Source organism: Pseudomonas sp. PA-1-3F, from assembly GCF_021609665.1.
Lineage (GTDB): Bacteria > Pseudomonadota > Gammaproteobacteria > Pseudomonadales > Pseudomonadaceae > Aquipseudomonas > Aquipseudomonas paracarnis.
The window spans coordinates 112083-226081 of record NZ_WJZD01000001.1 but is presented as its reverse complement, the minus strand read 5'-3'; the positions used below and the strand labels follow the sequence as shown (position 1 = coordinate 226081).

The 113999-nt window shown below is 60.4% G+C and carries 97 protein-coding genes, 5 tRNA genes and 3 pseudogenes (2 of these 105 cut by a window edge); 53 read left to right on the top strand and 52 right to left on the bottom strand.

All coding sequences use genetic code 11. The features are described from left to right. The 10 genes from GIV26_RS01075 to GIV26_RS01030 form a co-directional block, all read right to left on the bottom strand. Nucleotides 1-932, bottom strand: partial view of an SAM-dependent methyltransferase gene (locus GIV26_RS01075; RefSeq protein ID WP_236279330.1) — the 5' portion only. 340 nt of this gene lie to the left of the window's left edge; only the first 932 of its 1272 coding nucleotides appear in the window; the start codon lies at nucleotides 930-932; its stop codon lies off the left edge, out of view. Beyond that, nucleotides 919-1728, bottom strand: coding sequence for a DUF1365 domain-containing protein (locus tag GIV26_RS01070; RefSeq protein WP_072446988.1), 810 nt, complete (start codon nucleotides 1726-1728; stop codon nucleotides 919-921). Before GIV26_RS01070 ends, GIV26_RS01075 begins: the two co-directional genes overlap by 14 nt. Continuing rightward, a complete protein-coding gene (locus GIV26_RS01065) occupies nucleotides 1725-2972 on the bottom strand; it encodes an NAD(P)/FAD-dependent oxidoreductase (protein WP_054922542.1) in 1248 nt (415 codons plus the stop codon). The genes GIV26_RS01070 and GIV26_RS01065 overlap by 4 nt, the downstream gene beginning before the upstream one ends. Continuing rightward, nucleotides 2969-3751: an SDR family NAD(P)-dependent oxidoreductase gene (locus GIV26_RS01060; protein WP_236279329.1), complete on the bottom strand. Its 783-nt coding sequence runs from the start codon at nucleotides 3749-3751 to the stop codon at nucleotides 2969-2971. Before GIV26_RS01060 ends, GIV26_RS01065 begins: the two co-directional genes overlap by 4 nt. Next, nucleotides 3748-4170: a nuclear transport factor 2 family protein gene (locus GIV26_RS01055; RefSeq protein ID WP_054896870.1), complete on the bottom strand. Its 423-nt coding sequence runs from the start codon at nucleotides 4168-4170 to the stop codon at nucleotides 3748-3750. The genes GIV26_RS01060 and GIV26_RS01055 overlap by 4 nt, the downstream gene beginning before the upstream one ends. Then, on the bottom strand, nucleotides 4163-5605 hold the full coding sequence (phrB, locus tag GIV26_RS01050) for a deoxyribodipyrimidine photo-lyase (RefSeq protein ID WP_057977386.1): 1443 nt from the start codon (nucleotides 5603-5605) through the stop codon (nucleotides 4163-4165). The genes GIV26_RS01055 and phrB overlap by 8 nt, the downstream gene beginning before the upstream one ends. Then, nucleotides 5606-6535, bottom strand: coding sequence for a MerR family transcriptional regulator (locus tag GIV26_RS01045; RefSeq protein WP_034128070.1), 930 nt, complete (start codon nucleotides 6533-6535; stop codon nucleotides 5606-5608). It lies immediately after the preceding gene. Nucleotides 6536-6538: 3 nt separating this feature from the next. Further along, on the bottom strand, nucleotides 6539-7498 hold the full coding sequence (locus GIV26_RS01040) for a YbgA family protein (RefSeq protein ID WP_198862406.1): 960 nt from the start codon (nucleotides 7496-7498) through the stop codon (nucleotides 6539-6541). Nucleotides 7499-7610: 112 nt separating this feature from the next. Further along, complete coding sequence (locus GIV26_RS01035) at nucleotides 7611-7826, bottom strand: TIGR02450 family Trp-rich protein (protein ID WP_054896873.1); 216 nt, start codon at nucleotides 7824-7826, stop codon at nucleotides 7611-7613. Continuing rightward, entirely contained in the window at nucleotides 7823-8809 is a 987-nt protein-coding gene (locus GIV26_RS01030) for an NAD(P)/FAD-dependent oxidoreductase (RefSeq protein ID WP_014716849.1), read from the bottom strand. Before GIV26_RS01030 ends, GIV26_RS01035 begins: the two co-directional genes overlap by 4 nt. Nucleotides 8810-9021: 212 nt before the next feature. Between GIV26_RS01030 and GIV26_RS01025 the strand changes: the two genes are divergently transcribed. Together GIV26_RS01025 and hemH are read left to right on the top strand one after the other, a co-directional pair. Further along, entirely contained in the window at nucleotides 9022-9921 is a 900-nt protein-coding gene (locus GIV26_RS01025; protein ID WP_054896874.1) for a TIGR01777 family oxidoreductase, read from the top strand. Between the two features lie 14 nt (nucleotides 9922-9935). Beyond that, entirely contained in the window at nucleotides 9936-10961 is a 1026-nt protein-coding gene (gene hemH, locus GIV26_RS01020) for a ferrochelatase (protein WP_236279328.1), read from the top strand. A gap of 523 nt (nucleotides 10962-11484) precedes the next feature. Here hemH and GIV26_RS01015 read toward each other — a convergent pair. Both GIV26_RS01015 and algW read right to left on the bottom strand, forming a co-directional pair. Continuing rightward, on the bottom strand, nucleotides 11485-13578 hold the full coding sequence (locus tag GIV26_RS01015) for a TonB-dependent siderophore receptor (RefSeq protein WP_236279327.1): 2094 nt from the start codon (nucleotides 13576-13578) through the stop codon (nucleotides 11485-11487). 112 nt (nucleotides 13579-13690) lie between these two features. After that, nucleotides 13691-14851, bottom strand: a complete 1161-nt coding sequence (gene algW / locus GIV26_RS01010; RefSeq protein ID WP_003188388.1) for a Do family serine endopeptidase AlgW — start codon at nucleotides 14849-14851, stop codon at nucleotides 13691-13693. A 101-nt stretch (nucleotides 14852-14952) separates the two neighbouring features. Between algW and GIV26_RS01005 the strand changes: the two genes are divergently transcribed. The 3 genes from GIV26_RS01005 to cysN all read left to right on the top strand — a co-directional run bounded on the left by GIV26_RS01005 (nucleotide 14953) and on the right by cysN (nucleotide 18789). Continuing rightward, complete coding sequence (locus GIV26_RS01005; protein ID WP_020302961.1) at nucleotides 14953-15711, top strand: Nif3-like dinuclear metal center hexameric protein; 759 nt, start codon at nucleotides 14953-14955, stop codon at nucleotides 15709-15711. Nucleotides 15712-15963: 252 nt separating this feature from the next. Further along, nucleotides 15964-16881, top strand: coding sequence for a sulfate adenylyltransferase subunit CysD (cysD, locus tag GIV26_RS01000; protein WP_003171640.1), 918 nt, complete (start codon nucleotides 15964-15966; stop codon nucleotides 16879-16881). A 9-nt stretch (nucleotides 16882-16890) separates the two neighbouring features. Continuing rightward, complete coding sequence (cysN, locus tag GIV26_RS00995) at nucleotides 16891-18789, top strand: sulfate adenylyltransferase subunit CysN (RefSeq protein ID WP_003188392.1); 1899 nt, start codon at nucleotides 16891-16893, stop codon at nucleotides 18787-18789. 111 nt (nucleotides 18790-18900) lie between these two features. On the opposite strand, the gene GIV26_RS00990 is transcribed toward cysN, so the two are convergent. The 3 genes from GIV26_RS00990 to GIV26_RS00980 all read right to left on the bottom strand — a co-directional run bounded on the left by GIV26_RS00990 (nucleotide 18901) and on the right by GIV26_RS00980 (nucleotide 22267). Continuing rightward, a complete protein-coding gene (locus tag GIV26_RS00990; RefSeq protein WP_089041398.1) occupies nucleotides 18901-19800 on the bottom strand; it encodes an acyltransferase in 900 nt (299 codons plus the stop codon). Continuing rightward, complete coding sequence (gene pta, locus GIV26_RS00985) at nucleotides 19801-21900, bottom strand: phosphate acetyltransferase (RefSeq protein ID WP_003188396.1); 2100 nt, start codon at nucleotides 21898-21900, stop codon at nucleotides 19801-19803. Between the two features lie 79 nt (nucleotides 21901-21979). Continuing rightward, the gene (locus GIV26_RS00980) at nucleotides 21980-22267 is read right to left on the bottom strand and encodes a DUF3565 domain-containing protein (RefSeq protein ID WP_102666761.1); all 288 of its coding nucleotides are present in this window, start codon (nucleotides 22265-22267) and stop codon (nucleotides 21980-21982) included. Between GIV26_RS00980 and GIV26_RS00975 the strand changes: the two genes are divergently transcribed. Next, nucleotides 22266-22751, top strand: a complete 486-nt coding sequence (locus GIV26_RS00975) for an FKBP-type peptidyl-prolyl cis-trans isomerase (RefSeq protein ID WP_003188398.1) — start codon at nucleotides 22266-22268, stop codon at nucleotides 22749-22751. The genes GIV26_RS00980 and GIV26_RS00975 overlap by 2 nt on opposite strands. Nucleotides 22752-23030: 279 nt before the next feature. Here the strand turns inward: GIV26_RS00975 and rpsT are convergent, their stop codons facing one another. Further along, entirely contained in the window at nucleotides 23031-23309 is a 279-nt protein-coding gene (rpsT, locus tag GIV26_RS00965) for a 30S ribosomal protein S20 (protein ID WP_003188401.1), read from the bottom strand. A 253-nt stretch (nucleotides 23310-23562) separates the two neighbouring features. On the opposite strand from rpsT, the gene murJ reads away from it, so the two are divergent. The 6 genes from murJ to ispH all read left to right on the top strand — a co-directional run bounded on the left by murJ (nucleotide 23563) and on the right by ispH (nucleotide 31084). After that, nucleotides 23563-25101, top strand: coding sequence for a murein biosynthesis integral membrane protein MurJ (gene murJ / locus GIV26_RS00960; RefSeq protein WP_054919406.1), 1539 nt, complete (start codon nucleotides 23563-23565; stop codon nucleotides 25099-25101). A 119-nt stretch (nucleotides 25102-25220) separates the two neighbouring features. Further along, nucleotides 25221-26159 (top strand): bifunctional riboflavin kinase/FAD synthetase, encoded by a 939-nt coding sequence (ribF, locus tag GIV26_RS00955; RefSeq protein WP_003188404.1) that lies wholly within the window; start codon nucleotides 25221-25223, stop codon nucleotides 26157-26159. Between the two features lie 14 nt (nucleotides 26160-26173). Further along, the gene (gene ileS / locus GIV26_RS00950; protein ID WP_054896881.1) at nucleotides 26174-29005 is read left to right on the top strand and encodes an isoleucine--tRNA ligase; all 2832 of its coding nucleotides are present in this window, start codon (nucleotides 26174-26176) and stop codon (nucleotides 29003-29005) included. Then, nucleotides 28998-29510 carry a signal peptidase II gene (lspA, locus tag GIV26_RS00945; RefSeq protein WP_034128058.1) on the top strand — a complete coding sequence of 171 codons (513 nt, stop codon included), beginning with the start codon at nucleotides 28998-29000 and terminating at the stop codon, nucleotides 29508-29510. The genes ileS and lspA overlap by 8 nt, the downstream gene beginning before the upstream one ends. 7 nt (nucleotides 29511-29517) lie before the next feature. Continuing rightward, nucleotides 29518-29955, top strand: a complete 438-nt coding sequence (locus tag GIV26_RS00940; protein ID WP_169855857.1) for an FKBP-type peptidyl-prolyl cis-trans isomerase — start codon at nucleotides 29518-29520, stop codon at nucleotides 29953-29955. 181 nt (nucleotides 29956-30136) lie between these two features. Further along, nucleotides 30137-31084 (top strand): 4-hydroxy-3-methylbut-2-enyl diphosphate reductase, encoded by a 948-nt coding sequence (gene ispH / locus GIV26_RS00935; protein ID WP_032893637.1) that lies wholly within the window; start codon nucleotides 30137-30139, stop codon nucleotides 31082-31084. On the opposite strand, the gene GIV26_RS00930 is transcribed toward ispH, so the two are convergent. Next, nucleotides 31038-31619 (bottom strand): GspH/FimT family pseudopilin, encoded by a 582-nt coding sequence (locus GIV26_RS00930; protein ID WP_034128057.1) that lies wholly within the window; start codon nucleotides 31617-31619, stop codon nucleotides 31038-31040. The genes ispH and GIV26_RS00930 overlap by 47 nt on opposite strands. Before the next feature lie 197 nt (nucleotides 31620-31816). Between GIV26_RS00930 and pilV the strand changes: the two genes are divergently transcribed. Genes pilV through thiO form a run of 5 tightly spaced genes read left to right on the top strand, consistent with a single transcriptional unit; the run spans nucleotide 31817 to nucleotide 35124 of the window. Further along, nucleotides 31817-32299, top strand: a complete 483-nt coding sequence (gene pilV / locus GIV26_RS00925) for a type IV pilus modification protein PilV (RefSeq protein WP_034128056.1) — start codon at nucleotides 31817-31819, stop codon at nucleotides 32297-32299. Then, a complete protein-coding gene (locus tag GIV26_RS00920; protein WP_236279326.1) occupies nucleotides 32296-33003 on the top strand; it encodes a PilW family protein in 708 nt (235 codons plus the stop codon). The genes pilV and GIV26_RS00920 overlap by 4 nt, the downstream gene beginning before the upstream one ends. Before the next feature lie 5 nt (nucleotides 33004-33008). Continuing rightward, a complete protein-coding gene (locus tag GIV26_RS00915; RefSeq protein ID WP_057977372.1) occupies nucleotides 33009-33539 on the top strand; it encodes a pilus assembly PilX family protein in 531 nt (176 codons plus the stop codon). Between the two features lie 11 nt (nucleotides 33540-33550). Further along, a complete protein-coding gene (locus GIV26_RS00910) occupies nucleotides 33551-33955 on the top strand; it encodes a type IV pilin protein (protein ID WP_054896885.1) in 405 nt (134 codons plus the stop codon). A 59-nt stretch (nucleotides 33956-34014) separates the two neighbouring features. Then, entirely contained in the window at nucleotides 34015-35124 is a 1110-nt protein-coding gene (gene thiO / locus GIV26_RS00905) for a glycine oxidase ThiO (RefSeq protein WP_198862414.1), read from the top strand. On the opposite strand, the gene GIV26_RS00900 is transcribed toward thiO, so the two are convergent. Further along, nucleotides 35111-35344, bottom strand: a complete 234-nt coding sequence (locus GIV26_RS00900) for a PP0621 family protein (RefSeq protein ID WP_034128051.1) — start codon at nucleotides 35342-35344, stop codon at nucleotides 35111-35113. The two genes, thiO and GIV26_RS00900, sit on opposite strands and share 14 nt — an antisense overlap. Nucleotides 35345-35471: 127 nt before the next feature. Beyond that, on the bottom strand, nucleotides 35472-36497 hold the full coding sequence (locus GIV26_RS00895; protein ID WP_034128050.1) for an outer membrane protein assembly factor BamD: 1026 nt from the start codon (nucleotides 36495-36497) through the stop codon (nucleotides 35472-35474). A 149-nt stretch (nucleotides 36498-36646) separates the two neighbouring features. On the opposite strand from GIV26_RS00895, the gene rluD reads away from it, so the two are divergent. From rluD to GIV26_RS00860, 7 genes are all read left to right on the top strand, one after another. Next, nucleotides 36647-37609 (top strand): 23S rRNA pseudouridine(1911/1915/1917) synthase RluD, encoded by a 963-nt coding sequence (rluD, locus tag GIV26_RS00890; RefSeq protein ID WP_003188422.1) that lies wholly within the window; start codon nucleotides 36647-36649, stop codon nucleotides 37607-37609. Then, on the top strand, nucleotides 37606-38331 hold the full coding sequence (gene pgeF, locus GIV26_RS00885; protein WP_236279325.1) for a peptidoglycan editing factor PgeF: 726 nt from the start codon (nucleotides 37606-37608) through the stop codon (nucleotides 38329-38331). The genes rluD and pgeF overlap by 4 nt, the downstream gene beginning before the upstream one ends. Before the next feature lie 135 nt (nucleotides 38332-38466). Continuing rightward, nucleotides 38467-41031 carry an ATP-dependent chaperone ClpB gene (clpB, locus tag GIV26_RS00880; protein WP_003188426.1) on the top strand — a complete coding sequence of 855 codons (2565 nt, stop codon included), beginning with the start codon at nucleotides 38467-38469 and terminating at the stop codon, nucleotides 41029-41031. A 295-nt stretch (nucleotides 41032-41326) separates the two neighbouring features. Then, a tRNA-Asn gene (locus GIV26_RS00875) sits at nucleotides 41327-41402 on the top strand. A 9-nt stretch (nucleotides 41403-41411) separates the two neighbouring features. After that, nucleotides 41412-41488 (top strand) — tRNA-Pro (locus GIV26_RS00870). A gap of 5 nt (nucleotides 41489-41493) precedes the next feature. Continuing rightward, nucleotides 41494-41569, top strand: a tRNA-Lys gene (locus GIV26_RS00865). Between the two features lie 94 nt (nucleotides 41570-41663). Then, nucleotides 41664-41740: transfer RNA gene (locus GIV26_RS00860), tRNA-Pro, on the top strand. Nucleotides 41741-41868: 128 nt separating this feature from the next. Here GIV26_RS00860 and GIV26_RS00855 read toward each other — a convergent pair. The 3 genes from GIV26_RS00855 to GIV26_RS00845 are packed head-to-tail and all read right to left on the bottom strand — an operon-like array spanning nucleotide 41869 to nucleotide 44085. Beyond that, complete coding sequence (locus GIV26_RS00855) at nucleotides 41869-43167, bottom strand: NAD(P)/FAD-dependent oxidoreductase (protein ID WP_032903990.1); 1299 nt, start codon at nucleotides 43165-43167, stop codon at nucleotides 41869-41871. Nucleotides 43168-43227: 60 nt separating this feature from the next. Next, nucleotides 43228-43401 (bottom strand): DUF3094 family protein, encoded by a 174-nt coding sequence (locus GIV26_RS00850; protein WP_034126248.1) that lies wholly within the window; start codon nucleotides 43399-43401, stop codon nucleotides 43228-43230. Nucleotides 43402-43455: 54 nt separating this feature from the next. After that, nucleotides 43456-44085, bottom strand: coding sequence for a DUF1780 domain-containing protein (locus GIV26_RS00845; protein WP_003188431.1), 630 nt, complete (start codon nucleotides 44083-44085; stop codon nucleotides 43456-43458). Nucleotides 44086-44213: 128 nt separating this feature from the next. Between GIV26_RS00845 and GIV26_RS00840 the strand changes: the two genes are divergently transcribed. Both GIV26_RS00840 and GIV26_RS00835 read left to right on the top strand, forming a co-directional pair. Continuing rightward, entirely contained in the window at nucleotides 44214-44903 is a 690-nt protein-coding gene (locus GIV26_RS00840) for an energy-coupling factor ABC transporter permease (RefSeq protein WP_054919398.1), read from the top strand. Between the two features lie 64 nt (nucleotides 44904-44967). Further along, nucleotides 44968-45183, top strand: coding sequence for a hypothetical protein (locus tag GIV26_RS00835; RefSeq protein ID WP_034126250.1), 216 nt, complete (start codon nucleotides 44968-44970; stop codon nucleotides 45181-45183). Here GIV26_RS00835 and yacG read toward each other — a convergent pair. From yacG to GIV26_RS00815, 4 genes are read right to left on the bottom strand one after another with little or no spacing between them, the layout of a single operon-like run. Continuing rightward, nucleotides 45180-45380 (bottom strand): DNA gyrase inhibitor YacG, encoded by a 201-nt coding sequence (gene yacG / locus GIV26_RS00830; protein WP_003188437.1) that lies wholly within the window; start codon nucleotides 45378-45380, stop codon nucleotides 45180-45182. The two genes, GIV26_RS00835 and yacG, sit on opposite strands and share 4 nt — an antisense overlap. Beyond that, a complete protein-coding gene (coaE, locus tag GIV26_RS00825; protein ID WP_236279324.1) occupies nucleotides 45377-46000 on the bottom strand; it encodes a dephospho-CoA kinase in 624 nt (207 codons plus the stop codon). Before coaE ends, yacG begins: the two co-directional genes overlap by 4 nt. Continuing rightward, nucleotides 45997-46863: a prepilin peptidase gene (locus tag GIV26_RS00820; RefSeq protein ID WP_096143131.1), complete on the bottom strand. Its 867-nt coding sequence runs from the start codon at nucleotides 46861-46863 to the stop codon at nucleotides 45997-45999. Before GIV26_RS00820 ends, coaE begins: the two co-directional genes overlap by 4 nt. Further along, nucleotides 46860-48068 (bottom strand): type II secretion system F family protein, encoded by a 1209-nt coding sequence (locus GIV26_RS00815; protein ID WP_236279323.1) that lies wholly within the window; start codon nucleotides 48066-48068, stop codon nucleotides 46860-46862. Before GIV26_RS00815 ends, GIV26_RS00820 begins: the two co-directional genes overlap by 4 nt. Nucleotides 48069-48269: 201 nt before the next feature. Between GIV26_RS00815 and GIV26_RS00810 the strand changes: the two genes are divergently transcribed. The 3 genes from GIV26_RS00810 (at nucleotide 48270) to GIV26_RS00800 (ending at nucleotide 49278) form a co-directional block, all read left to right on the top strand. Then, a complete protein-coding gene (locus GIV26_RS00810; protein WP_072447015.1) occupies nucleotides 48270-48683 on the top strand; it encodes a pilin in 414 nt (137 codons plus the stop codon). Nucleotides 48684-48747: 64 nt separating this feature from the next. Next, a tRNA-Thr gene (locus GIV26_RS00805) sits at nucleotides 48748-48823 on the top strand. Between the two features lie 149 nt (nucleotides 48824-48972). Continuing rightward, complete coding sequence (locus GIV26_RS00800; RefSeq protein ID WP_198862421.1) at nucleotides 48973-49278, top strand: DUF6388 family protein; 306 nt, start codon at nucleotides 48973-48975, stop codon at nucleotides 49276-49278. Nucleotides 49279-49352: 74 nt separating this feature from the next. Here the strand turns inward: GIV26_RS00800 and nadC are convergent, their stop codons facing one another. After that, nucleotides 49353-50201 (bottom strand): carboxylating nicotinate-nucleotide diphosphorylase, encoded by an 849-nt coding sequence (gene nadC, locus GIV26_RS00795; RefSeq protein ID WP_089041392.1) that lies wholly within the window; start codon nucleotides 50199-50201, stop codon nucleotides 49353-49355. Between the two features lie 245 nt (nucleotides 50202-50446). Between nadC and GIV26_RS00790 the strand changes: the two genes are divergently transcribed. The 6 genes and pseudogenes from GIV26_RS00790 (at nucleotide 50447) to GIV26_RS00770 (ending at nucleotide 56901) form a co-directional block, all read left to right on the top strand. Next, on the top strand, nucleotides 50447-52594 hold the full coding sequence (locus tag GIV26_RS00790) for a DUF1631 domain-containing protein (RefSeq protein WP_236279322.1): 2148 nt from the start codon (nucleotides 50447-50449) through the stop codon (nucleotides 52592-52594). A 61-nt stretch (nucleotides 52595-52655) separates the two neighbouring features. Further along, the gene (gene ampD / locus GIV26_RS00785) at nucleotides 52656-53219 is read left to right on the top strand and encodes a 1,6-anhydro-N-acetylmuramyl-L-alanine amidase AmpD (protein WP_236279321.1); all 564 of its coding nucleotides are present in this window, start codon (nucleotides 52656-52658) and stop codon (nucleotides 53217-53219) included. Continuing rightward, on the top strand, nucleotides 53216-54052 hold the full coding sequence (ampE, locus tag GIV26_RS00780; RefSeq protein ID WP_236279320.1) for a regulatory signaling modulator protein AmpE: 837 nt from the start codon (nucleotides 53216-53218) through the stop codon (nucleotides 54050-54052). The genes ampD and ampE overlap by 4 nt, the downstream gene beginning before the upstream one ends. 297 nt (nucleotides 54053-54349) lie before the next feature. Then, nucleotides 54350-55441, top strand: a pseudogene (locus GIV26_RS27280) (methyl-accepting chemotaxis protein); the annotation flags it as partial. After that, nucleotides 55418-56347, top strand: coding sequence for a methyl-accepting chemotaxis protein (locus tag GIV26_RS27275; protein WP_371262625.1), 930 nt, complete (start codon nucleotides 55418-55420; stop codon nucleotides 56345-56347). The pseudogene GIV26_RS27280 and the gene GIV26_RS27275, both read left to right, overlap by 24 nt. A 125-nt stretch (nucleotides 56348-56472) precedes the next feature. Continuing rightward, nucleotides 56473-56901: a hypothetical protein gene (locus GIV26_RS00770; protein ID WP_072447021.1), complete on the top strand. Its 429-nt coding sequence runs from the start codon at nucleotides 56473-56475 to the stop codon at nucleotides 56899-56901. On the opposite strand, the gene GIV26_RS00765 is transcribed toward GIV26_RS00770, so the two are convergent. Both GIV26_RS00765 and cra read right to left on the bottom strand, forming a co-directional pair. After that, on the bottom strand, nucleotides 56848-57624 hold the full coding sequence (locus tag GIV26_RS00765; protein WP_236279319.1) for a TatD family hydrolase: 777 nt from the start codon (nucleotides 57622-57624) through the stop codon (nucleotides 56848-56850). The two genes, GIV26_RS00770 and GIV26_RS00765, sit on opposite strands and share 54 nt — an antisense overlap. 2 nt (nucleotides 57625-57626) lie before the next feature. Continuing rightward, a complete protein-coding gene (gene cra / locus GIV26_RS00760; protein WP_054919378.1) occupies nucleotides 57627-58622 on the bottom strand; it encodes a catabolite repressor/activator in 996 nt (331 codons plus the stop codon). A 284-nt stretch (nucleotides 58623-58906) separates the two neighbouring features. On the opposite strand from cra, the gene ptsP reads away from it, so the two are divergent. The 6 genes and pseudogenes from ptsP to GIV26_RS27270 form a co-directional block, all read left to right on the top strand. Continuing rightward, complete coding sequence (gene ptsP, locus GIV26_RS00755; RefSeq protein ID WP_054896897.1) at nucleotides 58907-61765, top strand: phosphoenolpyruvate--protein phosphotransferase; 2859 nt, start codon at nucleotides 58907-58909, stop codon at nucleotides 61763-61765. Next, entirely contained in the window at nucleotides 61766-62686 is a 921-nt protein-coding gene (gene pfkB, locus GIV26_RS00750; RefSeq protein ID WP_054896898.1) for a 1-phosphofructokinase, read from the top strand. An 11-nt stretch (nucleotides 62687-62697) separates the two neighbouring features. Further along, on the top strand, nucleotides 62698-64407 hold the full coding sequence (locus GIV26_RS00745) for a PTS fructose-like transporter subunit IIB (protein ID WP_072447028.1): 1710 nt from the start codon (nucleotides 62698-62700) through the stop codon (nucleotides 64405-64407). 205 nt (nucleotides 64408-64612) lie between these two features. Further along, nucleotides 64613-66154 carry an alkaline phosphatase D family protein gene (locus tag GIV26_RS00735; RefSeq protein WP_236279318.1) on the top strand — a complete coding sequence of 514 codons (1542 nt, stop codon included), beginning with the start codon at nucleotides 64613-64615 and terminating at the stop codon, nucleotides 66152-66154. Between the two features lie 107 nt (nucleotides 66155-66261). Beyond that, nucleotides 66262-66617: pseudogene (locus GIV26_RS00730) on the top strand (helix-turn-helix domain-containing protein); the annotation flags it as partial. Then, a pseudogene (locus tag GIV26_RS27270) lies at nucleotides 66618-66719 on the top strand (hypothetical protein); the annotation flags it as partial. Nucleotides 66720-66835: 116 nt separating this feature from the next. Here GIV26_RS27270 and GIV26_RS00725 read toward each other — a convergent pair. Together GIV26_RS00725 and GIV26_RS00720 are read right to left on the bottom strand one after the other, a co-directional pair. Further along, nucleotides 66836-69361 (bottom strand): PepSY domain-containing protein, encoded by a 2526-nt coding sequence (locus GIV26_RS00725; RefSeq protein WP_236279317.1) that lies wholly within the window; start codon nucleotides 69359-69361, stop codon nucleotides 66836-66838. Between the two features lie 123 nt (nucleotides 69362-69484). Further along, nucleotides 69485-71770 (bottom strand): TonB-dependent receptor, encoded by a 2286-nt coding sequence (locus GIV26_RS00720; RefSeq protein ID WP_236279316.1) that lies wholly within the window; start codon nucleotides 71768-71770, stop codon nucleotides 69485-69487. A 205-nt stretch (nucleotides 71771-71975) separates the two neighbouring features. Here GIV26_RS00720 and GIV26_RS00715 point away from each other — a divergent pair, with 205 nt between their 5' ends. Together GIV26_RS00715 and GIV26_RS00710 are read left to right on the top strand one after the other, a co-directional pair. After that, on the top strand, nucleotides 71976-72656 hold the full coding sequence (locus GIV26_RS00715) for a Fe2+-dependent dioxygenase (protein ID WP_034126270.1): 681 nt from the start codon (nucleotides 71976-71978) through the stop codon (nucleotides 72654-72656). 2 nt (nucleotides 72657-72658) lie between these two features. Continuing rightward, nucleotides 72659-73402, top strand: a complete 744-nt coding sequence (locus GIV26_RS00710) for a tetratricopeptide repeat protein (protein ID WP_198862427.1) — start codon at nucleotides 72659-72661, stop codon at nucleotides 73400-73402. A 121-nt stretch (nucleotides 73403-73523) separates the two neighbouring features. Here GIV26_RS00710 and GIV26_RS00705 read toward each other — a convergent pair whose 3' ends face one another. The 5 genes from GIV26_RS00705 to GIV26_RS00685 form a co-directional block, all read right to left on the bottom strand. Then, complete coding sequence (locus GIV26_RS00705) at nucleotides 73524-74687, bottom strand: type III PLP-dependent enzyme (protein ID WP_014716890.1); 1164 nt, start codon at nucleotides 74685-74687, stop codon at nucleotides 73524-73526. A 447-nt stretch (nucleotides 74688-75134) separates the two neighbouring features. Next, nucleotides 75135-76292, bottom strand: coding sequence for an osmoprotectant ABC transporter ATP-binding protein OsmV (locus tag GIV26_RS00700; protein WP_034126272.1), 1158 nt, complete (start codon nucleotides 76290-76292; stop codon nucleotides 75135-75137). Continuing rightward, entirely contained in the window at nucleotides 76289-76942 is a 654-nt protein-coding gene (locus GIV26_RS00695; RefSeq protein WP_003188473.1) for an ABC transporter permease, read from the bottom strand. Before GIV26_RS00695 ends, GIV26_RS00700 begins: the two co-directional genes overlap by 4 nt. A gap of 12 nt (nucleotides 76943-76954) precedes the next feature. After that, a complete protein-coding gene (locus GIV26_RS00690) occupies nucleotides 76955-77848 on the bottom strand; it encodes a glycine betaine ABC transporter substrate-binding protein (protein WP_166406354.1) in 894 nt (297 codons plus the stop codon). A gap of 20 nt (nucleotides 77849-77868) precedes the next feature. After that, a complete protein-coding gene (locus GIV26_RS00685) occupies nucleotides 77869-78585 on the bottom strand; it encodes an ABC transporter permease (protein ID WP_003188475.1) in 717 nt (238 codons plus the stop codon). A gap of 331 nt (nucleotides 78586-78916) precedes the next feature. Here GIV26_RS00685 and GIV26_RS00680 point away from each other — a divergent pair, with 331 nt between their 5' ends. The 3 genes from GIV26_RS00680 (at nucleotide 78917) to GIV26_RS00670 (ending at nucleotide 81249) form a co-directional block, all read left to right on the top strand. Next, nucleotides 78917-80500 carry a peptide chain release factor 3 gene (locus GIV26_RS00680; RefSeq protein WP_034126275.1) on the top strand — a complete coding sequence of 528 codons (1584 nt, stop codon included), beginning with the start codon at nucleotides 78917-78919 and terminating at the stop codon, nucleotides 80498-80500. Nucleotides 80501-80653: 153 nt separating this feature from the next. After that, nucleotides 80654-80899 (top strand): hypothetical protein, encoded by a 246-nt coding sequence (locus GIV26_RS00675; RefSeq protein ID WP_072447037.1) that lies wholly within the window; start codon nucleotides 80654-80656, stop codon nucleotides 80897-80899. Between the two features lie 95 nt (nucleotides 80900-80994). After that, entirely contained in the window at nucleotides 80995-81249 is a 255-nt protein-coding gene (locus tag GIV26_RS00670) for a hypothetical protein (protein ID WP_072447040.1), read from the top strand. Nucleotides 81250-81328: 79 nt separating this feature from the next. On the opposite strand, the gene GIV26_RS00665 is transcribed toward GIV26_RS00670, so the two are convergent. From GIV26_RS00665 to GIV26_RS00605, 13 genes are all read right to left on the bottom strand, one after another. Next, nucleotides 81329-83587 carry a TonB-dependent siderophore receptor gene (locus GIV26_RS00665; RefSeq protein ID WP_200582709.1) on the bottom strand — a complete coding sequence of 753 codons (2259 nt, stop codon included), beginning with the start codon at nucleotides 83585-83587 and terminating at the stop codon, nucleotides 81329-81331. Between the two features lie 411 nt (nucleotides 83588-83998). Further along, a complete protein-coding gene (locus GIV26_RS00660) occupies nucleotides 83999-84970 on the bottom strand; it encodes a peptide ABC transporter ATP-binding protein (protein ID WP_003188483.1) in 972 nt (323 codons plus the stop codon). Continuing rightward, a complete protein-coding gene (locus tag GIV26_RS00655) occupies nucleotides 84970-85938 on the bottom strand; it encodes an ABC transporter ATP-binding protein (protein ID WP_034126279.1) in 969 nt (322 codons plus the stop codon). Before GIV26_RS00655 ends, GIV26_RS00660 begins: the two co-directional genes overlap by 1 nt. A 10-nt stretch (nucleotides 85939-85948) precedes the next feature. Further along, entirely contained in the window at nucleotides 85949-86860 is a 912-nt protein-coding gene (locus tag GIV26_RS00650; RefSeq protein WP_003188486.1) for an ABC transporter permease subunit, read from the bottom strand. 10 nt (nucleotides 86861-86870) lie between these two features. Further along, nucleotides 86871-87881: an ABC transporter permease subunit gene (locus tag GIV26_RS00645; RefSeq protein WP_003171721.1), complete on the bottom strand. Its 1011-nt coding sequence runs from the start codon at nucleotides 87879-87881 to the stop codon at nucleotides 86871-86873. Nucleotides 87882-87956: 75 nt separating this feature from the next. Further along, complete coding sequence (locus tag GIV26_RS00640; RefSeq protein ID WP_034126280.1) at nucleotides 87957-89555, bottom strand: ABC transporter substrate-binding protein; 1599 nt, start codon at nucleotides 89553-89555, stop codon at nucleotides 87957-87959. Between the two features lie 80 nt (nucleotides 89556-89635). Beyond that, nucleotides 89636-91030, bottom strand: a complete 1395-nt coding sequence (locus tag GIV26_RS00635) for an OprD family outer membrane porin (protein WP_003188488.1) — start codon at nucleotides 91028-91030, stop codon at nucleotides 89636-89638. Between the two features lie 171 nt (nucleotides 91031-91201). Beyond that, nucleotides 91202-92755, bottom strand: a complete 1554-nt coding sequence (locus GIV26_RS00630; protein ID WP_371920470.1) for an ABC transporter substrate-binding protein — start codon at nucleotides 92753-92755, stop codon at nucleotides 91202-91204. 356 nt (nucleotides 92756-93111) lie between these two features. Beyond that, nucleotides 93112-94740, bottom strand: coding sequence for an ABC transporter substrate-binding protein (locus tag GIV26_RS00625; RefSeq protein ID WP_034126282.1), 1629 nt, complete (start codon nucleotides 94738-94740; stop codon nucleotides 93112-93114). Between the two features lie 258 nt (nucleotides 94741-94998). Then, nucleotides 94999-96600, bottom strand: coding sequence for an ABC transporter substrate-binding protein (locus tag GIV26_RS00620; protein ID WP_054896908.1), 1602 nt, complete (start codon nucleotides 96598-96600; stop codon nucleotides 94999-95001). A 97-nt stretch (nucleotides 96601-96697) separates the two neighbouring features. Then, nucleotides 96698-100042: a dermonecrotic toxin domain-containing protein gene (locus GIV26_RS00615; RefSeq protein ID WP_236279315.1), complete on the bottom strand. Its 3345-nt coding sequence runs from the start codon at nucleotides 100040-100042 to the stop codon at nucleotides 96698-96700. A 184-nt stretch (nucleotides 100043-100226) separates the two neighbouring features. Next, nucleotides 100227-100940, bottom strand: a complete 714-nt coding sequence (locus GIV26_RS00610) for an SIMPL domain-containing protein (protein WP_034126285.1) — start codon at nucleotides 100938-100940, stop codon at nucleotides 100227-100229. 125 nt (nucleotides 100941-101065) lie between these two features. Beyond that, entirely contained in the window at nucleotides 101066-103393 is a 2328-nt protein-coding gene (locus tag GIV26_RS00605; RefSeq protein ID WP_057976843.1) for a dermonecrotic toxin domain-containing protein, read from the bottom strand. Between the two features lie 334 nt (nucleotides 103394-103727). On the opposite strand from GIV26_RS00605, the gene GIV26_RS00600 reads away from it, so the two are divergent. The 3 genes from GIV26_RS00600 to GIV26_RS00590 all read left to right on the top strand — a co-directional run bounded on the left by GIV26_RS00600 (nucleotide 103728) and on the right by GIV26_RS00590 (nucleotide 107367). Further along, a complete protein-coding gene (locus tag GIV26_RS00600) occupies nucleotides 103728-104990 on the top strand; it encodes an ATP-binding protein (protein WP_003188495.1) in 1263 nt (420 codons plus the stop codon). Further along, the gene (locus tag GIV26_RS00595) at nucleotides 104983-105543 is read left to right on the top strand and encodes a response regulator transcription factor (RefSeq protein ID WP_003171731.1); all 561 of its coding nucleotides are present in this window, start codon (nucleotides 104983-104985) and stop codon (nucleotides 105541-105543) included. Before GIV26_RS00600 ends, GIV26_RS00595 begins: the two co-directional genes overlap by 8 nt. 99 nt (nucleotides 105544-105642) lie before the next feature. Beyond that, complete coding sequence (locus tag GIV26_RS00590; protein WP_127880799.1) at nucleotides 105643-107367, top strand: ABC transporter ATP-binding protein/permease; 1725 nt, start codon at nucleotides 105643-105645, stop codon at nucleotides 107365-107367. 195 nt (nucleotides 107368-107562) lie between these two features. On the opposite strand, the gene GIV26_RS00585 is transcribed toward GIV26_RS00590, so the two are convergent. Further along, a complete protein-coding gene (locus GIV26_RS00585; protein ID WP_003171734.1) occupies nucleotides 107563-108000 on the bottom strand; it encodes a YhcB family protein in 438 nt (145 codons plus the stop codon). A 146-nt stretch (nucleotides 108001-108146) separates the two neighbouring features. On the opposite strand from GIV26_RS00585, the gene GIV26_RS00580 reads away from it, so the two are divergent. From GIV26_RS00580 to zapE, 3 genes are all read left to right on the top strand, one after another. Then, nucleotides 108147-108776, top strand: coding sequence for an alpha/beta hydrolase (locus GIV26_RS00580; RefSeq protein ID WP_236279314.1), 630 nt, complete (start codon nucleotides 108147-108149; stop codon nucleotides 108774-108776). Between the two features lie 16 nt (nucleotides 108777-108792). Continuing rightward, on the top strand, nucleotides 108793-110148 hold the full coding sequence (locus tag GIV26_RS00575; protein WP_236279313.1) for a tryptophan--tRNA ligase: 1356 nt from the start codon (nucleotides 108793-108795) through the stop codon (nucleotides 110146-110148). Between the two features lie 79 nt (nucleotides 110149-110227). Next, a complete protein-coding gene (zapE, locus tag GIV26_RS00570; protein ID WP_003188500.1) occupies nucleotides 110228-111322 on the top strand; it encodes a cell division protein ZapE in 1095 nt (364 codons plus the stop codon). Nucleotides 111323-111460: 138 nt separating this feature from the next. On the opposite strand, the gene GIV26_RS00565 is transcribed toward zapE, so the two are convergent. Next, the gene (locus GIV26_RS00565; protein ID WP_169918830.1) at nucleotides 111461-112381 is read right to left on the bottom strand and encodes a GlxA family transcriptional regulator; all 921 of its coding nucleotides are present in this window, start codon (nucleotides 112379-112381) and stop codon (nucleotides 111461-111463) included. Nucleotides 112382-112601: 220 nt separating this feature from the next. On the opposite strand from GIV26_RS00565, the gene GIV26_RS00560 reads away from it, so the two are divergent. Next, nucleotides 112602-113738, top strand: a complete 1137-nt coding sequence (locus tag GIV26_RS00560; protein ID WP_057976851.1) for an acyl-CoA dehydrogenase family protein — start codon at nucleotides 112602-112604, stop codon at nucleotides 113736-113738. A gap of 144 nt (nucleotides 113739-113882) precedes the next feature. Here GIV26_RS00560 and GIV26_RS00555 read toward each other — a convergent pair whose 3' ends face one another. Continuing rightward, a protein-coding gene (locus tag GIV26_RS00555) for an NADP(H)-dependent aldo-keto reductase (protein WP_072447065.1) crosses the window boundary here: on the bottom strand, nucleotides 113883-113999 show its 3' end. It continues 924 nt past the right edge of the window; 117 of the gene's 1041 nt are visible here — the last part of the coding sequence; the start codon falls outside the window, past its right edge; it ends in the stop codon at nucleotides 113883-113885.

Sequence of the window (113999 nt, the reverse complement as noted above, 5' to 3'; positions counted from 1 at the left end):
CTGCGTTTGGCCTGCTCAAAGCGTTGTTCACGAATAGTGATGGCTTGCAGCAGCATCAGGCCGTCGGGCTTGAGCAACTGGGCACATTGTTTGAAATAGGTGGGCAGGAAACGATGGCCCACCGCTTCAATCATTTCGATCGACACCAGCTTGTCGTACTCACCGGTGAGGTCGCGGTAATCGCTCAGCAGTACGGTCACACGATCTTGCAGGCCCGCGGCCTGGATACGCTGCGCGGTGTAGGCGAACTGTTCCTTGGACAGGGTCGTGGTGGTGACCCGACAACCGTAATGCTGCGCCGCATACAACGCCATGCTGCCCCAGCCGGTACCGATTTCCAGCAGATGGTCGCTGGGCTTGAGCGCCAGTTTCTGGCAGATGCGCGCTAATTTGTTCAGTTGTGCCTGTTCCAGGGTGTCATCGGGGGTCAGGAATTGCGCGGCCGAGTACATCATGGTGGGGTCGAGAAATTCTTCGAACAGGTCGTTGCCCAAGTCGTAATGGGCGGCGATGTTTTTTTGCGAGCCTTTGCGCGTGTTGCGGTTGAGCCAGTGCAGGCCCTGAGTGAACGGCCGCGCCAGGCGTGCCAGGCCACCTTCCATGGCGTCGAGCACCTCCAGGTTGCTGACCATCACCCGCACGACGGCGGTGAGGTCGGGGCTGGTCCAGTAACCATGGATAAACGCTTCGCCGGCGCCGATCGAGCCATTGGCCGCCACCAGCCCCCATACCGCCGCGTCGAGAATCTGGATCTCGCCCAGCAGGTGCGCTTCCCGTGCGCCGAAGACTTGCCGCTCGCCATCCTCGATGATGACCAACTGGCCATGGCGCAATTGGCTGAGCTGGCGCAACACGCCTTTGCGCAATAGCGCAGCGGTCATGCCGTTGACGTTCAGGCGTTTAGCCTTGACCGATAAGCTAGGGGATTTCATGGTGGCGATCCTTGGTATACCCGACTGCGGTGCGAGAGGCGCCATCGGCGGCCTGGTGGGAAAAAATCGGAGTTCGTTTGAGCAGCAGGCGCAAGGCTTGCCAGTAGATTGCAAGGCCGGTCTTGGCGGTCATCCAGGGAAAGCGCCACAAATAGCGATGCAGGCTGGCGCGGTTCAGTGCCTGTTTTTCCAGGCTCAAGGTGGCGTCGAAGACTTTTTGCGTGCCCTGCCAATCGGCCATATGCACGCCGAGCCTGGCGGCGGGCTGGCTGAAACTCATGCGGTATTCCAGCTCGCGAGGCAAAAACGGCGACACATGGAAGGCCTTGGCCACGGCGAAATGCTGGTGCTCATCGGCGCCCAGTGCCTGGGCGGGCAGCACGTAGTGATAGCGCTCGCGCCATGGGGTGTTGGTCACTTCACACAGGATCGCGGCCAGTTGCCCGTCAGCCTCGAAGCAGTAGAAGAAACTCACCGGGTTAAAAGCCAGGCCCCAACTGCGGGCCTGGGTCAGCAGGCAGATAGCGCCCTGGGGTGTTTGCCCCAGGGCCTTGCCGACTTCCTGGCGCACGGCATCGCTCAGGCTCATGCCGTGGCGCGTGAATTCACGCAGGTAATCCTGCTGGCGGAAACCGAAAGGCGCCAGGCGCCCCGTGCCGGCCAGCGGCGAGAGCCCCAGTACTTCGTCCTCTTCGCTGAGGTCCAGGTACAGCAGGCCGATGCGGTAGCGAAAGGCGTGGGCCTTGGGCGTAAACCGGCGATGGGCGATCCAGCCGCTGTACAAGGCGCTGTTCACAGGGTTTCCCCAAACGCCTGGGCCACGCGCAGAGCGCTGACCACGCCGTCTTCGTGAAAGCCGTTGGCCCAGTAGGCCCCGCAGTAAAAGGTATTGCGCACGCCGTTCAATTCTTCCCAGCGTGCCTGTGCGGCGACTGCGGCCAGGCTGTATTGCGGATGGGCATAGGTGTAGCGCGCCAGGATCTTCAGCGGGTTGATCATCGGCGTCTGATTGAGGCTGACGCAAAAGGTAGTGGCGCTGTCGATGCCTTGCAGGATGTTCATGTCATAGGTGACGGCGGCCTGTTGTTGCACGTTGCCCGTCAGCCGATAGTTCCAGCTGGCCCAGGCCAGTTTGCGGTCGGGCAGCAGGCGTGTGTCGGTGTGCAGCACCACGTCGTTTTCGGCGTAGGGCAGGGCGCCGAGGATCTGCTGTTCGGCCTGGCTGGGGTCATCGAGCAAGGCCAGGGCCTGATCGCTGTGGCAGGCGAATACCACGCGGTCGAAGGTTTCGCTGCCGGCCGGGCTGTGGATAACTACACCTTCGTCGCTGCGTTGCACCTTATGCACAGGGCAGTTGAGCCGTATCTGTTCGCGAAAGCTGCGGGTCAGCGGCTCGATATAACAGCTGGAACCGCCTTCGATCACGCACCATTGCGGGCGGTTGCTCACCGAGAGCAAGCCGTGGTTCTTGAAGAAGCGCACAAAAAACTGCAGCGGAAACTTGAGCATATCGGCCAGGGACATCGACCAGATGGCAGCGCCCATCGGCACGATGTAATGCCGGATAAACCTGGGGCCATAGCCGCCAGCGGTGAGGTAATCGCCCAGGGTCATGTCGGCGCTGATGCGCTGCTCTTGCAAGTCCAGGGGCGCCTGGCGATTGAAGCGCAGGATATCGCGCAACATGCCCCAGAACCCCGGCGACAGAATATTGCGGCGCTGGGCAAACAGGCTGTTGAGGTTGTTGCCGTTGTACTCGAAGCCTGTGCTTTGGTCGCACACCGAAAAACTCATCTCGGTGGGTTTGAACCTGACCCCGATCTGCTCCAGCAGACGGATGAAGTTCGGGTAGGTCCAGTCGTTGAACACAATGAAGCCCGTGTCCACCGCATAGTTTTTGCCGTCGACCGTCACGTTGGCCGTGTGTGTATGCCCGCCAATGCAGTCATTGGCCTCGAACAGCGTAATGTCGTGGCGACGGCTGAGCAGGTAGGCGCTGGTCAGCCCGGCGATGCCGCTGCCGATAATGGCGATCTTCACAGGTCGTCCTTCTTCGGTGGCGGGCTGCGCAGCATGCGTTTGCCGATGATCAGTTGCGCGCGGTTGGGCAGCTTCGACAGCGGCCACAAGGTGGCAATGAACAGGGCCGGAAAGGCGATTTCCAGCGGGCGTTTTTCCAGCTTGGCGAAAATGTGTTTCGCGGCTTTGTCGGCCGGCCAGCTCAGGGGCATCGAGAAATCATTGCGCTCGGTCAGCGGCGTGTCGACGAAGCCTGGGCTGATCACAGTGACATCGATGTTTTCCGGCGATAGGCCGATACGCAGGGATTCGAACAAGTAACGCAGGCCGGCCTTGGACGCGCCGTAGGCTTCGGCGCGGGGCATGGGCAGGTAGGTCACGGCACTGGCCACGCCCACCAGGTGCGGGGTGCGCCCTGCGCGCAACAGTGGCAGCGCGGCCTCGATGCAATAACTGCTGGCCAGCAGATTGGTACGCACCACGTGCTCGATGATCGAGGCGTCAAATTGCCGGGCGTCGACGTATTCACAAGTGCCGGCGTTGAGGATCACCGTGTCCAGCGAACCCCAGACCTCGCTGATACGCTCGCCGATCTCGCGCACGGTCTGACTGTTGGTCAGGTCGCCGGCCACCACCAGAACCTGGCCTGGATATCGAAGGGCGAGGGCATCCAGCGGGCCTTGGGTGCGGGAACTCAGGGCCACTTGGGCGCCGCTGGCGAGCAACTCCACGGCCAGCGCCGCACCGATACCACTGCTGGCGCCGGTCAGCCAATAACGACGGGGCGGTGTAAGGCTCATCCCATTCTCCTTTTCAGCCAACGAATAACGCGACCCAGTAGGGGGACATGTTCATAGAGCAGGGCGCCGGCATCGAAATAGTCGCGATGGCGGTAAACCTTGTCGTGCCACATCAAATGAGAACAGCCTGGCACCTCGATCACCTGGCCGCTGGCCAAGCGTGGGTGACGAAAACGCATAGTCCAGCGCAGGTAGCCCTCGCCTTCGGCCACGGTATCGAAGCCGTGGAAGTCAAAATGCAGCTCGCTGACGTTGCTGTACAAGTCGGCAAAGTAACGCCGCAACGCTGGCAGGCCCTGGACTTCATGCAGGGGGTCGGCAAAGGCGGTGTCCTCGCTGTACAGGCGGCCGAGCAGGTGCAGGTTGTGCTTGTCCAGCGTGGCGAAGGTGTGGGCAAACTGGTGCAGGAAGTCACTCATGTTCGGCCATCTCCTGACGCGAAGGCAGCCGGCGAAATGCGGCCAAGGCGCGCTCGCGAGACTGTTTCAAATCGACGATGGCACGCGGGTAATCCGCCACGCCGAACAGGCCCCCAGCCGCTTCGGGGTTGTGCACTTGTTTTTTATTCAGCGCGGCCAGTTCCGGGAGCCAGCGTTTGATGAACACGCCGTCACCGTCGAATTTTTCCGATTGGCTCAGCGGGCTGAATATCCGGAAATACGGCGCCGAGTCGGTGCCCGTGGACGAACTCCATTGCCAGCCGCCGTTGTTGGCCGCCAGATCACCGTCGATCAGGTGGCGCATAAAGAAGCGCTCGCCCTCGCGCCAGTCGATCAGCAGGTTCTTCGTCAGGAACATCGCCACCACCATGCGCAGGCGGTTGTGCATCCAGCCGGTTTCCAGCAGTTGGCGCATGGCCGCGTCGATGATCGGCAAGCCGGTGCGCGCCTGTTGCCAGGCGGCCAGGTCTTCGGGCGCCTTGCGCCAGGCCAGCGCTTCGGTTTCCGGGCGAAACGCGCGGTGGCGGGAAACCCGTGGGTAGCCGACCAGGATGTGCTTGTAGAACTCGCGCCACAGCAGCTCGTTGATCCAGGTGATGGCGCCGATGTCGCCGCTTTCGAACTCGCCCTGGTTGGTTTGCAGCGCGGCGTGCAAGCACTGGCGCGGCGAAACCACTCCGGCGGCCAGGTAGGCAGAAAGCTGACTGGTGCCGGGCTTGGCCGGGAAGTCGCGTTCGTCCTTGTAATAGCTGATCTGCTGATCGGCGAAGGCATCAAGGCGACGGCGCGCTTCGTCTTCGCCAGCGGGCCAGAGGGCACGCAAGGTTTCGCTGGGTGTCGGGAACCCTTCGACTGCCGTTGGCACAGGGTCGCTTTTCACGCCAGGCTCGGCCTGGGCCTTTGGCGTCGGCACCACGCGGGGCAGGGCGCTGTGCAGGCGGCTGTAGCAGACCTTGCGGAACTGGCTGAACACCTGGAAGTAGGTGCCGGTCTTGGTCAGCACACTACCCGGCTGGAAAAACAGTTGGTCCAGGTAGCTGTGGAAGGTCACGCCGTCAGCTTCCAGGGCCTGGGCCACGGCGCGGTCGCGGCGGCTCTCGTGAACGCCATATTCCTCGTTGACGTGTACCGACTCCACCGACAGCTCGCGGCACAGTTGGCTCAGTACCGTCGGCGCCTGGTCCCAGGTCGCGGCGTGGCGGATTAACAGCGGAATGTTGAGGTTGCCCAGTGCCTGGCTCAGGTGCTGCAAGTTGCGCAGCCAGAAATCGACTTTGCACGGCGCGTCATCATGCGCCTGCCATTGCTCGGGCGTGATCAGGTAAACAGCCGCGACGGGGCCGCGCTGGCACGCGGCCGCCAGGGCAGTGTTGTCGTGCAGGCGCAAGTCGGTGCGCAGCCAGATCAGATGCATTTAGACAATTCCACGCTGGATCAATAATTGATGGGCCGCCAACAGGTCCTCGGCCACGAACAACTCAGGGATGTCCTGGGTTAATACGCCCAACTCGGCGTGGTGGATGCACACCGTTGGTCCGGCAATCACCGTTGGGCAATGGATGCCGCCCAGCAGTTTGCTGAGTGCCGACACTTGCAACGCCTTGCTCGAATACAGCAGCACCGCACGTGGTTGCAGGTGCTCCACCGCCAGGGCCAGTTCGCCGACAGGCAGTGGCCAATCGAATACTTCCACCGGGCAATCGGCACTGCTGGCCAGCCAGGCGCTGAGCCACAGGTGCGGTTCCAGGGGCAGGTCGGAATGATTGACCAGCAACAGGGGCGCGCCGTGGAGTTGACGATTGTTGTGATAGATCCGTGCGCCAAACTTGCTGCGCAGCCATGAGAGGAAGAACACCCGCTCCATCTGCGCGCCGAACTGGCCCTGCCAGCGTTGTTCCAGCTCGTTGAGCAGCGGTAGCATCAATTGCTCGCACAAGGTGCGTGGCGGGTAAAGCGCCATGGCCTGGTTGAAGGCGTCATCGACCCGGCGCTCGGCCAGTTCACTGATGGCACTCACCAAATGCTGGCGCAGGCTCTGCCATTCGTTTTCCATCGGCTCCGGGCTACCTTGGGCGGAGTCGATCAGCCCTTTGACCTGGCTGACCGGCACGCCGCGATTGAGCCAGGTGAGGATGGCCTGGATGCGTTGCACATGTTCGGCGCTGAACAACCGATGCCCTTTGGGCGTGCGCTGGGGCACGATGAGGCCGTAGCGGCGCTCCCACGCGCGCAGCGTCACCGCATTCACGCCGGTCTGGCGCGCCACCTCGCGTATCGGCAGCCAGCCGTTTTCCAGGGCCAGGGCGAGGTCTTCGCCGGGTTCGTCGAGCAGGGCAGGTTTCATGGGTTAGATCGCATTACGCAGGCTGAGGTTTTCCGGGTGCGGTTGCAGGTAGGCCTGCTGCGCGATGTAGCGGTCCGGATGTTGGCGAAAGTGGTGTTTGAGCAGGGTCAGCGGCACCACCAGTGGCACGATGCCGTGGCGGTATTGGCCGATGACGGTCTGCATTTCCTGTTTGTCATCGGCACTGATGGCTTGCTTGAGATAGCCACTGATGTGTTGCAGCACATTGGTATGGGTACCGCGAGTCGCGCATTTTTTCAGGCCCGCCATCAGTTCGCTGAAATAGCCGTCGGCCAAAGCTTGCAGGTCAATGCCCTTGCCCATGCTGCCGAGCAAGTGGCCCAGGCTTTTGTAATGCGCCGGGCTGTGGGCCATCAGCAGGTACTTGTAGCGCGAGTGAAACGTCAGCAAGCGGTGACGGGTAAGGCCGTCGGCCAACAGTTGCTGCCAACTGGCGTACACGAATACGCGGGTGAGGAAGTTTTCCCGCAGCACCGGGTCGTTCAGGCGACCGTCTTCCTCCACCGGCAGGTTGGGGTGGCGGGCACAAAACGCCTGGGCGTAAATGCCGCGCCCGCCACCGTCGACGGGCGTGCCGTTGTCGCGGTACACCTTGACCCGCTCCAGGCCGCAGGACGGTGACTTTTGCATGAAGATGTAGCCGCACAGGTCGGTATGTTCCCGGGCCATTTGCTGGCCGTAATCGTCCAGTGGCTGAGTGACATTGAGCGCAGGGTTTACGCTGCCCACGGCCTGCGGTTGGTTGGGGTCCCCGACCAGGCGGATCGCTTGCCGAGGAATGCCCAGGCCGATGGCAACTTCAGGGCACAACGGGACGAAATCGAAATAGGCACTGAGGGTCTGGCTGCATAGCAGGGACTGTTTATGACCGCCATTGAAGCGCACGTTCTCACCCAGAAGGCAGGCGCTGATGGCGATCTTCGGTTTCACACGGCTGGACATAAGCAAACCTCTGCAAGAATCCTGTACAAGCTACAAATCTTGTACAACTAAATCTCATCATAGGCTCGATGTTGTACAAGTCAAATATTTTGTACAGGTTTGTGCCGCCGCTTTATTTCCAGCCGATTGTCCAGTCCTCAGCGTTTTTCAGGGTCTGCCAGGGCAGGCGTTCGGCGCGCCGAGTAAGGATGGCCTGCAGTTCGATGTCCAGCACCGTGCCCTCGTCGTCACGGAACAATTCGGTGACCAGGAAGTGTTTTTCCTTGTGGCGGGGATGAGCTGCCGTCCATTTTGACAGCAGCAGTTTGGCGGGGTTGATGCGGTTCATTGCAAGTGCTCGATCAAGCGTCGCGCCGCTTCCTGGCCACTCAACCAGGCACCTTCCACCCGGCCGGAGAGGCACCAGTCACCACAGACGAACAGGCCCAGGTCGGCGTCGGCCAGCACGCCGAATTCATGGCTGCTCGATGGGCGCGCATAGAGCCAACGGTGCGCCAGGCTGAACGACGGCGCGGGCATGGCGCTGTGCAGCAATTCAGCAAAGGCGCCGTGCAGGTGTTCGATCACCGCTTCCTTGGGCAGGTCCAGGTGGGCCTTGCTCCAGGCGCTGGTGGCGTGCAGCACCCAGGTGTCGAGGGTGGTATCGCGCCCGGGCTTGCTGCGGTTACGCGCCAGCCAGTCGAGGGGGCTGTCTTGCACGAAGCAGCCCTCCATCGGCGTATCCAGGGGCTTGTCGAACGCCAGGGCGATGGCCCAGGTCGGGTCCATTTTCACTCCGGCGGCGGCGCTCGCCAGCTTGGGCGCGGCGGCCAGCAGGGCGGTGGCTTGGGGCGCCGGCGTGGCAATGATCACGTGACTGAAAGGGCCGTGATTGCCGCCGTCCGCGTCGAGCAGGTTCCAGTGCTGCGTGCCCTGGAAGACTTCGGTGATGCGGCAACCGAACTCCACCGGTAAGTCGTCGAGCAGGGCGCGAGTGATGGCGCTCATGCGCGGCGTGCCCACCCAGCGGATCTGCTCATCGGGGGAGGGCGTCAATTGCCCGGACTTGAAGTTATACAGCTGGGGCTTCCACTGCTCGGCCCAGCCGTTGCTTTGCCAGCGCTGCACTTCGTTGACGAAGCGCCGGTCGCGAGCGGTGAAGTATTGCGCGCCCATATCCAGCGCGCCGGCGTCGCTGCGCTTGCTGGACATGCGGCCACCGCTGCCGCGGCTTTTATCGAAGAGTTGCACTGCATGCCCTGCGTCTTGTAACGCTCGGGCGGCGGAGAGACCGGCGATGCCGGTACCAATGATCGCGATGGGAACAGTCATGGGAGGCCTCGTTTTACCGTTGGGTACAGACTACGCCGACACCAATAGCTGTACAATATTGTTTTTTGGTATAAGTTTTGGCGTGCCTGATTGTGTGGCGTGACCTATGGTTAAGCTAAGGCTTGAACCCCCGTCACGCTCAATTATCAAATTGATCCCTGCTTATAAAATAGACCAGTGAGCGGCGGCGAACGTTACATGAGGAGAGTCCCATGCATATTTTGCTGACCGGCGGTACCGGCTTGATCGGCCGTCAACTCTGCAAGCACTGGCTCGCGCAAGGCCACCGCCTGACGGTGTGGAGCCGGCAACCGGAAACGGTCGCCCGGGTGTGCGGTGCGCAGGTGCTCGGAGTGGCTCGCCTACAAGAGGTGATTGGCACGGTGGACGCGGTGGTCAACCTGGCAGGCGCGCCTATCGCGGACCGGCCTTGGACCCACAAGCGCAAGGCATTGCTGTGGAACAGTCGCATTCACCTCACCGAAACCTTGCTGGCCTGGATGGAAAGCCTGGAACAAAAACCGGCGGTGCTGATCTCCGGCTCTGCGGTGGGTTGGTACGGCGACGGCGGCGAGCGCGAACTGACCGAAGCCAGCGGCCCGGTGCTGGATGACTTCCCCAGCCAGTTGTGTATCGCCTGGGAGGAAACCGCCCAGCGTGCCGAAGCCTTGGGCATTCGTGTGGTGCTGGTGCGTACGGGGTTGGTGCTGTCTGCCGAGGGCGGCTTTTTGTCGCGCCTGCTGCTGCCGTTCAAACTGGCGCTGGGCGGGCCGATTGGCAATGGACGGCAGTGGATGCCCTGGGTGCATATCAAGGATCAAATCGCCCTGATTGATTTTCTTCTGCACAAGCAAGACGCCAACGGTCCTTATAATGCCTGCGCGCCGCACCCGGTGCGCAACCGCGAATTTGCCAAGACCCTGGGCCAGGTGCTGCACCGCCCGGCGTTCATGCCGATGCCGGCATTTGCGTTGAAGGTTGGCCTGGGTGAGTTGTCCGGCTTGTTGCTGGGCGGGCAAAAGGCTTTGCCTGAACGGCTGCAGGCCGCAGGTTTCACTTTCCAGTTCACTGAGTTGCGTGCGGCTCTGGACGACTTGTCCAGCCGCCTCTAAAGATAGGATGTTGCATGACCGATCACGCGTTGTTACTGGTCAACCTGGGTTCGCCAAAGTCCACTTCAGTGGCCGATGTGCGCAGCTACCTCAATCAGTTCCTGATGGACCCTTATGTGATCGACTTGCCGTGGCCGGTGCGGCGCTTGCTGGTATCGCTGATCCTGATCAAGCGCCCCGAGCAATCGGCCCATGCCTATGCGTCGATCTGGTGGGATGAGGGTTCGCCGTTGGTGGTGCTGAGCCGCCGCCTGCAGCAGCAGATGACCGCGCAGTGGACCCAGGGCCCGGTGGAACTGGCGATGCGTTATGGCGAGCCGTCCCTGGAAACGGTCCTGACACGCCTGGCCGCCCAGGGTATTCAAAAAATCACACTGGCGCCGTTGTACCCGCAGTTTGCCGACAGCACCGTCACCACGGTGATAGAGGAAGCCAAGCGAGTGGTGCGCGACAAGCAACTGAATGTGCAGTTTTCGATCCTGCAACCGTTCTACGATCAGCCTGAGTACCTCGATGCGCTGGCGGCGAGTGTGCGCTCTTATGTGGAGCAGGATTACGATCACTTGCTGCTCAGTTTCCATGGCTTGCCTGAGCGTCATCTGACTAAGCTCGACCCCACGGGCCAGCACTGCTTCAAGGATGCCGACTGCTGCAAGAACGCATCCCCTGAAGTGCTTGCCACCTGTTACCGCGCGCAGTGCTTCAGCGTGGCGCGGGATGTGGCCGAGCGGCTGGGTTTACCGGAGGGCAAATGGTCGGTGGCGTTCCAGTCCCGCCTGGGCCGGGCCAAGTGGATCGAACCCTACACCGAGGCACGCCTTGAGGCATTGGCCCAGCAAGGCGTGAAGAAGCTGCTGGTGATGTGCCCGGCGTTCGTCGCCGACTGTATTGAAACGTTGGAGGAAATTGGCGATCGCGGTCGCGAGCAATTTCTTGAAGCGGGGGGCGAGGAGCTGGTGTTGGTGCCTTGCCTGAATGACGAGCCGCAGTGGGCGGCAGCGCTTAATACCCTGTGCGAACGAGCGCCGGTTGCCTTGTAATCGAGCCCTGCGGTGATCCAATTGTGGGAGCTGGCTTGCCTGCGATGGCGGCCTAACCGCGACGCTTCCCTACTTGCCCCCCCGCGGACCAATTGTGGGAGCGGGCTTGCTCGCGAAGGCGGCATGGCAGTCAACACAGTTGGATTGTGTACATATCCACTCCTGCGGTAACGGCTGCTTAGGGTTCCGCTTTTACAGCGGGTCACTTTGGAAAAGAGCCGGAATGCCGGCCCAGCCCAAAGTAACCAAAGGGCTCTTGCCCCACCACTCGGCACCTCGCTTGGGCTCGGTGTGCCCGAACACAGGCTTGAATCCGTGGGCCGCCGCCACGCGCCATCCATGGCGCGGGGCGGCTAACCCGGCGTCCTGCCGGGTTACCCACGAATTCAAGCCTGCGTTCGGCCAGCGTGGTTTAACGGGGCGCCTGAGATCAAGATCACAAGCAGATCAAGATCAAGAGCGGCTCGCTTCGCATCGTGATTACCTATGGTCATCGCAGGCAAGCCACACATTTTGACTGTATCTACAGATTAAGGGTCAGGCTAACCGTGAAGTTGCGCGGCTCACCCGGGTTGACCCAATAGTTGCTGTAGGACCGCTCGTAGTACTTTTCATTGAACAGGTTGTTAAGGTTCAGCCCCACCGTCACATTCTGCGTAGCCTTGTAATGTGCCAGCAAATCCACGGTGTGGTAGGCGGGCAGTTCGAAACCCGTGCCGGCTTCGCCTGAGCGGTCACCTACATAGGTGAACGCTGCGCCCAGGTCTGAGCCACGCAACGCGCCTTCCTGGAACTCATACACGCCCAACACACTGCCACTGCGCTTGGCCACGCCCAGAATGCGGCTGCCCGTAGGAATGGTTTTGTCGCCCTTGGTCACTTCAGCGTCGATGTAGGCCAAGGCGCCGATCACGCGGACTGCGTCGGTCACTTGCCCGGTTACTTGCAGGTCGAACCCCTGGCTGTGGGCCTTGCCCATGGCGCGGTTGAGGTTGGTCGCCGGGTCCAGGGTCAGCACGTTTTCCTTTTCGATATGAAAGGCCGCCAGGGTAGCGCTGAGGCGGTCGTCAAACAGCTCGCTCTTGACCCCCACCTCATAACCCACGCCTTCTTCGGGCTTGAAGGACTTGCCAGCGGCATCCAGGCCGCTATTGGGCTTGAACGACGTGGAGGCGTTGGCAAACACGCCGATTTCTGGCGTGAGCTGGTAGAGCAGGCCGGCGCGCTGAGTGAAGGCGTCGTGGGTTTGGCGGCCATTGGCGTGGTTGCGGGTGAAGTCGTCGGTGCTTTGTTCGAAGTGTTCGAAGCGCGCACCGATCATGCCGCGCAGGCGGTCGGTGAAGATGATCTGGTCTTGCAGGTTGAGTGCGTGGCTTTTAGTCTGTTCGAAGAAGTCGGTACCGGAGCGTTTGCCGTTGGGTTTGGGCTGGCCGTACACCGGCTTGTAGATGTCGATGGGATAGTCGCCTGCGATCGCCGTCACGCGCTCTTTCTTGCGGTAATCCTCGTACTCGGTACCGATCAACAGTTCATGTTGCCAACTGCCGATATCGAACACCCCGCGCAGTTCCAGCTGGGTGATGCTGTCATGCCAACCGGTGGAGCGTTCACGGTAGCGGCGATTGACGCTGTGGCCGTCTGCGTTCAACGCTCGGCTTTCCGAAGCATCGCCCCACAGGCTGCCTTGCTTGTAATGGCTGGCCAGGCGCAGTTTCCAGGCGTCGTTGAGGTGGTGTTCCAACGCCGCCTGAATGCGGTTGTTGTGGTTGCGGATATTGCCGTCGTTGGGCTCGCCGAGGAAGGTGGAATGGGACATGCCGGTATTGGCGACGATGCCTCGGTCGAAGGTGGAGCTGTGGCGCACGAACTCACTTTCCACCAGCAGGGTGGTATCCGGGTCCAGTTGCCAACTGAAGGAGGGCGCGACAAACACACGCTTGGCGTCCACGTGATCGCGAAAGCTGTGGTTGTCTTCAACGGCCAGGTTCACTCGCGTCAGCATGCGCCCCTCGCTGTCCAGCGGCGTATTCACATCCAGCGCCGTGCGGTAGCGGTCCCAACTGCCTGCACTGGTCTGCAGCGTGGTGAAGGCCTCGGGCTGTGGTTTCTTGGTGACGATATTTACCGTGCCGCCGGGATCGCCACGCCCATACAGGCTGGCGGCGGGGCCCTTGAGCACTTCAATGCGCTCGATATTCGCCGCGTCCGGGGTACTGGGGTAACCACGGTTGGCGCTGAAACCATCCTGGTAGAACTCGGACGTGGTGAAGCCGCGCACGCTGTATTCGTAGAGGGTCAGGCCGCCGAAGTTGTTTTGCTTGGATACGCCGCCAGCGAATTCCAGGGCGCGCTCCACGCTGGTACTGCCCAGGTCTTTGAGTACCGTGGCGGGAATCACGCTGATCGATTGCGGGATGTCGCGCAAGGCCGTGTCGGTCTTGGTCGCACTGGCAGAGCGGGTGGCACGGTAGCCGTCGACCGGGCCGGTGGCGGATTCATAGGCGTCGGAAGTGACGCTGATGGTGTCCAGTTCCAGGGTGTTTTCTTCGGCGTAGGCAGGGTCGAGCAGCAAACCCAGGGCCAGGCCGGCCAAGGGCACAAACTTTCGAGACGGCATGATAGAGCGTTCCAATAGCGATATTGAAACAATATAACATGCCTAATGAGAATGAATCGCTAAGAAATGTAGCCTTACCAGCGCCCGCGAACGGGCGCTAGGGGCGCGACGGTTATTGCTCTTCTTTCACTGGCGCGGTCGCCGGTGGTGGGCGCAATCCGATTTCCGCCGACAGTTTGATCTCCTTGCCGTTGCGCATCACCAGGATCGCCACCTTGTCGGTCGGCTTGATCCGCGCCACCTGGTTCATCGACTTGCGGCCATCACCCGCCGGGGCGCCGTCGATGCTGAGGATCACATCGCCCAGTTGCAGGCCGGCTTTCTGCGCCGGGCCGTCGCGGAAGATCCCCGCTACCACGATGCCTGGACGCCCGGTCAGGCCAAATGACTCGGCCAGTTCCTTGGTCAAGGGCTGTACCTCAATGCCCAGCCAGCCGCGAATCACCTGGCCGTGCTCGATGATCGACTTCATCACTTCCATCGCTAGCTTCACCGGGATCGCAAACCCAATGCCCTGTGAGCCGCCAGACTTGGAAAAAATCGCGGTGTTGATGCCCGTCAGGTTGCCATTGGCGTCCACCAGCGCACCGCCCGAGTTGCCGGGGTTGATCGCGGCGTCGGTCTGGATGAAATCTTCGTAGCTGTTAAGGCCCAACTGGTTACGCCCGGTGGCGCTGATGATGCCCATGGTCACCGTTTGCCCCACCCCGAACGGGTTGCCGATGGCCAGCGCTACATCGCCCACGCGCAAACCGTCGGAGCGGCCGAGGGTGATGGCCGGCAGGTTCTTCAGATCAATTTTGAGTACCGCAAGATCAGTTTCCGGGTCGCTGCCCACCACGCGGGCCAGGGTTTCGCGGCCGTCACGCAGGGCCACCACGATCTGGTCGGCGCCCGTGGTCACATGGTTGTTGGTGAGGATGTAGCCCTCGGGGCTCATGATCACGCCGGAGCCGAGGCTGGATTCCATGCGGCGCTGCTTGGGGCCGTTGTCACCGAAGTAGCGGCGAAATTGCGGATCTTCAAACAACGGATGCGCGGGCTTGTTGATGACCTTGGTTGTGTACAGGTTGACCACCGCCGGAGCGGCGATGACCACGGCATCGGCATAGGTCACCGGCCCTTGCACCACTGTGTTGGTCTGCGGCGCCTGTTGCAGGTTCACATCCAGTGTGGGCAGGCCCACCCACTGGGGATAACGCTGGATAATCAGCATCGCGATCAGCACGCCAGCCAACAATGGCCATCCAAAAAAACGCAGTGCCTTGAGCATCAAGTAAGTCCTGACAGGTTGCAGGGGGCGGGAGAGCGCCCATAATGTCGCGCATTATACGAGGCTGTGACGCCTGCGAACGGGATATTTAGGAGTCTTTTATGGCCGTGCCCCTTACTACCCTCGTCGAGGAAGCCGACCGCTACCTCGGCAGCGCCAAAATTGCCGATTACTGCCCCAATGGCCTGCAGGTCGAGGGCCGGCCCCAAGTGATGCGCATCGTCAGCGGCGTGACCGCCAGCCAAGCCCTGCTGGACGCCGCCGTCGAAGCCAAGGCCGACCTGGTGCTGGTGCACCACGGTTACTTCTGGAAGGGCGAAAACCCGTGCATCACCGGCATGAAGCAGCGCCGTCTCAAAACCCTGCTCAAGCATGACATCAGCCTGCTGGCCTACCACTTGCCCTTGGACCTGCACGCCGATGTCGGCAACAACGTGCAACTGGCTCGCCACCTGGACATCACCGTCGAAGGCCCGCTGGACCCGGGCAACCCAAAAATCGTCGGCCTGGTCGGCTCCCTGGCCGAGCCCTTGTCACCTCGTGACTTCGCCCGTCGCGTGCAGGACGTGATGGGCCGCGAACCGCTGCTGATCGAAGGCAGCGAAATGATTCGCCGCGTCGGCTGGTGTACCGGTGGCGGCCAGGGCTACATCGACCAGGCGATTGCCGCGGGTGTCGATTTGTACCTGAGCGGTGAAGCGTCCGAACAGACCTTCCACAGCGCCCGGGAAAACGACATCAGCTTCATCGCCGCCGGCCATCACGCCACCGAACGCTACGGCGTGCAGGCCTTGGGCGACTACCTGGCGCGGCGCTTTGCCCTGGAGCATCTGTTCATCGACTGCCCCAATCCGATCTAAAGCACAGCATGAACACTGTGGGCGCTGGCTTGCCTGCGATGGCATCACCTCGGTCAGCCTGAATGAGCGCGGCGCCTGTATCGCAAGCAAGCCAGCTCCCACATTGACCGAGTTGAGCGCCAAACTCGGCGGCATATTCATATATCGTTTCGGTCTAGCTGGCGCCCTAAATAGAAGAAGTTGCTGTGCTAGCATGCCTCGCTCGAACACGGCCCGCTGGCCGTCCATAAGATCGTTTTTCCGTGAGTAACCATGGTCGACAAACTGACGCATCTGAAACAGCTGGAGGCGGAAAGCATCCACATCATCCGCGAGGTCGCCGCCGAGTTCGATAACCCGGTGATGCTCTACTCGATCGGTAAAGACTCCGCCGTGATGCTGCACCTGGCACGCAAGGCCTTCTTCCCGGGCAAATTGCCATTTCCGGTGATGCACGTCGACACTCGCTGGAAATTCCAGGAGATGTACAAGTTCCGCGACAAGATGGTCGAGGAGCTGGGCCTGGACCTGATTACCCACATCAACCCCGATGGCGTGGCGCAGAACATCAACCCGTTCACCCACGGCAGTGCCAAGCACACCGATATCATGAAGACCGAGGGCCTCAAGCAGGCGCTGGACAAGCATGGTTTCGACGCAGCATTCGGCGGTGCCCGTCGCGATGAAGAGAAATCCCGTGCCAAAGAGCGCGTGTATTCGTTCCGCGACAGCAAGCACCGTTGGGACCCGAAGAACCAACGCCCGGAGCTGTGGAACGTCTACAACGGCAACGTCAACAAGGGCGAGTCGATCCGCGTGTTCCCGCTGTCCAACTGGACCGAGCTGGACATCTGGCAGTACATCTACCTGGAAGGCATCCCGATCGTGCCGCTGTACTTCGCCGCCGAGCGCGACGTGATCGAGAAGAACGGCACGTTGATCATGATCGACGACGACCGCATCCTTGAGCACCTGTCCGACGAAGACAAAGCCCGCATCGTCAAAAAGAAAGTACGTTTCCGCACCCTTGGCTGCTACCCGTTGACGGGCGCGGTGGAGTCCGAAGCCGAGACGCTGACGGACATCATTCAGGAAATGCTCCTGACGCGAACTTCCGAGCGCCAGGGCCGTGTCATCGACCACGATGGTGCAGGCTCGATGGAAGATAAAAAACGTCAAGGCTATTTCTAAGGGGCTGTCATGTCGCATCAATCTGATTTGATCAGCGAGGACATCCTCGCCTACCTGGGCCAGCACGAGCGCAAAGAAATGTTGCGCTTCCTGACCTGCGGCAACGTCGACGACGGCAAGAGCACCCTGATCGGGCGCCTGCTGCACGACTCCAAGATGATCTACGAGGATCACCTGGAAGCCATTACCCGCGACTCGAAAAAGTCCGGCACCACCGGTGACGATATCGACCTGGCGTTGCTGGTCGATGGCTTGCAGGCCGAGCGTGAGCAGGGCATCACTATTGATGTTGCCTACCGCTATTTCTCCACCGCCAAGCGCAAATTCATCATCGCCGACACCCCCGGCCATGAGCAGTACACCCGCAACATGGCCACTGGTGCGTCCACCTGTGACCTGGCGATCATCCTGATCGACGCTCGCTACGGCGTGCAGACCCAGACCCGTCGCCACAGCTATATCGCCTCGTTGCTGGGTATCAAACACATCGTGGTGGCCATCAACAAGATGGACATCAACGGCTTTGACCAAAGCGTATTCGAGTCGATCAAGGCCGATTACCTGAAGTTCGCCGAAGGTATCGCATTCAAGCCAAGCACCCTGGCCTTCGTGCCGATGTCGGCGCTCAAGGGCGACAACGTGGTGAACAAGAGCGAGCGTTCGCCCTGGTACACCGGGCAGTCGCTGATGGAGATCTTGGAGACTGTCGAGATCGCCAATGATCGGAACTACACCGACCTGCGTTTCCCGGTGCAGTACGTCAACCGCCCGAACCTGAACTTCCGTGGGTTTGCCGGCACCCTGGCGAGTGGCATCGTGCACAAGGGCGACGAAGTGGTGGTATTGCCGTCGGGCAAGAGCAGCCGCGTCAAATCCATCGTCACCTTTGAAGGTGAGCTGGAACACGCAGGCCCAGGCCAGGCCGTGACCTTGACCATGGAAGACGAGATCGACATCTCCCGTGGCGACCTGTTGGTGCATGCCGACAACGTGCCGCAAGTGACCGACGCCTTCGACGCCATGCTGGTGTGGATGGCCGAAGAACCGATGCTGCCGGGCAAAAAATACGACATCAAGCGCGCCACCAGCTACGTGCCGGGTTCCATCACCAGCATCGTGCACCGCGTGGACGTAAACACCCTGGCCGAAGGCCCGGCGAGTTCGCTGCAGCTCAACGAGATTGGCCGGGTCAAGGTCAGCCTGGACGCCGCCATCGCCCTGGACGGTTACGACAGCAACCGCACCACTGGCGCGTTCATCGTGATCGACCGCTTGACCAACGGCACGGTGGCCGCGGGCATGATCATTGCGCCACCGGTGGGTCATGGCGGCGCTGCGCAGCACGGCAGCCTGGCGCATGTCGCCACCGAAGAGCGCGCTCTGCGTTTCGGCCAGCAGCCGGCCACGGTGTTGTTCAGCGGCTTGTCGGGCGCTGGCAAGAGCACTCTGGCCTATGCGGTCGAGCGCAAGCTGTTCGACATGGGCCGGGCGGTGTTCGTACTGGACGGCCAGAACCTGCGTCACGACCTGAACAAGGGCTTGCCCCAGGACCGTGCCGGGCGTACCGAGAACTGGCGTCGTGCGGCTCATGTGGCGCGTCAGTTCAATGAAGCCGGCCTGTTGACCCTGGCAGCCTTCGTTGCGCCGGATGCCGAAGGCCGTGAACAGGCCAAGGCGCTGATTGGTGCGGACCGACTGCTTACCGTCTACGTGCAGGCATCGCCGTTGGTGTGCGCCGAGCGTGACCCGCAAGGTTTGTACGCGGCCGGTGGGGATAACATCCCTGGCGAATCCTTCCCGTATGACGTGCCGCTGAATGCCGACCTTGTGATCGACACCCAGGCGTTGTCGCTGGAAGACAGCGTCAAGCAAGTGCTGGAACTGTTGCGTCAGCGCGGCGCGATCTAAGCTTTATAGCCGCACAAAAAAGCCCGCCACCGAGTGATCGGTGGCGGGCTTTTTACATATTCTCAAATGTGGACTCGGTCAATGTGGGAGCTGGCTTGCTTCCACATGTGATCAGCGGCTGGCCGGAAAGTCTTTGTGAAGCTGCTCCAGCAATGCATCCTTGTCTTGCCACAACTGGTTGATCCAGCCCTGGAACGCTAACCGATATTCCCCATCCTGCTCATAATTCTTGCCGATGAACTCGGCCGGGATCTGCACCTCTTCAAAGTGCACCACCACGTCCTTCACGTTGCCGCACAGCAAGTCCCAATAACCTGGGCGCCCGCCGGGGTAGTGGATGGTCACATTGACCAGTGATTTGAGCTGCTCGCCCATGGCATCCAGCACAAACGCAATGCCGCCCGCCTTGGGTTTAAGCAGGTAGCGAAACGGTGACTGCTGCTGCGCATGCTTGCTCGGCGTAAAGCGTGTGCCTTCAGCAAAGTTGAAAATCCCCACGGGGTTGTCGCGAAACTTCGCACAGGTCTTGCGCGTGGTTTCCAGGTCTTTGCCTTTCTTCTCCGGGTGCTTCTCCAAATATGCCTTGCTGTAGCGCTTCATGAAGGGAAAGCCCAGTGCCCACCACGCCAGGCCAATCACCGGGACCCAGATCAGCTCTTGCTTGAGGAAGAACTTCAGGGGGCGAATGCGCCGATTGAGCACGTACTGCAACACCATGATGTCGACCCAGCTCTGATGGTTGCTGGTCACCAGGTACGAGTGCTGGTAGTCCAGGCCCTCAAGGCCAGTCAGGTTCCAGCGCGTACGGCGCACCAGGTTCATCCAGCCCTTGTTGTTGGTAACCCAGGCTTCGTGGGTGTGGTTCATCAGCCATTCGCTCAGGCGCTTGGCGAACGGCAGCGCCTTGAACAGCGCCACGATAAACAGGAACGAACACAGCAGGATCGTGTTCAGCGCCAGCAACAGCGAAGCGATCACCCCGCGGACGGCGGCAGGTAGAAAATCCAGCATTTAGATATCCATGGGTCGGTTGGCGGCTTGGATCGCCGTCAGGGCGATGGTGTACACGATGTCGTCCACCTGGGCGCCACGTGGCAGGTCATTGACCGGTTTGCGCAGGCCCTGAAGCATCGGCCCCAGGCTCACGCAATCGGCGCTGCGTTGTACGGCTTTGTGGGTGGTGTTGCCGGTGTTCAGGTCCGGGAATACAAAGACGGTGGCCTTGCCCGCCACCTGGCTGTTGGGCGCCAGTTGTCGGGCGACGTTTTCGTTGGCGGCGGCGTCGTATTGCAACGGGCCGTCGATCAGCAACGAACTTTGTTGTTCGTGGGCGAGCAGGGTGGCTTCGCGGACTTTTTCCACCTCCTCGCCGCTGGCCGAGTCACCGCTGGAGTAGCTGATCATCGCCACCCGTGGCGTGATGCCGAACGCCGCCGCCGAGTCGGCGCTTTGCAGGGCGATTTCCGCCAGTTCCGCAGCGCTTGGGTGCGGGTTCATCACGCAGTCGCCGTACACCAGCACCTGCTCGGGGAACAGCATGAAGAACACCGACGACACCAGGGTGCAGCCCGGCGCGGTCTTGATCAGCTGCAGCGCCGGGCGAATGGTGTTGGCGGTGGAGTGAATCACGCCGGAGACCAGGCCATCCACTTCGTCGAGGGCGAGCATCATGGTGGCGATCACCACGGTGTCTTCCAGTTGCTGCTCGGCCATGGGCGCGTTGAGGCTTTTGCTCTTGCGCAAGGCGACCATTGGCTCCACGTAGCGTTGGCGAATCAGGTCGGGGTCGAGAATCTCCAGGCCTTCGGGCAGGTCGATACCTTGGGCGCGGGCGACTGCCTCCACATCCGCAGGCTTGGCCAACAGCACGCAACGGGCAATGCCGCGGGCCTGGCAGATCGCGGCGGCCTGTACGGTCAGCGGCTCGCTACCTTCGGGCAACACGATGCGTTTGTTGGCGGCCTGGGCGCGTTGGATCAACTGGTAACGGAACACTGCCGGCGACAGGCGCATCTCCCTTGGCGTGCCGCAGCGCTGGTGCAGCCAGCGCGCATCGAGGTGGCTGGCGACGAAGTCGGTGATGATTTCCGCACGCTCGCGGTCATCGATAGGGATTTCCTTGTTGAGGCTATTGAGCTGGTTGGCGGTGTCATAGGAGCCGGTGCTCACCGACAACACCGGCAACCCGGCCTGGAAGGCGCCTCGGCACAGATCCATGATGCGTGGGTCGGGCAGGGTGTCGCTGGTCAGCAGCAGCCCGGCCAGCGGCACGCCATTGATGGCGGCCAGGCTGACGGCGAGGATGATGTCATCGCGATCTCCCGGGGTTACCACCAACACACCGGGTTTGAGCAGCTCGACAGTGTTACGCATGGTGCGCGCGCAAATGATGATCTTGGTCATGCGCCGGCTTTCGTAGTCGCCGGCGTTGAGGATCTGCGCGCCCATCAGGTCGGCCACGTCGCGGGTGCGCGGGGCATTCAGCTCGGGTTGGTAGGGGATGCAGCCGAGCAGCCGGAAATCACCGCTGCGCAACAGCGGCGAATGCTCTTTGAGGCGCGCCGAGAAGGCTTCCATGCTTTCGTCGGTGCGTACCTTGTTGAGAATTACGCCCAGCACTTTCGGGTCTTTGGGGCCGCCAAACAGTTGGGCCTGCAATTCCACACGGCCGGAAAGCTCGGTGAGCACTTCATTTTCCGGCGCCGAGACCAGGATCACTTCCGCGTCCAGGCTCTTGGCCAGGTGCAGGTTGACCCGTGCCGCGTAGCTGGCGCTGCGGGTCGGCACCATCCCTTCGACGATCAGCACGTCTTTGCCTACGGCTGCCTGTTGGTAAAGGGTGATGATCTCTTCGAGCAACTCATCGAGCTGGCCGTCGCCGAGCATGCGCTCTACGTGAGCCAGGCCCAGGGGCTGCGGCGGTTTCAGGCCGTGGGTGCGCGCCACCAGCTCGGTAGAGCGTTCCGGCCCGGTATCGCCAGGGTGTGGCTGGGCAATGGGTTTGAAAAAGCCGACTTTCAGGCCGGCCCGTTCCAGTGTGCGCACCAGCCCAAGGCTGATGGAGGTCAGACCCACACCAAAATCGGTGGGCGCGATAAAAAAAGTCTGCATGCGAATTCTCTGGAGGTGCATGGCTTGGGTGGCGCTCTATGGGTGAGTGCCTACCGCGAATCAGGCGCCAAGGTTATCGTTATTCGTGCCCTTGCGCACACCAGCCGCACGCAAAGGCCTGGCCTATTTTTTCAAGGCGTTGCGCGGGGTCGAGCACCCAGGCGCGTGACTGCCAGGGCGGCTGGTGGCGCAGGTGCTGGGTGTGGCCGCAAGACAGCTCGGCCACCCAGTGCCCATCGTCGTCCTGATGAAAACCTGTGATCGTGACCGTTGATCGGCCCCGTCCGTCCGGGTTCCGTTCGCTTTCGGGCAAATCCTTGTTTAGACTTGTCCGTTCTTCATTCTTATGCAAAAGGTCTCGCCCCATGACGATCGCCGCTAACAAGGCTGTCTCCATCGACTATACCCTGACCAACGACGCTGGTGAGGTCATCGACAGCTCCGCCGGCGGCGCGCCGCTGGTTTACCTGCAAGGCGCAGGTAACATCATCCCGGGCCTGGAAAAGGCTCTGGAAGGCAAGAACGTCGGTGACGAACTGACTGTCGCCGTAGAACCTGAAGATGCCTACGGCGAATACTCCGCCGAACTGGTCAGCACCTTGAGCCGCAGCATGTTCGAAGGTGTCGATGAGCTGGAAGTGGGCATGCAGTTCCACGCTTCCGCGCCGGACGGCCAAATGCAGATCGTCACCATCCGCGACCTGGACGGCGACGACGTTACCGTTGACGGCAACCACCCTCTGGCTGGCCAGCGCCTGAACTTCCAAGTGAAGATCGTGGCCATCCGCGACGCTTCCCAGGAAGAAGTGGCTCACGGCCACGTCCACGGTGAAGGCGGTCATCACCATTGATTGATGTTTTGATCAGGTGGTAGCAAAAACGCCCCGACTGGTTCGGGGCGTTTTTTTTGCCTTGAGAATATTCCCGGTCAACTTTCTGTAGGAGCGAGCTTGCTCGCGAAAAACCTGAGAGCCCCGCCGGGCGCCAGGCTTCCCGCGTAATCGTTAACGATCTTCGCGAGCAAGCTCGCTCCTACAGTTTTCAGGGGCAAACAAAAATGCCCCGGACCTTTCGGTACGGGGCATTTCTTAACTGTTACACAGCCTGGGCTGCGTTGCAGTTGTTACCACTTAGGCTGCAGCAGGAACGCTCAGAGCCTTGATGTGGCCATTCAGGCGGCTCTTATGGCGAGCGGCCTTGTTCTTGTGGATGATGCCTTTATCGGCCATACGGTCGATAACAGGCACAGCCAGAACGTAAGCTGCTTGAGCTTTTTCAGCGTCTTTGGTGTCGATGGCTTTGACTACATTCTTGATGTAGGTGCGAACCATGGAACGCAGGCTGGCGTTGTGGCTGCGACGCTTCTCAGCCTGTTTTGCACGTTTTTTGGCGGAAGGTGTGTTGGCCACCGTCGAGCTCCTCGAAAGACTTTTTAGGAAATAGCAAACAAAATAGGCCGCGAATCATGCCGATGACTTGACGGGTTGTCAAGGGCGGCTGATGCGAACTGCTGAGTGGTCGATCTGAAGAGGCGGGTGATTTATTTCCGGCGCTTGACCTGTAAACTCGCGAGCTTTGGCTCTGTGCTGTTGCAGGCGCGCAGTATCGCATAAGTGGGCGCGTAGTTCGCCTGCTCTTTATCTATAGGCGCAAACTCTTTCAATGAATCTGCTCAAATCGTTGGCTGCCGTCAGCTCTATCACGATGATTTCCCGGGTATTGGGGTTCGTGCGCGACACCCTGCTGGCCCGCATCTTTGGCGCCAGCATGGCCACGGATGCGTTCTTTATTGCCTTTAAACTGCCCAACCTGTTGCGGCGGATCTTTGCCGAAGGCGCGTTTTCCCAGGCGTTCGTGCCGATTCTGGCCGAATACAAGACCCAGCATGGCGAGGAGGCGACTCGTACGTTCATCGCCTACGTCTCGGGTTTGCTGACGCTGGTGCTGATGCTGGTAACCATCGTCGGGATGCTCGCCGCGCCCTGGGTGATCTGGGCCACGGCGCCCGGTTTTGCCAATACGCCGGAAAAGTTCGCGCTGACCACTGATCTGCTGCGGGTGACCTTTCCTTATATATTGCTGATTTCCCTGTCTTCGCTCGCCGGGGCGATCCTCAATACCTGGAATCGTTTCTCGGTACCGGCCTTTGTGCCGACCTTGCTGAACGTCAGCATGATTATTTTTGCGCTGTTCCTTACCCCGTATTTCGATCCACCCGTCATGGCCCTGGGCTGGGCGGTCCTGGCCGGCGGGCTGGCACAGTTGCTGTACCAACTGCCACACCTGAAGAAAATCGGCATGCTTGTACTGCCGCGCTTGAACCTCAAGGATTCCGGCGTCTGGCGCGTGATGCGCAACATGCTGCCGGCGATCCTCGGGGTGTCAGTCAGTCAGATTTCCCTGATCATCAACACCGCGTTCGCCTCGTTGCTGGTGTCCGGCTCGGTGTCGTGGATGTACTACGCTGACCGCCTGATGGAATTGCCATCCGGTGTGCTGGGTGTGGCATTGGGCACGATCCTGCTGCCGACCCTGGCGCGTACATACGCCAGCAAGGATCGCCAGGAATACTCACGCATACTCGATTGGGGCCTGCGCCTGTGCTTTCTGCTGGTGTTGCCGTGCGCCCTGGCCCTGGGCATCCTCGCCGAGCCGCTGACGGTCTCGCTGTTTCAATACGGGCAGTTCGACGCCCATGACGCCTTGATGACCCAGCATGCGTTGGTCGCCTACTCTGTCGGCCTGCTCGGCATTATCGTGATCAAGGTGCTGGCGCCCGGCTTCTATGCCCAGCAAAACATCCGCACGCCGGTGAAAATCGCGATTTTTACCCTGGTTGTCACGCAACTGCTCAACCTGGTGTTTATCGGCCCGTTGGCCCACGCCGGCCTGGCCTTGGCGATCAGCGCGGGGGCATGCATAAACGCAGGTCTGCTGTTTTACCAATTGCGCAAAAAACAGATGTACCAGCCGCAGCCAGGCTGGGGGGTGTTTGCGCTCAAGTTGCTGGTGGCGGTAGCAGCGATGTCGGTTGTGCTGTTTGGCCTGATGCACATCATGCCGGCCTGGGGCCAAGGCAATATGCTGGAGCGCTTCATGCGCCTGGGCGCATTGGTAGTGGCGGGCGTGGTGGTGTACTTCGGGATGTTGCTGTTGCAGGGTTTCCGCCTGCGTGATTTCAATCGCAAGTCGTTGGGATAGAGAGTTTGCCGCGATAAAACGGTTGTTTTATCGATTCGACCCATTTGGCCTGCGCTGTTGCCTGTCGTCCGGGGCTGGGTGTGGTTATAATCGACCACTTTATGAGCAAGAAGCGCGTTATGCAGCTGGTTCGAGGTCTCCACAACCTGCGCCCCGAGCATCGGGGCTGCGTCGCCACTATTGGCAACTTTGACGGTGTTCACCGTGGCCACCAGGCTATCCTGGCTCGGCTGCGCGAGCGTGCGGTCGAGTTGGGCGTGCCCAGCTGCGTGGTGATTTTTGAGCCACAACCGCGGGAGTTCTTTACCCCGGAAACGGCGCCGGCACGCTTGGCGCGCTTGCGGGACAAGTTGCAGCTGTTGGCGGAGGAGGGCGTGGACCGTGTCCTCTGCCTGGCATTCAACCAGCGTTTGCGCAGCCTCAGCGCCGCCGAGTTCGTCGACCGCATCCTGGTGGACGGCTTGGGTGTGCAGCACCTGGAGGTCGGCGACGACTTCCATTTCGGTTGTGACCGGGTCGGGGATTTCGATTTCCTGCAACATGCCGGTGTGAATCAGGGTTTCACTGTCGAAGCCGCGCAAACCGTCGAACTGGACGGCCTGCGCGTGAGCAGCACCCAGGTGCGTAACGCCCTGGCCGCCGCCGACTTCGACCTGGCCGAGCGTTTGCTCGGCCGCCCGTTCCGCATTGCCGGACGGGTATTGCACGGCCAGAAGCTGGCGCGCCAATTGGGCACGCCAACCGCAAACGTGCAACTCAAGCGCCGTCGTGTGCCGCTGACCGGGGTTTACCTGGTAAGTGTCGACATCGATGGCCAATCGTGGCCGGGAGTCGCCAATATAGGCGTCAGACCCACGGTTGCAGGTGATGGCAAGGCCCACCTGGAAGTTCACCTTTTGGATTTTGCCGGTGATTTATACGACCGGCGTTTGACGGTGGTTTTCCACCAGAAGCTGCGTGAAGAGCAGCGTTTCGCCTCCCTGGAGGCGTTGAAAACGGCGATCAATGCGGATGTCGCCGCCGCCCGTGCACTAGCCGCACCTAGCGCCCATCGCTAACCGAAGAGCCTTAAATGACCGACTATAAAGCCACGCTAAACCTTCCGGACACCGCCTTCCCAATGAAGGCCGGCCTGCCACAGCGCGAACCGCAGATCCTGCAGCGCTGGGACAGTATTGGCCTGTACGGAAAGTTGCGCGAAATTGGCAAGGATCGTCCGAAATTCGTCCTGCACGACGGCCCTCCTTATGCCAACGGCACGATTCACATCGGTCACGCGCTGAACAAGATTCTCAAGGACATGATCCTGCGCTCCAAGACCCTGTCGGGCTTTGACGCACCGTACGTTCCGGGCTGGGACTGCCATGGCCTGCCGATCGAGCATAAAGTTGAAGTGACCTACGGCAAGAACCTGGGCGCGGACAAGACCCGCGAACTGTGCCGTGCCTACGCCGCCGAGCAGATCGAAGGGCAGAAATCCGAATTCATCCGCCTGGGTGTACTGGGCGAGTGGGACAATCCCTACAAGACCATGAACTTCAAGAACGAGGCCGGTGAAATCCGCGCCTTGGCCGAAATCGTCAAAGGCGGTTTCGTGTTCAAGGGCCTCAAGCCCGTGAACTGGTGCTTCGACTGCGGTTCGGCCCTGGCCGAAGCGGAAGTGGAGTACGAAGACAAGAAGTCCTCGACCATCGACGTAGCCTTCCCGATCGCCGACGACGCCAAGCTGGCCGAGGCTTTCGGCCTGGCAAGTCTGAGCAAGCCAGCGGCCATCGTGATCTGGACCACCACCCCGTGGACCATCCCGGCCAACCAGGCGCTGAACGTGCACCCGGAATTCACCTACGCCCTGGTGGACGTTGGTGATCGCCTGTTGGTGCTGGCCGAAGAAATGGTCGAGTCGTGCCTGGCGCGTTACGAGCTGCAAGGTTCTGTGATCGCCACCACCACAGGGTCTGCGCTGGAACTGATCAACTTCCGTCACCCGTTCTATGACCGTCTGTCGCCGGTGTACCTGGCGGACTACGTGGAGCTGGGCGCCGGCACTGGCATTGTTCACTCTGCGCCCGCCTATGGCGTAGACGACTTCGTGACCTGCAAAGCCTATGGCATGGTCAACGACGACATTCTGAATCCAGTGCAAAGCAATGGCGTGTACGCGCCGTCCCTGGAGTTCTTCGGCGGCCAGTTCATCTTCAAGGCCAACCAGCCGATCATCGACAAGCTCTCGGAAGTCGGCGCGCTGTTGCACACCGAAACCATCAAGCACAGCTACATGCACTGCTGGCGCCACAAGACCCCGCTGATCTACCGCGCCACTGCGCAGTGGTTTATCGGTATGGACAAAGAGCCGACCAGCGGCGATACCCTGCGTAACCGCGCGATCAAGGCCATCGAAGACACCACGTTCGTTCCGGCCTGGGGCCAGGCGCGCCTGCATTCGATGATCGCCAATCGTCCGGACTGGTGCATCTCCCGCCAACGTAACTGGGGCGTGCCGATTCCGTTCTTCCTGAACAAGGAAAGCGGCGAGCTGCATCCTCGCACCGTCGAACTGATGGAGCTTGTGGCCCAGCGCGTTGAGCAGGAAGGTATCGAAGCCTGGTTCAAGCTGGACGCCGCCGAGCTGTTGGGCGATGAAGCGCCGCTGTACGACAAGATCAGCGACACCCTCGACGTGTGGTTCGATTCGGGCACCACTCACTGGCACGTGCTGCGTGGCTCGCATCCGATGGGTCACGAGACCGGCCCGCGCGCCGACCTGTACCTGGAAGGTTCGGACCAACACCGTGGCTGGTTCCACTCGTCGCTGCTGACCGGTTGCGCCATCGACGACCACGCACCGTACCGCGAACTGCTGACCCACGGTTTCACCGTCGACGAGAACGGCCGCAAGATGTCCAAATCCCTGGGCAACGTGATTGCGCCGCAAAAGGTCAATGACACCCTGGGCGCCGACATCATGCGTCTGTGGGTGGCCTCGACTGACTATTCGGGTGAGATGGCTGTTTCGGAGCAGATCCTGCAACGCAGCGCCGACGCCTATCGTCGTATCCGCAATACCGCGCGCTTCATGCTGTCGAACCTGACCGGTTTCAACCCGGCCACCGACCTGCTGCCGGCCGAAGACATGCTCGCGCTGGACCGTTGGGCCGTGGACCGTACCCTGTTGCTGCAGCGTGAGTTGCAAGAGCACTACGGCGAATATCGCTTCTGGAATGTCTACTCCAAGATCCACAACTTCTGCGTGCAGGAGCTGGGCGGTTTCTACCTCGACATCATCAAGGACCGCCAGTACACCACCGGCGCCAACAGCAAAGCTCGCCGTTCGGCGCAGACCGCGCTGTACCACATCAGCGAAGCGCTGGTGCGCTGGATCGCACCGATCCTGGCGTTCACCGCCGACGAGCTGTGGGAATACCTGCCGGGCGAGCGTAACGAGTCCGTCATGCTCAACACCTGGTACGAAGGCTTGACCGAACTGCCGGCCGACTTCGAACTGGGCCGCGAGTACTGGGCGGGCGTCATGGCCGTCAAGGTTGCGGTGAACAAGGAACTGGAAGTCCAGCGTGCGGCCAAGGCCGTGGGTGGCAACCTGCAAGCCGAAGTCACCCTGTTTGCCGAGGATGGCCTGACTGCCGACCTGGCCAAGCTGAGCAACGAACTGCGCTTCGTACTGATCACCTCCACCGCGAGCCTGGCACCTTTCGCCCAGGCCCCGGCAGATGCCGTGGTCACCGAGGTGCCGGGCCTGAAGCTCAAGGTGGTGAAATCGGCCTTCCCTAAATGCGCCCGTTGCTGGCACTGCCGTGAAGATGTCGGTGTGAATCCTGAGCACCCGGAAATCTGCGGTCGTTGTGTCGACAACATCAGCGGTGAAGGCGAGGTTCGCCACTATGCCTAATGCAGCCAGTCGTTTCGGACGTCTGGGCTGGCTCGTACTGAGCCTGCTGGTGCTGGTTATTGACCAGGTCAGCAAGGCTCACTTCGAGGGCTCCCTGGAAATGTTCCAGCAAATCGTGGTGATCCCGGATTACTTCAGCTGGACCCTGGCCTACAACACTGGCGCCGCCTTCAGCTTCCTCGCTGACGGCGGCGGCTGGCAGCGCTGGCTGTTCGCGGTGATCGCCCTTGTGGTCAGTGCCGTGCTCGTGGTGTGGCTAAAGCGCCTGGGTCGCGACGACACCTGGCTGGCTATCGCGCTGGCCCTGGTGTTGGGCGGCGCGCTGGGTAACCTGTATGACCGCATCGCCCTGGGCCATGTGATCGACTTCATCCTGGTGCACTGGCAGAACCGCCACTACTTCCCGGCGTTCAACTTTGCCGACAGCGCCATCACCGTTGGTGCAATCATGCTGGCGCTGGATATGTTCAAGAGCAAGAAAACCGGAGAAACCGTCAATGACTGATCAGGTATTGGCTGAGCAACGCATCGGCCAGAACACGGAAGTCACTTTGCATTTCGCATTGCGCCTGGAGAATGGCGACACGGTAGACAGCACCTTCGACAAAGCCCCGGCGACCTTCAAGGTTGGTGACGGTAACCTGCTGCCTGGTTTTGAAGCGGCATTGTTCGGGTTCAAGGCGGGCGACAAGCGCAACCTGCAGATCCTGCCGGAAAACGCCTTCGGCCAACCCAACCCGCAAAACGTGCAGATCATCCCGCGTTCGCAGTTCGAAGGTATGGATCTGTCGGAAGGTTTGCTGGTGATCTTCAATGATGCGGCAAACACCGAATTGCCCGGTGTGGTTAAAGCCTTCGATGATGCGCAAGTGACCATCGACTTCAACCATCCGTTGGCCGGTAAAACCTTGACGTTTGATGTTGAAATCATCGACGTTAAAGCGCTCTAACTGACGAAACCGGTTCCTGTGGGGCTGGCTTGTGTGGGAGCTGGCTTGCCTGCGATAGCATCACCTCGGTGTACCTGATACATCGAGACGTTTGCATCGCGGGCAAGCCCGCTCACACAGACGCTTATTCTATAGAGCTGAGTTGATCCAATTTCTTGGCCTGCAAGGCACGAGGCACAGCATGCAAATCAAACTCGCCAACCCCCGTGGCTTCTGCGCTGGCGTGGACCGGGCGATCGAAATCGTCAACCGCGCCTTGGAAGTCTTCGGGCCGCCGATTTATGTGCGCCACGAAGTCGTGCATAACAAGTTCGTGGTCGAAGACCTGCGCGCACGCGGTGCGATCTTTGTCGAAGAACTCGACCAGGTACCCGACGACGTTATCGTCATCTTCAGTGCCCATGGCGTGTCCCAGGCCGTACGTACCGAAGCGGCCGGCCGTGGCCTAAAAGTGTTCGATGCCACCTGCCCGCTGGTAACCAAGGTGCACATCGAAGTGGCGCGTTATAGCCGCGACGGTCGCGAATGCATCCTGATCGGCCATGCCGGTCACCCGGAAGTCGAAGGCACCATGGGCCAGTACGACGCCAGCAACGGCGGCGCCATCTACCTGGTTGAAGACGAAAAAGACGTCGCCAACTTGCAGGTGCACAATCCCGACCGCCTGGCTTTCGTTACCCAGACCACCTTGTCCATGGACGATACCAGCCGCGTCATCGATGCCCTGCGCACGCGTTTCCCGGCCATTGGCGGCCCACGCAAGGATGACATCTGCTACGCCACGCAAAACCGCCAGGATGCGGTCAAGCAACTGGCGAATGAGTGTGATGTTGTGCTGGTGGTCGGCAGCCCTAACAGTTCCAACTCCAACCGCTTGCGTGAGCTGGCCGAACGCATGGCCACGCCGGCGTACTTGATCGACGGTGCCGAAGACATGCAGCGCAGCTGGTTCGATGGCGTTGAGCGTATCGGCATCACGGCGGGTGCCTCCGCTCCGGAAGTGCTGGTGCGCGGTGTGATCCAACAGTTGCAAGCCTGGGGTGCTACCGGCGCCGATGAGCTGGCGGGTCGTGAAGAAAACATCACGTTCTCGATGCCCAAGGAACTGCGGGTCCGCTCGCTGCTCTGACGGCCAGGGTGCTGGAATAGCCTCGGCATAAGGCCTGTTCGGTCTTGTCACTGCGCAGGCTGACGCGCCCGCTGGGGGCCAGCACGATCTGATACAGGCTCTGTGCCTGGTCCTTGCCACACACATGCACGGTGCCGGCACGAAATCCCCCGCCGGCGAACACTGGCTCCCCCAGGCCGCTGAAGCGCACCTGGCTCGTAACCGGGCCATTACCGGCGACCGGCACGCGCCCATTGCTCTCGCGCTCCAGCAATACCGGATTGTCGTCATCCAGGTGGCCGCGCCCACTCACATCCAGTATCACGCGCCATCCCAGGCTCCAGTCCTCGTCCTTTGCATGAATGACCACCGCCCGGTTACGCGCGATGGCCTCGGTGCGTGCGTAGCGCAGCCCGGAGGCAAGTGCTTGGGCCACGTTTTGTCGTTGCTGCGATTCATGTAAACCCTTGAAACCGGGTACGGCCAGTTGCGCGAGGAAACTGGTGACGATCAGCCCCAGCAACATCTCAATCAGGGTGAAACCTTCTTGTTTCATGTGCGTTCCCTCCTTGGGCACGAGTAGGTTTTTTAGGTATAGCGCTTGGTCGTTGGCGCTGGATGATGGCCTTTATGTCCAAAGTATTTCCCTTTGTTCCGGGAGCAGCGCCGCTCGAAAACCGACGCTAGTCTTGGGTCGCACAGCAGGTCTTGCCTGCTTTTTTTCACCGGCCTTCGACATGGATGACGACGGAAATGCCAGCCTGCCAGAACCGATTCCTGCGCGTTGCGCACTCGCGCCAATCCGGCATGACGCTGGTCGAGGTGCTGGTAGCGCTGTTGATTTTGGCGATCGGCCTGATGGGCGCTGCGGTGCTGCAACTCAACGCGCTCAAGTACACCAACAGCGCCAGGATGACCAGCCAAGCCAGTTTTATTGCCTATGACATGCTCGACCGCATTCGCACCAATGCTGGCGCCGATTACACATGGGGCAGGGCGGAGCTGGCGCCGCCCAACACTGCCACCGCCAGCGTGCGTGACCTCGACCTGCACGATTTCGAGGCCAATATCACGGGTTTTGCCGGCGAGGATGCCAAAGGTTCAGTGGTGGTGAACGGGCAAGAGGTCACCATCAGCATCAGTTGGGCGGATGCCCGAGCAGCAAACCGCCCAGGGGCGCGGGAAACCTTCACCCTGACCAGTCGCATCAGTAATGAACAGGGAGTGTCGCAATGAAGCGTCTTGGGCGAGGTTTCAGTCTGGTGGAAGTGTTGCTGGCGCTTGCCATCGGGTTGGTCTTGATACTGGGGGCGAGCCAGATACTGATCAGTTCGCGGTTGACCCATGCCAGCCAGCAGGCCGCCATGCTGCTGCAGGATGATGCGCGGTTTGTGCTGAGCAAGATCACCCAGGATATTCGCCAGGCAGGCATGCTGGGGTGTTTGGCCGTGGCCGCTATCGACAATGCTCCGGCTGCCTTTGATCGGCCGATAAGCTGGGAAGCGGCGGGGAGTGCGAAGTCACTGACGCTGGTGACCGCGAATGTCGGCGATGGCGTCGGCAAGACTGACTGGACAGTGTTGTCCGACTGCAAGGAGGCGGCCAGGGCTTATGCAGGCACACCACCCGGAGCCGAACCCGGCCAACTTCGCTTTGGCATACGCCAACTTACCTACACCTACGAATCGGGTCAGTTGAAGATCAGTACCCCGGCAGCACCGGCCAAGGCAGTATTGATGGATAACGTGCGGGCATTCGACGTCAGCTTCGGCATGGCGGCCACCTCGGTATCGACAGTTGTGGTGCGCTATGACAGCCATCCGGCCGATGAGTCGCTGATACGCAGCGTGCGCATTCTCATGACCCTTCAAGATCCCTCTGGGCGGGTGAAGGACCAGACCTACAGTGTCGTGGCGGCACTGCGAAATCGGCTGGGGTAGGGGCAATGACCATGCAGGGCGGTATCCAAATGCGGCAGGCCGGGACGGTGCTGCTGATCAGTCTGGTGTTCCTGTTGGTGCTGTCGCAGGTGGGGCTGTCCTCGATACAGGCTGCGGTCTCCCAGCAAAAAGTCGCGAGCAGCCTCTGGCATCGCAATCAATCGTTTCAATCTGCCGAAAGCGGCCTGAGGTTGGGGGAATCGGCCGTGCAAAAGGTTGGCCAGGCGATGCCTGTCTGCCACTCGATCACCCGTTGTGCGCCGCCTGCTGAAGCGTTTTCCTTGACGGCGGCCGGGACGAACCCTGTCTCGGCGATCACCTGGCTTGCCTTGAAGAATGGGTTTTATGGCATTCAATCCCTCGGCGAGGGTAAAGGGCTGGCTCATTTGCCGTCCCATTCCCTGGCCACGCTTTTTCGAGTCACTTCGGTCGGTCTCGCGGGGCAATCGCGCACGGTGCTGGAGACGGTCTATGCCCGTGTAGAGGAGGGCGGCCGCGTCAGGTTTCGACGGGTCTTATGGCGGCAACTTCAATAAGGAGCAATCGGATGGGCAAGGAGAGCCAGGGTTTTACCCTGATTGAGTTACTGATCGTCGTGGCGATCATCGCGTTGCTGGCCGGGATTGCGTATCCCGGGTACCTCAGCCAGGTGAAGAAGGCGTATCGGGCGCAGATCGTCGCGTTGTTGAGCGAACAGGCCCAGCAACTGGAGCGTTCTTATACGAGGAATGGCACTTTTATTGATGCAGGCGACGTCAGCGCGGGCAATGATCATTATAGAATCAGTGCCGTCCTCAACCCTCAGGATTTTGACCTGCTCGCCACACCCGCTGCGGACTCGGTCATGGCGAACGACGCGTGCGCAGCATTCAGCTTGACCAGCACCGGTATGCGCGGCAACCCGGGAGCAGGGCCTGAAATGTCGCCCAAGGTCTGCTGGGGGCAAGGATGAGCGTACTTGAAGCGTGGGCGCCGGGCGCGCCTTTCCCTGTTTATCGGCTGGATCAAATGATGGCTAAGCAACAGCAAGTGGTGATTGTCGGCGGCGGAGTAATCGGGCTGTTGACGGCGTACAACCTCGCCAGTGAGGGCCAGGCGGTCACGCTGCTGGAGCGCGGTGGGCTTGGGCAAGAGGCTTCCTGGGCGGGCGGTGGGATTGTCTCGCCGTTGTACCCGTGGCGCTATAGCCAGGCGGTCACTGCCTTGGCCCATTGGTCCCAGGATTTTTACCCTCAACTGGCGCAACGGCTATTTGCTGCTACCGGCGTCGACCCGGAGGTACATACCACGGGTTTGTATTGGCTCGACCTGGATGACGAAGCGCAAGCACTGGCCTGGGCTGCCCGTGAAGGGCGACCGTTGAGCAAGGTGGATGTATCGGCGGCCCATGACGCGGTGCCGGTGCTGGGGGGTGGCTACTCCCAGGCGATCTACATGGCCAACGTGGCCAATATTCGCAACCCGCGCCTGGTCAAATCATTGAAGGCGGCGCTGCTGGCGTTGCCGAACGTGATGATTCGCGAGCAATGCGATGTGTCAGGCTTTGTACTCGGCGGCGGCAGGGTGGTGGGTGTGAATACCGCTACGGGCCACGTTTTGGGGGATCACGTGGTGCTCGCGGCCGGCGCGTGGAGCGGGCAACTGCTGGATACGCTGGGCTTGGGGCTACCCGTGGAGCCGGTTAAAGGCCAGATGATCCTGTACAAATGCGCGTCCGATTTTTTATCCAGCATGGTCCTGGCCAAGGGGCGTTATGCGATCCCGCGGCGGGATGGGCACATCCTGATCGGCAGCACGTTGGAGCATGAGGGATTCGACAAGACGCCGACCGACACCGCGCTTGAAAGCCTCAAGGCATCTGCGCAGGAACTGATTCCCGCCTTGACGGACGCCGAAGTGGTCGGGCATTGGGCCGGTTTGCGGCCTGGCTCACCCGAAGGTATACCGTTTATCGGTGAGGTCCCTGGCTTCAGGGGGCTGTGGCTCAATTGTGGGCATTACCGCAATGGTCTGGTACTCGCACCGGCATCTTGCCAGTTGTTCACCGATTTGCTGCTGGCGCGGGCTCCGATCATCGATCCAGCGCCTTACGCCCCCGCAGGTCGCCTCAACGCTGGATAGACTTTGGCCCTTGTTCCAGGTGCGCCTGGGTGCAATACCATTCCTGACGTGAGCTCAGTGCGCGGTCCTGCGGCAGGTGCACGCCACAGTGAGCGCAACGCACCATCAGGGCTGCATCCGGCTCGGCAGGCCGTTGCTGACGGGAGGCAGGGTTTTTGAATTTGCGCCAGAACCATACCGCGGCAGCAATGACGGCAATCCAGAACAGTAGACGAAGCATGATGGGCAGTTTCTCGACAAGGAATGCGCCAGTTTAGCCAAGGTGGTCACGGGCGCACAGGGCAATAAATACTCGCTCATAAAAAAGGGAGCTCCTTCAGAGCTCCCTTTTGCGTTGCGTCGAACAATCAGTCGAACACACCGAAGGTCATGTAGCTGAACCACGAACGGTCCTGGTTGTCGCCCAGGGCTTGCGGCTCTTCTTCTTCGATCACATCGCCGTTCTCGTCGTGCGGCTTGAGCTCCGAAGGAATGGCGTCCTTGGCGTCCTGGTACTGCTTGATCACGTCCTGGTTGGCGCGGGTTTCACCCGGCGGCAGCGGTGGACGGGACTCGATCAGGCCCAGGGTGTACTTGCTCAGCCACGAACGGTTGTCCGCTTCGTCAACCTGAGGCACGAACTGGCCGTCTTTCAGGCTAGGGTGGTCAGGGTAGTTGAGCTTCAGGGTTTCCAGGCTGGTAGTCGCGAGGGTGTCCAGGTGCAGACGCTGGTAAGCCTCGGTCATCACGGCCAGGCCGTCACCCACGGACGGGGTTTCCTGGAAGTTTTCCACCACGTAGCGGCCACGGTTGGCTGCGGCCACATAAGCCTGACGGGTCAGGTAGTAGTGGGCCACGTGGATCTCGTACGAAGCCAGCAGGTTGCGCAGGTAGATCATGCGCTGCTTGGCGTCCGGCGCATAGCGGCTGTTGGGGTAGCGGCTGGTCAGCTGGGCGAACTCGTTATAGGAGTCGCGGGCAGCACCCGGGTCGCGCTTGGTCATGTCCAGCGGCAGGAAGCGCGCCAGCAGGCCAACATCCTGGTCGAACGAGGTCAGGCCCTTCATGTAGTAGGCGTAGTCCACGTTCGGGTGCTGCGGGTGCAGGCGGATGAAACGCTCGGCAGCGGACTTGGCAGCTTCCGGCTCGGCGTTCTTGTAGTTGGCGTAGATCAGCTCAAGCTGGGCCTGGTCGGCATAGCGGCCGAACGGGTAACGCGACTCCAATGCCTTCAGCTTCGCTGTGGCGCTGGTGAAGCTATTATTGTCCAAGTCTGTCTGAGCTTGCTGGTACAGCTCGACTTCGCTCAGGTTTTCGTCGACGACGTCCTTTGTTGACGAGCAAGCAGCAGTCATGGCGAGGATGGCGATCAGCAGCAGGTGTTTCACTTGCATGGCGGCTTGCGTCCCTATGACGGCCGCTGTCTTGGGCGGGGCCGTCCTGTTATGATGAGCGCCCCGTTGAAAGCCTCGGGGCAAAAGACGCCGTATTTAACCACAAGCGCGCAGCCGAAACCAAAGGCTACGCCACGCCTAGTCTGAGCATGTCCGATAAAATTGAACTTCGCGCAGAGGTGCCGTCCGAATTGGGCGGCCAACGCCTCGATCAAGTCGCCGCACAATTATTCGCTGAGCACTCGCGCTCGCGCCTTTCCGCCTGGATCAAAGACGGCCGCCTGACTGTGGATGGAGCGGTTATCCGCCCGCGAGACATAGTCCATGGCGGTGCGATTCTTGAGCTGACTGCCGAGCAGGAAGCCCAGGGAGAATGGGTTGCCCAGGACATCGAGCTGGATATCGTCTATGAAGACGACGACATCCTGGTCATCAACAAACCCGCGGGCCTGGTGGTTCACCCGGCCGCCGGGCACGCTGATGGCACCTTGCTCAATGCCCTGTTGCACCACGTGCCGGACATCATCAATGTGCCGCGCTGCGGCATCGTGCACCGTCTGGACAAGGACACCACCGGCCTTATGGTGGTAGCCAAGACCATTCAGGCACAGACGCAACTGGTTACGCAATTGCAGAGCCGTAGCGTCAGCCGCATCTATGAGTGCATTGTGATCGGCGTCGTTGTGGCCGGTGGCAAAATCAACGCGCCCATTGGTCGTCACGGCCAGCAGCGCCAGCGTATGGCGGTGATGGAGGGCGGCAAGCAGGCCGTCAGCCACTACCGTGTGCTGGAGCGTTTCCGCTCCCACACCCATGTGCGGGTCAAGCTGGAAACCGGGCGTACCCACCAGATTCGCGTGCACATGGCGCACATCAACTTTCCGTTGGTCGGCGACCCAGCCTACGGTGGCCGCTTCCGTATTCCGCCGGCGGCCAGCCAGACCATGGTTGAGTCGCTCAAGACGTTCCCGCGCCAGGCACTGCATGCACGCTTCCTGGAACTGGATCATCCGACGAGCGGTAAGCGCATGAGCTGGGAATCGCCACTGCCAGACGATCTGGTCTGGCTGCTTTCGCTGCTCAAGCAGGATCGCGAGGCGTTTGTCGGATGAATGACTGGCTGATACCTGACTGGCCCGCGCCGGCTCGGGTAAAAGCCTGCGTCACCACCCGTGCGGGCGGCGTCAGCCTGGCGCCGTTCGATAGCCTCAACCTGGGCGATCATGTCGAGGACAGCCTTGAGGCGGTCCTTGAAAATCGTCGTCGCCTGAGTGACGCCTTCGATATCCAGCCTGCCTGGTTGCGTCAAGTCCATGGCACTCAGGTGGTTGAGGCCGATCCGGGCCGTACTGTCGAGGCAGACGGCAGTTGGACCAGCACCGCTGGCATCGCCTGCACATCCATGACCGCCGATTGCCTGCCTGCGCTGTTCTGTAATCGAGCGGGCACCCGCGTTGCTGCAGCCCATGCCGGTTGGCGTGGCTTGGCCGCTGGGGTGCTGGAGGCCGCGTTCGAAAGCCTGGATAGCGCTCCCGCAGACGTTCTGGTCTGGCTCGGCCCTGCCATTGGCCCGCAAGCCTTCGAAGTTGGCCCGGAGGTGCGTGAAGTGTTCATGCAGCAACTGCCGGCCACCGCTGAAGCCTTTGTTCCCAGCCACAACGCTGGCAAGTTCATGGCCGACATCTACCAGCTGGCGCGTCTGCGTCTGGGAGTGCGCGGTGTTTCCGCTGTGTATGGTGGCGGTTTGTGCACTGTGACCGACCCGCGTTTCTTTTCTTATCGCCGCAGCCCGCGTACGGGCCGACTCGCCTCCCTTATCTGGCTTGAACGCTAGACTGTCCTGATCTGTATCAACCGTCCGCCGCTTGAAACGCCCAGAATCCACCCCATCTATAAGGGTATCTGGCAGGTTTCTTCATTCAGGATGTGTTTGTTCATAGCTCCGGCCTGCTCAAAAGGAAGGTGACTAATGCGTATTGATCGTTTAACCAGCAAATTACAGTTGGCCTTGTCCGACTCTCAATCCTTGGCGGTGGGCCTCGACCACCCGGCCATTGAGCCTGCGCACTTGATGCAGGCACTCCTGGAACAGCAAGGTGGTTCTATCAAACCCTTGCTGATGCAGGTGGGCTTTGACGTTAACAGCCTGCGCAAGGAGTTGAGCAAAGAGCTCGACCAACTGCCGAAAATCCAGAATCCCACCGGTGACGTGAATATGTCCCAGGATCTGGCGCGCCTGCTCAACCAGGCCGACCGCCTGGCCCAGCAGAAAGGTGACCAGTTCATCTCCAGCGAACTGGTGCTGCTCGCCGCCATGGACGACAACAGCAAGCTCGGCAAATTGTTGCTGGGCCAGGGCGTGAGCAAGAAAGCCCTGGAAAACGCCATCAACAACCTGCGTGGCGGCGAGGCGGTGAACGACCCTAACCATGAGGAGTCGCGCCAGGCCTTGGACAAATACACCGTAGACCTGACCAAGCGTGCCGAAGAAGGCAAGCTGGACCCGGTGATCGGCCGTGACGACGAGATTCGTCGCACCATCCAGGTGTTGCAACGTCGCACCAAGAACAACCCGGTGTTGATCGGTGAACCTGGCGTGGGTAAAACCGCGATTGCCGAGGGCTTGGCCCAGCGCATCATTAATGGTGAAGTGCCAGACGGCCTCAAAGGCAAGCGCCTGCTGTCTCTGGATATGGGCTCGCTGATTGCCGGTGCCAAGTTCCGGGGTGAGTTCGAAGAGCGCCTCAAATCCTTGCTTAACGAATTGTCGAAGCAGGAAGGGCAGATCATTCTGTTTATCGACGAATTGCACACCATGGTCGGCGCCGGTAAGGGCGAAGGCTCCATGGACGCCGGCAACATGCTCAAGCCCGCCTTGGCGCGGGGTGAGTTGCACTGCGTCGGCGCTACTACGCTCAACGAATACCGTCAGTACATCGAAAAGGACGCAGCCCTTGAGCGTCGCTTCCAGAAAGTGCTGGTGGAAGAACCGAGCGAAGAAGACACCATCGCGATCCTGCGTGGCCTGAAAGAGCGCTATGAGGTCCACCATAAGGTGGCGATCACCGACGGTGCGATCATTGCGGCGGCCAAATTGAGCCACCGCTATATCACCGATCGCCAGTTGCCGGACAAGGCTATCGACCTGATCGACGAAGCGGCCAGCCGCATCCGTATGGAGATCGATTCCAAGCCGGAAGTGCTGGATCGCCTGGATCGCCGTCTGATTCAGCTGAAAGTCGAATCCCAGGCGTTGAAGAAAGAAGAAGACGAAGCGGCCAAGAAGCGCCTGGAAAAACTCCAGGAAGAAATTGTCCGCCTGGAACGTGAGTATTCGGACCTCGAAGAAATCTGGACCTCGGAAAAAGCCGAAGTACAGGGTTCGGCGCAGATCCAGCAAAAGATCGAGCAGTCCCGTCAGGAACTTGAAGCGGCGCGCCGCAAAGGCGACCTGAACCGCATGGCCGAGTTGCAGTATGGGGTGATCCCGGACCTGGAACGCAGCCTGCAGATGGTCGACCAGCACGGCAAGCCTGAAAACCAGTTGCTGCGCAGCAAGGTGACGGAGGAAGAAATTGCCGAAGTAGTCTCCAAGTGGACCGGTATTCCTGTGTCTAAGATGCTCGAAGGCGAGCGCGACAAGTTGCTGAAGATGGAAAGCCTGTTGCATCAGCGCGTCATCGGCCAGGAAGAGGCCGTGGTGGCGGTGTCCAACGCGGTACGGCGTTCCCGGGCAGGTTTGTCCGACCCGAACCGTCCAAGCGGCTCGTTCATGTTCCTCGGCCCGACCGGTGTGGGTAAGACCGAGTTGTGCAAGGCCCTGGCCGAGTTCCTCTTTGATACTGAAGAGGCCATGGTGCGGATCGATATGTCCGAATTCATGGAGAAACACTCGGTGGCTCGCCTTATCGGTGCACCGCCAGGCTATGTAGGCTATGAAGAGGGCGGTTATCTGACCGAAGCCGTGCGGCGCAAGCCTTACTCGGTGATCCTGCTGGATGAGGTCGAGAAGGCGCACCCGGATGTGTTCAACATCTTGCTGCAGGTGCTGGAGGATGGTCGCTTGACGGACAGCCACGGGCGTACGGTGGACTTCCGCAATACGGTGATCGTGATGACTTCCAACCTGGGCTCGGCACAGATCCAGGAATTGGTGGGTGATCGTGAAGCTCAGCGTGCGGCGGTGATGGACGCGTTGACCACGCACTTCCGTCCGGAATTCATCAACCGGGTCGATGAAGTGGTGATCTTCGAGCCTCTGGCGCGGGATCAGATCGCGGGCATCACCGAGATCCAGTTGGGCCGCCTGCGTAGCCGTCTGGCTGAGCGCGAACTGGACCTTGAGCTGAGCGGCGAAGCGTTGGACAAGCTGATCGCGGTCGGTTACGACCCGGTGTATGGCGCACGGCCACTCAAACGTGCGATCCAGCGCTGGATCGAGAACCCACTGGCGCAGCTGATTCTGTCGGGCAGCTTTATGCCTGGCACCCGCGTCACGGCGACGGTGAAAGACGACGAAATCGTCTTCCATTAAGCCCTGCGCTTGGCGCAACCATAGAAGGCCCCGCATTGCGGGGCCTTTTTTTTCGATAGGGCGTTGAACTGTAAGGCAAAGGCTTGTAAAGTGCGCCCCGCAGCAACGTCAGCCCACGGGTTTCTTCTCCCCAAGAAGAAATCAGAAAGAAGCGCAAATCATTGTCTTAAAAGCAATTTAAAGGGTTGACAGGGGTTTTTAAGATTGTAGAATAGCGCGCCTCAGAGACGCTAACGTAGCGATACGGACAGGGTCGAAGAGGAAGCAACACAGCAGTAACTTTGAAATATGTAGTTCCGTGATAGCTCAGTCGGTAGAGCAAATGACTGTTAATCATTGGGTCCCAGGTTCGAGTCCTGGTCACGGAGCCAATTTCAAACCGGGGTATAGCGCAGTCCGGTAGCGCGCCTGCTTTGGGAGCAGGATGTCGGGAGTTCGAATCCCCCTACCCCGACCATATTTGGGTCGTTAGCTCAGTTGGTAGAGCAGTTGGCTTTTAACCAATTGGTCGTAGGTTCGAATCCCACACGACCCACCATTTTTGAGACCAGTTAACGCTGGAATCGAATCTTAAGATCAGAGGCCAAAAGCGCTGATCGAAGAAGGCGACTGAAAGGTCGCCTTTTTATTACCGGGGTATAGCGCAGTCCGGTAGCGCGCCTGCTTTGGGAGCAGGATGTCGGGAGTTCGAATCCCCCTACCCCGACCATATTAAAAATCCTCGTATCGAAAGATACGGGGATTTTTTTTGTGCGCGCGAATCCTGAATTCTCCGCAAAACAAATGTGGGAGCAAGCCCGCTCCCACTTTTGCCAGGCCTCCTTCGAGACCAGGTTGTTAGTGCAATTTAAGGCGTGGCTCGGTGCCGCGGCCGATCTTGCTGCCCAGCATCAGCATCGCCGTGCGGAAGAACCCATACAGCGCCATCTGGTGCATGCGGTACAGCGACACGTAGAACATCCGCGCCAGCCAGCCTTCCAGCATCACACTGCCGGTCAAATTGCCCATCAGGTTACCCACCGCGGAAAAGCGCGACAGCGAGATCAGCGAGCCGTAGTCGGTGTACGTGTAGGTCGGCAGCTCCTTGCCTTCAATCCGCAGCTTGAGCGATTTGGCCAGCAACGACGCCTGTTGGTGAGCCGCTTGGGCCCGTGGCGGCACATTGCGGTCGGTGCCCGGTTGCGGGCAGGCGGCGCAATCACCAAAGGCGAAGATATTTTCGTCGCGGGTGGTTTGCAGAGTTTGCAGGACTTGCAGTTGGTTGATGCGGTTGGTTTCCAGACCGTCGATGTCCTTGAGGAAACCGGGTGCGCGGATACCGGCCGCCCAGACCTTGAGGCTGGCCGGAATCACCTGGCCGCTGCTGGTGATCAAGGCATCGGCAGTTACTTCACTGACCGCCGAGTTGGTCAGTACCGTCACCCCTAGTTTTTCCAGGGTCTTGTGCACTGGCCCACCGATCCGCTCCGGCAGTGCAGGCAATACCCGCGGGCCGGCTTCGATCAGGGTGATGTGCATGTTTTCCGGCTTGATACGATCCAGGCCATAGGCGGCCAGTTCATGGGCGGCGTTATGCAGCTCGGCGGCCAGCTCGACCCCGGTGGCACCGGCACCCACGATGGCGACGCTAATCTGTTCAACGGCGTCGGTCTGCCCGGCATGGGCGCGCAGGTAGTGGTTGAGCAGTTGCTGATGGAAGCGCTCGGCCTGCTTGCGGGTATCGAGGAACAGGCAGTGTTGCGCTGCGCCCTCAGTGCCGAAGTCGTTGGTAGTGCTGCCTACCGCAATCACCAGGCTGTCATAGCCCAGCACGCGGGCAGGCACCAGTTCGCGGCCTTCTTCGTCGAGGGTGGCGGCCAGCTGGATTTTCTTCTGCTCACGGTCAAGCCCGCTCATGCGCCCTAGCTGGAACTCGAAGTGGTTCCATTTCGCCTGGGCAACATAGTTGAGTTCGTCTTCAGATGAGTTCAGTGAGCCGGCCGCGACTTCGTGCAGTAACGGCTTCCAGATGTGGGTCAGGTTGGTGTCGACCAGCGTGATGCTGGCCTTGCCACGCTTGCCCAGAGTCTTACCCAGGCGGGTAGCCAACTCCAGGCCGCCGGCACCGCCGCCGACGATAATAATACGATGGGTCATGGGGATATCTCGCAAGGCTAAAAGAAATCGGAGCAGTTACCCTCGCGAGCGCCAGGCGGCTCATAGCGTCAGGTAACTCAATAGGCGGCTCAGCGCACCGAGCCCGATTACCACGACCAGCACCACGCAGAGGAGCAGCCACGGCCGGAAAGGCTTGCGCTCGACTCTGTGCTGGGAAAGTCGCAGGTACTCTTCGACACGCTCTTGGTCATCGGGTTTCAGGCGGCTGGTCATAAAGGCCTCGTCAGGTAGACGTTGCAAAGGGGCGCCACGTTACAGCCAGGGGCATCAAAGGCTGATGCCGACATCAAACACTATGCTGCGGCCAAGGTTGTTGCGCAAGAAATCCGGTGCGTCCGGGTGCGCGAACAACACCCGGGCGAAGGTTGGACCCACCAGTGACAGCGAGCGCCAGCCCTGGCGCAGGTATTCGGTCGGCGGCGGAAAATGGCTGTTGAGGTCCAGTACTTCGCGCTTGAGGCTGGTAAACGCAATGAGGTCCAGCTCCCCCAAGTCCATCCCGCGCTCTTTATAGTTGTGGGCTTTTTTACGCAGTGTGGGGGCCAGGCGCAGGAGGAATTCATGGGCGGGGATTCGCCGTGGCTTGGCTTCGCGCCGTACCAGTTGGCTCAAGGAGAAAGCACTGCGCCTGCGCAGCAACTCATCGCGCCACTCGTCGTTCAGGCGGCGGCCCTCATCCAACACAAAAAAGACCTCGAAGCTGGCGTCGCGAAACAGCACGTCGGGCGGCTCCTGGCCCGCTGCGTGGAATTCTTCGACACGGTAGGGCACATTCAAGCCTTGTAACAGGCGCTGGCAGACCCAACGCTCACGCTCCCACTTGCGGGCATTGGACAGAAACGCATTGGCTTGTTCGGCTGCTACGGTGAGCAGGCGCAAATAATCTGAGTCATCCATAGTCGCAGCTTAGCGTTCAAATGATGACCACAGGAAGTCTTGCCTTAAAACCCGGGTGTAGAATGCTTGCGTGAAACAGGCCCAGGGACGAGGTGTGTGATGAGGTTTTTGGTAAAGGCAGAGCATCCGTGATCAGTGCAGCGGTTCTGGCACCCCAGACTCTCGGCTTCGGCTGGCTGGTATATGCGCCCGTGGTGATGTGGGCGACTCTGCGCTCGCCATGGGTGGAGCTGTTTGCCGACCGTCGGCGCCAGCATTTGCTGTTCGGTACGGTGTTCGCGCTGTTCATGCTGTGGCTGGTGCGACGGGATTTCGATACCGGCGTGTCCTACCACTTTATCGGCATGACCGCCGTGACCTTGCTGCTGGATTGGCCGCTGGCAATCGTCGGAGGCTTTGCCGCCCAGCTTGGCTTGATGTTGCTGGGGCGCCAGGACCTGGCCGCGCTTGGCATCAATGGCCTGCTGCTGATCGTGCTGCCAGTGCTGGTCACCGAAGGGTGCGCGCTGCTGGTAGAACGGGCGCAGCCGAGAAACCCCTTTGTGTATATCTTCTGTTCGGGCTTTTTTGCTGCCGCACTGTCGGCATTGCTGTGCCTGTTGGCCGGCCTGGGCCTGTTGTGGTTAGACGGTCTTTTTGCGATGCCTGAGTGGTTGGAAGATTTTGTCGGTTACCTATGGCTGATCATCTTTCCCGAAGCCTTCATCAACGGGATGGTCATCAGCGCGCTGGTGGTGTTTTGCCCGGAATGGCTGGAGACGTTCAACCGTACCCGCTACCTCTCGGCGCCGTGGAAGGACGACGATTCGCGGCGTTGATCCAGGTCAAATGCCAGGCAGCGGCGCGGGTCCATGCTCTGCAAAATTTTCAGGAGCACGGATCATGAGTGTGTACGAGTGGGCACGGCAGGAGTTGCGCAGAAGCCAGGATGCAGCGCAGGAAATCGGTTTTGACCCCGGGTTGACCTTGCGCGCCATGCTCAGTGCGGTGGTGCAGCAAAGCAAGGGGGTACGCAGTTTTGAAGACCTGGCCGACGAGTTGCAATACCTTGCAGAAAACCTCGACGACCAGCAGGATTATGCCTTTATGCGGCCTTAGTGGCGCGGCGGCAGGTCTTCGGAAAACAGTTCATCTTCGGCGTCAGGGGCCACGGGAATCTTGTGTTCTTCAGCGGCCCAGGCGCCCAGGTCGATAAGTTTGCAACGGTCCGAGCAGAACGGTCGGTTGAGGTTGGTCGCTTTCCATTCCACGGGTGCACCGCAGGTTGGGCAGTCGACGGTCAAGGGTTGGCTCATGATCGGCCTCCACGCAAAGTAAGGTAAAAGTGGTGCAGTCGCTCGACCTCGCCGTGCAGCCAGGCGAGGTCCTTATCGTTGACCAGCACGTCATCGGCATGGTTCAGGCGGTCTTTGCGGCTGGACTGGGCCTTGAGAATCGCCTGCACCTGTTGTTCGCTGATGCCGTCGCGCTGCAGGGTACGCTGAATCTGCAGCGATTGCGGCACGTCGATCACCAGGATGCGCTGGGTCATGCTGTACTGTCCGGACTCGATCAGCAGCGGCGACACCAGGATCGCGTAGGGCGATCGGGCGCGTGCCAGGTGGCTGCGAATTTCCTCGGCGATCAGCGGGTGCAGCAAGGCTTCCAGCCACAGGCGCTCTTGTGGGATCTCAAAGATCAGTTTGCGCAGCGCGGCACGGTCCAGCTGGCCGTTGGGTTGCAGCACGCTGGCGCCGAAATGTTCGGCGATGCGTGCCAGGGCAGGGCGGCCAGGCTCGACCACCCAGCGCGCGGCATGATCGGCATCCACCAGGTCGATGCCCAGCTTGATAAAGTGCTCGGCCGCAGCGCTTTTGCCGCTGCCAATGCCGCCCGTGAGCCCAAGAATCCAGGGTGTTGCAACAGAAGTGGTCATCTGAAACCGACAGACTGCAAATAGAAGTCGGTTATTTGACCACCCCAGAGCAATGCAATCCAGCCGGCAATTGCCAGGCAGGGGCCAAACGGCATTGGCGCTGACACCTGGGCCTTACGCAAACGCAGCAGGATCAGCCCGGCAAATACGCCCAGCAGCGAGGCCATCAGCAGGGTCATCGGCAGAATCTGCCAGCCGCCCCAGGCTCCCAGCAAGGCCAATAACTTGAAGTCGCCATGGCCCATGCCGTCTTTGCCGGTGGCCAGCTTGAACAGCCAGAACAGGCACCACAAGCTCATGTAGCCGATGACCGCGCCCCACAGTGCATCGGGCAGTGGCGTCAGCAGGTCAGCACTGTTGAGGATCAGCCCCAGCCATAGCAGCGGCAGCACCAGCACATCCGGCAGCAGTTGGTGATCCAGATCAATCAGGCTCATGCCCAGCAAGCCCCAACTCAACAGCATCACCGCGCCGGCTTGCCAGCCGAAGCCGAAGTGCCAGGCGACAGCGGTTGAGATCAGCGCGCACGCGAGTTCGGTGAGGGGGTAACGCAGGCCGATGGGCTCGCGGCAGTGGGCACAACGCCCCCGGAGCAGCAGGTAGCTGAGCACCGGGATATTTTCCCAAGGCCGAATCGGTTGATTGCAGTACGGGCAGCAGGAGTTCGGGTGCATCAGGTTATAGGTCGGCCCACCGGGCTCGGCTGGCAAGTCGAGAATCTCGTGGGCCTGGGCACGCCATTCCCGCTCGAGCATTTTGGGCAGGCGCCACGCCAGCACATTGAGGAAGCTGCCGACGATCATGCCCAACACCAGCGCCAGGCCAACAAACGCCCAGGGATGTTCGCTCAGCAGCAGGCTCAAAACGCCGTCCCCAATTGGAACACCGGCAGGTACATGGCGACTACCAGCGCGCCGACAACCCCTCCCAATACGACCATGATCAGCGGCTCCATCAGGCTGGTGAGGTTGTCGACCAAGGTATCCACGTCTGACTCGTAGTGGTTCGCGACTTTTTCCAGCATGCGGTCCAGGGTGCCGGACTCCTCCCCGATTGCGGTCATCTGGATCGCCATGCCTGGGAACAGGCCGCTGTTATGCATCGATTGATTCAGCTGCATGCCTGTGGATACATCGTGGCGCATACGTTCGATTGCCTGTTTGAAGGGGCCATTGCCGACGGCGCCGGCCACCGAACCCAATGCCTGTACCAGAGGGACGCCCGCCGCAAAGGTGGTGGAAAGTGTGCGAGCGTAGCGAGCAACCGCAGATTTGTGCAGCAGTTTGCCTGCCACGGGCACTTTCAACAAACCCGCTGCCAACCAATGGCGAAAGCCCGGGTAAGTTCGATAGGCGTGATGCCCAGCGACCATTATGGCGCCCACGCCCAGCGCCAGCATCCACCACGCGTGTTGCAACAGCTCCGACAGTGCAATGACCGCCAGGGTAAACCCCGGCAATTGGCCGTTGACCCCGGCGAACAGGTTCTGGAACTGCGGCACAACGTGAATCAACAGGACTGTGCTCACCCCTGTGGCAATTACCAGTACCGCGACAGGGTAGGTCATGGCTTTCTTGATCCTGGTTTTGAGCCGTTGGCTTTTTTCCAGATGAATCGCCACGCGCTCGAGCAAGGTTTCCAGGGCGCCGGCTATTTCGCCAGCTGCTACCAGATTGCAATACAACTCATCGAAGTAGCGAGGATATTGACGCAGGGCAGTGGCCAAGGGGTGGCCGCTGGCAATGTGCTGTTTCAACGCCTTCACCAGTTCGCGCAGCTGTAGGTTTTCGACGCCTTCGCTGATGATGTCGAAGGCTTGCAGCAGCGGGATGCCGGCTTTGAGCAAGGTGGCTAACTGGCGGGTGAACAGGGCAATATCTGCGGGCGTTATTCGCGTCTTGAAGATGTGTAAACCGTAAGATTTCTTGCGCACACGCTCAGGGCAGATCCCTTGCTGGCGCAGTTGTACCTTGATCAGCGCAAGGTTATGCCCGGCGATTTGCCCGGAAACCCGGCGGCCTTTGCGGTTGATGCCTTCCCAGGCATAGATTGTCGACGTGTCGTTCATGTGAGGTTGGCGCACCCAGGTCGTGAAGAATTTATAGCTTAGTCAGGTGGCGAATTCGGGCAGGCTGGCGCTGGGCGATAAAATGTCAGATTGTGCGTCTTGCAGGCGAACGGCTGCGTGGGGATGAGTACACTGGCGCCGTTGCACACTACGGGGCGCAGGATGCGCCTTGTCATGGTTCTATTCTGGAGAGTGAAAGAGATGCGTCAAAAAGGTTTTACCTTGATCGAATTATTGATCGTCGTGGCAATCATCGGCATTTTGGCCACCATCGGTCTGCCCATGTACACCAAGCACCAGGCCAAGGCCAAGTTCACGGCGGGGTTGGCTGAAATCAGCGCGCTAAAGGCCGGCTACGAGGACGCCATCAACCAGGGCACCGTGCCAACCCTGGCCCTCATCGGGGGCACAAGCCCTACCGCCAACTGCACCATCGAAGTGACAGGCGATGTGGCCTCGGGCGCAGGTACCTTGCGTTGTGAAATCCTTGATGCACCCGCGCCCGTGCTGGGCAAGACCATCACCTTGACCCGCAGCGCCACCACCGGCTGGAGCTGTGCCACCACGGTAGAGCCTCAGTATGCTGCCAAGGGCTGCGGCGCCAACGGCGCGTGACAGTCGCCGGGCGGTGAGCGAGTTGGTTGCTGCATGCCCAATGCAGTGCTAGCTTTAGCCCACCGCCCGTGTAGCTCAGCCGGTAGAGCAGCGCACTCGTAACGCGAAGGTCGCAGGTTCGATTCCTGTCTCGGGCACCACAGGCACCACTGTTTCAACGGCAATGTTTTCAGATGATCCCAGAATGGTTCTGAAGGCCAGGTGAGCCGGGCATTTGCCCCCGCTCTTTTGTATCTGCGCAACCTTGAAGACCCAGATGCATTCCCATTCCTCGATCTAAGAGAACAACATGACCACGACTGAGATGACCCAGGAAGCACGGCACGAACAAGCGCTCAAGCACTACCTTGAAGCGACGCCGCAGCTTAAAGAAGAGATCAAGGACCTGAGTGCCGACGATCAGCGCGACCAGATTCAGTGGGCATTCGAAGATGAGGCCGAGAGCCAGGGCTTCCAGCCTTGGGAGTTGACCCTCAAGTACACCTCGACGCCGGAAGAGTTCGAAGCCGCGCGGTTGGCCTTGCACAAAGAGGCGGCCGAGGTGCTGGGTGTCGATTGGGACGAGTACTGCGAGATGAATAATCTTGTAGTTTAAAAGCAGCCGCGAGCTTCAAGCTGCAAGTTGTCCCGCAGCCTTCTTGCAGCTTGAAGCTTACCGCTCGCAACTTCTCAGATACTGAGGCGCATCGACAGATCCACCGCCTTCACATCCTTGGTCATCGCGCCGATGGAGATGTAGTCCACGCCGGTTTCTGCGATAGGCAGCAAGGTGGTTTCATTGATCCCGCCGCTGGCTTCCAGTTTGGCCTTGCCTGCGTTCAGGCACACGGCTTCGCGCATGTCTTCCAGGCTCAGTTCATCCAGCATGATGATGTCGGCACCCGCCGCCAGGGCCTCGCGTAATTCCTCCAGGCTTTCCACTTCGATTTCCACCGGCTTGCCCGGGGCAATCTTGTGGGCGGCGGTGATCGCTTGGGCAATACCACCGCAGGCGGCGATGTGGTTTTCCTTGATCAGGAACGCGTCATACAGCCCGATACGGTGGTTGTGGCAACCGCCGCAGGTCACCGCATATTTCTGCGCTAAACGCAGGCCGGGCAATGTCTTGCGGGTGTCCAGCAGCTTGACCTGGGTGCTGGCGACAAAGTCCGCCAAAAATTGCGCACGGGTGGCAACCCCTGACAGCAATTGCAGAAAATTCAACGCGCTACGTTCACCACTGAGCAGCGAGCGGGCCGGGCCCTCAAGGTGGAACAACGCCTGGTTGGGGCTCACCCGTTCACCATCAGCCACCTGCCAGTGCACAGCAACCCGTGGGTCCAGTTGACGAAACACCGCATCCACCCACGCCGTGCCGGCGATAACAGCCGCCTCACGGGTAATGATCGTGGCCTTGGCCAGCCGTTCGGCCGGGATCAACTGCGCGGTGATGTCGCCACTGCCGATGTCTTCCAGCAGTGCGCGGCGCACGTTGGCTTCGATTTCGGCGGTGAGGTCGGCAAGACGGAGGTTCGGCATAACAGGCTCCACAAACAAAGTGCCTCGATTATAGGGCCAGCGTGCGTTCTAACCCAGGCTAGCCACTCATTTACCGCACAAAGTCAGAGTGTGCTGGCGCAACTGCCCTCGTTTGCAAGATAATCTCGCGCCTTGCAATTGGCGTCATAGCTTTGACGTCCTGGTGGTGATCGGGTGTTTGCAGTGCCTGCCGGGCCTGCGCTCCGTCTCTCCACCGCTCAAAACCGCCGTTTCAGGAGGCCAGGATGCACAATGACGGGAAGGTGGTGCCTATCAACAGGGCACAGGCCACGCCATCGCCGCTCGCGCGTCTGCCGGTGGTGTTGCTGCAGGTGCGTGACAAGGCTGCGCAACAGCTGCAGCAAGGCTTGCAGGAACTGTTCGATAACGCCGACGACACCCTGTTCGAAATGGCCGAAAAGGCCCGTAGCACCGTCGACCATCATATTTTTTTCGAGGCCATGCGCGACCTGCGCCTCAAGCGCAAGAACTTCGAGCGCGTGTTCATGGAGCAGCTGTTTGTGGCGTTCGCCAACCTGGGCCAGGCCCGGTGCAGCGGTGCACACCTGGTGCCGCTGGTGTCTTATGAGGCGGCACCCGGCACCAGCGCGGATGATGTGGAAAAAGCCGTGGCTCTGGAGGCGATGCTCGGTCGGGTGCGGCATCGTGATGGCTTGGCCCTGGGGCAGTTGAACGCACGCTTGAGTGAACTGCTCGGCAGGCGCCTGGAGGACCCTGAAAACCCCTTGGGCCCTGCGCGGCTTTGTGAGTTTTTCCTGCAAGCAGGGCGCAGCCTGGGGGTGGAGATTCGCGTCAAGCTGGTCATGCTCAAGCTGTTTGAGAAATACGTGCTCAGTGATGCCGACCTGTTGTATGGCGAGGCCAACCAATTGTTGATCGCCACCGGCGTATTGCCGCAACTCAAGACGGTCCCGTCCCGTCGAGCTGGCGGGCGCGAGGCCCGGGAGCACCAGCATTACACCAGCCAAGTGGTGGCCGACCCGCCGCTGGATAAAAGCGGCCAGCAAGCGTTCAGTGCCTTGCAAAAGTTACTGGTGGCCGTGCGTGGCAGCGTGGCCCCGACCCTTGAAGCCAGTGCCGAGCCGCAGCCGATTGCCACCCGCGATCTGCTACGGCTGTTGTCGCATTTGCAGCAATATGTCCCGGAGCCCGGTGGCGAGGACGATTTCGACCTGCGCAACCAGCTGGAACAGTTGCTGACCCGGGGCAGCGTCAAAAGCGGCAAGTCGAGGGTGTTAGAAGAGGCAGACGAAGATGTGACCAATCTGGTCGCCATGCTGTTTGAGTTCATGTTCGATGACAGCGGTGTGCCGGACGCTTTCAAGGCGCTGATCGCTCGCTTGCAGATCCCGCTGCTGAAAGTGGCGGTGCTGGACAAGAGCCTGTTCAGTTGCGCAGAGCATCCGGCGCGGCGCTTGCTCAATGACATCGCGAGTGCCGTCATCGGCTGGAGCCCGCCCTATGACCACCCACGGGACAACCTCTATCTGTGTATCGAGCAACTCGTACAGCGTGTGCTGAATGAGTTCGTCGAAGACCCGGCGATTTTCTCCCAGTTGCTCACCACGTTCAGCGCATTCATAGCCCAGGAGCGCAAGCGCAGCGAGCGACTTGAGCGACATACCCGTGACGCCGAGCAAGAGCGCCTGCAGGCCGAGGTGGCGCGCCAGCGTGTGGCGCACGTGCTCAATCGGCGGCTCGTGGGCAAAACCTTGCCGCCATCGGTGCTGCAATTTGTGCAGCAGGCCTGGAGCCAGGTGTTGTTAGTGGCCGTTCTCAAGCACGGTGAACAATCGCTGCAGTGGCAGGCGGCGCTGCGCACCGTGGATGAATTGATCTGGAGCGTCGGCCTGCGTGAAGACACCGAAGCGGGCCGGCGTTTGCTCGAGCAATTACCCGGGCTGCTCAAGGCCTTGCGTGACGGGTTGGCCGGTGCGGCCTTCGATCCTTTCAGTACCCGTGAGTTCTTCCTGCGGTTGCAGGCCATGCATGTTCAGCCGCTCGACGGCGAGGTGCGGGTTGAAGTCCGTGAGCCTTTTATCCTGGGGGCTGGCCCGCCGGGTGCCGACGAACCACTGCCCCATGATGACCCCGACCTGCTCAAAGCCAAGCAGTTGCGAGCCGGTACCTGGGTAGCGCTGCAGCAAAATGAAGCCGGTACCCTGCGCTGCAAATTGACCGCCATCATGCCGCCCGCCGATACCTATGTTTTTGTCAGCCGCGCCGGCCTCAAGGTGCTGGAGAAAAGCGCGGGTCAGTTAGCGCTGGCGTTCAAGCAGGGCGTCCTGCACGCCTTGGATGATGGCCCACTGTTCGAGCGTGCGCTGGCAGCGGTGGTGGGCAACCTGCGGCAACTCAATCGCGGCAAGTGATCGCAACCGCAGGGTGGAACGCGGCATACTGGTCACACCTCTTCTCATTCAAGGAGCCTGTATGCAGTTGGACCCCGCCAGCGGTTGGTGCCAGGGCATTCGTCATTGCCCTTCGCCCAACTTCAACGAGCGCCCTGAAGGCGAAATCTCGCTGTTGGTGGTGCATAACATCAGTTTGCCCCCGGCGCAGTTCAACACCGGCAAGGTGCAGGAATTTTTCCAGAACCGCCTGGATATCTCAGAGCATCCCTATTTTGAAGGGATCGCGAGCCTACGAGTGTCTGCGCATTTTCTGATTGAACGTGACGGCACTGTGACGCAATTTGTTTCGTGCCGCGACCGTGCCTGGCATGCCGGTATTTCCGTCTTTGAAGGGCGCGAGGTCTGCAACGACTTTTCTCTGGGAATCGAGCTGGAAGGCACGGATGACCTACCGTTTACCAATGCCCAGTATGCGGCGCTGATCGGCCTGACACGCCAACTGCTGGCTGCATACCCAGATATCACCCGCCAACGTATTTGTGGTCACAGCGACATCGCTCCGGGGCGCAAGACCGACCCGGGCCCCGCTTTTGATTGGGCGCGCTTTCGCAGCGCCCTGCAGGATGGAGGACACGAACGATGAGTTTCCTGGTGTTGGTGCTGGCCGTGTGGATCGAGAAGTTCTCGGCCCTGCGCCTGCGGTTGCAGCGCGACGGTGGATGGCTGCGTGAGCTGGCCAAGCTGGAATCGAGCCCGCGCATGGGCAAGCGCCCCTGGTTGATCCTGCTGGTATTGGTGCTGCTGCCGGTGGCATTGCTGGCGTTGTTGTTGCTGGTCCTGGAGCCGGTGGCCTATGGCCTGTTGGCATTGCCGGTGCACTTGCTGGTCGTGATCTACAGCCTGGGCCGTGGCGATCTATTGGCGGGGCTGGGGCCGTTTCGCGATGCCTGGCGGCGCGGTGACCTGCAAGCGGCCGAGCATGTGGCCGAACGCGACCTCAAACTTGGCGCCGACAGTGGCGAGCAATTGCTGGAGCGCGTCCAGGGCTACCTGCTGTGGCAGGCGTATCAAAGCTTTTTCGCGGTGATTTTCTGGTATTTCCTGCTGGGCCCGGTGGCCGCCCTGGCCTACCGCCTGTTGGCGCTGGCCAGCGAAAACAGCCAGAACCCGTTGGTGGCCGAGCGCGCCACGCAACTGCGCCACGCGTTTGACTGGTTGCCGGTACGCCTGCTGGCGGCCAGCTTTGCCTTGGTGGGTAATTTCGTCGGGGTCAGCCGTGTGATGCTCCACGAACTGTTGAGCTGGGACATCAGCGCGGCACAGTTGGTGGAAAGAGTCGGCCTGGCCGCCGCGGAAATTCCTGCGCCCGTGGTGGGGGCCGATGGCATCAACAGCCTGGATCGCCTGTGGGAACTGCTGCTGCGTGCGGCGGTGCTGTGGTATGCCGGGTTTGCCATCTGGACGGTGTTGCCCTGATGGTAGGAGCGAGCTTGCTCGCGAAAAACGTCAACGATAACGCGTGCTTCCTGAATAAACGCGGCGTCTGTGAGTCTTTCGCGAGCAAGCTCGCTCCTACATGGCGTTAGGGCTTTCCCCTTGCCACATTTGGCCTCCAGACACGCCGTTAACCTTACGTTACAAAACTCCCTTTCGAATTGAGCTATACAGATAGAGCGCCAAATAGTGGCTATCTGCCGCCGCCCTGCGCCTCAATAAAAATAAAAGAAGGGGAGGTCACCTGTGAAGAGCTTGCTCTATCCCGCCGTCGCGCTGATGAACCGCCTGAGTTTCGGCATGAAGTTCAGCCTGATCAGCGTGCTGTTCCTGCTGCCGATGCTAGCGACCAACTATTACCTGGTGCGCGACTCGTGGCGTGAATACCAGGGCACCCGGGTCGAACTGCAGAGTCTCGACCTGCTCGGCAGCAGCCTGGCGTTGCGCCGCGATCTGGAAACCCTCAACAACCAGGTAGAGATCAATGCCACCCTCGGCCAGTCCGGAAAAGCAGCAGACCTGGAGACTAGGATCAGCGCCTTGGAAGCCAGTGTGGTGGAGCGCTTGCAAGGCTTGCGCGCCATCGCGACCCAGCCCGAGCAAGTTGCCGTCTTCGACAGTAAGCGCGATGAGCTGATCGCCGCGTTCAAGGCCCAGCAACAGGAAACTTCGTTGCTCAACAAAGCGGCGTTGATCGGCAAGTTACTCAACCAGGCCCAGATGTTCAGCCAGATCATTGCCAGCCAAGCCGGCTTGAGCCGTGATCCGCAAAGTGACCTGCGCCAGCTCAGCGACCTGGTCACCACCGTCACCCCTCAAGTCACCCAGGCCTTGGGCGAAGGCCGTGCGATGGGCGCGTACTCCCTGGGGCAGGGCTTCATCAATTCATCCTCCAGCACCCGTTTTGACGAACTGCTGCAGCAGCTGGAAAAACTCCACGGGGAATATGGCTTGAAGCTGCAGGACGCGTTGGGCGCCAGCCAGGCCGCGCATGCAGCCCTCGACGTTTCGGCGCAAGCCAGCCGGGCCAGCCTCAAGCAAGGCAGCGAGTTTTTTGAAGAGCAGGTGGTGATGGCCGAGACCCTCGATACGTCTTGGCAGGGTTTTTATGACGGCGTCAGCCAGTTGATGGCCAAGACCTATCAATTGGATGACGCCACCCTGGCGTTCCTCGGGCAGCAGTTGCAGCAACGCCTGGCGCAAAACCGCCTGCATATGGTGTTGCTGGTCACGGCCCTGGCGGCGGTGTTTGCGCTGATTTTCTATCTCTATGCCGGTTTCTTTGTCTCCACCCGCACCACCTTGCGCCGCCTGGGGGCGATGATGGACAAAGTGGCGGCAGGTGACATGACGGTCACCTTCGTTGCCCAAAGCCGCGACGAGCTGGGCGACTTGGGCCAGGTGTTCAATGGCACCGTGGCCAAGATTCATGACCTCATCGAGCGCGTTGGGCATACGGTCAGCCAGGTGGAGTTGCAGGCCGGCCAGGTGCAGGCGGTGTCGGCACAGAGTAACCAGGCGGTGTCCGGCCAGCGCAGCCAGATCGAACAAGTGGCGACCGCGATGAACCAGATGTCCGCCACTGCCCAAGAGGTGGCGCGCAGCGCGGCGGCGGCGGTCAGTAGTGCCCAGAGCGTCAATGATGAAACGGTCACCGGGCGTGCGCTGGTGCAATCCCAGCAAGGCGGCATCGCCCGCCTGGCGGCGGAGATTGACGAATCGGTGCGGGTGATCAACCAACTGGCTGCCGACAGCCAGTCCATCAGCAGCGTCCTGGAAGTGATCAAGAGCATTGCCGAGCAGACCAACCTGCTGGCGCTCAACGCGGCCATCGAAGCCGCGCGCGCCGGTGACCAAGGGCGTGGTTTTGCGGTGGTGGCCGACGAGGTGCGCACCCTGGCTCGGCGCACCCAGCACTCCACCGAGGAAATCGAGCAGATGATCAGCCGCTTGCACAGCGGCGTGGGCGCGGCGGTGAAGGCCATGGGCAGCAGCCATGAAATGGCGAATGGCACGGTGGGGCAGTCGGAAAAAGTCCAGCAAGCCCTGGAAAATATCCTGGGGGCAGTTGGGATGATCGTCGATCAGAACCAGCAAATCGCCGCCGCCGTGGAGCAGCAAACGGCGGTCGCCCACGACATCGACCAGAACATTGTCGAAATCAACCGTGCTGGCGAGCATGCAGCGCAAGGCGCCCAGCACACGGAAGCGGCCAGTCGACAACTGGCAACCCAGGTGGTTGAGTTGAAGCAGTTGATTGGTGCGTTTCGGGTGTAGGGCGGTTCTGAAGGGCTGAACCACGGGGCCTGTGGCCCATGTCTTGATTTACCGATGCGTGTTTTATCGGGGCGTGAATAGGTGAAAATTTATGTCATCCGTCACGGTCACGAGGGGACAAAACGATGGCCGCCGCAATCGGTATCAGGGGGCATTGCGCCCAGTGCAACATGACGTTTGAACTCAAGCCTTGGCAACTGAACGCCATTGCCATCGATGTGCCGTTTGACTGTACGTATTGCCACTGCGGGTTGCAGTTGGGCTGCGTCAAGCAGTTGCGCCAGTTCAGAGCCCTGGACCAATGGGCGCTGGTGCGGCCGAGCATGATCATGCTGACGTGCGCGACCTTGCTGGTGGCCTTGGTCGCCGAGTGGCTGGGGCTGCTCAGTGTCAACGCGCAGTTCAACATTTCACTGGTCGCGGTGTTGATTCATTTGCTGGTGGTGCGCTACGCCCGTCATCGCCAGACAATGACCTTGAACTTGCAGGCCATCAGTGCGCTACCAGTTGAACAACTCGCACGCATTGCGTGTGCTCGCCTCAGCCAGCAATAGAGGGCTGATACCCATGCGCTCGGCCAGGGCCGTGCAGATGTCTGGCAGGTACTGCGGGCTATTGCGCTGGTTGGGGTACATGGCCGGGGCCATATCCGGCGAGTCGGTTTCCAGCACCACGGCGTCGAGTGGCAACTGGGTCAGTACCCGGTGCATGCGCTTCGCCTGGGGCCAGGTGGCAGCGCCACCCAGGCCCAGTTTGAACCCGAGCTTGATGTACTCGCGTGCCTCTTCAACGCTGCCGGCGAACGCATGGATGATGCCGCCTCTGGGCAGGCGGATACGCTTTAAGGTGGCAATTACCGCGGCGTGGCTGCGGCGAACGTGGAGCAGGGCCGGCAGCTGGAAATCCACCGCGAGTTTCAGCTGGGTTTCAAATAGCGGTTGCTGGCGCTCGTGGTCCAACTGTTCCAGAAAGTAATCCAGGCCAATTTCGCCCACGGCGCACAGTTGCCGGTGGCCATGCAGGCGCGTCAACCAGTCACCCAGCTCCAGCAGGTCGGCGGGGCGATGCTCATCGAGATACACCGGGTGCAAGCCGAAGGCGGCGAACAAGCCTTCGTCCTGTTGCACCAAGTCCCATAGCCGCTGCCAATTTTTCTGGTACACCCCCAGCACCACCAGGCGCCGCACGCCGAGTTCACGGCTGTGGGCGAGGACGTGCGTGCGATCCTGGTCGAAGTCCTCGAAGTCCAAGTGCGTGTGGGTGTCGATCAGCTCCACGCTCAGGCCTCGTGGATACGCTGCTTGAAGGTCCGGCCAATCGCATGCACGCCGGGTTGGTACTGTTCTTCTTCAACGGCGGCCAGGGCCAGGCGCAGGGCGGTCTCGGCAATCAACTGATGTTGTTGGGCCATGGCGTTGACCGGCAGCGGGAGGAAATCCAGCAACTGGGTATCGCCGAAGGTGCCCAGGCGCAGGGGGCGTGACTTGAGAGGGAAGTCATGCAGCGCATCAAACACCCCTTGGAGCAATACGTAGGAGGTGGTTACCAGCGCGTCCGGCAGATGCCCCAGGCGTTGCAGCAATTGCTCCATTAGCTCTCGGCCGCAGTCACGACTGAAGGCTTCGCCCTGTTCGATGATCACTTCGCCCGTAAAGCCTTGCAGCGCATCGCGGAAACCGGCGGTACGCGCCTGGCTGATGCTCAGCTCGGGCCGTGCGCCGATCAGCGCGATCTGCTTGGGCAACGGTTGCAGCAGGCTGCTAGTGAGTTGCTGGCAGGCCTGGTGGTCGTCGCTGACCACGGAGCAGAACTGGTTCGGCTCCATCTCCCGGTCGATGGCAATCACCGGCAGCCCCTTGGCCTGCAGCTCGCGATAGCTGTCATCGCTGGCCGGCAGGCAACTGGCGACGAACAACGCATCGCAACGCCGCGCCCGGAACAGTTGCAGCAGTTGGCGCTCGCTGTCCGCTTCGTCATCGGAGCTGGCGATCAGTAACTGATAGCCGCGCGCCCGCGCACCTTGTTCCAGCAGTTTGGCGATGCGTGCGTAGCTGGGGTTTTCCAGGTCTGGCAGGATGAACCCCAAGGTCCGCGTATGCCGGCTGCGCAGCCCCGCGGCTTGAGGGTTGGGGGTAAAGCCATGGGCTTGGACCACGGCACGCACACGCTCAACGGTGGCGTTGCTGATGCGCTGCTGTTCGGCCTTGCCATTGATGACATAGCTGGCGGTGGTAACGGACACACCGGCCAGACGTGCGATATCACTGAGTTTCAAACCGGGATTTCCTTGTTTTTTGGCGCTCGCCCCGACATTTTGTCCAATCGTAACCGATTCCAGCATTCGACCAATGTCCCACAGCAAGCGCCGAGTGGCCCTTCAAGCTTGCGTAATTAACGCGTAATCTGCCATAAATTCTAGATTAAACGTTTCAGCAAGCGTATTTTTACGATGTTCGCTACTGAGTGACCACTGCCAATTGACCGCTCAGTCAGTTAATTTTGATCATATTTACCTACAACAATACCTAGTGCGCCTGTCGCACTAACTAGGAGAACGGCATGCTTGAGCTCACTGTAGAGCAGATATCCATGGGCCAGGTGGCTGTGGATAAATCTGCTGCCTTGCACCTGCTCGCTGACAAATTAGTGGCCGATGGCCTGGTTGCCGAAGGTTATCTCAGTGGCTTGCAAGCCCGTGAAGCCCAAGGTTCGACCTTTCTCGGCCAAGGCATTGCTATCCCCCATGGCACGCCAGAAACCCGCGACCAAGTGTTTTCCACCGGTGTGCGCCTGCTGCAGTTCCCCGAAGGGGTGGACTGGGGCGATGGCCAGATCGTCTATCTGGCGATTGGCATCGCGGCTAAATCCGATGAACACCTGCGCCTGTTGCAACTGCTCACCCGTGCCCTCGGTGAAACCGACCTGGGCCAGGCGTTGCGCCGTGCCGGCAGTGCCGAAGCGCTGTTGAAACTGTTGCAAGGCGCGCCCCAGGAACTGGCGCTGGATGCGCAGATGATCAGCCTGGGCGTGTCGGCCGATGATTTTGAAGAGTTGGTGTGGCGCGGTGCGCGCCTGCTGCGCCAGGCCGACTGCGTGAGCAATGGCTTTGCCGCCGTATTGCAGCAAGTCGACGCGCTGCCCCTGGGCGATGGCCTGTGGTGGTTGCACAGCGAGCAGACGGTCAAGCGTCCGGGCCTGGCCTTTGTGACGCCGGACAAACCTATGCGTTACCTCGGCCAGCCCTTGCACGGCCTGTTCTGCCTGGCGAGCCTCGGTGAAGCGCACCAGACCCTGCTTGAACGCCTGTGTGCCTTGCTGATTGAAGGGCGCGGCCACGAGTTGGGACGCGCCACCAGCAGCCGCGCGGTGCTGGAAGTGCTGGGCGGTGAACTGCCGCCGGACTGGCCCAGCGCCCGTATTACCCTGGCCAACGCCCACGGCCTGCACGCGCGCCCGGCCAAGATCCTGGCGCAATTGGCGAAAAGTTTTGACGGCGATATCCGCGTACGTATCGTCGATGGCGCGGTGGGCGCCGTGTCGGTCAAAAGCCTGAGCAAGTTACTCAGCCTCGGCGCACGTCGTGGCCAAGTGCTGGAGTTTGTGGCCGAGCCGACGGTGGCCGGCGATGCACTGCCCGCCCTCTTGGCCGCCGTGCAAGAGGGTCTTGGCGAAGAGGTCGAGCCCTTGCCCACGGTGAGCGCACAGCCCGCACAGGTCGATATCGAACCGGTGCTCAGCGCGCCACTGAGCGGTAGCCAACTCCAGGCCATTGCCGCCGCGCCGGGTATCGCGATCGGCCCGGCTCATATCCAGGTGCCGCAGGTGTTCGATTACCCGCTACGGGGCGAATCCGCCGCCGCCGAACGCCAGCGCCTGCACACCGCTTTGAGCGACGTGCGCACGGATATCCAGGGCTTGATCGAGCGTAGCCAGGCCAAGGCCATCCGCGAGATTTTCATTACCCACCAGGAAATGCTCGACGACCCGGAACTGACCGACGAAGTCGACACCCGCCTCAAGCAGGGCGAAAGCGCCGAAGCCGCCTGGATGAGCGTGATCGAAGCCGCCGCCAAGCAACAGGAAGCCTTGCAGGATGCCTTGCTGGCCGAGCGTGCTGCCGACTTGCGTGACATCGGCCGGCGCGTGCTGGCCCAGTTGTGCGGCGTCCAGAGCGTGCAGGAACCGAGCGAGCCCTACATCCTGGTGATGGAAGAGGTCGGCCCTTCGGACGTGGCGCGCCTGGACCCGGCCCGCGTTGCCGGCATTCTCACCGCCCGGGGCGGCGCCACCGCTCACAGCGCCATTGTCGCCCGCGCCCTGGGCATTCCGGCTTTGGTCGGCGCTGGCGCTGCGGTGTTATTGCTCAACGCCGGCACGCCACTGTTGCTCGATGGCCAGCGTGGTCGCCTGCATGTGGACCCCGACGCCGCTATCCTGCAACGGGCCACCGTGGAGCGCGACAGCCGCGAACAGCGCTTGCAAGCCGCATCGGCCCAGCGCCATGAAGCGGCGCTGACCCGTGACGGCCACGCCGTGGAAGTGTTCGCCAACATTGGCGAAAGCGCCGGGGTGGCCAGCGCAGTGGAGCAGGGCGCCGAAGGCATTGGCCTGCTGCGCACCGAACTGATTTTCATGGCTCACTCCCAGGCGCCAGACGAGGCCACTCAGGAGGCCGAATACCGTCGCGTACTCGACGGCCTCAATGGTCGCCCGTTGGTGGTGCGCACCCTGGATGTGGGCGGCGACAAGCCTTTGCCCTATTGGCCGATCGCCGAAGAGGAAAACCCCTTTCTGGGTGTGCGCGGCATTCGCCTGACGTTGCAACGCCCGCAGATCATGGAAGCGCAACTGCGCGCATTGCTGCGTGCAGCAGACAACCGCCCGCTGCGCATCATGTTCCCCATGGTCGGCAGCGTGGATGAGTGGCGCGCCGCCCGGGACATGACCGAGCGCCTGCGCCTGGAGATCCCAGTGGCAGACCTGCAACTGGGGATCATGATCGAAGTGCCCTCAGCCGCGCTGCTGGCGCCGGTCCTCGCCAAGGAAGTCGACTTCTTCAGCGTCGGCACCAACGACCTGACCCAATACACCCTGGCCATCGACCGCGGCCACCCGACCCTGTCGGCCCAGGCCGATGGCTTGCACCCGGCAGTCCTGCAACTGATCGACATCACCGTGCGCGCCGCCCATGCCCACGGCAAATGGGTAGGCGTGTGCGGCGAGTTGGCGGCGGACCCGCTGGCGGTGCCGGTGCTGGTCGGCCTGGGCGTGGATGAGTTGAGCGTGTCGGCCCGCAGCATTCCTGAAGTGAAGGCGCGGGTGCGTGAATTCAGTCTGAGCGAGGCCCAGGGCCTGGCGCAACAAGCACTGGCGGTGGGTTCGCCCGCCGAAGTGCGTGCCCTAGTGGAGGCCGTGTAGATGGCGAATATTCTGACCCTGACGCTGAACCCGGCGTTGGACCTCACGGTACGTCTGGCGCACCTGCAACCCGGTGAGGTCAATCGCAGTGAAGCGATGCTCACCCACGCGGCCGGCAAGGGCGTGAATGTGGCGCAAGTGCTGGCGGACCTAGGCCATTACGTCAGCGTGGGCGGGTTCCTGGGCAGTGCCAACCCCCAGGCTTTCAATGCGCTGATCAAGCGCCGTGGGTTTGGCGATGCCTTCATCCGGGTTCCCGGCGAAACCCGGAGCAACATCAAGATTGCCGAACAGGATGGGCGTGTCACCGACATCAATGCACCGGGGCCGCTGGTGACTGAAGAGGCGCTAAAAGCGCTGCTCAAGATGGTCGCGATCATTGGCCCGGAGTTCGATGCGGTCGTGGTGGCCGGTAGCTTGCCGCGCGGCGTCAGCCCGCAGTGGTTTAAAGGTTTGCTGGAGGCGTTGAAGGACCTCGGTTTGAAAGTCGCCCTGGACACCAGCGGCGAAGCGCTGCGCCTGGGGTTGGAGGTTGGCCCGTGGCTGGTCAAACCCAACACCGAAGAGTTGGCCGAGGCCTTGGGTAACGCCACCGATGCCATCAGCCGCCTGCATCAGCAAGGCGTCGAACATGTGGTGGTCTCCGACGGGGCCGCAGGCGTGACCTGGTACCGCCCGGGTGCGGCGCTGCACGCCACGCCGCCCAAGGTGGCAGTGGCCAGTACCGTGGGCGCCGGCGACTCGCTGCTGGCCGGGATGCTCCACGGTTTGCTCAGTGGCGATACGCCGGAGCACACCTTGCGCCGGGCCACGGCGATTGCCGCGATGGCGGTGACACAGATCGGTTTTGGCATCAGCGATGACGCGCAGTTGGCGCATCTCGAAAGCGGCGTCGATGTGCGCACGCTGACAGAACAATAAGAGGGTTTGTGATGAAGTTAGCCATTGTTACCGCCTGCCCGAACGGCATGGTCACCAGTGTGCTGTGCGCCCGCTTGTTGGACGCCGCCGCCCAGCGCATGGGCTTGCACACCAGTGTTGAAGTCGTCGATGTACAGCGCCCGGAGCGCCAGTTGTCCCAGGCGACGATTGATGATGCCGAGTGGGTGCTGCTGGTCAGCAGTACCCCGGTGGAGATGCAGCGGTTTGTCGGCAAGCGTGTGTTCCAGAGCACGCCGGCCCAGGCGTTGGCGGATGTCGAAGGCGTGCTGCGCCGGGGCGCCGAAGAAGCCCAGGTGTATGTCGCCGACGCCGCCCCGGTGGCGGCAAAGGCTGCGCCGCGTATCGTCGCGATTACCGCGTGCCCCACCGGTGTGGCCCACACGTTCATGGCCGCCGAAGCCTTGCAGCAGACTGCTCAGCGCCTGGGTTATGACCTGCAGGTCGAGACCCAAGGTTCGGTGGGCGCCCGCACGCCGTTGAGCCCGCAAGCGATTGCCGATGCCGATGTGGTGTTGCTGGCGGCCGATATCGAAGTGGCCACCGAGCGTTTCGCCGGCAAGAAGATTTACCGCTGTGGCACCGGCATTGCCCTCAAGCAATCCGAAGCCATCCTCAACAAAGCCCTGGCCGAAGGCGCGGTGGAAAGCGCGGCCGGCGGTGCACCGGCCAAGGCGGAGAAAACCGGCGTCTACAAACACCTGCTCACCGGCGTGTCGTATATGTTGCCGATGGTGGTGGCGGGGGGCTTGCTGATCGCCTTGTCGTTTGTGTTCGGCATCCATGCTTTCGAGCAGCCCGGCACCTTGGCGGCGGCGCTCAAGTCCGTGGGTGACCAGGCGTTCCTGTTGATGGTGCCGCTGCTGGCGGGTTACATCGCCTACTCGATTGCCGACCGTCCTGGCCTTGCGCCCGGCATGATCGGCGGTCTGCTGGCGGGGACGCTGGGGGCTGGGTTTATCGGCGGCATCCTGGCCGGCTTCGTCGCCGGGTATTGCGTCAAGCTGATCAGCCGCGCAGTGCAACTGCCCCAGAGCCTGGAAGCGCTCAAGCCGATCCTGATTATCCCGTTACTGGCGAGCCTGTTTACTGGCTTGGTGATGATCTACCTGGTGGGCCCACCGGTCGCCCGCTTGCTCACGGGCCTGACGGATTTCCTCAGCACCATGGGCACCACCAACGCGGTGCTGCTGGGCATTCTGCTCGGCGGCATGATGTGCGTGGACTTGGGCGGGCCGATCAACAAGGCGGCCTATGCGTTCTCGGTCGGCCTGCTGGCCGCGTCGAGCGGCGCGCCGATGGCCGCGACCATGGCCGCCGGCATGGTGCCGCCGATTGGCATGGGCATCGCCACGTTGCTGGCCCGGCGCAAGTTCGCCCAGACCGAGCGCGAGGCCGGCAAGGCGGCGATGATCCTGGGGCTGTGCTTTATCTCTGAAGGCGCGATTCCCTTCGCCGCCAAAGACCCGCTGCGCGTCATCCCGGCCAGCATCGCCGGTGGCGCGTTGACCGGTGCGCTGTCGATGTACTTCGGCTGCAAACTCGCCGCGCCCCATGGCGGGTTGTTTGTGTTGGTGATTCCGAATGCGATGAACCATGCGTTGTTGTACTTGTTGGCGATTGTGGCGGGCAGTGTGTTGACCGGCTTGGTGTATGCCGTGCTCAAGCGACCGGAAGCGGCCGAGCTGGCCGTGACTGCCTGACCAGTAAAAGTGTGGGGGCAAACCCAAATACCCTGTAGGAGCGAGCTTGCTCGCGAAGAACTCACAGGCGCCGCGTTCATTCAGAAAGCCCGCGTTATCGTTGACGTTTTTCGCGAGCAAGCTCGCTCCTACAGTTGTAGCCTGTCATCTGCGCTTCATCCCGTCATGCTTTAGTGGCCCTTTTGATACTCAAGAGGGCACCTGCATGGGCCACTTCGATCTCGGTCGCCGCCGTGTGATGCAAGCTGTGGGCGCTGGCCTGCTGTTGCCGGGCCTGGCACCGGCGGTGATCGCTTCGGTGAAGGACCGACCGCAACTCACTGACGGCGTGCAATCGGGCGACCTGCAGGGCGATCGCGCAATGATCTGGAGCCGCAGTGACCGCCCGGCGAAGATGGTGGTGGAGTGGGATACCCGCAGCGTGTTCAGCAACCCGCGCCGATTCGTCTCGCCCCTGGCCGACAGCCGCACCGACTTTACCGCCCGTGTCGAGCTCACCGGGCTGCCGGTCGACCAGGCGATTTTCTACCGCGTGCATTTCGAAGACGCCCAGACCGGCATTGCCAGTGAACCCTGGTTCGGGCACCTGCGTAGCGTGCCGCAACAGCGGCGTGATATCCGTTTTGTGTGGAGCGGCGACACCGTCGGCCAAGGCTTCGGCATCAACCCGGACATCGGTGGCATGCGCATCTATGAAGCCATGCGCCTGCGCCTGCCGGACTTTTTTATCCACAGCGGCGACACCATCTACGCCGACGGCCCGGTCCCCGCGCAGCTCACCACTGAAGGCGGGCGCATCTGGCGCAACATCACCACTGAAGCCAAAAGCAAAGTCGCGGAAACCCTCGATGAATATCGCGGCAATTACCGTTACAACCTGCTGGATGAAAACGTACGCCGCTTCAATGCCGAGGTGCCGCAGATCTGGCAGTGGGACGATCACGAGGTGATCAACAACTGGTCATCGAGCAAGCAGTTGGATGAGCGTTACCAGACCCGTGACATCAACACCCTGGTGGGCCGCGCCCGCCAGGCCTGGCTGGAATATTCGCCCATGCGCCGACAGAGCGCCGACGGTGGCGGGCGCATTTATCGCAAGCTCAGTTATGGGCCGCTGCTGGATGTGTTTGTGTTGGATATGCGCAGCTATCGCGGGCCGAATGACGACAACCTGGGCGCTGAAAAACCCTTCCTTGGTCGTGAACAGTTGGACTGGCTCAAGCGCGGGCTCAAGGCATCGCAAGCGCAGTGGAAGGTGGTAGCCGCCGACATGCCTATCGGTCTGGGCGTGCCCGACGGTGAGGTCAGCCCCGGCGTGGCGCGTTGGGAAGCGATCGCCAATGGCGACCCTGGCCCGGCGCAAGGGCGTGAGCTGGAGATCGCCGAACTGCTAGGGTTCCTGCATGAGCACAAGGTGCGCAACCACCTGTGGCTGACGGCCGATGTGCATTACTGTGCGGCGCATCACTATCACCCTGACGGCGCGGCGTTCCAGGATTTCGAGCCGTTCTGGGAGTTTGTGGCGGGGCCGTTGAATGCCGGGAGTTTCGGGCCCAACCCACTGGATAAAACCTTTGGTCCGCAGGTGGTATTCCAGAAGGCGCCACCGGCACAGAACACCTCGCCGTTTGCGGGCTTTCAGTTTTTTGGTGAAGTGCAGATTGATGGGCAGACGGCGGAGTTGACGGTGATGCTGCGCGATCTCGATGGAGTCTCGGTGTTCGAGCAAAAGCTGCAACCGGCCTGATCGTTCCCACGCTCTGCGTGGGAACGCATCCTGTGACGCTCCGCGTCACGCCGTCAAGAGCGGACGCGGAGCGTCCAGGGCGGCATTCCCACGCGGAGCGTGGGAACGATCAAAAACTGTCTGTTTTGAAACGTATGCGTGAGCAACAGCTGTCCTATCGGCAGACGGCGGCCTTGTTCGACATCCGTAAGTTCGACATCATCGGTCTTTGGGAACGCCGCTTTGATGAGGGCGGTTTTGATGCCCTTACCAAGCAGCCTAATAGAGCCGGACGTCCGAAAAAAATGCCGACCACCACTCCTCCTGTTCAACCCAGCTCAACCGATGACGAATCGCGCTCACGCGATGATTTGCTTGCCGAGGTGAAGCAGTTGCGGATGGAAAACGACTACCTAAAAAAGCTCGATGCCTTGGTTCAGGAGAAGAAACGAGTAGCGCAGCAGAAAAAGCGCAAATCGTAATTTTTGGTGAAGTGCAGATTGATGGGCAGACGGCGGAGTTGACGGTGACGCTGCGCGATCTCGATGGAATCTCGGTGTTCGAGCAAAAGCTGCAACCGGCCTGATCGTTCCCACGCTCTGCGTGGGAGCGCATCCTGTGACGCTCCGCGTCACGCCGTCAAGAGCGGACGCGGAGCGTCCAGGGCGGCATTCCCACGCGGAGCGTGGGAACGATCAAATATCAATAGACATCCCTGCGATAGCGACCCTGTTCGATCAGGCGCTCCAGCGCCTCATTGCCCAAGATGTCTTTCAGTGCCTGATCCACCCCCGTCGCCATCCCCTGCAAGCTGCCACACACATAAATCGCTGCGCCGTCCGCGAGCCATTTGCGCAGCACATCCGCTGACTCGCGCAGGCGATCCTGTACGTAGATCTTCTCCTCTTGATCGCGGGAAAATGCCAGGTCCAGCAGGGCCAGGTCTCCACTGGCGAGCCAGCCTTGCAGTTCGTCCTGGCACAGGTAGTCGTGGGCGATATTGCGCTCGCCGAACAGCAGCCAGTTTCGCTGCTGGCCGTCGGCAATGCGGGCTTTGAGCAAGCTGCGCAGGCCCGCAAGCCCGGTGCCGTTGCCCAGCAGAATCAGCGGCACAGGCGCGTCGGGCAAATGGAAGCCGCTGTTGCGCCGCAGACGCAGGCTGATGGCCGAGCCGAGGGCGGCGTGTTCAGTCAGCCAGCCGGAGCCAAGCCCCAGGCTGCCGTCGGGGTGGCGTTCCTGGCGCACAATCAGCTCCAGCACGCCGTCGCTGGCAATCGAGGCGATGGAGTATTCGCGCATGCCCAAGGGGACCAACGCATCCACCAATGCCTGGGCGTGCAGGCCGACCAGGTGCGTGCGGTTTTCCGGCAGTTGGCGCGTGGCCAGGGCCTGATCAAGGGTGTGGGCGACGCCGTCGATCACCACACCGTCGCTGCCGACCAAGCCCAGGCCGGCCAGGAAGTGTTCGATGGCCCAGGGGCAATTGCGCGGCAGGACTTCCACCAGGTCGCCGGCCAGCCAGCTGTGCGCAGACGTGGATGTGAGGCCCAGCAGGTAGACGGGCGAGCCGACACTGTCGGGGTTGAGCAGGGTGCGTTGGCTCAGGGTCCAGTTTTCGTACTGGGCCGTCGGCCAGGCCGCTGCCGGCGCATGCCCGGTGAGCTGGCCCAGTTGCTGTTGCCAGGTCTGCAGCGCCAGTGTATCGCCGCTGTCGACTTCCACCGGGGCAAACAGCGGGGTGCCGCCCTGGTTGGTCAGCCAGAAATGCAGGCGCCGGGCAAAGCCGCAAAAATGTTCGTACTGCCGGTCACCCAGGGCCAGCACCGAGTAGTTCAAGCCTTTGAGGGATAGCGCCTGGCCGAGCACGCTACGCTCGAAACCTCGGGCGCTGTCGGGCGCTTCGCCGTCGCCAAAAGTACTGACCACGAACAGCGCGTTCTGCGATTGGCTGAGGTCGTCGCGGCTGACACTGCCCAGGGGCTGCACCTTCACCGCCAGGCCCGCAGCCTGCAGTTGCCCGGCGGTTTGCCAGGCCAGTTGTTCGGCAAAGCCGCTCTGGCTGGCAAAGCCGATCAGCCAGGCCGGGGCATCGCTGTGGTTATCTGTCAGGCCTTTGCGGGCATCGCGGACCTGGCGCTTTTTGCGGCGTCGGTCCAGGTACAGCAGCCAGCCCGTGATGAAAAACAGCGGCATAAGAAATGAGCTGACGGTGAGGACGATGCGCCCGATCAGGCCGAAATAGCTGCCGGTGTGCAGCGCATACACGCTCGTCAGCAACTGCGCCTTGAGGCTTTTGCTGGCGTAGCGCTCGTGAGATTTGACCTCGCCTGTGGCCGGGTCCAGGTTGATCTGGTTCAGCGCACGGTCATGGGGCGATGAAGTGAGCAGGTAATACACGGTGGCCGGTTGCCCGCCGACCGCGGGCATCCGAATGTTATAGGCGCTCAAGTCGGGGCCGGCGTTGCTGTAGATGCTGCTCCAGATCGCGTCGTAGTTGGCCACCGGAGCCGGGCCTGCGGGGGCTGGGCCGCGCTTGCGCATGCGCTCGTTCTGCGGCGCGTCGGACAGCAGTTTGGTCACGCCACGGTTGTACCAGTCGTACGACCAATACAGCCCGGTCAGCGCTGCCAACAGATAAAACAGCAGGCACCAGGTGCCGAATACCGAGTGCAGGTTCCAATTGAAGCTGCGGCCCTTTTTGCGCCAGTCCAGGGTCAGCCAGACACGCCAGCTTTTCACCTGGCGCGGCCAGCGCAGGTACAGGCCGGAGAGGCAAAAGAACAGCAGGATCAGGGTGCAGGCGCCGGTGATGTTGCGCCCGGTGTCGCCGATGGCGAGGAAGCGGTGCAGTTGCAGGATAAAACCGAACAGGTCCTGGCCGACCGCGTCGCCCAGGTAGTCGCCGGTGTACGGGTCAAAGTAGCGCATCTGGCCACGGCGCTCGCCAGGCGGCGGGGTGAAGGACACGCGGCCGGCGTTGCCGCTTTCGCTTTCTACCCACAGCATGGCCACGGTCTTGCCTTCGGCCGCTTCCAATTTGCGTACCAGCTCGGCGGGCGGCAGTACACCGGCCTCGCGTTTCTGCACGCTCAACACGGTGGGGTTGAGCGCCCGCAGGATCTCGTCCTGGAACGAGTACGCGGCCCCGGTGACCCCCATCAAGGCCAGCACCAGCCCGGCCGTGATGCCGAAGAACCAATGCAACTGGAACAGGGTTTTCTTCAACACGTCGGAGCGCCTCGCTTAGCTGGATATCTGATCACGGCGCGCATTATGCCGTGAGTTGCCGGGAAACACGCAAAAGCCCCACGCATCCGATGTGTGGGGCTCCTGGCTGAACCTTGACCGCTTTTAGAAGTGGAAGCTGGTGGTCAACAACGCCGTACGACCGGCCGCCTGGTTGGCGAAATGCGTGGAGAAGGCCTTGTCGTAGTAGGTCTTGTCGGTAAGGTTCTGCACGTTCAATTGCAGGTCGACGTTCTTGGTCAGCTTGTAGCTGGCCATGGCGTCGTAGCGGGTGTAGGAGGGTACATACACCGTGTTGCCGACATCACCGTAAACCTCATCGACGTAGAAGGCGCCGCCGCCGATGGTCAGCTTGGGCGTGATCTCGTAGGTGGTCCACAGGCTGAAGGAGTTCTTCGGCGTGTTGGGCATCTGGTTGCCTTTGCTGGAGCCAGCACTCACCACACCGTTACGCCCGTTGAGGCCGGATTTGACCAGTTCACTGTCCAGATAGCTGTATCCCGCAAACACCTGCCATTGATCGGTGATTTTGCCGCTGGCGGACAACTCGATGCCGTCGACCTGAGATTCCCCGGCGTTCTGGTAGGTGAGCGCATCCACCAGGATGCGGGTGTTTTTCTTCTCGGTGCGGAAGATTGCAGCGGTCAGGGACAGGCGGTCGTGGAACAGGTCCCACTTGGTGCCCAGTTCGTAGTTGACGGTTTCTTCTGGCTGCAAGTCGCTGGTGGCGGCACCGGCAGACAGCGGGTTGCCGTCGGATCCTTCGCCTACCAGGCCACCGGCTGGCGTGGCCGATGTGGCGTACGAGGCATAGATGCTGCCGTTTTCCACCGGCTTCCACACCAGGCCGGCCTGCCAGTTGAAGAACTGGCTGTCGTCCTTGATCTTGGTGCGCCCGGCGACGGCGTTGGTGTTGGCTTCGGTGTCAAAGGTGTCGTAGCGCAACCCCACGTTCAGCAGCCATTTAGGATCGAGCTCGATGGTGTCGAACACGTACGCGGCGCGGCTGGTGGCCTTGGTGTTGGTACCGTTGTAGTTGCGCGCGATGCTGCCGTTCCAGGCGTCGTCGGGGTTCGGGTTGCTCAGTGAGGTGCACTGGCCGCCCAGGCTGCCCTTGGCCGTTGTGCACACCGGGTTGGCGTTAGGGCTGACGGTGTAGCCGCTGACACGGGTTTCTTCGCCGGTAAATTCCAGGCCGGTGGAGTAAGTGTGCTTGAAGCCCAAGGCCTGGAAGCTGCCAAACAGATCGGTCTGGTTGGTGGTTGTGGTCGTGGTGGAGACACGGCTGTTGGCGCGACGCCAGACGGTGCCGTAGCGGTTGACGTTGAACTTGCTGTCATCCGGCTGAGTGAGCACATAGTCCTGGCCGGTGCTGCCGTGACGCAAGGTGTTCTTGAGCGTCATGTTGTCGTTCAGGTCGTGCTCGATGGAGAACGTGCTGATGTCCGCGCGGGTCTTGCGGAAGTCACGGCTTTTCAAACCGTAGAAGTTGTTGCTGTCGCCACCGTCGTTGGGTTTGTCATGCACGTGGGCTGTGGCGGTCGACGAACCGTAGCCGTAGGGAATCCCCGAATCCGGCAGGTCATCACTTTCCATATGGTAGTAGCTGAGGTTGACACGGGTCGGCGTGCCCAAGCCGAAAGTCAGCGACGGTGCCACGCCCCAACGGTCGTAATTCACCGCGTCGCGGCCGGCCACGTTTTGTTCATGGCTCATCAGGTTCAGGCGGAATGCCGCGCTGTCGTCCAGGAACTGGCGGTTCACGTCGAGCACGTAGCGGCGGGTCTGGTCGGAGCCGTAGGTAAAGCCGCCGTTAGTGAAGTCCCGCGCTTGCGGGGTCTTGCTCACCAGGTTGAGGCTGCCACCGGCCGAGCCACGGCCGCCGAACGAGGAGTTCGGGCCTTTGCTGACTTCGATGGATTCGATGTCGAAGATCTCGCGGCTCTGGCCACCGGTATCGCGTACGCCATCGAGGTAGGTATCGCCCTGGGCGTCGAAACCACGGATGAACGGGCGGTCGCCCTGAGGGTTGCCACCTTCACCGGCGCCGAAGGTGATACCCGGTACGGTGCGCAAGGCGTCCTGCAGCGAGGTGGCGGCGGTGTCCTTGAGTACTTGTTGCGGCACCACAGTGACCGAGCGCGGCGTGTCCACCAGCGGCGCGGTGTACTTCTGCGACGAGGCTTTCTCCACCTGGTAGGAGGTGTTGTCCTGCTCCTGGCCGGTGATGTTGGTGGCGCCGAGGGAGATAGGGTTGCGCTCGCCTGTTGGCTCGGTATTTTCAGCGGCCTGTGCCAGGTGGGCGGCGGAGCCGGCACTCAGGGCAACGCCAATGGCGGAGGCCAGCATGCGTGGCGAACTGGCCGGTATTTTTAGAATAGTGCGCGACATGACGTGTCCCTTCCCCAAGGATGTGAGGCCGCGGAATATAGGGCCAACAAGACTTTGTATCAATTGCGAGATATTGCTATTCGCATCAAATTTACATTCTTTACACTTTTTTGTTACGGATTTTGCGCTCTCGTTCGTCCCCGTGTTTTACAGAGAGGATAAGAATCAATACCATTGACGCCTCTCTGATCCCAGGTATTGCCCCATGTTGCTGCACATTCCCGGCCTGTTCTCTCGCGAGGAGGTGCTGCGCATTCGCCAGGCCCTGGAAGAGACCGAATGGGCTGACGGCAAAATCACCGCCGGTCACCAGTCGGCCAAGGCCAAGCACAACCTGCAATTGCCTGAAGGTCACCCGTTGGCCAAGGAAATTGGCGCAGCCATGCTGGAGCGGTTGTGGAGCAACCCGCTGTTCATGTCGGCCGCGCTGCCGCATAAAGTCTTCCCGCCACTGCTGAACTGCTACACCGCTGGCGGCAGTTTTGACTTTCATATCGACAATGCGGTGCGCCAGCCCAAAGGCAGCCACGAGCGCGTGCGCACCGACCTGTCGTCCACGCTGTTCTTCAGCGATCCCGACGAGTACGACGGCGGCGAACTGGAGATCCAGGACACCTTCGGCCTGCAGCGGGTCAAGCTACCCGCTGGCGACATGGTGCTGTACCCCGGCTCCAGCCTGCACAAAGTCAACGCGGTGACCCGTGGCGCGCGTTATGCCTCGTTCTTCTGGACCCAAAGCCTGGTGCGCGAAGACAGCCAGCGCACCCTGCTGTTCGAGATGGACGGCGCGATCCAGCAACTGACCCGCGACGTCCCCGACCACCCTGCGCTGATCCAGCTCACCGGCACCTACCACAACCTGTTGCGCCGCTGGGTCGAGGTCTGAGCATGGGTTTTTTATTGCGCCGCGAAGAAGTGCTCAATGTCGAACAATTGCAGAGCATGCTCGATGACTCCCCGGTGCGCGCCGCTCAGGCCATTCTGATCGCGGCCAAGGCAGGCGTGGTCGATGCCCAGGCCCTGCTCGGGCAAATCTTGCTGGAAGGGCGCGGCATTGCCCGCGATGAGGCCCTGGCGCTGCGCTGGTTCCAGATTGCCGCGCAGGGCGGGCACCTGATGGCGCGCAATATGATCGGGCGTTGCCGGGAGCATGGCTGGGGCTGCGCTGTCGATGAAGCCGCCGCAGCACGGGAATATCGCCTGGCGGCACACGCCGGGTTGGATTGGGGGCAGTACAACTACGCCAACCTCTTGGCTACCGGCCGTGGCGTTGTTGAAGACCAGGCACAAGCACTGGCGCTGTATCGCCAGGCTGCCGAACAGGGCCATGCCAAGTCGATGAACCTGCTCGGGCGTTACCTGGAAGACGGGCAGCATTGCCCCAAGGATGTTGAGGCGGCCGTTGAGTGGTACCGCCGCTCAGCCGAGGCAGGTGATTTTCGTGGGCAGTTCAGCCATGCGGCGGTGCTGGCCGACAGCGGCCAGATCGACGCGGCGCTGGAATGGTTGCACAAGGCGCTGGCAGGCGGGAATCTCAAGTTTCTGCAAACGGCACACAAGGCGCTGGCACGGGCGGATGACCCGCGAATTCGCGCCATGGCCAAGTTGTACCGGCAACGAGCTACGAGCTGATCGTACCCACGCTCCGCGTGGGAATGCCGCCCTGGACGCTCCGCGTCCGCACTTGAGCGCGTAACGCAGAGCGTCACAGGACGGGTTCCCACGCAGAGCGTGGGAGCGAGCGGGGGAGGGGTTAAACGTAGAAGGATTTCAGCGGCGGAAACCCATTGAACTCAACCGCGCTGTAGCTGGTGGTGTAGGCACCGGTCGACAACCAGTACAGACGATCACCAATGGCCAGGTTCAATGGCAGGCCGTACTTGTAGTTTTCGTACATGATGTCGGCGCTGTCGCAGGTCGGGCCAGCGATGACCACTTCTTCCATCTCGCCTTTCTTCTCGGTCCAGATCGGGAACTTGATGGCTTCGTCCATGGTTTCGATCAGGCCGGAGAACTTGCCCACATCCGTGTACACCCAGCGCTCGACGGCGGTACGGGACTTGCGCGCCACCAGCACCACTTCGCTGACCAGGATACCGGCGTTGGCGATCAACGAACGGCCTGGTTCCAGGATGATTTCCGGCAGGTCGTCCCCGAAGTCTTCCTTGAGGAAGCGGATGATTTCTTCAGCGTAGGTTTCCAGGCTGTTGGTGCGGGTGATGTAGTTGGCCGGGAAGCCGCCGCCCATGTTGATCAGCTTCAGGTGGATGCCGTCTTCTTCTTTGAGGCGTTCGAAGATCACCTTGACCTTGGCGATGGCCGCGTCCCACACGCTGATGTCGCGCTGTTGCGAGCCGACGTGGAACGAGATGCCGTAAGGCACCAGGCCCAGGTCGCGGGCGAGGATCAGCAGGTCCATGGCCATGTCGGTCTGGCAGCCGAATTTGCGCGACAACGGCCAGTCAGCAGTGGTCGAGCCTTCGGTGAGGATACGCACATACACTTTCGAACCCGGCGCGGCCTTGGCGATGTTGCGCAGGTCGGCTTCGGAGTCGGTAGAGAACAGGCGCACGCCCTTCTCATAGAAGTAGCGGATGTCCTTGGATTTCTTGATGGTGTTGCCGTAGCTGATACGGTCGGCGCTGACGCCACGGTCCATGACCTTGTCCAGCTCGTAGATCGAAGCGATGTCGAAGCTCGAACCCTTGTCTTTCAACAGGTCGATGATCTCGACGGCCGGGTTGGCCTTGACCGCGTAATACACCTTGGCGAATTCGAAACCGGCGCGCAGGTCATCGTAGGCCTGGCTGATCATCGCGGTGTCGATCACCACGAACGGGGTTTCTTGCTTGTCGGCGAACGCCTTCATTTTGTCAAAAGTGGCGCGCGCGAAATAATCTTCGACGTTGATCGACATGCTGGGGACTCCTAGGGGCAAACAGTAGTAATCAATGGGTGCAAATGAACGTCCTCCGTATCCCCACTTTGGTTCGCCTACTTCCCAAGGCATGTCGCCGAAAGCAAAAAGGCCATGGGATCAACCGCTTCCCTTGGCCTTGCTGTCTCGTCGTCAGTACTTGAGCCGGATGGATCGTTTCCAGCATGGACGTTCGGCGCGAACTTTAGGGCTTGGCGGGCGTGGGATCAACTAAAAATGTCGCGTTTTTGCACGCGTTCGTCGCGCGGCCGCGTGCAGCTACTTATGTAACCGACCGGTGTGACGGATTGATGTTCCCCGGATGGGGCCAATCAGGTGGATTTGCGGTGTATTCATCGCAGGCAAGCCAGCTCCCACAGGGGAATGCATTCCAACATAAGAATGCAGTTCAAATGTGGGAGCTGGCTTGCCTGCGATATCGGCGGATCAGACCAGCGCGGTCTCGGCTGGAGACACGATACTGGTCTTGCCCCCACGCGATTTGCCAGAGCTCAGGTACTCGGCAATCGACTCCTGGGTCACTTCCCCGAGGAACACCCTCTCCGCATCCATCACCGGCAACCACGAACGGTTGAACTCGTACATGCGCGACAGCAGGATGCGTAAATGCTCGTCGTACGCCGCCGTGGCATTGAACTCGCGCAGGTACTGGCCGCAGGTGCCGGCCTGGCGGTGCAGGTCGCGACGGCGTACGTAGCCCAGCGCCTTGTTCTCCGAACAGGTGACCACCACATAGCGGCGGTCGTGCTCGTCCATCAATTCCAGCGCATCGGCCACGGGTGTTTCCGGGCTCACCGACGGGGCGTTGTCCGCCGCGTCTTCGGCTTTTACCAGCAGCAGGCGCTTGAGGGTGCTGTCCTGGCCCACGAAATTGCTGACGAACTCGTCGGCCGGGTGCGCCAGCAGCGTGTCCGGGTGGTCGATCTGCAGCAGCTTGCCGGCGCGGAAGATGGCGATCTTGTCACCCAGCTTGATGGCTTCGTCGATGTCGTGGCTGACCATGATCACGGTCTTGTTCAGCGCGCGCTGCATCTCGAAGAATTCGTTCTGGATCATCTCGCGGTTGATCGGGTCGACCGCGCCGAACGGCTCGTCCATCAGCAGCAGCGGCGCATCCGCCGCCAGGGCGCGGATCACACCGATGCGCTGTTGCTGCCCACCCGACAATTCACGCGGGTAGCGATGCAGGTACTGCTTGGGCTCCAGCTTGATCATGCTCATCAACTCGCGGGCGCGGTCGTGGCATTTCTGCTTGTCCCAGCCGAGCAGCTTGGGCACCACCACGATGTTCTCTTCGATGGTCATGTTGGGGAACAGGCCGATCTGCTGGATCACGTAGCCGATGTTGCGACGCAGGGTCACCTCGTCGAGGTCGGTGGTGTCTTCGCCGTTGATCAAAATCTTGCCCGAGGAGGGCTTGATCAGTCGGTTGATCATTTTCAGCGTAGTGCTCTTACCGCAGCCCGAGGGCCCCAGGAACACGCAAATCTCGCCTTCGTTGACGGTCAGGCTCACATCGTTGACGGCGGTGACCGTCTTGCCGTTGCTTTGAAAAGTCTTGGACAGGTTTTGAAGTTCGATCATTTGAGCAATCCTTTTGGAGTCAGCGAGCGTTGCAGCCATTGCAGAAGCAAGTCGGCGAAGATGGCCAAGAGACTGACCAGCACGGCGCCGACGATCAGCATCGACATATCGCTGCGGCTGATGGAAGCCAGAATAAGTACACCCAGGCCACCGGCACCGATGGTGGCGGCGATGGTCATCACACCGATATTCATCACCACGGCGGTACGCACGCCAGCGAGAATCACCGGCACCGCAATCGGCAGTTCGACCATGCGCAGGCGCTGGCCGAAGGTCATGCCGATGCCGCGTGCGGCTTCGCGAATGCCTGGCTCAACGCCGGTGAGGGCCAGGTAGGTGTTACGCATGATTGGCAGCAGGGAGTAAAGGAACACGGCGGTGATCGCCGGCATTGGCCCCAGGCCCTGGCCGAACTTGGAGTAGAACGGCAGCAGCAGGCCGAACAGTGCGATGGATGGCACGGTCAGCAACACTGTGGCGCTGGCTTGCAACGGGCCGGCCAGGGTCGGGAAGCGCGTCATCAGAATGCCCAGGGGCACGCCGATGAAGATCGCGAGGATCACGGCGATGCCGACCAGGGTGATGTGCTGCCAGGTCAGGTGCAGGACCTGGGCCCAATCAAGATGGGAAAAGGCGTTCAAAAATTCCATGTCTTCTCCTTTTTAGTTGATTGGATGTTGGCGCAGGAAATCGGCGGCAACGGCGGACGGGCTTTCATGGTCGACGTCGACCCGTGCATTGAGCTGACGCATGGTTTCATCGTCGAACAGGTTGGCCAAAGGCTTGAGTTCGGCGGCCAGTTGCGGGTGTTTGTCGAGGTATTCCTGGCGGATCACCGGGGCTGCGGTGTAATCCGGGAAGTAGTGCTTGTCGTCTTCGAGCAGCTTCAACTTAAAGGCGTTGAGGCGCCCGTCGGTGGTGTAGACCAGTCCGGCAAACACCTGGCCATTACGCAGGGCGGTGTAGACCAGGCCCGCGTCCATCTGCCGGGTGTTTTTGCGCGTCAGGTTCATGTCGTACAGCTTGACCATGCCCGCCAGGCCGTCGGAGCGGTTGGCGAACTCGGTGTCCAGGGCGACCAGGCGCTGTTCCTTGATGTCCTCGGCCATGGCTTTGGTGAGATCGCTGATGCTGTTGATCTCGGGATGTTCCTCAGCAACTTTCTCCGGCAGTGCCAGGGCGTAGGTGTTGCTGAAACGCGACGGCGACAGCCAGACCAAGCCTTTTTTCGCATCGAGTTCTTTGACCCGAGCGTAGGACTGTTCGCTGTCGAGTTTCTCGTCGATATGGTTGTAGGCCACCAGCGACACGCCGGTGTATTCCCAGATCAGATCCAGTTGCCCGCTTTCCTGGGCGCTACGCGCCAGGTTGCTGCCCAGTCCGCCGGTCACACGGGCGTCGTAGCCCTTGGTGCGCAGGTACTGGGAGGTGATTTCGGCGAGCAGGGTCTGCTCGGTGAACACCCTGGCGCCAATGCGGATCACAGGTTTTTCAGCGGCTTGCGCAATACCTGCAAACAGCAGGACGCAGCCTAATATCAAGCTCAGTTTTTTCATGTGAATTCCTTTACCGGGCCTTAAGACGGGCGCAACCCGCGTTCCAGCCAGAGGCGGCTGGCCATGGTCACCAGGCCATCAAGCAGCAATGCCAGCAGCGCGGTACACGCGGCGCCGAGCAACAGTTGCGGCTGGTTGTTCAGGGCGATGCCAGGGAAAATCAGGCTGCCCAGGCTGTTGGCGCCAATCAGGAACGCCAGCGGTGCGGTTCCGACGTTGATCGCCAGGGCCACGCGCACACCGCCGATGATGATCGGCACGGCGTTGGGCAGCTCCACGCGAAACAGCACCTGGCGCGGGGTCATGCCGATGCCGGTGGCGGCTTCCTTGAGGGAGCCCTGAACGTTTTTCAGGCCTTCGTAGGTGTTACGCACGATGGGCAGGAGCGAGGCGAGGAACAGCGCGAAGATGGCCGGGCCGCTGCCGATGCCGAGGACGCCGAGGGCGATGGCCAGTACGGCCAGGGGAGGGACGGTGTTGCCGATGTTGAAGATCTGCATGAAACGTTCTGCGCGCCCGACCATGTTGGGTCGGCTGAGCAGGATACCGGCGGGGATGCCCACAATCAGGGCCGCCAGCATGGAGACTAAAACCAGAATCAGATGAGCTTGCAGGTAAAACAACAAATCGTCGCGGTACAGTTCGATCGTGTTGATGCCGATCCAGTGGACCAGCAGGGCCAGGAGAGCGACGACAACCACTGCTCCTATCAGCCCTTTGCCATAGCGAATAGCCACAGGCGGACTCCTTTTTTTCTTTTGTCGGCGAACACATTTCCGAGCGGCAATGCCATTCCTGGCTGCCTCTGATGAGTTCGCGAAAAGCAGCTCGCCGATACTGGCTATGCAGTATGCGATCGAGCCATAAGCGCAGCCTCGTCAGGCTAACTTGCTGATTTTTCAGCCCCTGTTCCGAGTGCGGTAGCAGGGGAGTGGACGTCTCGACCTTTTAAAAGGTTCCACACTTGGGCGCATTTAGCCACCCCCAATGGGCTCAACGGTGGTCCGTACCCTCGCGTTTGCGCTATACTCGCCGCCCTTTTTTGACTCACCTGCCAGGCGATTTCCCATGACCCACCAGGCCGCCGAAGTCGCGAAACGCCGCACTTTCGCCATTATTTCCCACCCCGATGCCGGTAAAACCACCATCACCGAAAAGCTGTTGCTGATGGGCAAGGCGATCGCGGTAGCCGGCACGGTGAAATCGCGCAAATCCGACCGCCATGCCACCTCCGACTGGATGGAAATGGAAAAGCAACGGGGTATTTCCATTACCACGTCGGTCATGCAGTTCCCGTATCGCGAGCACATGATCAACCTGCTCGACACCCCAGGGCACGAAGACTTCTCCGAAGACACCTACCGCACCCTCACCGCGGTGGACTCGGCGCTGATGGTCCTCGACGGCGGTAAAGGCGTCGAGCCACGTACCATCGCGCTGATGGACGTGTGCCGTCTGCGTGACACGCCGATTGTCAGTTTCATCAACAAACTCGACCGCGATATCCGCGACCCCATCGAGCTGCTGGATGAAATCGAAGCCGTCCTGAAGATCAAGGCCGCGCCGATCACTTGGCCGATTGGTTGCTACCGCGACTTCAAGGGCGTGTACCACCTGGCCGACGACTACATCATTGTCTACACCGCTGGCCACGGTCATGAACGCACCGAAACCAAGATCATTGAAAAGCTCGACTCCGACGAAGCCCGCGCCCACTTGGGTGACGAGTACGACCGTTTCGTCGACCAGCTGGAACTGGTGCAGGGCGCCTGCCATGAGTTCAACCAGCAAGAGTTCCTCGACGGTCAGTTGACCCCGGTGTTCTTCGGTACCGCCCTGGGCAACTTCGGCGTCGACCACGTACTGGACGCCGTCGTGGACTGGGCGCCGCGCCCGCTGGCCCGCGTCGCCAACGAGCGCACCGTGGAGCCGGTGGAAGAGAAGTTCACCGGCTTCGTGTTCAAGATCCAGGCGAACATGGACCCCAAGCACCGCGACCGTATCGCCTTCATGCGTATCTGCTCCGGCCGCTACGAAAAAGGCATGAAGATGCGCCATGTGCGCACCGGCAAGGACGTACGCATTGGCGATGCCCTGACGTTCTTCTCCTCCGAGCGTGAACAGCTCGAAGAAGCCTACGCCGGCGACATCATCGGTTTGCATAACCACGGCACCATTCAGATCGGCGACACCTTCACCGAAGGCGAAGCGCTGGGCTTCACCGGTATCCCGCACTTCGCACCGGAACTGTTCCGCCGCGTGCGCCTGCGTGATCCGCTCAAATCCAAGCAACTGCGCCAGGGCTTGCAGCAATTGGCCGAAGAAGGCGCCACCCAGGTGTTCTTCCCCGAGCGCAGCAACGACATCATCCTCGGCGCCGTGGGTGTGCTGCAGTTCGACGTGGTCGCCAGCCGCTTGAAAGAGGAATACAAGGTGGAGTGCTCCTACGAGCCGATCACCGTGTATTCGGCGCGCTGGATTGATTGCAGCGATAAGAAGAAGTTGGAAGAGTTCTCCAACAAGGCTGTGGAAAACCTGGCGATCGACGGCGGTGGTCACCTGACCTACCTGGCCCCGACCCGGGTCAACCTGGCGCTGATGGAAGAGCGTTGGCCGGATGTGAAATTCCGCGCGACCCGCGAACACCACTAAGGCCTGGGCGGGTGAAAGAGGGGCGAAGCTGTGATGGCTTCGCCCCTTTTTATTGGCTTCAACTACCCTGGGTCTGGTCTCTATAAGGTTGGAAATTGGCGATAACCCTGCATTGGGTCTAGCTTTCACACAGTGACTGTGAAGGAGAGCACCGTGCGAAATGTTCGATTCGCCATCCATCTGGTGTTGCTGGCAAGCCTGGGAGCGACGACCTTTCCGACTTTTGCCGATACCGGCGCGCCCCAATGGAAAGACACCGGTCCGGTCAGCAAGAAAAAGGCCAATGAGGTCAACTCCGGCAGTTGGCAGCCCCAGGTCCAACCGGCGCCCAAGGAGGATCAGGAGAACCCCTATAACGAAGGGGAAGCCAGTGAAACCTATGACGACGGCGAGACCTGAGGCCTGGCGTAAATCCAGAATCGCGACTAGCGTCTACGCGGGTGGCGGCAAGTTATTGCCGGCAGAATTCATCTATTGACTGGACGGAATCGACCATGGGTATTGTTCAACGCGTAGTGCTATTGATGAAGGTGCTGGTGCTGTTGTCGTTGGGGATGTCGACGGCCTGGGCGCACGCCCCGGTGCATGGCCCAGAGATGGTGGCGAGTAGCCAGATTTCGGACTTGCAGTTGGCCAAGTCCGAAGCGGAGCCCGGCGATAAAGGCCAGGGTGGCAGCGAAGACGATGACGACTCGACCACCGACGAGCCTGACAGCGACGACGCAGACGAAGGCGATAGCCAGACGTAGGCTCGCCAAGAGGGAGCGTTTCAAACAATCAATGCCTTGGAAGGGACCCCCAAGGCATTTTTATTGGCCGCCCTTTTCTTCAGAACGAAGTGGTCACCGAGGCGAAGTAAGCACGGCCCGGCTCATTGTAAGTCTGCGCGCCCGCATCCTCGGCGTTGCCTTTGCGCGACAGGCGCTTGTCCAGCAGGTTGTTGATGCCCACCCGCACGCTAAGGTTTTTGCTGAACTCATAGCCACTGCTCAGGCCCATCAACCCGTACGGGTCGACATCCTGCTGGGCGCTGCGATCGTAACTGCTGGCGCTGCGTGAGTTGAGCGTCGGTGCTTCTTGTTTGCCGTAATAGGTGCCGCTGACCTGGAATGACAGCTTGTCAGTGGCTTGCCAATCCAGCGTGGTGTTGATGGTGTACTTGGGGATGATGCTCAAGGGCTCGCCGGTGTCTTTGTCCTTGGAGTCGATCATATAGGTCAGGTTGGTGTTCAAGTCCAAATCATCGCGCAGGCTGACGAACAGGTTGCCTTCAACGCCCTGTACCAAGGCTGGGCCGCTGTTTTCCCACTCCAATACACGTCGGCCGTTGCCCAGACGGAACGCCGCCTCGTTACTGGCGTTGATCTTGTTCTTGTAGTCATTACGGAAATACGTCGCACTGGTGCGCCAGGTGCCCTTGTCGAAAGCCAGGCCGATTTCCTTGTTGACACTGATTTCCGGCTTCAGGTCCCGGTTGCCCACCAGGTAGCAACCGCCCATGTTGGCTTCGCTGGCGTTGCAGCCATTACCACGGCTGTAGAGCAAATAGTTCGGGTTGGACTGGTACAGGTTGGGGGTTTTGTAGGCGCGGGCAATGCCGCCCTTGATGCTCAGTTCGTCGGTCAACTGGTGCGAGGCATTGAAGCTGGGGCTCCAGTTGCCGCCGTATTCCTCATGATCGTCGAAGCGCATGCCAGGCGTGATGACGGTTTTGCTGCCCAACTCGATGTTGTTCTCGGCAAACAAGGCGTAGCTCGAGGCGGTGGTCTTGGTGCTGTTGCGGCTGACGCCCGGGATGGCGGGTACGCCGCCGGTGCCCGGGTCATAGCTTTGCGGGCGCAACGAGCCTGGGTCGTTCATCGACTCGTAGAGGTATTCGCTGCCCAGGGTCAGCACCTGTTCGGCACCGACGCTCAGGGGCAGGTTGACCTGCGCAGTGGCCCGGGTATTACGCAAGCGCGATTCGAAACGACCAGCGCTGGCGGAGGGCGCGCCTTCGCCGGAACCGGCCAGGCCTTCGTTTAGACGTTCGTTGCGAGTCAGGTCGTGGGTCAACGAGGCCAGGGTCGAACCCCAATCGAATTCGCCGCGGTGCGTGGCTGAAAAGCTGCTGCGCTGAATCACACTGGTTTCCTTGCCCACCAGGCTTTCCACGAATGCGCCACCGCCGTTGAGCATGGTGTCGCCGGCGAAAATATTGCCCTGGCGGCTGTAGCTGGCCTCCAGGTCGAGGGTTTGCTCGGGGGTGAACTGCCAGCTCAGCAAGCCATTCACGTCTTTGTTGCGCACACCTTCGCGGCCGGCTACCAACGAGTCCGGCGTCGCTTGCGCTGCGCGGTTGATGTCGGCGTCATCGGCATCGGTCTTGTTCAGGCCGCCATAGACGCGGAACGCCAGGGTGTCGGTCAACGGGCCGCTGAGGTTGAAGTTGGTGCGCTTGCTCGCCCCTTCGGCATCGTTTTCGGGGAAGGCGGTGTAGGCGGTCAGCGAGCCGTGCAGTTGGTCGGTGGGGCGTTTGGTGATGATGTTGATCACCCCGCCCATGGCGCCGGAGCCATAACGGGCAGCAGCCGGGCCGCGCAGGATTTCAATGCGTTCGACTTCTTCGGCCGGTACCCAGTTGGTTTCGCCACGGGTATCACGGTCGCCACTCCAGCCATAACGCACGGCGTTGCGCGAGGTCGACGGTTTGCCATCGATCAGAATCAGGGTGTTTTCCGGGCCCATGCCCCGCAGGTCGATCTGACGGTTATTGCCACGGCTGCCGCTGGAACTGTTGCCGGTCAGGTTCACGCCCGGCTCGCGACGGATGATCTCCGACAGGTCGTTGGTGGGCGGGCGCTTTTTGATGTCTTCGGCAGTGATGATCGACACGCCGGGCGCTTGCTTGAGTTCTTCGGCGGCGGTGCCCAGCACGTGCGTCTCGCCCAGCACCAGGGCTTGGGGCGTGCCGTCCACAGGCAGGTCTGTCGCTTCGATCGGCACCTTGTCGCGTTCTTTTTCCACACTCTGCGCCAGCAGCGCGGGGGACGAAAGGGTAGCGATAAACGCCAACGATAGATGGCTGAGCCTGAATTGAGACGACATGTCCACAAAGTCCTTTAGGAGGGGCGATTGAACGAGAGTCGTCTGAATTTTTTCGTGCATCCAGCGCTCTCCATGCGCCGTAATGGTATTGATTCTCAAACAGAAGTAAATTGCATTTACAATCTATACACTTTCCTTAAGGCTCTGGCTCAATGTTTTCAAGGCTGGCGGCTGTGAAGGGCGAGGTTTAATCGGTATGTTCTTTGTTACAAACGCGCAAAAAAAGCCCCTCCGGCCAGACTGATGCGCAATCTGGCGGGAAGGGCGATGGAACTCATTGAAACCGCGGCCCCTGTAGGAGCGAGCTTGCTCGCGAAGAACGTATGAACACCGCGTTAAACCAGACTACCCGCGTTATCGTTGACGTCTTTCGCGAGCAAGCTCGCTCCTACAGGAGGAGGTTGTGTTGCTTCAGGCCACGAATTGCTCCGCGTAGTGGCAAGCCACCTGCCGGTTATCCAAAGGACGCAACAGCGGCTCTTCACTGCTGCAACGCGCCGTCGCATACGGGCAACGCTTGTGGAATGCGCAGCCAGGCGGCGGGTTCAGTGGGTTGGGCAGTTCGCCGACGATCTTGATCTTCGGCTTGCTCGGGTCCGGGTGAATGGTCGGCGTGGCCGACAGCAGCGCCTGGGTGTAGGGGTGCAGCGGGCGTGCGTAGATGTCTTCCTTGGGGCCCACTTCCACTGGGCGGCCGAGGTACATCACCATCACATCGTCAGCCACGTGCTGCACCACCGCCAGGTTGTGGGAGATGAACACGTAGGCGGTGTTGAATTCCTGCTGCAAATCCATGAACAGGTTGAGCACCTGCGCCTGGATCGACACGTCCAGTGCCGATGTCGGTTCGTCCGCCACCAGCACTTTGGGTTGCAGCATCATGGCGCGGGCCAACGCGATGCGCTGGCGCTGGCCGCCGGAGAACATGTGCGGGTAGCGCTGATAATGCTCAGGGCGCAGGCCCACTTGCTTCATCATCGCCTGCACTTTCTCGCGGCGTTCGGCGGCGGACAGGTTGGTGTTGATCAGCAGCGGTTCGGCCAGTTGATCACCGACTTTCTGGCGTGGGTTCAGCGAGGCATAGGGGCTCTGGAACACCATCTGCACGTCTTTGCGCAATTGCTTGCGCTGGGCCTTGTCGGCGCCGGCCACTTCTTGCCCGGCGATTTTCAACGAGCCCGACGAGGGCTCTTCAATCAGCGTGAGGGCGCGGGCCAGGGTGGATTTGCCACAGCCCGACTCGCCTACCACGGCGAGGGTTTTGCCGGCTTCCAGCTCAAAAGACACACCATTGAGGGCACGCACGGTGGCATGACCCTTGAACAGGCCGCGGGACACTTCGTAGTGACGGGTGAGGTCGCGGGCGGTAAGTACGACGGCCATTACGCCACCTCCTGGTTCAGCGGGTAGAAGCAGCGGGCAAGGCTGTGGCTTTTCGGATCAAGGCCCGGCCGCTGGGCGCGGCAGGAGTCCTGCACGTACGGGCAGCGCGGCGACAGCAGGCAACCCTGCGGACGGTCGTAGCGGCCGGGCACGATGCCCGGCAACGTGGCCAGGCGCGTTGCGCCGAGGCTGTGCTCGGGAATGGCCTTGAGCAACGCTTCGCTGTACGGGTGTGCCGGAATGTCGAACAGCTGCGGCACCTGGCCGACTTCCACCGCCTGGCCTGCGTACATCACGCACACGCGCTGGGCGGTTTCGGCAACCACCGCGAGGTCGTGAGTGATCAGCACCAGGCCCATGTTCTGCTCTTTTTGCAGGGCCAGCAGCAGTTCCATGATCTGCGCCTGGATGGTCACGTCCAACGCAGTGGTCGGTTCATCGGCGATCAGCAACTTGGGCTCACCGGCAATCGCCATGGCGATTGCCACGCGTTGGCTCATACCACCGGACAATTGATGCGGGTAGGCATCCATACGGCTGGCAGCGCCTGGGATCTCGACCTTTTCCAGCAGCTCGATGGCGCGTTTGCGTGCTTGTTTGCCGGACATTTTCAAATGCAGGCGCAGCACTTCCTCGATCTGGAAACCCACGGTGTAGCTGGGGTTCAAGGCGGTCATCGGGTCCTGGAACACCATCGCCAGGTCTTTGCCGACAATCTGGCGGCGCTGGCGGTTGCTCAACTTGAGCATGTCCTTGCCGTCGAAGTTCAGGGCGTCGGCGGTGACGATGCCAGGGTGCTCGATCAGGCCCATCAGCGCCATCATGGTCACGGATTTACCCGAACCCGACTCGCCAACGATCGCCAGGACTTCGCCTTTGTCGACGGAAATGTCGAGGCCATCGACCACCGGCACGGCGGTCTTGTCGCCGAAGCGCACGTTGAGATTCTTGATTTCTAACAGTGACATGGGAATCTCCTCAGGCGGCGTTCTTGAGTTTCGGGTCCAGCGCATCGCGCAGGCCGTCACCCATCAAGTTGATTGCCAGCACGCTGAGCAAAATGGTCAAGCCAGGCAGGCTCACGACCCACCAGGCGCGTTCGATGTAGTCTCGGGCCGAAGCCAGCATGGTGCCCCACTCAGGGGTTGGCGGTTGTACGCCAAGGCCGAGGAAGCCCAGGGCCGCGGCATCGAGAATCGCCGAGGAAAAGCTCAAGGTCGCTTGTACGATCAGCGGCGCCATGCAGTTAGGCAGCACGGTGATGAACATCAGGCGTGGCAGGCCGGCGCCAGCGAGGCGGGCGGCAGTCACGTAGTCGCGGTTCAGTTCGCCCATCACGGCGGCGCGGGTCAGGCGCACATAGGATGGCAACGACACGATGGCGATGGCGATCACGGTGTTGATCAGGCCAGGGCCGAGGATGGCGACAATCGCCACGGCCAGCAGCAGCGATGGCAGGGCCAGCATGATGTCCATCAGACGCATGATGGTTGGGCCGAGCAAGCGCGGGAAGAACCCGGCGAACAGGCCCAGCAGGATACCCGGGATCAGCGACATCACCACCGACGACAAACCGATCAGCAACGATAGACGCGAGCCCTGGATCAGGCGCGAGAGCAAGTCACGGCCCAGTTCGTCGGTGCCCAGCAGAAATTGCATTTGCCCGCCCTCCAACCACGCCGGTGGTGTGAGCAGGAAGTCACGGTATTGCTCGCTGGGGTTATGCGGTGCAACCCACGGGGCGAAGATCGCGCAGAACACGATCAGCAACATGAACAGCAGGCCGGCGACCGCGCCTTTGTTCTTGGAGAAGGCTTGCCAGAATTCTTTGTACGGGGACGGGTACAGCAGGCTCTGATCGACTGCTGACACTTGAGTAGGTGTGGTCATGGTCATGATCTCAGCGCTGGTGACGGATGCGTGGGTTGGCGAAGCCGTAGAGGATATCCACCACGAAGTTCACCAGGATCACCAGGCAGGCGATCAGCAGAATGCCGTTTTGCACCACCGGGTAGTCCCGCGCGCCAATGGCTTCGATCAGCCATTTGCCGATGCCGGGCCACGAGAAGATGGTTTCGGTCAGTACCGCACCGGCCAGCAGCGTGCCGACTTGCAGGCCGACCACGGTGAGCACCGGGATCAGTGCGTTACGCAGGCCGTGCACGAACACCACGCGGGCTGGCGACAGGCCCTTGGCCTTGGCGGTACGGATGTAGTCCTCACGCAGCACTTCGAGCATCGACGAACGGGTCATGCGCGCGATCACCGCCAGCGGGATGGTGCCGAGCACGATGGCCGGCAGGATCAGGTGGTGCAATGCATCCCAGAACGCGTCCGGCTCGTCGGCCAGCAGGGTGTCTATCAGCATGAAGCCGGTGCGCGGCTCGATGTCATAGAGCAGGTCGATACGCCCGGATACCGGGGTCCAGCCCAGGCTTACCGAGAAGAACATGATCAGGATCAGGCCCCACCAGAAGATCGGCATCGAATACCCCGCCAGGGAGATGCCCATCACCCCATGGTCGAACAGGGATCCTCGCTTGAGTGCCGCGATCACCCCGGCCAACAGGCCCAGGATACCGGCGAACAACAGCGCGGCCATGGACAGCTCCAGGGTCGCGGGGAAGAGAGCGGTGAATTCGGTCCACACGCTGGTGCGTGTGCGCAGCGATTCGCCAAGGTCGCCCTGGGCGAGCTTGCCGACATAGTCCAGGTATTGCGCATACAGCGGCTTGTTAAGGCCAAGGCGCTCCATTGCCTGTGCGTGCATTTCGGGGTCAACCCGTCGCTCGCCCATCATGACTTCTACGGGGTCGCCTGGAATCATGCGAATCAACGCAAAGGTCAGCAACGTGATGCCGAAGAACGTGGGGATCAATAACCCCAGTCGGCGGGCAATAAAACTAAACATCTTGGTGTGTACCTCAATCAGCCGGTTAGGCAGGTCCGGCACCGTCAGTGTCGACGGTGCCGAGCGTTTTTCTTATTACTTCACCTGGGTGGTGGCGAAGTTATTCGTACCCAGAGGGCTTTGGATGAAGCCTTCTACGTTCTTGCGCATGGCGGTGAACAGTTTCGGGTAAGCCATGGGAAGCCATGGTTGGTCTTTTTCGAAGACATCCTGTGCTTGTTCATAGAGCGCGGCCCGTAAGGCCGGTTCCTTTTCCGCACGAGCTTTGTCGATCAAGTCCTGAAACTCTTTGTTACACCAGCGGGCGTAGTTTTCGCCGTTTTTTGCCGCATCGCAACTCAGGTTCGGGGTGAGGAAGTTATCCGGGTCGCCGTTATCACCGACCCAGCCTGCCGACACCATGTCGTGCTCGCCGTTTTTAGCGCGTTTGAGCATTTCGCCCCATTCCATGACTTTGATATTGACCTTCAGGCCAACCTGCGCCAGATCCGCCTGCATACGCTGGGCGCCGAGCATCGGGTTAGGGTTTGTCGGGCCGCCGCCGTTACGGGTGAACAGCGTGAACTCGGTGCCTTCCGGCACGCCGGCTTCCTTGAGCAGGGCGCGCGCCTTATCCAGGTCGCGCGGTGGGTTTTTCAGCTTTTCACTGAAACCCAGCAAGGTCGGCGGATACGGGCCGGTGCCCACGACTGCATTGCCTTTGCCGAACAGCGCTTCGGTATAACCGGCCTTGTCGAACGCGATGTTGATCGCGTGACGTACTCGGGCATCGCTCATGTATTTGCGAGTGGTGTTCAATGCGGTGTAGCTGGTGGTCATCGCCGCCAGTTCATCGACCTTCAGGTTCGGGTCTTTCTTGATGCTTGGAATGTCATCCGGCTTGGGGAACAACGCGATCTGACATTCGTTGGCCTTGAGCTTTTGCAGGCGCACGTTGTTATCGGTGGTGATCGCCAGAATCAGCGGGTCGACCGCCGGCTTGCCGCGGAAGTAGTCCGGGTTGGCCTTGAAGCGCGCCTGGGCATCTTTCTGATAACGATTGAAGACGAATGGGCCCGTGCCGATAGGCTTGGCGTTGAGGTCTTCAGTTTTACCGGACTTGAGCAACTGGTCGGCGTATTCCTTCGAGTGGATTGAAGAGAATGCCATACCCAGGTCGGCCAGAAACGGAGCTTCCGGGCGGGTCAAGGTAAAGACGACGGTGTGATCGTCGGTCTTTTCTACGCTCTTGAGCAGTTCCTTGAACCCCATGCTTTCGAAGTACGGGTAGCCCACGAGGGACTTGTTATGCCATGGGTGATTCGGGTCCAGCTGGCGCTGGAAGCTCCAAAGCACATCATCGGCATTCAGGTTGCGCGTGGGTTTGAAATAGTCGGTGGTGTGGAACTTGATGTCGTCACGCAGATGGAAGGTGTAGGTCAGGCCATCGGCGCTGATTTCCGGCAGGTCTTTGGCCAGGGCAGGGACCACTTCAGTGGTGCCGGGCTTGAAGTCCACCAGGCGGTTGAACATGGTTTCAGCGGCGGCGTCAGCAGTCACAGCAGTGGTGTACAGGACCGGGTCGAAACCTTCCGGGCTGGCTTCGGTGCAGACCACCAGCGGTTTGGCCGAAACGCCGATCGCCACGCTCAACAGCGCAGCGGCCATGGCGGCTTGTAGTGGGAGCATTTTCATTCAGAGCCCTCTGCAATCGATGGAGCCAGAAAAGCGTAGGCGGCGGGCTCGTCCTGAGCTCGCCGCCTGCCTGGCGCTAATTAAAGGATGTTGAACGGGATGGTGGTAACCAGACGGAACTCTTTGATGCTGCCGTCGGACTGGAACTCGCTGCCACGGTGCTCAACATAGGTTGCGCGCACGGTGGTGGCTTTGAGTGGGCCGCTCTGCAGCGCGTAAGAGGCGCCTACACCGTATTCCTGGTGCTTCTCGCCGTCCTGGGACTGGATGCCGTCATAAGCAAACTTGGCCCGGCCATTGTTGCCGGTGTAGTGGGTACCGTCGATGCCCCAGCCGCGTGCCGAGTAAGCGTTGAACTTCAGGCCGGGTACGCCGTATTCAGCCATGTTGATGGCATAGGCGATCTGGAAGGATTTCTCGTTCGGGCCGTTGAAGTCAGACGTCAGGGAGTTGGCCAGGTAGATACCGTTGGTTTCGTGCAGGTAGTCGAAGTACTCGTTACCGTTCACTTGCTGGTAGCCGAAGGTCAGGCTGTGTGCCTGGTGAGTCAGGCCCAGGGAGAGGGAGAAGGTATCGTTGTCGATTTCCCCCATCTCTTTTTTGCCTTCATCGACAGTCTTGTAGTAGTTGAAGCCGGTGGTCAGGCCCAACTGCTGCGCGTCGCCCAGCTCGTGGGTGGCGCCGAAGTAGTACTGGTTCCAGAAGTCCTTCACGTTGGCGGCGAAGAAGCTGGTTTTCAGGCTTTTCAGCGGCTGGTAGTTCACACCCAGGGTCGACACTTTGTCGGTTTCTGCGCCATTGCCGTATTCGCTACGGAATTTCGACAGGCTCTGCTCGCTACGTGGCGAAACGCGGTCGAACACGCCGCCCTGGAACGACAGGTTGCTGAACTCTTCGCTGTTGAAGCTCACACCCTGGAAGCTCGAAGGCAGAGCACGGTTGCCGATGGTGTCGACGATGCCGCTGCTGAAGTTCTGGCGACCGGCGGTCAGTGTGGTGTTGGACACGCGGAATTGCACGTTGGCCAGGCCCAGTTTGCTCCACTGGTCTACGGCGTCACCGTTGGAGTCGGCCAGGGTACGGTTGGAGCCGCCTTTGATATCACGCTTGCTGCGATCCAGCACCAGGGCGTTGTACACCGCCACTTCAGTCTTGACCCCTACGGTGCCCTGGGTGAAACCCGAGCTGGCGTTGAGGATGGTGCCCTGCACCCAGTTGGTACGGTTGCGATCGGTCAGGGTCTGGCCGTGCTTCTGGTACGAGAAGGTGCCCCCACGGTATTTGCTTTCATGGGAGTACCAGTTACGCGTGGTGCCGCCCAGGCTGAAATCTTCGATAAAGCCTTTGGCCTCGCTTTGGGCGCTGGTGCCGGCCAGGGTGGTAGGAACGAAGTCCTGGCTTTGCGTTTCAGCGTAGGCGGTGGCCGTGATGCTGCTGATGGCCAAGGCCAGAAGCGCTTTGCTGCTCAGTTTCATGGGTGAAGCTCCTTTGGTTCTCTTTTTTAATGCCGGTCTTTTTGGGTGATCCGGCTATTGGGTGTGGAACTCGTTCAAGCTATTGCAAACGTTTGGCGTAGGAAATTTCCCAACAAAAGCCTGCACGTTTGCCGGGAAGCGTATTTCGCTCCCCGCCATCCGGTTATTTTCTTATGGGTTGATGCTGACGCCCGAGAACACGTTGCGGCCGAAGGGGCTTACCTTGAAGCCTTCGACTTTGGCGCTTAACGGCTGGTTGACCGTCGAGTGGGCGATGGGCGTGATCGGCACCTGCTGCTTGAGCAGTTGCTGCGCCTGTTTGTACAGAACAGTCCTTTGTTCGCGGTCGGTCACGACCTTGGCTTGCTTGATCAGCTTGTCGTAGGCCGGGTCGCACCACATGGAGTAGTTGTTCCCGCCGATGGCGTCGCAGCTGTAGAGGGTGCCGAGCCAGTTGTCCGGGTCACCGTTGTCGCCGGTCCAGCCGATCAGGCTGACATCATGCTCACCGTTCTTGGTGCGCTTGATGTACTCGCCCCATTCATAGCTGACGATCTTGACCTTGAGGCCGATCTTGGCCCAGTCGTTCTGCAGCATTTCCGCCATCAGCTTGGCGTTGGGGTTGTACGGGCGTTGCACTGGCATGGCCCACAGGGTGATCTCGGTGCCTTCCTTGACCCCGGCGGCCTTGAGCAACTGCTTGGCTTTTTCCGGGTCGTAGGCGGCGTCCTTGATGCTGTCGTCGTAGGACCACTGCGTCGGCGGCATAGCGTTGACCGCCAGTTGCCCGGCGCCCTGGTACACAGCATTGAGGATGCTCTGCTTGTTCACCGCCATGTCCAGCGCCTGGCGTACTTCAAGCTGATCGAATGGCTTGTGGCGCACGTTGTAGGAGATATAGCCCAGGTTAAAGCCCGGCTTGGTCAGCAGTTGCAGGTTCGGGTCGGCCTTGAGGGCCTCGACATCGGCAGGGCGTGGATGCAAGGTCACCTGGCATTCGCCGGCCTTGAGCTTCTGTACGCGTACCGAGGCGTCGGTGTTGATGGCGAAGATCAGTTGGTCCAGCTTGACGCGGCTCGGGTCCCAGTACTGCTTGTTGCCCACGTAGCGGATCTGCGAGTCTTTCTGATAGCGCTGGAACACGAACGGGCCAGTGCCGATCGGCTTCTGGTTGATGTCGCTGGGCCGGCCTTGCTTGAGCAACTGCTCGGCGTATTCCGCCGAAAGGATCGCGGCAAAGCTCATGGCGATGTTTTGCACGAACGCGGCGTCGACCGTGTTCAGCGTCATCACCACGGTGTACGGGTCGGTTTTCTCGACCTTGGCGATGTTCTTGTTCAGGCTCATCCCGTTGAAGTACGGAAACTCGGTGGGGTAGGCCTTGCGGAACGGGTGCTCGGGGTCAAGCATGCGGTTGAAGGTGAACAGCACGTCGTCGGCGTTGAAGTCCCGTGTCGGCTTGAATTCCTTGTTGCTGTGGAACTTCACCCCTTCACGTAGGTGGAAGGTGTAGGTCAGGCCATCCGGGGAAATATCCCACTTGGTTGCCAGCCCAGGGACGACGTCGGTCGCGCCTTTTTCGAACTCCACCAAACGGTTATACAAAGGCTCCGCCGCATCGTTGTCGGTCGCGGTGGTGTATTGCGCTGTGTCAAACCCTGCCGGGCTGCCTTCGGAGCAGAACACCAGACTCTTTTTCTCGGCGGCTTGGCCCATGGTGGCCATGGCCAGCAGGCTGGTGGCAAACAGAGCGGATACAACGGTGGTATGGCGCATGACGATCCCGGTCCTTGTTTGTAGTTATCAACAGCGAGCCTACCTGCTGGCGTGCAGCCAGGCAGACCTCACTGATCCCACACACAGCAAGTGCCCTTCCCAGAGTGATGCCTCTGCTGTCCTACGACCTTATGGGGCGCTGACCTTGCAGTAAATGCGTCAATTCTGACTGACCTTGTAGGCAACGGAGGCACGGGTCGCAGTTCATTGCTGTAAGACGGCAATGCTCGCAAACGTAGTCTGTTTCCTAAGGTCCAGGCGGATGGAATAACGGCGACGTTATGAAACGTCGCCGTTATTGAACCTTACTTGCCGCTGACGCTAACGCCGTAGAAGGAGTTCAAGCCAAACGGGCTGATCTTGAAATCCTGCACGGTATTACGCATGGGTTGATACACCGTCGAGTGCGCGATAGGTGTCATCGGGACTGCATCTTTGAGGATATGTTGCGCCTGCTTATACAGCTCGGTGCGTTTGGCGACATCCGATGTGGCCTTGGCTTCTTTAACGATGCCGTCGAATTTCTTGTCGCACCATTTGGAGAAGTTGTTGCCCGACAGCGAGTCGCAGCCGAACAGCACGTTCAGCCAGTTGTCCGGGTCACCATTGTCGCCGCTCCAGCCAATGATCATGGCCTGGTTCTCGCCGCCTTTGGAGCGCTTGATGTACTCGCCCCACTCGTAGCTGACGATGTTGACCTTCAGGCCGATCTGTTTCCAGTCGTTCTGCAGCATCTCGGCCATCAATTTGGCGTTGGGGTTGTAGGGGCGCTGGACCGGCATGGCCCACAGGGTGATCTCGGTGCCTTCCTTGACGCCAGCGGCCTTGAGCAATTCCTTGGCCTTGGCAGGATCGTACTTGGCATCCTTGATGGTGGTGTCATAGGACCACTGGGTCGGCGGCATGGCGTTGACTGCCAGTTGGCCGGCACCCTGGTACACGGAGTCGATGATCTGCTGCTTGTTCACCGACATGTCCAGGGCTTCACGGACGCGCAGGTCAGCCAGCGGGTTCGCGGCGGTCTGGCCCTTGAGTACTGGCATGACGTTATAGGCGATGTAGCCCAGGTTGAAACCGGCCTGGTGCGGCAGTTTCAGGTCCTTGTCCTCACCCAGCGCCTTGAGGTCGGCCGGACGTGGGAACAGGGTGATCTGGCATTCGTTTTTCTTGAGCTTCTGGATACGCACCGACGGGTCGGTGGTGATAGCGAAGATCAGGTTATCGATCTTCACGTCTTCAGGTTTCCAGTAGTCCTTGTTGCCGGTGTAGCGAATGTTCGAGTCTTTCTGGTAGCTCTTGAACACGAACGGGCCAGTGCCGACCGGCTTCTGGTTGATGTCGGCAGGCTTGCCTTCCTTCAACAACTGCGCAGCGTATTCGGCGGACTGGATCGAGGCGAAGCTCATGGCCAGGTTCTGGATGAACGCGGCGTCCACGGTGCCAAGGGTGAACTTGACGGTGTGGTCATCGATTTTTTCGATGTTCTTGATGTTGGTGTCCATCCCCATGTCCGTGAAGTACGGGAACTCGGTGGGGTAGGCCTTACGGAATGGATCGTCTTTATTGATCATCCGGTTGAAGGTGAACAGTACGTCGTCAGCCGAAAATTCACGAGTTGGCTTGAAATACGGGGTGGTATGGAACTTGACGCCTTCGCGAAGGTGGAAGGTGTACGTCAGGCCATCCGGGGACACGTCCCAGCTAGTGGCCAGGCCAGGAACGACGGCGGTGCCGCCACGTTCGAACTGGCTCAGGCGGTTGAACATGGTTTCGGCCGAGGCATCGAAGTCTGTTCCGGTGGTGTACTGGCCTGGATCAAAACCGGCCGGGCTCCCTTCGGAGCAGAACACCAGGTTAGTTGCCGCAAGGGCTACGGGGGCTGCGGCCATAAGGCCAGCGCTCACTAATAACGGAAGGACTGCGTGTTTAAGCATGTTGGCCTCATGATTTGTTGTCATTTTTGGTGGTGAGGGCGACCTCGTGAGTCGGCCTGCGGATACTTATGCAGGCGCCATACCCAATGCAAGATGTAGAGCGGTTGCAAAGGGAAAACTGTGGTACGAACGTACAGGAATGTCGCAATTATGAAAGTTTCGACACAAAAGTGCCTGTTTGGAGGGTTTTTTCGGTGCAAATGGCGCACCAAAAAAGCCCAGCCGAGGCGTCTAGCGCACTCGGTTGGGGCGCGGCTGTTACTTATCTAGACCCACACCGTAGAACGGCGTTAGCCCAAACGGGCTGATCTTGAAGTCACGCACTTGCTTGCGCATAGGCTGGAAAACCGTCGAGTTCGCAATAGGCGTTATAGGTACTTGTTCCTTAAGGATTTTCTGTGCCTGTTGATACCACTTGATGCGCTGCTCGCGGTCGCTGCTGACCTTGGCTTGCTGCACCAGCTTGTCATACGCCGGGTTACACCATTTGGCGTAGTTGCTGCCCTTGACCGCAGCACAACTGTAGAGCACGCCCAGCCAGTTATCGGGGTCGCCGTTGTCGCCGGTCCAGCCATAAATCATTGCATCGTGTTCGCCATTTTTGGCGCGTTTGATGTATTCGCCCCACTCATAGCTGACGATGTTGGCCTTGATGCCGACCTTGGCCCAATCCTGTTGAATCATTTGTGCAGACATCCGCGCATTCGGATTTGAGGCGCGTTGTACGGTCATTGCCCACAGGTTGATGGTGGTACCTGGTGCAACCCCTGCTTCTTTTAGTAGCAACCTTGCCTTGGTCGGGTCGTAGGGGGCGTCCTGGATTTTCGGGTCATAAGACCACTGCGCGGGAGGTAGTGCGTTCTGCGCCAATTGCCCGGCGCCCTGGTACACGGCCTTGATGATTGCGGGCTTGTCGATGGCCATGTCCAGTGCCTGGCGAACCTTGAGTTGATCCAGCGGCGGGTGAGTCACGTTATAGGCCAGGAAGCCCAGGTTGAAGCCCGCTTGTTGCAGTACGCGCAGGTTGGGGTCTTGCTTCATCACCTCTATATCGGCGGGGCGTGGGTAACCGCTGACCTGGCATTCGCCCGCCTTGAGTTTCTGCAGGCGCGCGGCGGCGTCCGGGGTGATGGCGAACACCAGGTTATCGAGCTTCACATCCTCGGGCTTCCAATACTGTTTATTGGCCACATAACGGATCTGCGAGTCTTTCTGGTAGCGCTTGAACACAAACGGCCCGGTGCCGACCGGTTGCTGGTTGATCTGCTCCGCCTTGCCTTGTTTCAACAACTGGGTGGCGTATTCGGCCGATTGCACAGAGGCGAAGCTCATGGCCAGGTTTTGCACGAAGGAAGCATCGACCGTGTTCAGGTTGAACCGCACGCTGCGCTCGTCGAGTTTTTCGACGTTCTTGATCGTGGTGTTCAAGCCCATGTCGGTGAAGTAGGGCGACTCTGAGGGGTAGGCCTTGCGAAACGGGCTGTCGGCATCGAGCAGGCGATTAAAAGTGAACAGCACGTCATCGGCGTTGAAGTCACGAGTCGGGGTGAAGAAGTCGGTGGTATGGAACTTGACGCCTTCACGCAGGTGAAAGGTGTAGGTCAGGCCATCCTTGGAAACATCCCAACTGGTGGCCAGGCCAGGTTCGACTTCGGTACCGCCGCGCTTGAACTGGGTCAGGCGGTTGAACACGGTTTCGGCGGACGCATCGAAATCGGTGCCGCTGGTGTACTGGCTGGGGTCGAAGCCGGCGGGGCTGGCTTCGGAGCAGTAGACCAGGGTGGTGGCTGCCTGGGTCATTGGTATAAAGGCCAGAAGGCTTGCGGCGAGGAGCAGTGGCTTGACGGCGATTTTTTCCATGGAGACCCCTGAGGCGGCGGGCATCTTAAAGCAGCCCAAACAAAAACGGCGGTCACCGAGGTTACCGCCGTTCAGCTGGCTTAGGTAGGGGATACCTTTATGCGGGGGATACCTCTATACGGGTGGGAGCCGACTTATCGATTGTAACGGGCGGGCCGTCTATTTCATTACTTTCACGAAGGGTGAAAGTCCGAGTGGCTGTTATGTTGACGTCATCGACGAGGGTGGACTCACCTCTAACATCATATTTCAGGTGCCATTGGGTGACTATTGTGACCTCGGTCTCATTTTTTAGAGGGTTGTAGTCGATGAAGTACTGCCGGTCGCCAACGCTGCTGCTATAGCCGTCTTTCACTCGCGGAGGTTGCAATTCAAACCACGCAGGAGCGGAAGAACCTTGATGAGCAACCTCTGAAATTGCCGCTCGCATGTCAGGATTGGGCACGGTGCGCTCAAATGTATCGATCCCGTCCCTTACCAGACCCTCACGAATTGACCCTTCTAAGTTATCTGGGATGGTCATTCCTGCTAGCCGCCGGGGTATGTTGATCTCAACGTTCTCCAGGCCAGGGCGTCTTATTGTGTAAGGGTCTCGGTCGATGTCTTTGATAAAGTATTCGGAGTAATTGCTGCTACCAAACGAGGAGGGGGAGGCTGTTTCCGATGCAAGTACGGTGAAATCCGCGCTGTCTGCTGTCCAGGAAAAGACAGGACGATTTTCTAAAATACCGTTATTTTCCCTGAAAGTGACGCCATATTTATAGTTCGCTTGCTCTTCAACGTTGAAATACTTGTCGAATAGGTCAGCGCCTTTCATTTTGGTGCCGTCTAACTCAATAAAATTATCCGATACATGTGCGGGCGTTTTTAAATCGTTACTGGGTGTCGGGGACTCAGGACGTTGCCACGGCCACGGCCATTTTATCCCGCCATCACCCGGTGCCCGCGCCCACTCTCCGTTACGCCCGGGTGTGATGACCATCAGCCCCGCGCCGTTATCGGGGTTGATGACTCTGGCAAATGCATCACCGGTCCGGTAACGCCCCGATATCTCAAATACCTTGCTCGCCCCCGACTCGTCGGTAAGGCGCACTAACTGGCGCAGCACTCCCTGGCTGTCGGTTACTCGATAAACACCCAACGTGTCGCGAGGCGCGTTCTTTATCAGCTGTTCACCCTCCGGGACGGCATATTGCGCCATTGGAATGAGTGAACGGGATCTGGGGAGTGGGGCGTTAACGGAGTCGCTAACCACAGGGGTGCCTGTGGACGTCCCAGGTTGTGGTTCGCGAGCGTTTGCCCTGGGGAGAGGCTGGGGCTTAAGGCGCGGCAGTTCTTTTTCTGCGGGCAGTGCAAAAGGGTCTTCCGGCACAGCACTGGCACCGTAGGAAAACACTGTATTGAGTAAGCCATCGAACGCTTTGGAGGCGCCCTCATCCCGCTCTGTCACGGTGTCGCCAGACGAGGTTTTTTCTGCCCCTAGCGCCACCTCGGTCAACCCGGCCGCCACCGCTGCGGCGGCTACGGGCGCGGCGATGGGCGCGAGTTTGACCAGCAGGCCGGCGGCTACGGTGATGTCGTTCAGCCACGTATCGCGAATCACCTCGCTGTCGGACTTGATGACTACATCGGCGTCACTGTTCATCCGTTCTTTGGCGGCCGTCGCCAATGTGGAAAAAACGTCGTCTTTAATGGCAGCGTGGCTGCGGTCAATCGCTGACCCCTTCAACTCACCACTGGCCATTTTCGCCAAGAGGGTGTCCAGGCCATCCTTCTTTTCGCCCACATGGGTGAACCACAGAATGGGCATCAGTACTTTTGCCGCGCGTTCAGCAAAGCTCTTGGTCTGGTCCTGGCGATAGATCATCGGGAAGTGAGCCGCCAGTGCTTCGCGTTTTGCAGGGTCCTTGGCTTGCTCGAGCAGCCACTGATCCAGCTTCTCAATAGAATCAAAGCGTAAGAATGCGGGTTCGGCGCCCGGTATATAGAGCACTTGCCGGCCACCGTCCGCAGCGCTGAATCTCACTATATCGCTGGACGTAACCCCGTGGAGGCTCAGGGCATGCGCTTGAACGTTGCCGTTTGCCGGCGCTTTGGCCTTGAGTTGTTCCACGGTGATCGGGGCGTTTTCATCGAGCGTAAGGTTGGACACGGCACCCATCACCAAACGGTAGTCGTCACGGGTGAACTGGTGCTCGGGCGCTTGCAAGGAACGTTCAAGAGGGGGGCTGCTCTCGGCGCTTTTCAATTGCTTGCGGGCCTGGAAGATGAATTCACCTTTGATCGTCGTCTCATACTCGTCGTTATGCGTGCTCCAGAAGTGGTCAATCTTCTGGGTCATTTGGGTCTGAAAGTCGGTTTTCCAGCTTTCATGCATCACTTGGGACGGCTTGAGGTCGATTTGATTGTGTTTGCCGTAGCCGCCTTTTTCGCTTTGCCCAGCAGGCTGGGTATACAGCCCCGCTTCCAGGTCCAGGTTGCCGGGCACCCAGTCGTGCTCGGAGAAGTTCTTCAGCAAGGCGTCGGGCAAGCGCAGCGAAGACCAGGGTTCTTGAAAGGTGTGTTCCCAGCCGGTCGCAGTGTCTGCGCTTTCGCCACCTTTGAAACGGTTCAAGTACACGGTGTCGGAGTCGATAGGTTTGCCCGTGAGTTTGAGCAGCAGGTCATCCGCCCACTTTTTGGCCTCTGCCCGCGTATTGGGCAGGTTGTCGGCGACGTCAACGGCCAGGCGCTTGTAAGCCAAGGCTTGTGGTGCGGTGCTGTAGTAGTTGGCGGCGTTGTGTTTTTGCACCTGCAGCGCCTGTGGCGAGCGGCTGCTGGCAGGGCGCAGGCGGTCATCGGCGGGGATAGGATCGAAGGTGTCTTTGTGTTCCAGGTGCCTTATTTGTGTTCGAGCCTGTGACAGCTTTTGGGGAAGGGGCACACCTTCAAAGTTGGCCACCACTTTTGCGCTGACCTTGATGGAGTCCTTGCCCAGCCTCACACGTAAATCACCGTTATTTCCAGGGGCGATAATCTTTGCGGCGTCCAGCAATGGTCCTGAAATTTGTCCCCAGCCTGATGAATCCGAGAGATGGAAGGTTTTAGTTTTGCCCTCGACCTTGGCGGACAAGGTACCTGTAGACGGGTTGATTGAAAGCAAGGTGTCCGGGGCGAAGTGTTGTTCCTGCAGCCAGCCTTGTACCACGGCGTTTTCCAAATGCATGCGATACAGCCCAAGCCACTGGCCCAGAGTGCTCTGGGGCGGCACGGTTATAAGCCCGGCATTGCCGTGTAACACCTTACGTTGTGCGGCCTCGAGATAGGCCTTGAGCAGTGCTGTTTCGTCGGGTTGGGCGGTTTTTGCAGTGGGCGGTGTCGCCTGCGCTTGAATGGCCGACGTCGGTTTGGCGACTACGAGTGGCAGCGATAACCTGTGGATTGGGTTGAGTGACAGGGACATAAATTCGGCTCTCATTGTATGAATAAATGCCAGCACATCCCTCCCTGGTAGCTATGGCAGTAATGAGTCGTGGAAGCCGGGCACTTGATTCCTGCGAGATGTACTGCTGGATATGACGTGGCGCTAACGCGCAAAAAAAAGGCGCAAGCCCCGTGGGGTTGCGCCGTTGTCCTGTCTAAAAAAGTTACTGTAAAACTTCGATCACGCCGTCGGCGCTCATGTTGACCTGGCTGGTGCCGGCTTCCACTTCAGGCGTCGGTGCTGAATCGGCCATGGCGGCTTTCATCATCATGCCGCCATTGCGGGCGTAGGGCATCGGGTAGCCATTAGTGTTGAAGTTCAGGTTGACGATCTTGTAGCCCTTGCCACCGAGTGCATCGGTAGCCAGTTGCGCACGCGCCTTGAATGCAGCCACGGCATCTTTGAGCAGCGCATCTTCGCTGGCCTTGCGCGTGGCATCGGCGATGGCGAAGTCCATGCTGTCCATCTTCAGAGTGTTGAGCAGCTCGCCGGTAAGTTTGGACAGTGCCGGGAAGTCCGCGCTTTCCATACGCAGTTCTGCACGTTCACGCCAGCCAGTGATCTTCTGGTTCTTGCTGTCGTAGATCGGGTAGCTGTTGCGGCTGCCCTGGCGCAAGGTCACGCCTTTGACTTCGCGAGCCTGGCCCAGCGCCTGGTTCAGGGTGGTGGTGATTTCGGCCGCGAGCTTGGCCGGGTCGGCGTTTTGCGATTCGGTGTAAAGGGTGACGATCATCTTGTCGCGGGCCACTTCCTGGCTGACTTCGGCGCGCAGGGAGATCTGGTTGTAATTCAGTGCATCGGCGGCCATGGCCGGCAGGCTGGCCAGGGCGCTGGCGCTGAGGGTGAGAACAACTGCACTGCGAGTGAAACGAGACATGGAAGCTCCTGGGGATATTCGTGTTCGGTAAGACTGTAGACGTAGCCTTGGGGTTCGTCGGGTTTACCCAATACAAATAAATTTCAGCGTGGCGTGCGCTACCCTCACGCCACGCGAGGACCCTGTTACAGGGTGGCCCCTTTTGGAGTAAACGTCACAGGCTTGTAGCTGAAATTCCACCATTTGAACGGGTGATCGAAAATCGAATACGGGTTGGTCTTCACCGGCTTGAATTCTTTACCCGAAACGCCATCGTCGGGACTGGGATGATCGAAGGTTACAGGGGGTTTGCCACTTTCGTAGATTGTCTGGTTATCTCCCAGGATCTCTTCAGGCGAGTACCTGGCAGTCAGTTCACCTACATAGCCTTTCACTGGGCGTCCGGTGAGTCGCTGAAATTGAGCGGCGAAGGAGTTCTCGCCCTGCGCCCCGGAGTAACAGCTCAGAATGCGAATATTGTCATAGCTCTCCGGGAAGATGCCATTGCGCTTGAGCGTGTTGTACAACCCCTGCGGGGTGTGTTTGCCGCCTTTGTAATAAATATGGGTGCCATCGCCATGGCCAATGATGTTGAGGCGATGCTCCAGGCCATTTTTATTCATGTCGGTGAAAATGTGCAGGTTGTCTTCGACTTTGACCAGGTTATCCTTGGTGCCCGTGAGGGTGACCAACTTACCGTCCGTCGACAGTGTTTCGGAGACCGGCGCCACAGGTTCCGATTCGGGGAGTAAGGAGGCAAAGTTATTGTCGACGTTAAGGTCGACCGAGGGCTTGCCCGGATGGGCATCAGTCACTGGCTGCCCAACAGGGCGTTGCGAACTGGCCGAGGCCCCTTCTTCCACCACTGTACCGGCCTGGGACACCAGGCGTGTGGCTACAGGCAGCGCGGCATTGAGCACGCCAAAAATCAAATGACCGACGCCGCCGGGTTTGCCCTTGGCCAAATCGTCGGCGCCAATGCCTGCTTCGGTGATACCCGAGGCGATGTACAGCCCATCCAACGCCAAAGCCACTTCGGGCACGGCGATGGCCACCGGGGCAAAGAGCATCGCGATCATGGCTGCCTTGCTGAGGCCCGACAGGATATTGGCTTTGGTGACGTCGGCATCGGAGGTGATCTGCGACTTGGCGTCGTCGAACGACCGATCGTATTGGCGTTGGCCGATCTGTTGAAAGACATCGGCGGTGGCGTCGATATCAGGGCCGGTATTTGAACGCCCGGTGGCGTTGAAGCGCTGGAGGCTCAAGGTCGTTGCAGGAGGCCAGGTACGGTGGTGCGCATATTTGGGCCACACGGCCATCCCTTTGAGCATTTCACGCACGCCGCTTTTGAACGGGCCGCTGTTCAAGTCCTTGAAGGTGAAGTGTCCTTCCAGTGCCTTGAGTTTTTCCGGGTCTGCGGCCTGGCTCGCCAACCACTGCTTCATTTGCTCTACGCTGTCAAAAGCGTGGATTGGCGAAGAGTTGCCCGGGATGACCAGCAGTGTGCGGTTGATCGGTTTGCCATCGGCACCCTGGCGGGTGTTTTTGTCGGTGATCACCATCAGGTCGGTGGATTTGTATTGCCCTACGCTCAACAGGCCTACGTCTAGTCCAGGATCGGGCCGCGTCGGGCGTGTGAGGTCGTTGAACAGCGTATCGGCCCAGGCCAGGGTGTTGCCAGGCAGCCCCGCTGCGCGCAGGACCAGTTGTTTGTCTTCCTGCGTCAGGCTGCCCTCCTGATGTTGCGAGTGTGCAGCTTTGACGAGTGCCGCCTTGGCCACAATAGGGTATTGACGGTCGTGCTTGTCCCAGAAGTCGTTAAGGAACTCGATGTAGGGGCGCTGGAAGTCGGTGGCCCAGACTTGCTCCTTGAAGTCCTTTGGCGACACTGACAGCTGGGTTGAAGGCGCATAGACCTGCGGGGTGCCGGGCGTGGAGGCGGTATAAATGCCTTGGTAGGTGTGGGTAATGTGGGCCGACTCGCGATTGGGGTTGAATCGGTCGGCGACGTCGAATACGCCTGGTGCAATATGGGGCAGGTGATCGACCAGCCTCACTGCTGGGCCGCCGGCATAATGAGGAACCAGCGCCCCCCTTCCTTCGGGCGTAGTCTGGCTGTTTTTTACCAGGGCGTCCGTCAGTGTAATCTGTTCGACCAGCTTGGCCGGGTAGGGCGGCTTGCCGGTAGTGTTGTAGTTGAACGTCGTCAGATACGTTCTGTCCGGGTCGATGTCCAGGTTCCACTTGTCCTTGAACAGTTGCTTGACCGTCTGCGCGGCATCTTGCGTTACCGACTTGAAGGCCAAGGCCAGGTTCTCGGCATTGCTGGCGCTGTCGATATTGATCCCCACATCCACGGGTACAATTGTTTTGTCATGGGCTCCCACCGTCTTGCCGGGATCGTGGTTCACGCTGACGAGTTCGTAACCGTCACCACCGTTATTGGATAAATCCCTGCGCACGCTTTCCACGAGGTATTGCTCGTTGTTTGGGCTCTGGTCTATTGCACGTCGCTGGCGGCTAAGAGTGGCACCTGATGGCGGTTCAGCGGTGTAGGGCCTTTGAGTGGGGAGTGCGTTATTCATCTGCATGAAAGCGTTCCTGAGTGGCGAGGCATGATGATGCCCATCGGTGGGCGGTAGGCCTCTGGGTGGTCCGATGCTCACCTTGGTTCCTGTAAGTAATGCGCCAAATTATGTGGGCAGGAGAAGGTCGCGCTGTGGCGGTTTGCCGCATAAGCCCTGCCGTCCTCGTGTCTTGGTTATACTCGGTGCGATATACCTGCAGCGCTCATCAGGAGAGCTCATGCTCGCCGCCGTAAAACTGACTTCCGCCACCCGCCAGAACCTTTGGCGCCTGACGTTCATTCGCACCCTGGTATTGGCCGCACAGGCGGGTTCCGTCGGGCTTGCCTATTGGTTCGACCTGCTGCCGCTGCCCTGGCTGCAATTGGCCGTGACCCTGGGGTTCTCCACCGTATTGTGTGTGTTCACCGCCATTCGACTGCGCACCACTTGGCCTGTGACCGAGCTGGAATACGCCCTGCAACTGGCCTGCGACCTGTTTATCCACAGCGTGTTGCTGTACTTCTCCGGTGGTTCTACCAACCCCTTCGTCTCCTACTATCTGGTGCCTTTGACCATCGCTGCCGTCACCCTGCCGTGGCGCTATTCGGTGGTGCTGTCGGGCATTGCGCTGACGCTGTACACCCTGCTGTTGGCGCAGTTCTACCCCTTGCAGACATTCCCCATCGCCCGGGAAAACCTGCAGATCTACGGGATGTGGTTGAGCTTCGCCCTGTCTGCGGCAGTCATTACCTTCTTTGCCGCGCGCATGGCCGAAGAATTGCGCCGCCAGGAAGAACTGCGCGCCATTCGCCGTGAAGAGGGCCTGCGTGACCAGCAACTGCTGGCCGTTGCCACCCAGGCCGCTGGCGCCGCCCATGAGTTGGGCACGCCGCTGGCGACCATGAGCGTGCTGCTCAAGGAAATGACCCAGGACCATCACGACCCGGCCCTGCAAGATGATTTGAGCGTACTGCAGGAGCAGGTCAAGCAGTGCAAGTTGACACTCCAGCAACTGGTGCGCGCCGCCGAAGCCAACCGCCGTCTGGCGGTCGAAATGCAAGATGTCACCCAGTGGCTCGATGAGGCGCTCAACCGCTGGCACCTGATGCGCCCCGAAGCCAGTTACCGCTTCAACCTGTTGGGCCAAGGCAGCGTACCGCGCATGGCGCCGCCGCCGGACTTGACCCAGGCGCTGCTCAACTTGCTGAACAATGCAGCCGACGCCTGCCCTGAAGGCCTCGGGGTGCAGTTGGACTGGGACGCGGAAAACGTCACCATCAGCATTCGTGACCACGGCGCGGGCGTGCCGCTGGCCATTGCCGAGCAAATCGGCAAACCCTTCTTTACCACCAAGGGCAAAGGCTTCGGCCTGGGCCTGTTTTTGAGCAAGGCCAGCGTGACCCGCGCGGGCGGCTCAGTGAAGCTCTATAGTCATGAGGAAGGTGGCACGCTCACCGAGCTGCGCCTGCCCCGTGTCGCACGAGGAGATATCGATGAGTGACGAGATCCAAGTCGAAGGCGAAGAACTGCCGCACCTGTTGCTGGTAGATGACGACGCGACCTTTACCCGCGTGATGGCGCGCGCCATGAGCCGGCGCGGTTTTCGCGTCAGCACCGCAGGTTCTGCCGAAGAGGGACTGACCATCGCCCAGGCCGACCTGCCGGACTACGCCGCCCTCGACCTTAAAATGGACGGCGACTCGGGCCTGGTGCTGCTGCCAAAGCTGCTGGAACTCGACCCGGAAATGCGCGTGGTGATCCTCACCGGTTACTCCAGCATCGCCACCGCCGTCGAGGCGATCAAGCGCGGCGCCTGCAATTACCTGTGCAAACCCGCGGATGCCGACGACGTGCTGGCCGCCTTGCTGTCTGAGCATGCCGACCTCGACACCCTGGTGCCGGAAAATCCGATGTCGGTGGACCGCCTGCAGTGGGAACACATCCAGCGCGTGTTGACCGAACACGAAGGCAACATCTCCGCCACCGCCCGCGCCCTGGGCATGCACCGCCGCACGCTGCAACGCAAGTTGCAGAAGCGCCCGGTACGACGCTGAACGGCGACTGAACAACTCGCTTCAGGCTGCACGGACGCACGAACCGATCACCTATGATCGGTTCAAACGCCTGTGACTTTTTCCTACCGAGCCTGAACGATGAATCAGAATGCTGAATATCGCGCGGTCAACGACGCGGTGCGTGGGCAATTCTTCCGCCGAACCTGGGCGATGATCACACCCTATTGGCGCAGTGAAGAGAAGGGCAGGGCCTGGCTGCTGCTGGCCGCAGTGATTGGCCTGTCGCTGTTCAGCGTGGCGATCTCCGTGTGGATCAACCACTGGTACAAAGACTTCTACAACGCCCTGGAGAAGAAAGACACCGCGGCCTTCTGGCAACTGATCGGCTATTTTGGCGGGATCGCGGCGGTGGCGATACTCGGCGCGGTGTACCGCCTTTACCTGACCCAGATGCTGACAATCCGCTGGCGCGCCTGGCTCACCGAAAAACACTTCAGCCGTTGGCTGGCCCACAAGAATTATTACCAGCTGGAGCAGGGCGGCTACACCGATAACCCGGACCAGCGGATTTCCGAAGACCTTAACAACTTCACCTCCGGTACCTTGAGCCTGGGCCTTGGGTTGCTGCGTAACGTGGTCAGCCTGGTGTCATTCTCGATCATCCTGTGGGGCGTCTCGGGTAGCATCGAAGTGTTCGGTGTCACCATCCCCGGTTACATGTTCTGGTGTGCACTGCTGTACGCCGCTGTGGGCAGTTGGCTGACGCACTTGATCGGCCGGCGCTTGATCGGCCTGAGCAACCAACAGCAACGCTTCGAAGCGGACCTGCGTTTTTCCATGGTGCGGGTGCGTGAGAATGCCGAAAGTATTGCCCTGTACAACGGCGAGCCGAATGAAAGGCAACGCCTGAGTTCGCGCTTCGGCAAGGTCTGGCAGAACTTCTGGGACATCATGAAAGTGTCCAAGCGCCTGACCTTTTTCACCGCTGGCTACAGCCAGATCGCGATCATCTTCCCCTTTATCGTCGCCGCGCCGCGCTACTTCACTGGCAAGATCGAGCTGGGGGAGCTGATGCAAATCAACTCGGCGTTCGGCAACGTGCAAGAGAACTTCAGCTGGTTTATCAACGCCTATTCGGAGCTGGCGACATGGCGCGCCACCAGCGACCGTCTGCTGAGTTTCCAGCAGGCCATGAGCGACAACGAGCAACGCACGCCGGCGATCGACGTGCGCCCTGAAGGCGAGCGCCTGGTGATCAAGGACCTGGGCATGGACCTGGCCGACGGCCGCCATTTGCTCACCGACGCCGACATGACCGTGGAGCCTGGCCAGCGCGTTATGCTCAGCGGGCGTTCCGGCAGCGGAAAGAGCACTTTGCTGCGGGCGATGGGGCATCTGTGGCCCGCCGGTCATGGCAGCATTCGCCTGCCGGCGACACGCTACCTGTTCCTGCCACAGAAGCCTTACTTGCCGATTGGTACGCTCAAGACCGTGTTGAGTTATCCACAGGACGACAGCGTCTATTCACCAGAACGTTATGCACAGGTGCTGGAAACCTGTCGCCTGCCCCATCTGGTCAGCCGCCTGGATGAAGCCAACCACTGGCAACGCATGCTCTCGCCCGGCGAGCAACAGCGCCTGGCCTTTGCCCGCGCGTTGTTGTTTGCACCGCGATGGCTGTACATGGACGAAGCGACCTCGGCCATGGATGAAGAAGACGAGGCAACCTTGTACCAGGCGTTGATCGATCAATTGCCGGGGTTGAGCATCGTCAGCGTCGGCCACCGCAGCAGCCTCAAGCGTTTCCATGGGCGGCATGTGCGCATCGACGGTGGGCGGTTGCAGGAACAACAACTCACTTGAGTGCCTGCTCGCTCAATGTGGGAGCCGGGCTTGCCCGCGATGGCGGAGTGCCTGAGGCAGGTGTGTCAACGGGCACACCGCTATCGCAGGCAAGCCAGCTCCCACAGGGGCATGGTGTTGTCTGATGGTTCAGGCACCCAACAAAAAGCCCGGCAGATCATCGATCAGCCGGGCTTTTTGTTGCTCGAAGATGACTTACTTCTTCAAGCCGTAATGCTCATCCAACATGCCTGGAGCGTTCGGCGTCTTTGGCGCGTAGTCCCGTGGTGGCTCCTGGTTTTCCCGAGGCGGGGTCAGGCGTTCCCGTGGGGTTTGCGGTGCATCGGAATGCAGCGCGGCCAGCAGGCGCTGGCGGGTGATGTCGTCGAGGGCCAGGCGGTTAGCGCCATCGGCGAGGTGATCCTGTACTTCCTGGTAGCTCTGGGTGAGCTTCTTGACCAGGGTCGCGGTGCTGTTGAAGTGGGTAACAACCTCGTTCTGATAACTGTCAAAACGTTCCTGAATGTCATCCAGCTGACGCTGCGTGCGGTTAGGCGCGGCATTCGGCAGCAGGCGGGCAACCAGGAAACCAATGGCGACACCGGCAACCAGGGCAAGAGTCGGCAACAACCAAACTAAGAGCGAGTGTTCCACGAGTCCTTCCTCTATAAACGGCTTTGCTTTACGTTAACGGCTCAAACCTGCGCTGTATACCGCGATTAAGCTCGCAATGATGCCATGCACAGACTTTTAGCTAGACGAGTCGACCCCTTGAGAGGTCACGGAGTTCATCCTTGCTCATGCGTGAAACCCCCGTTTTGATCGATGGCCCGGTAGGCCAATTGGAAGCCTTGTACCTGGATCACCCCGAACCACGTGGCCTGGCGCTGGTTTGCCACCCTAACCCGGTGCAGGGGGGGACCATGCTCAATAAGGTCGTCTCGACCCTGCAACGCACTGCCCGCGATGCGGGTTTGATTACTTTGCGCTTCAATTACCGTGGCGTGGGTGCCAGTGCCGGTACTCACGATATGGCCAGCGGTGAGGTGGACGATGCTGAAGCGGCCGCCACCTGGCTGCGGGAAAAGCACCCGGACCTGCCAATCACCTTGCTCGGTTTTTCTTTCGGTGGGTATGTGGCCGCCAGCCTCGGCGGCCGCCTGGAAGCCAAAGGTGAAAAGCTCGCACACCTGTTCATGATTGCCGCTGCGGTGATGCGCCTGCGCGATACCGACGCGTTACCGCTGGGCTGCCCGTTGACCCTGATCCAACCGGAAAGCGACGAAGTGGTTGACCCGCAGCTGGTCTACGACTGGTCCGCCGCCCTCAAACGCCCCCATGAGTTGCTGAAAGTGGCAGAATGCGGACACTTTTTTCACGGCAAGCTGACCGATCTCAAGGATCTGGTGCTGCCACGCCTTTCGAATTGATGACAAGCGATCACCCATGACGACCCGTACCCGTATCCTCACCGGCATCACCACCACCGGCACGCCGCACCTGGGCAACTACGCCGGTGCGATTCGCCCGGCGATCCTCGCCAGCGAAGACGCGAATGCCGACTCCTTTTACTTCCTGGCCGACTACCATGCCCTGATCAAATGCGATGACCCGCAGCGCATCCAGCGCTCGCGTATGGAAATCGCCGCGACCTGGCTGGCCGGTGGCCTGGATGTGAACCGGGTGACCTTCTACCGCCAGTCGGACATCCCGGAAATCCCCGAGCTGACCTGGCTGCTGACCTGCGTTGCCGCCAAGGGCCTGCTCAACCGCGCCCATGCCTACAAGGCCTCGGTGGACAAGAACGTGGAAAACGGTGAAGACCCGGATGCGGGCATCAGCATGGGCCTGTACAGCTACCCGGTGCTGATGGCAGCGGACATCCTGATGTTCAACGCGCACAAGGTGCCGGTGGGCCGCGACCAGATCCAGCACGTGGAAATGGCCCGCGACATCGGCCAGCGCTTCAACCACCTGTTCGGCAACGGTAAAGAATTCTTCACCATGCCCGAGGCGCTGATCGAAGAAAGCGTCGCCACCTTGCCGGGCCTGGATGGTCGCAAGATGTCCAAGAGCTACGACAACACCATCCCGTTGTTCACCAGCGCCAAGGACATGAAGGACGCGATCTCGCGGATCGTCACCGACTCCCGCGCGCCAGGCGAAGCCAAGGATCCGGACAATTCGCACCTGTTCACCCTGTACCAGGCGTTCGCGACCAAGGCCCAGGAAGCCCAATTCCGTGGTGAGCTGCTAGAAGGCCTGGGCTGGGGCGAGGCCAAGAACCGTCTGTTCCAACTGCTCGACGGCCAGCTCGGCGAAGCGCGCGAGCGTTACCATCAACTGATGGCGCGCCCATCGGACATGGAGGACCTGCTGCAGGTCGGCGCCAAGAAGGCCCGCGCTGTGGCGGCACCGTTCCTGGCCGAGCTGCGTGAAGCGGTGGGCCTGCGTTCGTTCGTCAACCAGGCGGCGGCGCCGGTCGCCATTAAGAAAAAAGCAGCGAAGGCTGCACGGTTTGTGAGCTTCCGTGAAGACGATGGCAGCTTCCGCTTCCGCCTGTTGGCCGCCGACGGCGAGCAACTGCTGTTGTCGCGCAACTTTACCGATGGCAAAGCAGCCGGCGCGGTGACCAAGCAACTGCAAAGTGGCGATGCGCTGGACGTACGCGCCGAGGCTTTGGGCTTCAGCGTATGGCTGGACGGCGCCGCAGTAGCTGACAGTGCCGAGTACGCCAATGAAGCATCGCGTGACGCGGCCATCGAAGCCTTGCGCGCTGCGTTAGCCCCAATCGAGGATTAACCCGACCAAGGGTTGATTGCCATTATCCAGGGCCGTCGTTACAGTGTCGGCCCGTTTTTGTTGCCTTGCTAACGAAATTATGACGCCCCTAGAACGATATCAAGCTGATCTGAAACGCCCCGAGTTCTTCCACGACGCGGCCCAGGAAAATGCCGTGCGTCATTTGCAGCGCCTGTACGAGGACCTCGTGGCCGCGTCGCAAAGCAAGCCAGGGATGTTCAGCAAGCTGTTTGGCAAGAAAGACCACACGCCGGTCAAGGGCCTGTATTTCTGGGGCGGCGTGGGCCGTGGCAAGACTTACCTGGTAGACACCTTCTTTGAAGCGCTGCCGTTCAAGGAAAAGGTGCGTACGCACTTCCACCGCTTCATGAAGCGCGTGCACGAAGAGATGAAGACCCTGCCGGGCGAGAAAAACCCGCTGACCATCATCGCCAAGCGTTTCTCCCAAGAGGCCCGGGTGATCTGCTTCGATGAATTCTTCGTCTCCGACATCACCGACGCCATGATCCTTGGCACGCTGATGGAAGAACTGTTCAAGAACGGTGTGACCCTGGTGGCCACGTCGAACATCGTGCCCGATGGCCTGTACAAGGACGGCCTGCAACGTGCGCGCTTCCTGCCGGCCATTGCGCTGATCAAGCAGAACACCGATATCGTCAACGTCGACAGCGGCGTCGACTACCGCTTGCGTCACCTGGAGCAAGCCGAGCTGTTCCACTTCCCGCTCAACGAAGCGGCGCACGAAAGCCTGAAGAAAAGCTTCCGTGCGCTGACGCCGGAATGCACGCAAGCGGTGGAAAACGACAAGCTGATGATCGAGAACCGCGAAATCATCGCGCTGCGCACCTGCGATGACGTGGCCTGGTTCGAGTTCCGCCAACTGTGCGATGGGCCACGCAGCCAGAACGATTACATCGAGCTGGGCAAGATCTTCCACGCCGTGATCTTGAGTGGTGTGGAACAGATGGGCGTGACCACCGACGATATCGCCCGACGGTTCATCAACATGGTCGATGAGTTCTACGACCGTAACGTCAAGCTGATCATCTCGGCGGAAGTCGAACTCAAGGATCTCTATACCGGTGGTCGCTTGAACTTCGAATTCCAGCGCACCTTGAGTCGCCTGCTGGAAATGCAGTCCCACGAGTTCCTGTCGCGCGGCCACAAGCCTTAATCAATCTCCGGCTCAATGGAGATCTAATGTGGGAGCCGGGCTGGCCCGCGATGGGGGTGTATCAGTCAACTATAGGCTGGCTGATACACCGTCATCGCAGGCAAGCCAGCTCCCACAATGGTTTGTGTTGGCCTGGAGTCAGGCGGCCTGCTGAAATTGCTGGCGATACTGGTTGGGCGACAACTCCGTGTGCTGCCTGAACAACCGCGCAAAGAAACTCGCATCGTCGTAACCCACCTCGTAGCTGATGGTCTTGATGCTCTTGCGGCTGCCCGAGAGCAGGCCCTTGGCGGTCTCGATGCGCAGGCGTTGCAGGTAATGCAGCGGCTTGTCACCGGTCGCGGTCTGGAAGCGGCGCATGAAGTTGCGGATGCTCATGCCGTGTTCCCGGGCGACGTCTTCAAAGCGGAATTTGTCGGCAAAGTGCTCTTCAAGCCAATGCTGGATCTGCAGGATGATCACGTCCTGATGCAGCTTCTGCCCGCCAAACCCGATCCGCCCCGGTGAATAGTTGCGCTGCACCTCGTAGAGAATGTCGCGGGCCACCGCCTGGGCGATGTTGGCGCCGCAGAAGCGTTCGATCAGGTAGATATAAAGGTCGCAGGCCGACGTGGTGCCACCGGCGCAATACAGGTTATCGGCATCCGTGAGGTGCTTGTCCTGATTGAGCTGCACCTTGGGGAAACGCTCGCTGAAGGCATTGAAGAAGCGCCAGTAGGTGGTCGCCTCCTTGCCATCGAGCAGCCCGGCTTCGGCCAGCCAGAACACCCCGGTGGCCTCGCCGCAGAGTACGGCGCCGCGGGCGTGCTGTTCGCGCAGCCACGGCAGCACTTGCGGGTAGCGCGAGCACAGGGCATCGAAGTCGTCCCAGAAAGCTGGCAGCACAATGATGTCGGCGTCTTCGAGGCCGCCGTCCACCGGCATGATCACATCGCTGAAGCTGCGCACGGACTGGCCGTCGGGGCTGACCAGGCGCGTTTCGAACCCTGGGGTCAGGCCCAGGCCTTGCTGTTTGCCATGGCGCAGGCTGGCGAGATGGAAGAAATCCTTGGCTTGCATGAGGGTTGAAGCGAATACCCGATCAATGGCCAAAATGCTGACGCGCCGCAACGGCGTGGAGATTTGGTTAGACATAATTTCATTTATTCTTATAGGGGAAAGTGGTCACCAGACGGCTGGATCGTCTTATTTTTTGTCGCATGTGTCCAGTGTCCCGTGACGCCTTCGGGGCATAGGCTCTGTGGGCTCGTCCTTGTCCGACAATCCACGCAGGTGACCCATGATCCCCAGAACCTTGTTCAGCTCGGAGCACGAACTCTTCCGTGAGAGCGTGCGCACCTTTCTCGAAAAGCACGCCGTGCCCTTCCATGGGCAATGGGAAAAGCAGGGCTATATCGAACGTAACCTGTGGAACCAGGCGGGGGAGGCGGGCATGTTGTGTTCCCACCTGCCAGAGGAATATGGCGGGCTGGGCGCGGATTTTCTCTACAGCGCGGTGGTGATCGAAGAAGTCAGCCGCCTGGGTTTGACCGGCATCGGCTTTTCCCTGCACTCGGATATCGTCGCGCCTTACATCCTGCATTACGGCAGTGAAGCACTGAAGCACAAGTACCTGCCCAAGTTGATCTCCGGGGAGATGGTCACGGCCATTGCCATGACCGAGCCGGGCGCTGGTTCCGACCTGCAGGGCGTCAAGACCACAGCGGTTTTGGAGGGTGATGAGTACGTGATCAACGGCTCCAAGACCTTTATCACCAACGGCTACCTGGCCGATCTGGTGATTGTCGTCGCCAAGACCGACCCCAAGGCTGGCGCCAAGGGCACCAGTCTGTTCCTGGTGGAAGCCGACACGCCGGGCTTCGACAAGGGCAAGCGCCTGGAGAAAGTCGGCATGAAGGCGCAGGACACCTCGGAGCTGTTCTTCCAGGATGTGCGCGTGCCCAAGGAGAATCTGCTGGGCCAGGCGGGCATGGGCTTTGCCTACCTGATGCAGGAACTGCCACAAGAACGCCTGACCGTGGCGATTGGCGCGCTGTCTTCAGCCGAAGCGGCGTTGCAATGGACCCTCGAGTACACGCGAGAGCGCAAGGCGTTCGGCAAGGCGATTGCCGATTTCCAGAACACCCGGTTCAAGCTGGCGGAGATGGCCACCGAGATTCAGATTGGCCGCGTGTTTGTCGATCAGTGCATGGCCTTGCATCTGGAAGGCAAGCTGGACGTGCCCACGGCGGCGATGGCCAAGTACTGGGCCACCGACCTGCAGTGCAAGGTGCTCGATGAGTGCGTGCAGTTGCATGGCGGCTACGGCTTCATGTGGGAATACCCGATTGCCCGGGCCTGGGCGGATGCGCGGGTGCAGCGCATTTATGCGGGGACCAATGAGATCATGAAGGAGATCATTGCGCGGGCACTTTGATTGTTAGGTGCTCTTGATTGACCGTTCCCACGCTCCGCGTGGGAACGCCTCATGTGACGCTCCGCGTCACGACTCTGAAAGCGGACGCAGAGCGTCCAAGGCGGCATTCCCACGCAGAGCGTGGGAACGATCAGTGCGGATCAATCAAGGTGCTGGATTCGGATGATCCTTCTGAATCGCCTCAATCCCTTCCAGCACCTCTTTCGACAATTTCAGTTCGGCACTGGCGATGTTGCTGTCCAGTTGTTCCAGTGATGTGGC

Excerpts from the sequence above, each read along its gene's own strand:
- GIV26_RS01060 (WP_236279329.1), bottom strand. The coding sequence starts at position 3,751 with ATGAGCCTTACACCGCCCCGTCGTTATTGGCTGACCGGCGCCAGCAGT.
- GIV26_RS01055 (WP_054896870.1), bottom strand. The coding sequence starts at position 4,170 with ATGAGTGACTTCCTGCACCAGTTTGCCCACACCTTCGCCACGCTGGAC.
- phrB (WP_057977386.1), bottom strand. The coding sequence starts at position 5,605 with ATGCATCTGATCTGGCTGCGCACCGACTTGCGCCTGCACGACAACACT.
- GIV26_RS01045 (WP_034128070.1), bottom strand. The coding sequence starts at position 6,535 with ATGAAACCTGCCCTGCTCGACGAACCCGGCGAAGACCTCGCCCTGGCC.
- GIV26_RS01040 (WP_198862406.1), bottom strand. The coding sequence starts at position 7,498 with ATGTCCAGCCGTGTGAAACCGAAGATCGCCATCAGCGCCTGCCTTCTG.
- GIV26_RS01035 (WP_054896873.1), bottom strand. The coding sequence starts at position 7,826 with ATGAACCGCATCAACCCCGCCAAACTGCTGCTGTCAAAATGGACGGCA.
- GIV26_RS01030 (WP_014716849.1), bottom strand. The coding sequence starts at position 8,809 with ATGACTGTTCCCATCGCGATCATTGGTACCGGCATCGCCGGTCTCTCC.
- GIV26_RS01025 (WP_054896874.1), top strand. The coding sequence starts at position 9,022 with ATGCATATTTTGCTGACCGGCGGTACCGGCTTGATCGGCCGTCAACTC.
- hemH (WP_236279328.1), top strand. The coding sequence starts at position 9,936 with ATGACCGATCACGCGTTGTTACTGGTCAACCTGGGTTCGCCAAAGTCC.
- GIV26_RS01015 (WP_236279327.1), bottom strand. The coding sequence starts at position 13,578 with ATGCCGTCTCGAAAGTTTGTGCCCTTGGCCGGCCTGGCCCTGGGTTTG.
- algW (WP_003188388.1), bottom strand. The coding sequence starts at position 14,851 with ATGCTCAAGGCACTGCGTTTTTTTGGATGGCCATTGTTGGCTGGCGTG.
- GIV26_RS01005 (WP_020302961.1), top strand. The coding sequence starts at position 14,953 with ATGGCCGTGCCCCTTACTACCCTCGTCGAGGAAGCCGACCGCTACCTC.
- cysD (WP_003171640.1), top strand. The coding sequence starts at position 15,964 with ATGGTCGACAAACTGACGCATCTGAAACAGCTGGAGGCGGAAAGCATC.
- cysN (WP_003188392.1), top strand. The coding sequence starts at position 16,891 with ATGTCGCATCAATCTGATTTGATCAGCGAGGACATCCTCGCCTACCTG.
- GIV26_RS00990 (WP_089041398.1), bottom strand. The coding sequence starts at position 19,800 with ATGCTGGATTTTCTACCTGCCGCCGTCCGCGGGGTGATCGCTTCGCTG.
- pta (WP_003188396.1), bottom strand. The coding sequence starts at position 21,900 with ATGCAGACTTTTTTTATCGCGCCCACCGATTTTGGTGTGGGTCTGACC.
- GIV26_RS00975 (WP_003188398.1), top strand. The coding sequence starts at position 22,266 with ATGACGATCGCCGCTAACAAGGCTGTCTCCATCGACTATACCCTGACC.
- GIV26_RS00980 (WP_102666761.1), bottom strand. The coding sequence starts at position 22,267 with ATGGGGCGAGACCTTTTGCATAAGAATGAAGAACGGACAAGTCTAAAC.
- murJ (WP_054919406.1), top strand. The coding sequence starts at position 23,563 with ATGAATCTGCTCAAATCGTTGGCTGCCGTCAGCTCTATCACGATGATT.
- ribF (WP_003188404.1), top strand. The coding sequence starts at position 25,221 with ATGCAGCTGGTTCGAGGTCTCCACAACCTGCGCCCCGAGCATCGGGGC.
- ileS (WP_054896881.1), top strand. The coding sequence starts at position 26,174 with ATGACCGACTATAAAGCCACGCTAAACCTTCCGGACACCGCCTTCCCA.
- lspA (WP_034128058.1), top strand. The coding sequence starts at position 28,998 with ATGCCTAATGCAGCCAGTCGTTTCGGACGTCTGGGCTGGCTCGTACTG.
- ispH (WP_032893637.1), top strand. The coding sequence starts at position 30,137 with ATGCAAATCAAACTCGCCAACCCCCGTGGCTTCTGCGCTGGCGTGGAC.
- GIV26_RS00930 (WP_034128057.1), bottom strand. The coding sequence starts at position 31,619 with ATGAAACAAGAAGGTTTCACCCTGATTGAGATGTTGCTGGGGCTGATC.
- pilV (WP_034128056.1), top strand. The coding sequence starts at position 31,817 with ATGCCAGCCTGCCAGAACCGATTCCTGCGCGTTGCGCACTCGCGCCAA.
- GIV26_RS00920 (WP_236279326.1), top strand. The coding sequence starts at position 32,296 with ATGAAGCGTCTTGGGCGAGGTTTCAGTCTGGTGGAAGTGTTGCTGGCG.
- GIV26_RS00915 (WP_057977372.1), top strand. The coding sequence starts at position 33,009 with ATGACCATGCAGGGCGGTATCCAAATGCGGCAGGCCGGGACGGTGCTG.
- GIV26_RS00910 (WP_054896885.1), top strand. The coding sequence starts at position 33,551 with ATGGGCAAGGAGAGCCAGGGTTTTACCCTGATTGAGTTACTGATCGTC.
- thiO (WP_198862414.1), top strand. The coding sequence starts at position 34,015 with ATGGCTAAGCAACAGCAAGTGGTGATTGTCGGCGGCGGAGTAATCGGG.
- GIV26_RS00900 (WP_034128051.1), bottom strand. The coding sequence starts at position 35,344 with ATGCTTCGTCTACTGTTCTGGATTGCCGTCATTGCTGCCGCGGTATGG.
- GIV26_RS00895 (WP_034128050.1), bottom strand. The coding sequence starts at position 36,497 with ATGCAAGTGAAACACCTGCTGCTGATCGCCATCCTCGCCATGACTGCT.
- rluD (WP_003188422.1), top strand. The coding sequence starts at position 36,647 with ATGTCCGATAAAATTGAACTTCGCGCAGAGGTGCCGTCCGAATTGGGC.
- pgeF (WP_236279325.1), top strand. The coding sequence starts at position 37,606 with ATGAATGACTGGCTGATACCTGACTGGCCCGCGCCGGCTCGGGTAAAA.
- clpB (WP_003188426.1), top strand. The coding sequence starts at position 38,467 with ATGCGTATTGATCGTTTAACCAGCAAATTACAGTTGGCCTTGTCCGAC.
- GIV26_RS00855 (WP_032903990.1), bottom strand. The coding sequence starts at position 43,167 with ATGACCCATCGTATTATTATCGTCGGCGGCGGTGCCGGCGGCCTGGAG.
- GIV26_RS00850 (WP_034126248.1), bottom strand. The coding sequence starts at position 43,401 with ATGACCAGCCGCCTGAAACCCGATGACCAAGAGCGTGTCGAAGAGTAC.
- GIV26_RS00845 (WP_003188431.1), bottom strand. The coding sequence starts at position 44,085 with ATGGATGACTCAGATTATTTGCGCCTGCTCACCGTAGCAGCCGAACAA.
- GIV26_RS00835 (WP_034126250.1), top strand. The coding sequence starts at position 44,968 with ATGAGTGTGTACGAGTGGGCACGGCAGGAGTTGCGCAGAAGCCAGGAT.
- yacG (WP_003188437.1), bottom strand. The coding sequence starts at position 45,380 with ATGAGCCAACCCTTGACCGTCGACTGCCCAACCTGCGGTGCACCCGTG.
- coaE (WP_236279324.1), bottom strand. The coding sequence starts at position 46,000 with ATGACCACTTCTGTTGCAACACCCTGGATTCTTGGGCTCACGGGCGGC.
- GIV26_RS00815 (WP_236279323.1), bottom strand. The coding sequence starts at position 48,068 with ATGAACGACACGTCGACAATCTATGCCTGGGAAGGCATCAACCGCAAA.
- GIV26_RS00810 (WP_072447015.1), top strand. The coding sequence starts at position 48,270 with ATGCGTCAAAAAGGTTTTACCTTGATCGAATTATTGATCGTCGTGGCA.
- GIV26_RS00800 (WP_198862421.1), top strand. The coding sequence starts at position 48,973 with ATGACCACGACTGAGATGACCCAGGAAGCACGGCACGAACAAGCGCTC.
- nadC (WP_089041392.1), bottom strand. The coding sequence starts at position 50,201 with ATGCCGAACCTCCGTCTTGCCGACCTCACCGCCGAAATCGAAGCCAAC.
- GIV26_RS00790 (WP_236279322.1), top strand. The coding sequence starts at position 50,447 with ATGCACAATGACGGGAAGGTGGTGCCTATCAACAGGGCACAGGCCACG.
- ampD (WP_236279321.1), top strand. The coding sequence starts at position 52,656 with ATGCAGTTGGACCCCGCCAGCGGTTGGTGCCAGGGCATTCGTCATTGC.
- ampE (WP_236279320.1), top strand. The coding sequence starts at position 53,216 with ATGAGTTTCCTGGTGTTGGTGCTGGCCGTGTGGATCGAGAAGTTCTCG.
- GIV26_RS27275 (WP_371262625.1), top strand. The coding sequence starts at position 55,418 with ATGACGGTCACCTTCGTTGCCCAAAGCCGCGACGAGCTGGGCGACTTG.
- GIV26_RS00770 (WP_072447021.1), top strand. The coding sequence starts at position 56,473 with ATGGCCGCCGCAATCGGTATCAGGGGGCATTGCGCCCAGTGCAACATG.
- ptsP (WP_054896897.1), top strand. The coding sequence starts at position 58,907 with ATGCTTGAGCTCACTGTAGAGCAGATATCCATGGGCCAGGTGGCTGTG.
- pfkB (WP_054896898.1), top strand. The coding sequence starts at position 61,766 with ATGGCGAATATTCTGACCCTGACGCTGAACCCGGCGTTGGACCTCACG.
- GIV26_RS00745 (WP_072447028.1), top strand. The coding sequence starts at position 62,698 with ATGAAGTTAGCCATTGTTACCGCCTGCCCGAACGGCATGGTCACCAGT.
- GIV26_RS00735 (WP_236279318.1), top strand. The coding sequence starts at position 64,613 with ATGGGCCACTTCGATCTCGGTCGCCGCCGTGTGATGCAAGCTGTGGGC.
- GIV26_RS00720 (WP_236279316.1), bottom strand. The coding sequence starts at position 71,770 with ATGTCGCGCACTATTCTAAAAATACCGGCCAGTTCGCCACGCATGCTG.
- GIV26_RS00715 (WP_034126270.1), top strand. The coding sequence starts at position 71,976 with ATGTTGCTGCACATTCCCGGCCTGTTCTCTCGCGAGGAGGTGCTGCGC.
- GIV26_RS00710 (WP_198862427.1), top strand. The coding sequence starts at position 72,659 with ATGGGTTTTTTATTGCGCCGCGAAGAAGTGCTCAATGTCGAACAATTG.
- GIV26_RS00705 (WP_014716890.1), bottom strand. The coding sequence starts at position 74,687 with ATGTCGATCAACGTCGAAGATTATTTCGCGCGCGCCACTTTTGACAAA.
- GIV26_RS00700 (WP_034126272.1), bottom strand. The coding sequence starts at position 76,292 with ATGATCGAACTTCAAAACCTGTCCAAGACTTTTCAAAGCAACGGCAAG.
- GIV26_RS00695 (WP_003188473.1), bottom strand. The coding sequence starts at position 76,942 with ATGGAATTTTTGAACGCCTTTTCCCATCTTGATTGGGCCCAGGTCCTG.
- GIV26_RS00690 (WP_166406354.1), bottom strand. The coding sequence starts at position 77,848 with ATGAAAAAACTGAGCTTGATATTAGGCTGCGTCCTGCTGTTTGCAGGT.
- GIV26_RS00680 (WP_034126275.1), top strand. The coding sequence starts at position 78,917 with ATGACCCACCAGGCCGCCGAAGTCGCGAAACGCCGCACTTTCGCCATT.
- GIV26_RS00670 (WP_072447040.1), top strand. The coding sequence starts at position 80,995 with ATGGGTATTGTTCAACGCGTAGTGCTATTGATGAAGGTGCTGGTGCTG.
- GIV26_RS00665 (WP_200582709.1), bottom strand. The coding sequence starts at position 83,587 with ATGTCGTCTCAATTCAGGCTCAGCCATCTATCGTTGGCGTTTATCGCT.
- GIV26_RS00660 (WP_003188483.1), bottom strand. The coding sequence starts at position 84,970 with ATGGCCGTCGTACTTACCGCCCGCGACCTCACCCGTCACTACGAAGTG.
- GIV26_RS00655 (WP_034126279.1), bottom strand. The coding sequence starts at position 85,938 with ATGTCACTGTTAGAAATCAAGAATCTCAACGTGCGCTTCGGCGACAAG.
- GIV26_RS00650 (WP_003188486.1), bottom strand. The coding sequence starts at position 86,860 with ATGACCACACCTACTCAAGTGTCAGCAGTCGATCAGAGCCTGCTGTAC.
- GIV26_RS00645 (WP_003171721.1), bottom strand. The coding sequence starts at position 87,881 with ATGTTTAGTTTTATTGCCCGCCGACTGGGGTTATTGATCCCCACGTTC.
- GIV26_RS00640 (WP_034126280.1), bottom strand. The coding sequence starts at position 89,555 with ATGAAAATGCTCCCACTACAAGCCGCCATGGCCGCTGCGCTGTTGAGC.
- GIV26_RS00635 (WP_003188488.1), bottom strand. The coding sequence starts at position 91,030 with ATGAAACTGAGCAGCAAAGCGCTTCTGGCCTTGGCCATCAGCAGCATC.
- GIV26_RS00630 (WP_371920470.1), bottom strand. The coding sequence starts at position 92,755 with ATGGCCACCATGGGCCAAGCCGCCGAGAAAAAGAGTCTGGTGTTCTGC.
- GIV26_RS00625 (WP_034126282.1), bottom strand. The coding sequence starts at position 94,740 with ATGCTTAAACACGCAGTCCTTCCGTTATTAGTGAGCGCTGGCCTTATG.
- GIV26_RS00620 (WP_054896908.1), bottom strand. The coding sequence starts at position 96,600 with ATGGAAAAAATCGCCGTCAAGCCACTGCTCCTCGCCGCAAGCCTTCTG.
- GIV26_RS00615 (WP_236279315.1), bottom strand. The coding sequence starts at position 100,042 with ATGTCCCTGTCACTCAACCCAATCCACAGGTTATCGCTGCCACTCGTA.
- GIV26_RS00610 (WP_034126285.1), bottom strand. The coding sequence starts at position 100,940 with ATGTCTCGTTTCACTCGCAGTGCAGTTGTTCTCACCCTCAGCGCCAGC.
- GIV26_RS00600 (WP_003188495.1), top strand. The coding sequence starts at position 103,728 with ATGCTCGCCGCCGTAAAACTGACTTCCGCCACCCGCCAGAACCTTTGG.
- GIV26_RS00595 (WP_003171731.1), top strand. The coding sequence starts at position 104,983 with ATGAGTGACGAGATCCAAGTCGAAGGCGAAGAACTGCCGCACCTGTTG.
- GIV26_RS00590 (WP_127880799.1), top strand. The coding sequence starts at position 105,643 with ATGAATCAGAATGCTGAATATCGCGCGGTCAACGACGCGGTGCGTGGG.
- GIV26_RS00580 (WP_236279314.1), top strand. The coding sequence starts at position 108,147 with ATGCGTGAAACCCCCGTTTTGATCGATGGCCCGGTAGGCCAATTGGAA.
- GIV26_RS00575 (WP_236279313.1), top strand. The coding sequence starts at position 108,793 with ATGACGACCCGTACCCGTATCCTCACCGGCATCACCACCACCGGCACG.
- zapE (WP_003188500.1), top strand. The coding sequence starts at position 110,228 with ATGACGCCCCTAGAACGATATCAAGCTGATCTGAAACGCCCCGAGTTC.
- GIV26_RS00565 (WP_169918830.1), bottom strand. The coding sequence starts at position 112,381 with ATGCAAGCCAAGGATTTCTTCCATCTCGCCAGCCTGCGCCATGGCAAA.
- GIV26_RS00560 (WP_057976851.1), top strand. The coding sequence starts at position 112,602 with ATGATCCCCAGAACCTTGTTCAGCTCGGAGCACGAACTCTTCCGTGAG.